This is a genomic window from Actinocorallia sp. B10E7 (assembly GCF_039871655.1).
Lineage (GTDB): Bacteria > Actinomycetota > Actinomycetes > Streptosporangiales > Streptosporangiaceae > Actinocorallia.
The window spans coordinates 57,198-172,540 of the sequence record NZ_JBDPLZ010000010.1 but is presented as its reverse complement, the minus strand read 5'-3'; the positions used below and the strand labels follow the sequence as shown (position 1 = coordinate 172,540).

Annotated in this window: 88 protein-coding genes and 1 pseudogene (2 of these 89 cut by a window edge); 32 read left to right on the top strand and 57 right to left on the bottom strand. The window is 71.3% G+C overall.

Translation table 11 applies throughout. The annotated features are described in order from the left end of the window. From ABGB12_RS28680 to ABGB12_RS28665, 4 genes are all read left to right on the top strand, one after another. Positions 1–44: the final stretch of a fumarylacetoacetate hydrolase family protein gene (locus ABGB12_RS28680; RefSeq protein WP_347682594.1), read on the top strand. It extends 769 nt beyond the left edge of the window; the window shows 44 of its 813 coding nt (coding positions 770–813); its start codon lies off the left edge, out of view; its stop codon occupies positions 42–44. Between the two features lie 12 nt (positions 45–56). Further along, entirely contained in the window at positions 57–971 is a 915-nt protein-coding gene (locus ABGB12_RS28675) for an acyl-CoA thioesterase domain-containing protein (protein ID WP_347682593.1), read from the top strand. Positions 972–1,040: 69 nt separating this feature from the next. After that, the gene (locus tag ABGB12_RS28670) at positions 1,041–1,442 is read left to right on the top strand and encodes a cupin domain-containing protein (RefSeq protein WP_347682592.1); all 402 of its coding nucleotides are present in this window, start codon (positions 1,041–1,043) and stop codon (positions 1,440–1,442) included. A 158-nt stretch (positions 1,443–1,600) separates the two neighbouring features. Then, positions 1,601–3,208: an NAD(P)/FAD-dependent oxidoreductase gene (locus ABGB12_RS28665; RefSeq protein WP_347682591.1), complete on the top strand. Its 1,608-nt coding sequence runs from the start codon at positions 1,601–1,603 to the stop codon at positions 3,206–3,208. Between the two features lie 63 nt (positions 3,209–3,271). On the opposite strand, the gene ABGB12_RS28660 is transcribed toward ABGB12_RS28665, so the two are convergent. After that, a complete protein-coding gene (locus tag ABGB12_RS28660; RefSeq protein WP_347682590.1) occupies positions 3,272–4,690 on the bottom strand; it encodes a cytosine permease in 1,419 nt (472 codons plus the stop codon). Positions 4,691–4,886: 196 nt separating this feature from the next. Between ABGB12_RS28660 and ABGB12_RS28655 the strand changes: the two genes are divergently transcribed. Then, a complete protein-coding gene (locus tag ABGB12_RS28655) occupies positions 4,887–5,372 on the top strand; it encodes a VOC family protein (protein ID WP_347682589.1) in 486 nt (161 codons plus the stop codon). On the opposite strand, the gene ABGB12_RS28650 is transcribed toward ABGB12_RS28655, so the two are convergent. From ABGB12_RS28650 to ABGB12_RS28635, 4 genes are all read right to left on the bottom strand, one after another. Continuing rightward, positions 5,329–6,351: an AraC family transcriptional regulator gene (locus tag ABGB12_RS28650; protein WP_347682588.1), complete on the bottom strand. Its 1,023-nt coding sequence runs from the start codon at positions 6,349–6,351 to the stop codon at positions 5,329–5,331. The genes ABGB12_RS28655 and ABGB12_RS28650 overlap by 44 nt on opposite strands. Before the next feature lie 74 nt (positions 6,352–6,425). Continuing rightward, a complete protein-coding gene (locus tag ABGB12_RS28645) occupies positions 6,426–7,196 on the bottom strand; it encodes a cyclase family protein (protein ID WP_347682587.1) in 771 nt (256 codons plus the stop codon). Between the two features lie 33 nt (positions 7,197–7,229). Then, positions 7,230–8,867: an indolepyruvate oxidoreductase subunit beta family protein gene (locus ABGB12_RS28640; protein ID WP_347682586.1), complete on the bottom strand. Its 1,638-nt coding sequence runs from the start codon at positions 8,865–8,867 to the stop codon at positions 7,230–7,232. Further along, positions 8,867–11,032, bottom strand: a complete 2,166-nt coding sequence (locus tag ABGB12_RS28635) for an indolepyruvate ferredoxin oxidoreductase subunit alpha (protein ID WP_347682585.1) — start codon at positions 11,030–11,032, stop codon at positions 8,867–8,869. The genes ABGB12_RS28640 and ABGB12_RS28635 overlap by 1 nt, the downstream gene beginning before the upstream one ends. Before the next feature lie 203 nt (positions 11,033–11,235). Here ABGB12_RS28635 and ABGB12_RS28630 point away from each other — a divergent pair, with 203 nt between their 5' ends. The 5 genes from ABGB12_RS28630 (at position 11,236) to ABGB12_RS28610 (ending at position 17,484) form a co-directional block, all read left to right on the top strand. Continuing rightward, positions 11,236–12,081 carry a PaaX family transcriptional regulator C-terminal domain-containing protein gene (locus ABGB12_RS28630; RefSeq protein WP_347682584.1) on the top strand — a complete coding sequence of 282 codons (846 nt, stop codon included), beginning with the start codon at positions 11,236–11,238 and terminating at the stop codon, positions 12,079–12,081. Positions 12,082–12,344: 263 nt separating this feature from the next. Beyond that, positions 12,345–13,337 (top strand): AraC family transcriptional regulator, encoded by a 993-nt coding sequence (locus ABGB12_RS28625; RefSeq protein ID WP_347682583.1) that lies wholly within the window; start codon positions 12,345–12,347, stop codon positions 13,335–13,337. A gap of 301 nt (positions 13,338–13,638) precedes the next feature. Then, positions 13,639–14,427: an SDR family oxidoreductase gene (locus tag ABGB12_RS28620; protein ID WP_347682582.1), complete on the top strand. Its 789-nt coding sequence runs from the start codon at positions 13,639–13,641 to the stop codon at positions 14,425–14,427. A gap of 94 nt (positions 14,428–14,521) precedes the next feature. Then, entirely contained in the window at positions 14,522–15,745 is a 1,224-nt protein-coding gene (locus tag ABGB12_RS28615; protein WP_347682581.1) for a styrene monooxygenase/indole monooxygenase family protein, read from the top strand. A 17-nt stretch (positions 15,746–15,762) separates the two neighbouring features. Beyond that, a complete protein-coding gene (locus ABGB12_RS28610; protein ID WP_347682580.1) occupies positions 15,763–17,484 on the top strand; it encodes a styrene monooxygenase/indole monooxygenase family protein in 1,722 nt (573 codons plus the stop codon). A 37-nt stretch (positions 17,485–17,521) separates the two neighbouring features. On the opposite strand, the gene ABGB12_RS28605 is transcribed toward ABGB12_RS28610, so the two are convergent. From ABGB12_RS28605 to ABGB12_RS28525, 17 genes are all read right to left on the bottom strand, one after another. Continuing rightward, entirely contained in the window at positions 17,522–18,916 is a 1,395-nt protein-coding gene (locus tag ABGB12_RS28605; RefSeq protein ID WP_347682579.1) for an aldehyde dehydrogenase family protein, read from the bottom strand. Positions 18,917–18,927: 11 nt separating this feature from the next. Next, positions 18,928–19,785 carry a hypothetical protein gene (locus ABGB12_RS28600; RefSeq protein ID WP_347682578.1) on the bottom strand — a complete coding sequence of 286 codons (858 nt, stop codon included), beginning with the start codon at positions 19,783–19,785 and terminating at the stop codon, positions 18,928–18,930. Further along, positions 19,782–21,110, bottom strand: a complete 1,329-nt coding sequence (locus ABGB12_RS28595; protein ID WP_347682577.1) for an MFS transporter — start codon at positions 21,108–21,110, stop codon at positions 19,782–19,784. The genes ABGB12_RS28600 and ABGB12_RS28595 overlap by 4 nt, the downstream gene beginning before the upstream one ends. 4 nt (positions 21,111–21,114) lie before the next feature. Beyond that, positions 21,115–21,483 (bottom strand): hypothetical protein, encoded by a 369-nt coding sequence (locus ABGB12_RS28590; protein WP_347682576.1) that lies wholly within the window; start codon positions 21,481–21,483, stop codon positions 21,115–21,117. Further along, positions 21,480–22,757 (bottom strand): glutamate synthase-related protein, encoded by a 1,278-nt coding sequence (locus tag ABGB12_RS28585; protein ID WP_347682575.1) that lies wholly within the window; start codon positions 22,755–22,757, stop codon positions 21,480–21,482. Before ABGB12_RS28585 ends, ABGB12_RS28590 begins: the two co-directional genes overlap by 4 nt. Continuing rightward, positions 22,754–23,761 carry an asparagine synthetase A gene (locus tag ABGB12_RS28580; protein WP_347682574.1) on the bottom strand — a complete coding sequence of 336 codons (1,008 nt, stop codon included), beginning with the start codon at positions 23,759–23,761 and terminating at the stop codon, positions 22,754–22,756. The genes ABGB12_RS28585 and ABGB12_RS28580 overlap by 4 nt, the downstream gene beginning before the upstream one ends. 197 nt (positions 23,762–23,958) lie before the next feature. Next, a complete protein-coding gene (locus ABGB12_RS28575) occupies positions 23,959–24,165 on the bottom strand; it encodes an MbtH family protein (protein ID WP_347682573.1) in 207 nt (68 codons plus the stop codon). Then, positions 24,162–34,424 carry an amino acid adenylation domain-containing protein gene (locus ABGB12_RS28570; protein WP_347682572.1) on the bottom strand — a complete coding sequence of 3,421 codons (10,263 nt, stop codon included), beginning with the start codon at positions 34,422–34,424 and terminating at the stop codon, positions 24,162–24,164. Before ABGB12_RS28570 ends, ABGB12_RS28575 begins: the two co-directional genes overlap by 4 nt. A 135-nt stretch (positions 34,425–34,559) precedes the next feature. Beyond that, positions 34,560–39,305 carry a condensation domain-containing protein gene (locus tag ABGB12_RS28565; protein WP_347682571.1) on the bottom strand — a complete coding sequence of 1,582 codons (4,746 nt, stop codon included), beginning with the start codon at positions 39,303–39,305 and terminating at the stop codon, positions 34,560–34,562. Between the two features lie 68 nt (positions 39,306–39,373). Then, positions 39,374–41,185 (bottom strand): non-ribosomal peptide synthetase, encoded by a 1,812-nt coding sequence (locus ABGB12_RS28560; RefSeq protein WP_347682570.1) that lies wholly within the window; start codon positions 41,183–41,185, stop codon positions 39,374–39,376. 9 nt (positions 41,186–41,194) lie between these two features. Then, complete coding sequence (locus ABGB12_RS28555; RefSeq protein WP_347682569.1) at positions 41,195–42,235, bottom strand: TauD/TfdA family dioxygenase; 1,041 nt, start codon at positions 42,233–42,235, stop codon at positions 41,195–41,197. Positions 42,236–42,273: 38 nt separating this feature from the next. After that, complete coding sequence (locus ABGB12_RS28550) at positions 42,274–43,065, bottom strand: alpha/beta fold hydrolase (protein ID WP_347682568.1); 792 nt, start codon at positions 43,063–43,065, stop codon at positions 42,274–42,276. Positions 43,066–43,086: 21 nt separating this feature from the next. Then, positions 43,087–49,374 (bottom strand): amino acid adenylation domain-containing protein, encoded by a 6,288-nt coding sequence (locus tag ABGB12_RS28545; RefSeq protein ID WP_347682567.1) that lies wholly within the window; start codon positions 49,372–49,374, stop codon positions 43,087–43,089. Positions 49,375–49,482: 108 nt separating this feature from the next. After that, positions 49,483–49,716: a phosphopantetheine-binding protein gene (locus ABGB12_RS28540; RefSeq protein WP_347682566.1), complete on the bottom strand. Its 234-nt coding sequence runs from the start codon at positions 49,714–49,716 to the stop codon at positions 49,483–49,485. Between the two features lie 43 nt (positions 49,717–49,759). After that, a complete protein-coding gene (locus tag ABGB12_RS28535; RefSeq protein WP_347682565.1) occupies positions 49,760–50,812 on the bottom strand; it encodes a beta-ketoacyl-ACP synthase III in 1,053 nt (350 codons plus the stop codon). 58 nt (positions 50,813–50,870) lie between these two features. Next, positions 50,871–52,226, bottom strand: a complete 1,356-nt coding sequence (locus tag ABGB12_RS28530) for a helix-turn-helix domain-containing protein (protein WP_347682564.1) — start codon at positions 52,224–52,226, stop codon at positions 50,871–50,873. Between the two features lie 361 nt (positions 52,227–52,587). Further along, complete coding sequence (locus ABGB12_RS28525; RefSeq protein ID WP_347682563.1) at positions 52,588–55,494, bottom strand: BTAD domain-containing putative transcriptional regulator; 2,907 nt, start codon at positions 55,492–55,494, stop codon at positions 52,588–52,590. Between the two features lie 256 nt (positions 55,495–55,750). Between ABGB12_RS28525 and ABGB12_RS28520 the strand changes: the two genes are divergently transcribed. Then, positions 55,751–56,140 carry a nuclear transport factor 2 family protein gene (locus ABGB12_RS28520; protein WP_347682562.1) on the top strand — a complete coding sequence of 130 codons (390 nt, stop codon included), beginning with the start codon at positions 55,751–55,753 and terminating at the stop codon, positions 56,138–56,140. Positions 56,141–56,330: 190 nt separating this feature from the next. On the opposite strand, the gene ABGB12_RS28515 is transcribed toward ABGB12_RS28520, so the two are convergent. Further along, positions 56,331–56,993 carry a cache domain-containing protein gene (locus tag ABGB12_RS28515; protein WP_347682561.1) on the bottom strand — a complete coding sequence of 221 codons (663 nt, stop codon included), beginning with the start codon at positions 56,991–56,993 and terminating at the stop codon, positions 56,331–56,333. 11 nt (positions 56,994–57,004) lie between these two features. Further along, a complete protein-coding gene (locus tag ABGB12_RS28510; protein WP_347682560.1) occupies positions 57,005–57,748 on the bottom strand; it encodes an FCD domain-containing protein in 744 nt (247 codons plus the stop codon). Positions 57,749–57,810: 62 nt separating this feature from the next. On the opposite strand from ABGB12_RS28510, the gene ABGB12_RS28505 reads away from it, so the two are divergent. The 4 genes from ABGB12_RS28505 to ABGB12_RS28490 are packed head-to-tail and all read left to right on the top strand — an operon-like array spanning position 57,811 to position 61,734. Then, a complete protein-coding gene (locus ABGB12_RS28505; protein WP_347682559.1) occupies positions 57,811–58,809 on the top strand; it encodes an ABC transporter ATP-binding protein in 999 nt (332 codons plus the stop codon). A gap of 35 nt (positions 58,810–58,844) precedes the next feature. Further along, entirely contained in the window at positions 58,845–60,041 is a 1,197-nt protein-coding gene (locus ABGB12_RS28500; RefSeq protein WP_347682558.1) for an ABC transporter substrate-binding protein, read from the top strand. Then, a complete protein-coding gene (locus tag ABGB12_RS28495; protein ID WP_347682557.1) occupies positions 60,038–60,931 on the top strand; it encodes an ABC transporter permease in 894 nt (297 codons plus the stop codon). Before ABGB12_RS28500 ends, ABGB12_RS28495 begins: the two co-directional genes overlap by 4 nt. Continuing rightward, positions 60,928–61,734, top strand: a complete 807-nt coding sequence (locus ABGB12_RS28490) for an ABC transporter permease (protein ID WP_347682556.1) — start codon at positions 60,928–60,930, stop codon at positions 61,732–61,734. The genes ABGB12_RS28495 and ABGB12_RS28490 overlap by 4 nt, the downstream gene beginning before the upstream one ends. 96 nt (positions 61,735–61,830) lie before the next feature. Here the strand turns inward: ABGB12_RS28490 and ABGB12_RS28485 are convergent, their stop codons facing one another. Further along, entirely contained in the window at positions 61,831–64,920 is a 3,090-nt protein-coding gene (locus ABGB12_RS28485; RefSeq protein ID WP_347682650.1) for a tetratricopeptide repeat protein, read from the bottom strand. A gap of 469 nt (positions 64,921–65,389) precedes the next feature. Here ABGB12_RS28485 and ABGB12_RS28480 point away from each other — a divergent pair, with 469 nt between their 5' ends. Continuing rightward, positions 65,390–65,539: a hypothetical protein gene (locus ABGB12_RS28480; RefSeq protein WP_347682555.1), complete on the top strand. Its 150-nt coding sequence runs from the start codon at positions 65,390–65,392 to the stop codon at positions 65,537–65,539. Between the two features lie 253 nt (positions 65,540–65,792). Then, positions 65,793–66,905 (top strand): hypothetical protein, encoded by a 1,113-nt coding sequence (locus ABGB12_RS28475; RefSeq protein ID WP_347682554.1) that lies wholly within the window; start codon positions 65,793–65,795, stop codon positions 66,903–66,905. Between the two features lie 443 nt (positions 66,906–67,348). On the opposite strand, the gene ABGB12_RS28470 is transcribed toward ABGB12_RS28475, so the two are convergent. The 4 genes from ABGB12_RS28470 to ABGB12_RS28455 form a co-directional block, all read right to left on the bottom strand. Then, a complete protein-coding gene (locus ABGB12_RS28470) occupies positions 67,349–69,469 on the bottom strand; it encodes a tetratricopeptide repeat protein (RefSeq protein WP_347682553.1) in 2,121 nt (706 codons plus the stop codon). A 47-nt stretch (positions 69,470–69,516) separates the two neighbouring features. Further along, the gene (locus tag ABGB12_RS28465; protein ID WP_347682552.1) at positions 69,517–69,837 is read right to left on the bottom strand and encodes a hypothetical protein; all 321 of its coding nucleotides are present in this window, start codon (positions 69,835–69,837) and stop codon (positions 69,517–69,519) included. A gap of 129 nt (positions 69,838–69,966) precedes the next feature. Next, a complete protein-coding gene (locus ABGB12_RS28460; protein ID WP_347682551.1) occupies positions 69,967–70,191 on the bottom strand; it encodes a hypothetical protein in 225 nt (74 codons plus the stop codon). Between the two features lie 192 nt (positions 70,192–70,383). Further along, positions 70,384–70,845, bottom strand: coding sequence for a VOC family protein (locus ABGB12_RS28455; protein ID WP_347682550.1), 462 nt, complete (start codon positions 70,843–70,845; stop codon positions 70,384–70,386). Between ABGB12_RS28455 and ABGB12_RS28450 the strand changes: the two are divergent. From ABGB12_RS28450 to ABGB12_RS28440, 3 genes and pseudogenes are all read left to right on the top strand, one after another. Then, positions 70,759–71,100: pseudogene (locus ABGB12_RS28450) on the top strand (hypothetical protein); the annotation flags it as partial. The gene ABGB12_RS28455 and the pseudogene ABGB12_RS28450 sit on opposite strands and share 87 nt — an antisense overlap. A gap of 61 nt (positions 71,101–71,161) precedes the next feature. Next, on the top strand, positions 71,162–71,755 hold the full coding sequence (locus ABGB12_RS28445) for a histidine phosphatase family protein (protein WP_347682549.1): 594 nt from the start codon (positions 71,162–71,164) through the stop codon (positions 71,753–71,755). Between the two features lie 148 nt (positions 71,756–71,903). Beyond that, complete coding sequence (locus ABGB12_RS28440) at positions 71,904–72,332, top strand: DUF4190 domain-containing protein (protein WP_347682548.1); 429 nt, start codon at positions 71,904–71,906, stop codon at positions 72,330–72,332. Position 72,333: 1 nt separating this feature from the next. On the opposite strand, the gene ABGB12_RS28435 is transcribed toward ABGB12_RS28440, so the two are convergent. Beyond that, positions 72,334–73,455 (bottom strand): transposase, encoded by a 1,122-nt coding sequence (locus tag ABGB12_RS28435; protein ID WP_347682547.1) that lies wholly within the window; start codon positions 73,453–73,455, stop codon positions 72,334–72,336. 38 nt (positions 73,456–73,493) lie between these two features. Between ABGB12_RS28435 and tnpA the strand changes: the two genes are divergently transcribed. Both tnpA and ABGB12_RS28425 read left to right on the top strand, forming a co-directional pair. Next, positions 73,494–73,907, top strand: coding sequence for an IS200/IS605 family transposase (gene tnpA / locus ABGB12_RS28430; RefSeq protein ID WP_347682649.1), 414 nt, complete (start codon positions 73,494–73,496; stop codon positions 73,905–73,907). Between the two features lie 5 nt (positions 73,908–73,912). Then, the gene (locus tag ABGB12_RS28425) at positions 73,913–74,122 is read left to right on the top strand and encodes a hypothetical protein (RefSeq protein ID WP_347682546.1); all 210 of its coding nucleotides are present in this window, start codon (positions 73,913–73,915) and stop codon (positions 74,120–74,122) included. Positions 74,123–74,833: 711 nt separating this feature from the next. Here ABGB12_RS28425 and ABGB12_RS28420 read toward each other — a convergent pair. The 3 genes from ABGB12_RS28420 to ABGB12_RS28410 all read right to left on the bottom strand — a co-directional run bounded on the left by ABGB12_RS28420 (position 74,834) and on the right by ABGB12_RS28410 (position 76,367). Then, on the bottom strand, positions 74,834–75,235 hold the full coding sequence (locus ABGB12_RS28420; protein ID WP_347682545.1) for a hypothetical protein: 402 nt from the start codon (positions 75,233–75,235) through the stop codon (positions 74,834–74,836). A gap of 60 nt (positions 75,236–75,295) precedes the next feature. Next, positions 75,296–75,685 (bottom strand): NUDIX domain-containing protein, encoded by a 390-nt coding sequence (locus ABGB12_RS28415; protein ID WP_347682544.1) that lies wholly within the window; start codon positions 75,683–75,685, stop codon positions 75,296–75,298. A 103-nt stretch (positions 75,686–75,788) separates the two neighbouring features. Beyond that, positions 75,789–76,367 carry an alpha/beta hydrolase gene (locus ABGB12_RS28410; RefSeq protein WP_347682543.1) on the bottom strand — a complete coding sequence of 193 codons (579 nt, stop codon included), beginning with the start codon at positions 76,365–76,367 and terminating at the stop codon, positions 75,789–75,791. 39 nt (positions 76,368–76,406) lie between these two features. Between ABGB12_RS28410 and ABGB12_RS28405 the strand changes: the two genes are divergently transcribed. Beyond that, positions 76,407–77,288, top strand: a complete 882-nt coding sequence (locus tag ABGB12_RS28405) for a phosphorothioated DNA-binding restriction endonuclease (protein WP_347682542.1) — start codon at positions 76,407–76,409, stop codon at positions 77,286–77,288. Positions 77,289–77,493: 205 nt separating this feature from the next. On the opposite strand, the gene ABGB12_RS28400 is transcribed toward ABGB12_RS28405, so the two are convergent. Next, positions 77,494–78,474 carry a YafY family protein gene (locus ABGB12_RS28400; RefSeq protein WP_347682541.1) on the bottom strand — a complete coding sequence of 327 codons (981 nt, stop codon included), beginning with the start codon at positions 78,472–78,474 and terminating at the stop codon, positions 77,494–77,496. A gap of 64 nt (positions 78,475–78,538) precedes the next feature. Between ABGB12_RS28400 and ABGB12_RS28395 the strand changes: the two genes are divergently transcribed. Then, the gene (locus tag ABGB12_RS28395) at positions 78,539–79,708 is read left to right on the top strand and encodes an epoxide hydrolase family protein (RefSeq protein ID WP_347682540.1); all 1,170 of its coding nucleotides are present in this window, start codon (positions 78,539–78,541) and stop codon (positions 79,706–79,708) included. Positions 79,709–79,801: 93 nt separating this feature from the next. On the opposite strand, the gene ABGB12_RS28390 is transcribed toward ABGB12_RS28395, so the two are convergent. Continuing rightward, positions 79,802–80,215 (bottom strand): hypothetical protein, encoded by a 414-nt coding sequence (locus ABGB12_RS28390; protein WP_347682539.1) that lies wholly within the window; start codon positions 80,213–80,215, stop codon positions 79,802–79,804. Between the two features lie 16 nt (positions 80,216–80,231). Continuing rightward, entirely contained in the window at positions 80,232–80,909 is a 678-nt protein-coding gene (locus tag ABGB12_RS28385; RefSeq protein ID WP_347682538.1) for a sigma-70 family RNA polymerase sigma factor, read from the bottom strand. A gap of 1 nt (position 80,910) precedes the next feature. Here ABGB12_RS28385 and ABGB12_RS28380 point away from each other — a divergent pair, with 1 nt between their 5' ends. Continuing rightward, on the top strand, positions 80,911–81,087 hold the full coding sequence (locus ABGB12_RS28380) for a hypothetical protein (protein WP_347682537.1): 177 nt from the start codon (positions 80,911–80,913) through the stop codon (positions 81,085–81,087). A gap of 346 nt (positions 81,088–81,433) precedes the next feature. After that, positions 81,434–81,670 carry a DUF5652 family protein gene (locus ABGB12_RS28375; RefSeq protein WP_347682536.1) on the top strand — a complete coding sequence of 79 codons (237 nt, stop codon included), beginning with the start codon at positions 81,434–81,436 and terminating at the stop codon, positions 81,668–81,670. 100 nt (positions 81,671–81,770) lie between these two features. Here ABGB12_RS28375 and ABGB12_RS28370 read toward each other — a convergent pair whose 3' ends face one another. Then, positions 81,771–82,586: a glucose 1-dehydrogenase gene (locus tag ABGB12_RS28370; protein WP_347682535.1), complete on the bottom strand. Its 816-nt coding sequence runs from the start codon at positions 82,584–82,586 to the stop codon at positions 81,771–81,773. Between the two features lie 135 nt (positions 82,587–82,721). Between ABGB12_RS28370 and ABGB12_RS28365 the strand changes: the two genes are divergently transcribed. Beyond that, the gene (locus ABGB12_RS28365) at positions 82,722–83,309 is read left to right on the top strand and encodes a TetR family transcriptional regulator (RefSeq protein ID WP_347682534.1); all 588 of its coding nucleotides are present in this window, start codon (positions 82,722–82,724) and stop codon (positions 83,307–83,309) included. Positions 83,310–83,436: 127 nt separating this feature from the next. Here the strand turns inward: ABGB12_RS28365 and gdhA are convergent, their stop codons facing one another. Further along, positions 83,437–84,777, bottom strand: coding sequence for an NADP-specific glutamate dehydrogenase (gene gdhA / locus ABGB12_RS28360; protein WP_347682533.1), 1,341 nt, complete (start codon positions 84,775–84,777; stop codon positions 83,437–83,439). Between the two features lie 196 nt (positions 84,778–84,973). Beyond that, the gene (locus ABGB12_RS28355; protein ID WP_347682532.1) at positions 84,974–85,561 is read right to left on the bottom strand and encodes a TetR/AcrR family transcriptional regulator; all 588 of its coding nucleotides are present in this window, start codon (positions 85,559–85,561) and stop codon (positions 84,974–84,976) included. A 116-nt stretch (positions 85,562–85,677) separates the two neighbouring features. Between ABGB12_RS28355 and ABGB12_RS28350 the strand changes: the two genes are divergently transcribed. Then, complete coding sequence (locus ABGB12_RS28350; RefSeq protein WP_347682531.1) at positions 85,678–86,793, top strand: hypothetical protein; 1,116 nt, start codon at positions 85,678–85,680, stop codon at positions 86,791–86,793. Positions 86,794–87,141: 348 nt separating this feature from the next. On the opposite strand, the gene ABGB12_RS28345 is transcribed toward ABGB12_RS28350, so the two are convergent. The 15 genes from ABGB12_RS28345 to ABGB12_RS28275 form a co-directional block, all read right to left on the bottom strand. Beyond that, positions 87,142–88,257 carry an NDMA-dependent alcohol dehydrogenase gene (locus tag ABGB12_RS28345; protein ID WP_347682530.1) on the bottom strand — a complete coding sequence of 372 codons (1,116 nt, stop codon included), beginning with the start codon at positions 88,255–88,257 and terminating at the stop codon, positions 87,142–87,144. 31 nt (positions 88,258–88,288) lie between these two features. Next, positions 88,289–89,518 (bottom strand): cytochrome P450, encoded by a 1,230-nt coding sequence (locus ABGB12_RS28340; protein ID WP_347682529.1) that lies wholly within the window; start codon positions 89,516–89,518, stop codon positions 88,289–88,291. Positions 89,519–89,520: 2 nt separating this feature from the next. After that, on the bottom strand, positions 89,521–89,733 hold the full coding sequence (locus ABGB12_RS28335; RefSeq protein ID WP_347682528.1) for a ferredoxin: 213 nt from the start codon (positions 89,731–89,733) through the stop codon (positions 89,521–89,523). Then, entirely contained in the window at positions 89,730–91,235 is a 1,506-nt protein-coding gene (locus ABGB12_RS28330; RefSeq protein ID WP_347682527.1) for an aldehyde dehydrogenase family protein, read from the bottom strand. The genes ABGB12_RS28335 and ABGB12_RS28330 overlap by 4 nt, the downstream gene beginning before the upstream one ends. Before the next feature lie 277 nt (positions 91,236–91,512). Further along, on the bottom strand, positions 91,513–93,033 hold the full coding sequence (locus tag ABGB12_RS28325) for an AMP-binding protein (protein WP_347682526.1): 1,521 nt from the start codon (positions 93,031–93,033) through the stop codon (positions 91,513–91,515). Between the two features lie 152 nt (positions 93,034–93,185). Beyond that, positions 93,186–94,058, bottom strand: coding sequence for a hypothetical protein (locus tag ABGB12_RS28320; protein WP_347682525.1), 873 nt, complete (start codon positions 94,056–94,058; stop codon positions 93,186–93,188). Further along, the gene (locus tag ABGB12_RS28315) at positions 94,055–95,224 is read right to left on the bottom strand and encodes an aromatic ring-hydroxylating dioxygenase subunit alpha (protein WP_347682524.1); all 1,170 of its coding nucleotides are present in this window, start codon (positions 95,222–95,224) and stop codon (positions 94,055–94,057) included. Before ABGB12_RS28315 ends, ABGB12_RS28320 begins: the two co-directional genes overlap by 4 nt. 249 nt (positions 95,225–95,473) lie before the next feature. Then, positions 95,474–97,795: a pentapeptide repeat-containing protein gene (locus ABGB12_RS28310; protein WP_347682523.1), complete on the bottom strand. Its 2,322-nt coding sequence runs from the start codon at positions 97,793–97,795 to the stop codon at positions 95,474–95,476. Then, positions 97,792–99,456: a hypothetical protein gene (locus ABGB12_RS28305; RefSeq protein ID WP_347682522.1), complete on the bottom strand. Its 1,665-nt coding sequence runs from the start codon at positions 99,454–99,456 to the stop codon at positions 97,792–97,794. The genes ABGB12_RS28310 and ABGB12_RS28305 overlap by 4 nt, the downstream gene beginning before the upstream one ends. A 14-nt stretch (positions 99,457–99,470) precedes the next feature. Beyond that, positions 99,471–103,346 (bottom strand): hypothetical protein, encoded by a 3,876-nt coding sequence (locus ABGB12_RS28300; protein WP_347682521.1) that lies wholly within the window; start codon positions 103,344–103,346, stop codon positions 99,471–99,473. A 483-nt stretch (positions 103,347–103,829) separates the two neighbouring features. After that, positions 103,830–105,278, bottom strand: coding sequence for an aldehyde dehydrogenase (locus tag ABGB12_RS28295; RefSeq protein ID WP_347682520.1), 1,449 nt, complete (start codon positions 105,276–105,278; stop codon positions 103,830–103,832). Then, positions 105,275–106,459, bottom strand: coding sequence for a hypothetical protein (locus ABGB12_RS28290; protein ID WP_347682519.1), 1,185 nt, complete (start codon positions 106,457–106,459; stop codon positions 105,275–105,277). The genes ABGB12_RS28295 and ABGB12_RS28290 overlap by 4 nt, the downstream gene beginning before the upstream one ends. Continuing rightward, on the bottom strand, positions 106,456–106,890 hold the full coding sequence (locus ABGB12_RS28285; protein ID WP_347682518.1) for a zinc ribbon domain-containing protein: 435 nt from the start codon (positions 106,888–106,890) through the stop codon (positions 106,456–106,458). The genes ABGB12_RS28290 and ABGB12_RS28285 overlap by 4 nt, the downstream gene beginning before the upstream one ends. Then, the gene (locus ABGB12_RS28280) at positions 106,887–107,204 is read right to left on the bottom strand and encodes a hypothetical protein (protein ID WP_347682517.1); all 318 of its coding nucleotides are present in this window, start codon (positions 107,202–107,204) and stop codon (positions 106,887–106,889) included. Before ABGB12_RS28280 ends, ABGB12_RS28285 begins: the two co-directional genes overlap by 4 nt. An 89-nt stretch (positions 107,205–107,293) precedes the next feature. After that, positions 107,294–107,944: a TetR family transcriptional regulator gene (locus tag ABGB12_RS28275; RefSeq protein WP_347682516.1), complete on the bottom strand. Its 651-nt coding sequence runs from the start codon at positions 107,942–107,944 to the stop codon at positions 107,294–107,296. Positions 107,945–108,086: 142 nt separating this feature from the next. On the opposite strand from ABGB12_RS28275, the gene ABGB12_RS28270 reads away from it, so the two are divergent. The 4 genes from ABGB12_RS28270 to ABGB12_RS28255 all read left to right on the top strand — a co-directional run bounded on the left by ABGB12_RS28270 (position 108,087) and on the right by ABGB12_RS28255 (position 112,634). Next, positions 108,087–109,679, top strand: a complete 1,593-nt coding sequence (locus ABGB12_RS28270; RefSeq protein ID WP_347682515.1) for an AMP-binding protein — start codon at positions 108,087–108,089, stop codon at positions 109,677–109,679. Further along, positions 109,672–110,631, top strand: a complete 960-nt coding sequence (locus tag ABGB12_RS28265; protein ID WP_347682514.1) for a PDR/VanB family oxidoreductase — start codon at positions 109,672–109,674, stop codon at positions 110,629–110,631. Before ABGB12_RS28270 ends, ABGB12_RS28265 begins: the two co-directional genes overlap by 8 nt. A 135-nt stretch (positions 110,632–110,766) precedes the next feature. After that, positions 110,767–111,546, top strand: a complete 780-nt coding sequence (locus tag ABGB12_RS28260; RefSeq protein WP_347682513.1) for an enoyl-CoA hydratase — start codon at positions 110,767–110,769, stop codon at positions 111,544–111,546. Between the two features lie 2 nt (positions 111,547–111,548). Continuing rightward, on the top strand, positions 111,549–112,634 hold the full coding sequence (locus ABGB12_RS28255; protein WP_347682512.1) for an NADH:flavin oxidoreductase: 1,086 nt from the start codon (positions 111,549–111,551) through the stop codon (positions 112,632–112,634). 175 nt (positions 112,635–112,809) lie between these two features. Here the strand turns inward: ABGB12_RS28255 and ABGB12_RS28250 are convergent, their stop codons facing one another. From ABGB12_RS28250 to ABGB12_RS28240, 3 genes are all read right to left on the bottom strand, one after another. Continuing rightward, positions 112,810–113,433 carry a hypothetical protein gene (locus ABGB12_RS28250; RefSeq protein WP_347682511.1) on the bottom strand — a complete coding sequence of 208 codons (624 nt, stop codon included), beginning with the start codon at positions 113,431–113,433 and terminating at the stop codon, positions 112,810–112,812. Positions 113,434–113,545: 112 nt separating this feature from the next. Beyond that, positions 113,546–114,301, bottom strand: a complete 756-nt coding sequence (locus ABGB12_RS28245) for an SDR family NAD(P)-dependent oxidoreductase (RefSeq protein ID WP_347682510.1) — start codon at positions 114,299–114,301, stop codon at positions 113,546–113,548. A gap of 25 nt (positions 114,302–114,326) precedes the next feature. Next, a protein-coding gene (locus tag ABGB12_RS28240) for an acyl-CoA dehydrogenase family protein (RefSeq protein ID WP_347682509.1) crosses the window boundary here: on the bottom strand, positions 114,327–115,343 show its 3' portion. The gene runs 126 nt beyond the window's last position; only the last 1,017 of its 1,143 coding nucleotides appear in the window; its start codon lies off the right edge, out of view — the gene reads right to left on this strand; the stop codon is at positions 114,327–114,329.

The following is a 115,343-nucleotide window of genomic DNA, read 5'->3' as shown; positions in this document are numbered from 1 at the left end:
TCGGCACCCTGCGCAACCGCGTCCGGCTCACCCCTTCGATCTGAACTGAGAGACCCGTGCACCCGAACCCCACCTCGCGGATCCTCACCGCGGCGCTCACCCTCACCCCGGCCGAGCCCGAGCACCACGACGAGGCATACCTCGCCACCACCCAGGACTGCCCATGGCCCAAGGCCTACGGCGGCGACCTCGTCGCCCAGGCCGCGGTCGCGGCGATCCGGTCCGTCGGCGGGGACCGGACGCTCCACTCGATGCACAGCTACTTCATGCGCCCCGCCGAAATCGGCGGCGAGGTCCGCTACGAGGTCGAGAAGCTGCGCGACGGACGGGGTTTCTCCACCCGGCAGGTCCGCGCCTACTCCGGTGGCAGACTCGCCTACACCGCCCTGGCCTCCTTCCACACCGGAGAGCACAGCGGCGAGCATGAGGCGTCCATGCCCGAAGGTCTGCCCGACCCCGAGTCGCTGCCCTCCAGCGCCGACTACCTCGAGCCCAGGCAGCCGGGAACCGACGAGGCCGGCGACATGACGAAGGAGTCCAAGGCCTACTGGTCGTTCGGGCGCGGCTTCGACATGCGGCACGTGCCCGGACCGGTCTACCTGACCGTCGAAGGCGGCGCGGTTCCCCACCAGGCGATCTGGGTCAAGCCGTTCGACGCGCTGCGGCCCGTTCCCGGTCTGTCGCCCGCGGCCCGCGACCTGGCGGCGCTCGCTTACGTGTGCGACTACACGATCCTGGAGCCGGTCCTGCGGCTGCTCGACCTCCCCTGGGCCACTCCGGGTCTCGTCACCGCGAGCCTCGACCACGCGATGTGGTTCCACAAGCCCGCCGAGATGGACGGATGGCTCCTGTACGCCCAGGAGGCCGCGGCCGCGGGATCGGGCCGCGGCCTCGGCCTCGGCCGGTTCTTCACCCGCGACGGCCGGCACCTCGCGACCGTCGCGCAGGAGGGGATCATCCGGCCCCGCTGACCGGCCATGAGGGCATCCGACGGACACCGGCCATCACATGACGACGGCCTTGCAGGAAAGGGAAAACAGATGGCGCCCACCACACCTCACCTCCTCGGCGTCGACCGGCTCGACGCGCTGGCGTCGCGGTACGTCGATGTCGACTCGCTTCCGTGGAAGCCGACCCCCAGCGAGGGGATCGACATGAAGGTCCTCGTCGAGGACAAGGAGACCGGACTGCTGACCGCGCTGTTCCGCTGGCAGCCCGGCTCCCACCTCGCGCTGCACGAGCACGTCGAGATCGAGCAGTCCTTCGTGCTCGAAGGCTCCCTCGAAGATGCCGAAGGAAAAGTGACGGCAGGCGACTTCGTGTGGCGGCCGGCCGGCAACCGGCACGAGGCGTGGTCCACCGAAGGCTGCCTGCTGATCGCTTTCTTCCTCAAGCCCAACCGCTTCCTCGAAGGCGAACTCGCCGGGACCCTCCTCGAATAAGCGGCGGTCTTCCCGGCGCGCCGTCCTCCGGGCCGGCTGAACCGGGGTATGAGGGCGTCGAACCGACGGCTGCGCCACAGCCCTCCTGGCGGACACGAAGCCGTCGGCCCCTACGGGCGCCCGAAGATCGGGCGCCCGTCCGATTCGGAGGAGAGACCATGGCAGGAAACGACGGAGGCGCACGACCCTCCGGTATCTTCGACGCCGTCATCGTCGGCAGCGGCATCAACGCGCTCGTCGCAGGCGCCCGCCTGGCCGGTGGCGGCTGGCGCGTCGCGGTGTGCGAGAGATCCGACAGGCCCGGCGGAGCCATCTACACGAGCCAGGACGTCTTCTCCGGCTACACCGTGGAACTGCTGTCCAGCTGGCATCCCCTCTTCGTGGGCGGACCCGCCTACGCCGCCCTCGCCGATGAGCTGGCGCGGCGCGGCGTCGTCTACCGCAACACCGACAAGCCCACCGGCGTGGTGTGCCGGGACGGCTCGGCGGTCCTGTCGACGGACCCGGACGCGTTGGCCCGGACCCTCGCCGAACACGGTGACGCCGAGACCTGGGCCGCGATGATGGCCGAGTTCGGCGGCAAGATCGACCTGGCGTTCGGGCTGCTCGGCACCGACTTCTGGCACCGCAGCTCGCTGAAGCTCGCCTGGCGGGCCCTGCGCAGACTCGGGAAGTCGGGCCTGGTCGCCACCGGCGCCGAGGTCCTCGAACCCGGCAGGCCCTGGCTGGAGCGCACCTTCACCTCGCCCGTCACCCGCGCGCTCCTCGCGCCGTGGGCCCTGCACAACGGTCTCGGTCCCGACGACGCCTCTTCGGCGTTCATCACCAAGGTCATCGCCGCCGCGGTCGCCACCGGCGGCATGCCCGTGCCCGAAGGCGGCGGCCGCCGCCTCGTCGACGCCCTCGTCGGCATCATCACCGACGCCGGAGGCGAACTGCTCACCGGCGCCGAAGTCGAGGAGGTGCTCGTCGCGCGCGGCCGCGCCGTCGGCGTGCGTCTGGGCGACGGGCGGCGGATCCAGGCCCGCAAGGCGGTCCTGGCCGGGGTCACCCCGCACGTCCTGTACGAGCGGCTCCTGGCGGGCAACGCACCCGCCGAGCGGCGCAAGGCCGCGCAGGCGTTCCGGCACGGCCGCGCCGCGATGCAGATCCACCTCGCGCTCAGCGAACCGCCTCGCTGGAATGATCCCGAGCTCGCCGATGTCGCCTTGGTCCACGTGCTCGACGATCTGGACTCCCTGTCGGCCTCGGTGAACGCCGCCTGGCGCGGTCTGCTGCCAGAGCGGCCCACCATCGGCGTCGGCCAGCCCGCCACCGTCGACCCCTCACGCGCCCCCGACGGCAAGGGCCTGCTGTGGATCCAACTCCAGGAGTTGCCGCGCGAGGTCCGCGGCGACGCGGCCGGACGGATCGACCCGGGCGACGGCACCTGGACGCCCAGGCTGCGCGAGGCCTACGCCGACCGGGTCATCGGCCTGCTGGAGCCGCACATCGCCAACCTGTCCGCCGTCACCGACCGGCGCGTGCTCGGCCCGAAGGAACTCGAGGAACTGAACGTCAACCTGGTGGGCGGAGACCCCTACGGCGGAGACTGCCGGATCGACCAGTACGCCCTGTGGCGGCCCCTGTCCTCGGGCACCGGCCACGCCACCGGTGTGGCGGGCCTGTGGCACATCGGCGCCTCCACCCACCCCGGCCCCGGCCTCGGCGGAGGATCGGGTTTCCTCGTCGCCGAGCGGCTGCTCCGCGGCCGCCGCAAGGCCTGAACGCAAAGACGCGCGAGCGGGGCGGACCGTATGGTCCGCCCCGCTGCGGTGTTCCCGGTGTGATCAGGCGGGGCGCAGGACGCTGCGCCGCAGCAACGGGTAGAGCACGACGACGATGACCAGGGACACCAGGAATCCCAAGGCCGTCACCCCCGTCTCCTGGAGGACGCCGCCCGTCACCGCCGCGGCGACGACGGAGATGACGCCCGCCCAGTTCACCGACTCCAGGGAGTCGGGGTCGGCGGTCCGGCCGCGACGGACGATGAAGAAGTCCGCGATGATGACGCCGGCCAGGGCGGTCGTCGTCACCCCGAGGATGCCCAGGTAGCTGGTGATCAGGCCGAGGATGTCCCCGGCGACCATCACCAGGCCGATGATGTTCGCGACGACGACCATGACGACGCGGCCGGGGTTGCGGCCGGACAGGCTGTCCACCAGGTTCGACAGCGCCAGCGACCCGCTGTAGGTGTTGAGGACCTGCGCCTTGGCCTGGGCGACCCACATGAGCAGGAAGCCGAGGAACCCGGCCAGGACGACGAAGAACGCACCGGAGTTGTTGTTGACCATCCAGGTCACCTTCTCCGCGATGCCCGCGCCCTCCTGTGTCGCCGCGATGCCGGGGTGGGCCTCCAGGTAGTCGCCGACGACGACGGAGCCCGCGTGGATGATGACCGTGCCGAGGACCACCACGATCACATCGATCATGATGGCGCCGCCGACGGCGAGGATGCCGACGTCCCGGCCCGAGCGCGCGTACCGGGCGAAGTCGGCGTCGACCAGGGCGAGCGCGCCTGCGGATCCCGCCAGCATGGACAGGACGACCGCGAAGCGGTCCCAGTCGCTGTCGTAGCCGGGCACGACCGGGCCGGCCGACAGCAGCGACCCCAGCGAGACGCCGGACTCCGACAGCGCGATCCCGGCCATGACGACGGTCAGGACGGTGAAGCCGATCAGCAGGATCATCGACGTCCGCTGGACCACCTTGAGGCCGAACGAGGTCAGCACGATCCACATGACCGTCAGGCCGCCGTAGATGACCAGCGCGTTGGTCGTGGTGGGCGACCACCCGAACATGAACAGGGTGCCGTAGTACAGCAGCGCGTTCTCCAGAGCCAGGAAGCCCAGGATCATGAACGCGAAGATGAGGGAGGCGATGGCCGAACCCCGCCGTCCCAGGCCGTACAGGCGCGCGGCGACGGTGCTGGAGGTGCCCGACTTGTAGGCGACGTGCCCGACCAGCCAGCCCAGACCGCCGCCGAACACCGCGACCAGGACACCGGCGAGGACGCCCCAGCCGACGCCGGCGATGAGGGTCACGCCGCCGCCGATGGCGAGCTGGATGAGCGTCGAGGCGATGCCCGCGGTGTTGGTCATCAGGCCCCAGCCCGACCGCCGCTCGGATTCCGGCACCGCGGTGAGCGCGTGGTCCTCCATCCGGGCGCGGACCGCCGACGCCGCGGGCTCATTCGTGGAACTGTGCACGTTGACACCTTCCTTGTGCACCGATGGTGTTTCCAGCGAACCCTATGCATCGGCGAAAATATGCTGCTATCCACATTGCGAAAAGCTGTATCCGATCTGCGTCGAATAGCTGCCGCACAGGGGTGGAGGCGTTGACAAAGCGAGCTTCGCGGATGTTCGATCCCGTTACCTGAACGACGATGAAAGGGATTTTTCGATGGCGCATCCACCCGTTGCCCTCTCGCATGTCGGGGCGACCGTGCCCGACCTGCCCGCGGCCATCGCCTGGTACCGCCGGATCCTCGGCTTCTACCTGCTGGCGGGGCCGATCGAGGTCATCGAGGACGACAGCCCGCTCGGGCGGGCGGCCGCGGGGATCTACGGCGAGGGATTTTGCGGATTCCAGTTCGCGCACCTGTGCGGAGCCGACGGCATCGGCGTCGAGTTGTTCCACTTCAAGAATCCTCCCACCTCCGCCCGGGAGAACAACTTCGAATTCTGGAAGACCGGGATCAACCATTTCGCGATCACCGCGGCGGACGTCGATGAGATGGCGAGCAGAATTGCCGAAGGAGGTGGAAGGATCCGCTCAGCGGTGGTGACGATCGACCCCGAGAAGGGATACGCGATCGTCTATTGCGAGGACCCGTGGGGCACCGTCATCGAAGTGTGCTCCCACCCGTACGCCCAGATGTGGGGATAGTTCCGGCACAGCGCAGCGTCACCGAGGGGGCCTCGCCGAAGTGCCTGCGGTAGTCGGCCGCGAAGCGCCCCAGATGGTGAAACCCCCACCGGGCGGCGACCGAGGTCACGGTCACGGTCTCCGGGTCCCCGTCCAGGAGGGCCCGGCGGACCCGCTCCAGCCTCGTCGTCCTCAGCTGCTCGGTGGGGCTCCGTCCCACATGGCGGCGGAAGCCCTCCTGCAGGACCCGAACGCTCACCGAGACCTCCGCCGCGATGTCCGCCACGGTGATCGGCTCCGCGGCCCGGCTTTCGATGAACTCCAGCGCGCGGCGGACGGTCCGCGGCGCCGCCGCGGGCCGGGCCCGGGTCAGCTCCGTACTGTAGGTGTGCGGCTGGCTGAGCAGCAGGTGCGTCATCAGCGCCGCGCGCAGGTGCGCCGACGCCGAAGGCTCACCGACGAGTCCTCCCCTGTCCTCGACCTCCTCGGACAGAAGCCGGGCCAGACGGACGAGGCTGCGTCCCGGCGGGGTGTCCAGCCGCATGGCGGGAGCGAACAGCAGAGGGCCGTCGGGGAAGCGTCCGAGCATGCGTCCCAGACACTCGTCGAGCGCCGTCTTGTCCAGCCGGATGATGAGCTGCGGGCTGTGCGGGGACCGGCGGACTTCGAGGCGGCCCGCGGGCGACAGGACGGCCGCGGTGCCCCGGTCGGAGACGATCTCGTGGCCGGCCCAGATGATCTGGGAGGACCGCGTCTCGGGGATCTCGATGAGATAGCAGTCGTCCAGCCCTTCCGCGTCGATGAGCACACCGGTGCCGTAGTCGAGATGGTGGAGTCCGATGCCTCCCGCGTCCGATGCGCGGAAGGCGACGTCGAACGGTGTGCGCACGTCCAGGATCTCCAGGCGGTGCGGGCAGAACGCCTCGCCGATCGTCTGCCTCGCCTCCTCGGGGTCGGTGCTGCGCAGCCGGTAGGGCTGTGGGAGCTGTACCTTGTCCACGGGTCACCCCCTTCGCGGCGGGTCGTGCGACCGTGGGGAGAGCCGCGCCGGCACTCCCCACGGATCATGGTGCGTCAGCGGGCGACGAGCGCCAGGACGCGGCAGGGGCTGCCCGAGCCGTTGACGATCGGCAGCGGCGCGGCGACGACGACGGCCCCGGTCGCCGGAAGCGCGTCGACGTTCCGCAGCTGAGTGAGGCCGTACTTGTTCGCGCCGAGGAACATCGCGTGGCACGGGAACGGCGGGTCGAAGGCGAACGCGCCGCCCGCGTCGGTGCCCACGGTCTCCACGCCGACCCCGAGGATGCCGGTCCCGGCGAGGTAGCGGGCGGCCTCGGGGCTCATCCCGGGGGTGTGCGCGCCGTTCTCATCGGCGTTGGCGAACGCCTCTGGGTCCTCGCCACGGGCGGACCAGCCCGTGCGGTAGATCAGCCAGGCGCCCTCGGGCAGCGCACCGTGCTCGGCCTCCCACGCGGTGATGTCCTCGACCGTGAGCAGGTAGTCGGGGTCCTTGGCGGCCTCGGCGGTCTTGTCGATGACGACGGCGGGACCGATGAGCCGCTTGACCGGGACCTGGGAGACGTCGTCGAGGTCCTTGCCGCTGACCCAGTGGTTGGGCGCGTCGAAGTGGGTGCCCGTGTGCTCGCCGGTCCGGAAGTTGTTCCAGTACCAGGCGGGTCCGCGGTCGTCGTAGCGGCTGATCTCCTCCAGTTCGAACCTGGCCGTCTGGCCCATCTCCGGGGGGAGCATGAGGATCGGGGTGCCGGCGTGGAGCGGGGAGGTGAGGTCGATGACCTCGATGGAGCCGTCGGCCAGTCCGGCCGCGAAGGCGCTGAGATCGGTCACAGGAGATTCCTTCATCTGTAGGGGAACGCCCGGTCAGGGCGCGAGGGAGGGTCGTGTTCCGGGGACCGCCGTGAGGGCAAGGCGCAGAGCGGTGCCGTCCTCGTCGGCGAGGGCCGCGGCCTTCAGCCGGGCGAGCCGCTCGGCCGCCCTGGGGCTTCCGGCGAGGGCACGGGCGGCATCGACGAGGAGGGCGAAGCTTTCGCCGCCGTGGGCGTGGGTTCGGCCGTAGCCCTTCAGCACGCCTTGGAGTTCGACGATCTCGCAGGCGAGGTCGTAGTCGTCGGGGGCGGTGGCGACGACGAGGTCGAGCCAGGCGTCGATGGCCTGCTGCTCGCGGCCGAACCGCAGGGAGCGGGGCCGCAGCGGCCGCATCCGCGCCATCACCCACAGAGCGCTGAATCCGAAGGCCGAGGTGGTGTTGACGACCATGCCGTCGCGGGTCGTCTTCTCCACCGCGCGGCGGAAGAGCTTCGACGCGGCCAGGCGCTCGCCGAGGCGGGTGGGCAGCGTGTCGGTGATCTCCTCGATCTGCGGGTGGAGGTACTCGCGGACCTGCATGAGCTGACCGGGCGCGGCGCGGGCTTCTTCGCGAATGCCGGCGATCCGGCTGCGCCTGATCTTCTGGAGAGCGACGTGGATCGTGTCCTGGTAGCACATCCACAGGGCCACGTGCCGGGCCGCCTCGGTGGTGAGCCGCGCGTCCGCGTCCGCGTCGGCCTCTGCGACCCTGGCGAGGCGCTCGAGGTAGCGATCGGTGTAGGCGGGTCCCTGGTAGACGGCGGTTCGCACGATGCCGCGCACCAGCATGGACCGGGCGGACCGGGGGAAGCCGGGGACCTTCGCGGCGTGGGCCTGGAGAGCCGGGCCGACCAGGCTGCCGGGATCGGTGGCCGCCAGCGCCTGGTGCCGCGCCTCTTCCTCAGCGGCGGTCTCGGCGGCCGGGTCGCGGGGAGGGCGCCGGCCGATGGTCACCGGCACGGGCCCGCTGCCCGCGGGCTTGGCGGGAGCAGGGAGGGGCGCGGGCCGCTGCGCCGCGTCGTGGCCGAGGTCGAAGGCCGCGAGGGACGCGTCGACGGCCTTGCCGGACCGGCGGACGGCGTCCTCGAATTCCTCCCGTGTGAACGGCAGGGCCCCGGACCCGGCGAGCGCTCCGAAAAGCGACGCGCTGATGACGCTGCCCGCCTTGCCGGCGAGTTCCATGAAGTCCGCGCCGACGAACCGCTTCGAGCCCGCGTGGGCGGCCTTCAAAAGCTCGTCTTTGTCGGCTCTGCCGTCGCCGAGCGCGATCCGCTCGGTGATGGCGTAGACACGGTTGGTGGAGGCGATGAGGGTGGTCCGGTCCGGGGTGCTGAAGCCTCGCTGGATCGCCCGGCCCGCCTCCATCAGCTCTGAGGCGATGACGATGTCGACCTCGCCGGGGGTGGGGAACAGGCTGAGGACCGGCTCGAGACGCGCGCCGCCGACGGGTGCCTCGGCCGGCGGGAACAACTCGACGTAGTAGACCGTCGCGCCGGTGCGCTGGGCGACGCCCGCGACCGAGGTGCTCTGCGCGGTGTAGCCCGCGTGCTCCCCGACCGACACGATCCAGTCGGACAGGACGCCGCCGCCCTCGCCTCCCATCGCGAGAACAGCGATCGTGATCGGACGCTGACCGGACTGCCATGTGCCCATCAGGCCACCTCGAACTTCGCGGCCCGGCGCTCGACCGGGGCTGTGAGCATCTGGATCCACGCGTTGCGGACCTTGGCGAGCGCACGGTCCCGCCACGTCTCGTTGATGACGACGTCGGTGCGGTAGAAGGACGGGCACAGGGACGCCGCGTGGGCGTTGGCCCCGCACACCCCGCAGCCGACACAGCTGTCGATCACGGTCGCCACCGGATCGGTGCGCATGGGGTCCGGGTTCGGCTTGATCGTCAGCGACGGGCAGCCGGACACCCGGATGCAGGCGTGGTCGCCGGTGCAGGTGTCGGCGTCGACGCCGTACCGCTGACGGACGACCCGCCTGCCCTCCTTGATCTTCTTGCTGGTCTCGGGCCTGACGCGGCGCTGCCGGTTCAGCTGGCACTCGCTCTGGGCCACGATGACCTTCGGGCCGCGCTCCTCGGACGTCAGCGCGTTGACGAACAGGTCCCGCAGCTCACCGACCTTGTAGGTGTTCGTGACCGTCTTGACCCACTTGGCGCCGACGCCGCGCACCGCCTTCTCGATCGGGTGCTTGGTGGAGCGGATCGGGTTGTCCGCCGTCGAGGACAGGACGTCCTGGCCGCCGGTCGCCGCGCTGTACTCGTTGTCGACGATGAGCAGGAGCTGGTCGGTCTCGTTGAAGACGGCGTTGCCCACACCGCTGGTCAGCCCGTTGTGCCAGAAGCCTCCGTCGCCCATGACCGCGATGGTGCGGCGGTCGGCGTCGGCGGAGTTCAGAGCCGCCGCGCCGGCCGAGCCCAGCCCGTAGCCCATCGTGGTGGCGCCCAGGTTGAACGGCTCGTTGATGGAGAACAGGTGGCAGCCGATGTCGGCGCTGATGTGGTGCTGCTTGCCGATCTCGCGCTCGGCGAGTTTCAGTGCGCTGAAGATGGGGCGCTCCGGGCAGCCGGTGCACAGGCCCGGCGGGCGCGCGTGCACGGCCTTCGGCTCGACCCTGGGCGCGAAGGGGCTGCCGGGGTCGTCCTCGGGCAGCAGCAGCGCGGGCGCGCCCTCGACGATGTCGGGCAGGTAGCGGCCGAGGAAGGCCGACAGGCCGCGGGTGACGGCGGCCGCGGTGTACTCGCCGCCCGCGGGCAGCATGTCCTTGCCGTGCAGCGGGGTCTGCGCTCCGGCACGCCGCAGGATCGTGTGGAGGTTCTGCTCGATGTAGTCGGGCTGGCCCTCCTCCACCATGAGGACGGCGCGTTTGTCCTCGCAGAAGTCCAGGACCTCGCTGTCGACCACGGGGTAGGTCACGTTCATGACGTAAAGCGGGATCTTGGTGTTGCCGAAGGCGTCGGAGCAGCCGAGCAGCTCCAGCGCACGATTGAGCGTGTTGTACAGGCCCCCCTGGACGATGATCCCGACGTCCGCGGCGCCGTCGGCGAAGACCTCGTTCATGCCGTGCTCGCGGATGAACTCGACGGCGGCCGGCCGGCGGGCGTTGATCTTCTCCTGCTCGTGCAGGAAGCTCGCCGGCGGCAGCACGATCCTGCTGAGGTCGCGCTTGGGGTTCTCGATCGCGTCCTTGATCGTCATGGCCGGGCGCACGTTGTCCTTGGCGGTGAAGGCGCCGGTCAGGTGGCACGAGCGCAGCCGCAGCTGGAGCATCACCGGGGTGTTGCTCGCCTCTGACAGCTCGAAGCCCGCCTCGACGGCGTCGACGATCGCGGTGATGCCGGGGCGCGGGTCCAGCAGCCACATCTGCGACTTCATCGCGAAGGCGTGGGACCGCTCCTGCATGATGCTGGAGCCTTCGCCGTAGTCCTCCCCAAGGATGACCAGCGCTCCGCCGGTGACGCCGCCGCTGGCCAGGTTGGCCAGGCCGTCGGAGGCCACGTTCAACCCGACGGTCGACTTGAACGTGATGGCCCCGCGCAGCGGGTAGTGCACGGACGCGGCCAGCATCGCCGCCGCGGTCGCCTCCGACGCGCTGTTCTCGAAGTAGACGTCCAGCTCCTGCAGGATCTCCCTGGCGTCGCCGAGGACGTCCATCAGATGGGAGATCGGGGCGCCCTGGTATCCGCCCACGTAGGCGACGCCCGACTGGAGCAGGGCCTTGGTGACGGCGAGGATGCCCTCCACGTGCAGGGTGGTCCCCGCGCCGTGGCGCAGCTGCTGGACCTCGTCGGCAAAGGATCGCTCGGCCATACCGGCTCCTCTTCGTTGGTTCAAGTGAGGTCAGGCCTCAGACGCTAGCCCATCTTCTTCTTATATGTCGACCGTCAATATTCCGCACCATCCACGACCCTCGCGGTCGCCGCGAGCGACCGGGCGACCGCATCACCAAGCCGACAGGGAATCGCTATTCTGACGGTGGTTAAATCTGCGCAACACGACGGAAGGACCACCGGATGGCAGACGACGAGGAGTTCACCGGCCGCGGCCAGACGCCCCGCGCGTTGATCGTCACCGTGTACGGCTTGTACGCGCGCGAGGCAGGCGGCTGGATGAGCGTCGCCTCGGTCATCCGGCTGCTGGCGCGGTGCGGGGTCGACGCGCCTTCGGTCCGCTCGGCGGTCTTCCGGCTCAAGCGGAGCGGGCTGCTGGTCTCGGAGAAGAAGGACGGCGTCGCCGGGTACGCGCTGTCGGACGACGGGACAGCGATCTTGCGCGAAGGCGACCGCAGGATCTTCGAGCGGCGCAGGGCGACCCTGAACGACGGCTGGCTCCTGGCCGTCTTCAGCGTCCCGGAATCCGAGCGCGACAAGCGCCACCAGTTGCGCTCCCGCCTGTCGTGGCTCGGGTTCGGCACGGTCTCCGCGGGGGTCTGGATCGCTCCTTCCCACCTGCTGGAGGAGACCAGGGAAGTACTGACACGCCATGGGCTCGCCTCCTACGTCAACCTCTTCGAGTCCCATCACGTGGGGTTCGCCGACATCGCCGGCCAAGCCCCCGCCTGGTGGGACCTGGCCCGGCTGCAGACGCTGTACCAGGACTTCCTCGACCGGTACCGCCCCGTCCTGGACCGCTACCGGCAGGCCGAGGAGATCGATCCGGCCGAGGCGTTCACCGACTACATCGGGGCGCTGACCGACTGGCGGCGCCTGCCCTACTCCGACCCCGGCCTCGCGGTCGAGGTGCTTCCCGCCGACTGGAACGGTGCGCGCGCCGCAGACGCCTTCTTCGAGCTCCACGAACGGCTGGCCAAGCCCGCCCACGAGTTCGTCGAATCCGTCCTGCGGACCCCGGCCGAGTGACCGGCCTGGCCTGCGGGGCCCACCGTTCCTCTTCCAGAGGAGAACGTAGACAGAACAGGAGCCGCACGCTATCCGGATAACGCGCCGACTATCCCGTGGAAGACGCCCCGGGCGCTCAGCGGAGTATTTACACGCAGGACAATAGGGAATTTCCTTACGGCCCGTAAAGAAATTCCCTTTCACTCTGGTCGGCGACCCTGCTTGTGACCGAGGGCACATCCTCATTAGAGTGCCGGGCACGCGTGGTCCACCCGGAGGTGCTCATGAAATCGGCCTCGACGCCGCCACCCCCGCCGCTGGCACGCTTCGAACGCGTTCACACCACCGAGGTGGACGAGGCCCGCACGGCGGTGGGCGAGGCCTTCTGCCCGCACCACCTCATCCCGCTCCACGGCACAGGGCAGGTGGATGCTCGGCTCCACTCCGCACGGGCCGGGCACATAGGACTGCACTACCTCGACTACGGCTCGAGCGTCCGGATCGCTCCCGGTGAACTCTCGACCTTTTACCTGATCCAGATCCCTCTCGCCGGGAAGGCGGAGGTCCGGTGCGGCGGCGACCGGATCGTCTCCGATCCCGGCATGGCCTCGGTGCCGGCGCCCGACCATCTCCTCGAGATGCGCTGGAGCGAGCACAACCCGCAGCTCATCGTCCGGATCGAACGCTTGCGGCTGGAAGATCATCTGAGCAGGATGCTGGGCCGGCCGCTGTCCGAGCCCATCCGGTTCGACCTCGGCATGGACCTCACCGATCCGGGGATCCGGTCCTGGCGGAGGGTGGTGGACCTGCTCGTCGACGAGGTCGACGGTGACGGCGAGATCCAGAACGAGCCGATCGCGATGTCGGAAGTCGAACGATTGCTGCTGAGCCGCCTGGTGCTCGCGCAGCCGAACAACTACTCGGGCCTGCTGCATCGCCGACCGCCGCGGGTCGCGTCCAGACCTATCCGCCACGCCGCCGAACTGATCCAGGCGCACGCCTCGGAACCACTGTGCGTCGAGGACGTCGCGGAGGCCGTCGGGCTCAGCGTGCGCGCGCTGCAGGAAGGTTTCCGCCGCCACCTGGACACGACACCGATGAACTACGTGCGTGAGGTCCGACTCCAGCGCGCGCACGACGACCTGGTCGCGGCCGACCCGACCAGGGACTCCGTCACGGATATCGCCCTGCGCTGGGGTTTCCTGCACGCCGGCCGGTTTTCCGTGCTGTATCGCGAGCGCTTCGGCGAGCCCCCCTCGGTGACGCTGCGCCGGTGACCGGCGGCGAGCACGATCCCTTTCCCGTGAACGTCCGGTGTCGGACGGCATGGCGCGTCGGGCAGCCGGTCGCTCGCGGGAGCCGCCGGGCAGGCTGAGAGCGCGGCCACCTCCGGCCCCCTATGTCCCGAATGCTCTGAATGTTCTGAATGCCCACGTTCCGGGTGCCGTGCTCGCACAGGACATCCGACTTCCACCTCTGGAAGCGCGATCTGGACAGGGAGCGGCGCGAATCGGATAGCGACTCTTCGACCCCGCGCCTATTTTCTTCGACAACTCCCGACGAAGACCAGGAGACAACATGAGTGGATTGTCGGCCAAGACCGCTTTGGTTACCGGCGGATCGACCATAATCGGTAAATCGGTCGTCCGCGCATTCCACGCGGCCGGCGCGAATGTCGTCGTCGCGGACATCGACAAGAGCGGCGGCGTCGAATTGGCGGACGAGATGGGAGAAGGCGTCCTCTTCGTTCCGACCGACATCACGGACGACGCCCAGGTCGCCGACTGCGTCGCCCGCGCCGTGGACGCCTACGGCCGACTGGACGTCCTGGTCAACCTGGCCTGCTCCTACGTCGACGAGGGTTTCGCCTCGACCCGCGACCAGTGGCTCCAGGCCCTCGACGTGAACGTGGCCAGCGCCGCGCTGATGGCACGGGCCGTCCACCCTCATCTGCTCGCGCAGGGCGGCGGCGCCATCGTGAACTTCGCCTCCATCTCCAGCAAGGTCGCGCAGCCCGGCCGCTGGCTCTACCCGGTGAGCAAGGCGGCCATGGTCCAGCTGACCCGCAACATGGCGGCGGACCTGGCGGCCGACAACATCCGGGTCAACTCCGTGAGTCCCGGTTGGACCTGGTCGAAGGTGATGGACTCCCTCACCGGAGGCGACCGGGAGAAGACCGACCGTGTCGCCGCCCCCTTCCACCCCCTCGGCCGCGTCGGTGATCCCGAAGAGGTCGCCGCCGTCGTCACCTTCCTCTGCTCCGACGAGGCGTCCTTCGTCACCGGCGCCGACTGGGCCGTCGACGGCGGCTACTCGGCCATCGGACCGGAGGGCCTCATCCCCGCGATTCCGAAGCTGGCCGAGTGACCGGGCCGCACCGGCCCGCCCGGTGACAGCGACCACCAGCGCCCCGGGCGCGACCCACAACCCGACCACTCATCCCTACCGGAGGTCCATCCCCATGCGCAAGATCACCATCGTCGGAGCCGGGCAGGCCGGCCTCCAACTCGCCGTCGGCCTGCTGGACCAGGGCTATGACGTGACCGTCGTGACCAACCGCACGGGAGAGCAGATCCGTGACGGCCGTGTCATGTCCAGCCAGTGCATGTTCGGCACCTCCCTCGCGCACGAACGCAACCTCGGCCTGAACCTGTGGGACGAGGACTGCCCCCCTGTCGAGGGCATCTCCTTCACTGTGCCGGACGGCGCCGGCGGAAAGGCCGTCTCCTGGGCCTCCCGCCTCGACGCCGCCGCCCGCTCGGTCGATCAGCGCGTCAAGATGCCCGCGTGGCTCGCCGAGTTCGAGAAGCGGGGCGGCAAGACCGAACTGCGCGAAGCCGACGTCGACGACCTGGAGTCCTACGCCCTCGAATCCGACCTGGTGATCATCGCCGCGGGCAAGGGCGAGATCGCCGGCCTCTTCGAGCGCGACGCCGAACGGTCGACGTACGCAGCTCCGCAGCGGGCCCTCGCCCTGACCTACGTCACCGGGATGACGCCCAGGGACGAGTACTCCGCGGTCAGCTTCAACCTGATGCCCGGCATCGGCGAGTACTTCACCTTCCCGGCGCTGACCACGACCGGGCCCTGCGACATCATGGTCTTCGAGGGTGTTCCCGGCGGTCCTCTGGACTGCTGGGCGGGGGTCGGATCGCCCGAGGAGCACCTGGAGCGCTCCCTGGAGATCGTCCGCACCCACCTCCCCTGGGAGGCCGAGCGCTGCCGTGACCTCGCGCTGACCGACGCGAACGGCATCCTGGCCGGGCGCTTCCCGCCCACCGTGCGCAAGCCCGTGGGGCAGCTCCCCTCCGGCGCCCTCGTGCTCGGTCTGGCCGACGTCGTGGTCCTCAACGACCCGATCACCGGGCAGGGTTCGAACAACGCGAGCAAGTGCGCCGCCTCGTACCTGGCGAGCATCCTCGAACACGGCGACCGGCCCTACGACCGCGCGTTCCTGCAGGAGACCTTCGAACGGTACTGGGACTACGCGCAGTACGTCGCCACGTGGACCAACGCGATGCTGGGGGCTCCGCCCGAGCACGTCCTGAAGCTGCTGGGCGCGGCGAACACGAGTCCGCGGATAGCCCGCCGCTTCACCAACGGCTTCGACGACCCCCGCGACTACTTCCACTGGTTCATGGACCCGGCGGCCGCCGAGTCCTACCTTGCCACCATCACGGCCTGAGGCCCGGGAGCACGGTCATGAGAAGCATCGCCGTCATCGGCGCCGGACAGTCCGGCGCCCAGCTCGCCCTCGGTCTCCAGGACCGGGGCTACGAGGTCACCCTCGTCACCGACCGGGATCCGGACCAGGTCAGGCACGGGCAGGTCATGTCCAGCCAGTGCATGTTCGACTCGGCCCTGCGCACGGAACGCGCCCTGGACCTGGACGACTGGGCGCAGGAGTGCCCGCAGATCTCCGGTGTCTCCCTGTCCCTGGCCGACGACGACATGAGCGCCGCGGCGCGCTGGAGCGCGCCGCTGGACGCGCCTGCCCAGTCCGTCGACCAGCGTCTCAAGTGCGCGGCCTGGCTGGAGCTGTACGAGCAGCGCGGCGGCAAGCTCGTCGTGCGGGCGGCGACCGTGACCGACCTGGAGGAGTACGCCCGCACCCACGACCTGGTCGTCGTCGCGACCGGAAAGGGAGAGCTCGGCCGGATCTTCCCCCGCGACCCCGAACGGTCCCCGTACGACCGCCCGCGCCGCGCACTGGCACTGACCTACGTCACCGGTGCGCGGCCGCACCCCGGCGGTGCGGTGGTCGACCTGCGGATGGTCCCCGGGGTCGGGGAGTACTTCACCTTCCCCGCGCTCACCGTCTCCGGCCCCTGCCAGATCATGGTCTTCGAAGGGGTGCCGGGCGGTCCCATGGACTGCTGGGACGACATCCGCACCCCCGAGCAGCATCTGGCCCGCTCCCTGGAGATCCTGCAGCGCTTCTTCCCGGACGAGTACGAGCGCTGCCGTGCGGCGGTACTCACCGACGAGGGCGGGGTGCTCCGCGGCCGGCTCACACCCACGGTGCGCCGGCCCGTCGCCCAACTCCCGTCCGGACGGCACGTGCTGGGCATGGCCGACGCCGTCGTCCTGTGCGACCCGATCACCGGGCAGGGCTCCAACAACGCGGCTCAGGCCGCCGAGCACTACCTGGACAGCATCCTCCGCCACGGCACCGAGGACTTCACGCCCGCATGGATGCAGCGCACCTTCGACGGCTACTGGCGCGGTTGGGCCCAGTGGGCGGTCGCCTGGACCAACTCCCTGCTGGACGGCGTCCGGCCGCACCAGCGGCAGATCCTCACGGAGGCGGCGCAGATCCCCGCCGTGGCGAGTGCCGTGGCGAACGGCTTCGACGATCCCCGCACGCTCTACCCCTGGTGGTCCGAGCCGTCGGAGGCCGAGCGTGTGCTGGCCGAGAAGCGCGCCCTCGCGGACTCCTCCTTCGACGCCCGTGACCTGCGGCGGGCCCTCGGCCAGTACGCGACCGGCGTCACCGTGGTCACCGCCCTCGCCGCCGACGGCCGCAAGGTGGCGATGACGGCGAACAGCTTCACCTCGGTGTCGCTGGACCCGCCCCTGGTGCTGTGGTGTCCCTCCAAGAACGCGCCCAGCACCCCCGACTTCATGGCGGCCACGCACTTCGCGGTCAGTGTGCTCGCCGCCGACCAGCACCACCTCTCCCGCCGGTTCTCCACCGCGGCCGAGGACAAGTTCGCCGACACCGCCGTGACCGAGGGCATCGGGGGCACGCCGCTGCTGGAAGGTGCCGTCGCCCGGTTCCAGTGCCGGACGGTGCAGTGCCTGGACGTCGGCGACCACGTAGTGGTGATCGGCGAGGTCGAACAGTACGAGGCACCGGGCGGGGAGCCGTTGGTCTTCCACTCCGGTCTCTATCACCTCGCCGCCAAGCACCCCGATCTGTGACCGGGCCATCCGGCACGCCCCTGTCCGCCAACGGTCTTCAGGTCGGGCACATCTCGGCCGCCGCGGGGGTGAGGGTCACTTTCAGGCGGGTGAAGGCCTGGAGGCCCTCCTTTCCGCCCTCGTAGCCGTAGCCGCTTTCGGAGCGGCCGGAGAGGGGGGAGGCGGGGTCGGCGCCGGAGGCCGAGTTGATGGAGACGCGGCCGGCGTTCAGGCGGGGGGCCAGGGCGCGCATGCGGGGTTCGGGGCCGAAGAGGAAGGCGCCCAGGGCGTAGGAGGTGGAGTCGGCCAGGGCCACCGCTTCGGATTCGGTGGTGAAGGTCTGGAGGGGGATCAGGGGGCCGAAGGGCTCCTCGGCCAGGAGGCGTGCCGTGGCGGGGACGTCGGTGAGGACGGTCGGCGGGTAGTAGTAGCCGGGGTGGTCGGGGACGCGGCCGCCTGAGCGGAGGACGGCGCCGCGGGTGACGGCGTCCTGGACCAGGGCGTGGACTTCGGCGCGGCGGGACTCGGTGTGCAGGGGCCCCAGGGTTCCGGGGCCTGCGGAGGGGTCGCACTCCAGGGCGGGGAGGGCGGACAGGAGGCGGGCGAGGAAGGCGGGGGCGGCGCTCTCGGCCACCAGGAGGCGGCTGGGGGCGGCGCAGCTCTGGCCCGCGGAGCCGAACTTCATGGGGATGAGGGCGGAGACCGCCGCGTCGAGGTCGGCGTCGGCGGTGACGATGGCGGGGGCGTGGCCGCCCAGCTCCAGAACGCACTGGGCCAGGGTCTCGGTGGCGGCGGCGGCCACCAGGCGGCCGGTGCGGGTGGAGCCGGTGAAGCTGACCGTGCGGAACTCGGGCCGGCGGACCAGGGCGGCGGCTCCGCCCGGGGTGGTGAAGGCGAGCTGCAGCACGCCCTCGGGGAGACCGGCGGCCGCCGCGGCGGCGGTGAAGGCTCGGACCACCGAGGGAGTCGTCTCGGGCGCCTTCAGGACGACGGGGCAGCCCATCGCCAGGGCGGCTCCCGCCTTGCGCGCCGTGACGACCGCGGGGAAGTTCGACGGGACGATCGCCAGCGCGGGCCCGGCGGGCTCGGCGGTCGTCTCCCGGACGAGGCCGTCCGCGAGGTCGTCGAGGACGACGGAGCGCAGGACGTCCTCGGTGTGCCCGGCGATCCACAGGAGGGTCTCGCAGGCACGGGCGAGCTCGGCTCGGGCCTCCGTGAGGGTCTTGCCCGTTTCCAGGGAGAAGGACGGGGCGATGGAGGGTGCGCGCTCGGCCAGTACGCGGGCCGTCCCGGCGAGGATCTCGGCTCGGCGGCGCGGGGGGACGCGGGACCAGGCCTCGAAGGCGTCCGCGGCGCGGCGGGCCAAGCCGGGTGCGTCCCGTTCCGTCAGGAGCGGGAGCTCTTCGATCACCTCGCCGGTGCGGGGGTCGTGTACTGGCGCGAGCGTGGTCATGACGGTTCCTCTCAGCTCCAGGTCACGACGGTCTGCTCGTCGATGAAGCCCATCATCGCGGCCAGGGTCGTGCGGGTCTGGGCGGCGGCGGTGTTCGGCTCGACCGCGTGGACGTGGGCTCCGTTGAAGACGTACACGTCGCCGGTGCGGACCTCGATCCACTGGGCCTCGTACCCGGAGAGGGACTCCAGCGGGTAGGGCGATCCGGTGAACTCGACGTCGAGGGCGCGCTTGCTCTCCACGTCGGGCTTGACGTTCCAGTAGACGAGCCGGCCGCCCTCGCTGTCGTTCTCGAGGCAGATGTTGAGGGCCGCGACCTGGTGGTCGACGACGTGGCGACGTTCGAAGTCGGCCATCTGCGGGTCGGCGCACTGGGAGTCGTCGTCGTGCGGGTCGAGCGCGAACTCGCCGGCGCCGTGCCAAGAGCGCAGCAGCGCGATCGCGGCGGACCTGCCGTCGTGGGAGGCGGGCCGCACCTGCGCGCCCTCGCGCGCCAGGACGTCTCCGAGCCCGGTGTAGAACTGCTTCATCGGGTCGCCGGGCACGTCGAGCAGGTCGCGCAGGACCGGGTTGACCTGCCCGGACTCGTCGAGGTACCGGGCGGTCGGCTTGTTCCACGAGTAGGCCCCGAGGTAGAAGCCGGGGGCCTCGACGCCGCGGACCTTGCGGTGCGTGCTGGCCCAGAACCGGTCGGTGACGGCGTCGCAGACGTCCCGGGGCACCATGCCGCGGAACATCACGATGGCCGCCCGGCCGTGCAGGACGTCCAGCACCGCCTCGGGGACGAACCCGTCGTACTCTCGCATCGTGAAGTAGTCGGGGGAACCGGACCATCCGGTGATCAGCCGGTCCTGTACGGCGTTGCTCATCGAACCTTCTCCATTTCCAGTGCGAACTGCGATTCCTGCGTGGTGGCGTCTTCGTCGGCGGGCGGAACGAGCGGCCCGGGCTCCGCCTCGGGCTCGTCGGTCTGGACGGGCGATCTGAGCGCCATCACCGCGGCCACCGGGCCGATCAGCGCGACCACGCCGCACAGCAGCCAGGTGGTCGTCAGCCCGAGGACGAGCGAGAGGCCGCCGAACAGGGCGATCGAGGCGGGCACGGTGGCGATGCCCGCGAGCGACAGCGTGGACATGGCCGCCCCCATCCGGGCGCGGGGCGCGGCCTGCTGGTAGAGGGTGACGATCGTCGGCCCGTTGAAGCCCGACAGCACGCCGACCACGAACCCGACGGCCGACAGCGCGAGGACGCTCGGCATGAGCGCCATCGCGGCGATGCCGACCGCGATCCCGGCCCCTGTGGCGACGAGCCTGATCCACAGCGGGATACGGTGCGCGATCATCGTGCCCGCGAGCCCGGTGAGCAGGGCGCCCGCGCTGAACGCGGCGACCGCGATCCCGATCGCGCTCACTCCCCAGCCCCGCTCCTGGGCGAGGACGGGCAGCGCGACCTCCACCGGCCAGCCGAACGACATGTCGAGGCAGAAGGCGCAGACGAACATCCAGCGCAGCCTGGCGTTCCCTGCCAGGAGCCGCAGCCCGTCGCCGGACCGCCGCAGCAGGCTCTCGCCCCGCCTCGGCTCGGGCACGGGCTTGGGGAACCCCTTCGTGACGTACACGAGCGACCCGAACGACACCGCGCACGTGAGGGTCACGACGGCGAGCGCCTGCCAGATCTCGCCGGCCCCGATGAGCACCGCGCCGAGCGGCGTCCCGATGATCGGTGAGAGCCGCAGGACCGTCGAGTACAGGGAGTTGGCCCGGTCGAGCCGGTCACCGTCGGCCAGTTCGGGGATGAGCGACCCGAAGGACGGGCTGCCGAGCCCCAGCAGCGCGCCTTCGACGGCGGCCAGCACGACCAGCGGCCAGAACGCGTCGACCGTGAGCATGGTGGCGGTGCCCGCCGCCAGCAGGACGGCCCTGGCGGAGGTGGTGCGCAGCAGGACGAAACGCGGCCCGTGGAGGTCGGCGAAGGCTCCTCCGAAGATCAGCATGAGGGCGCGGGGGACGGCCGCCGCGAGGGTGAGCAGCGTGACCGAGCCCGCTCCCCCGTGCTGGACGGCGGTCCAGGCCAGCGCGACGATGAGGGCGTAGTCGCCGGTGAGCGCCAGGCCCTGGCCGAGGACGAGCGCGACGAGCCTGCCCCATGGGGTCGGCGGCCGCGTGTCGGGATCGGATACGGCGGTGGTCGTCATGGGGTCACCTGTTCCAGTCGGGAAGCTGACGGAGGTTGCGTTCGTTGCGGTCGGGCAGGCGCAGCCAGGCGGTGCCGCGGCCGCCGCGCAGGGCGCTGTCGACCGCGCGGGCGACGGCGAGGCATTCGGTGAGCGCCACGGAGCGGCAGCCGCGAGGCGGCGCGCCGTCGGAGGTGATCTCCGCGTGTCCGCCCAGGTAGCCGCGGCCGAGGCCGGAGAGCGTCCGCGCCATCGCCCGGATCGCCATGGCCCGGTGCGGGGACGAGGTCAGCAGCGGCAGCTCGGACGGGGTGAAGCGGGCATGGACGGCGCGGGCCGCGGCCTGGCGCTCCGGCGGGTCGACCGTGCACCAGCGGGAAGGCTGCGCTTTCACGGCCTTTCTCCGATCGTTTCCGGGACGCGCCCCGAGACCGGCTCAGGAGTGTCCGGCCGCCAGAGGTCCTCGGCGGACAGCGCGGCGACGTCGTATTTGCCGAGCGCGCTGACGATCAGCCGGATCTCGGCGGCGAGGCATTCGGCGAGCCGGACGAGGCCGTGCCCGGGGTCCTCGTCGACGGCGAGCAGCGCGGCCCTGCCCAGGCCGGCGGCCCGCGCGCCGAGAGCGAGGGCGCGGACGACCCGGGTGCCCTCCCACATCCGGCCGGAGGCCAGCAGGCAGCCCTCGGGCTCGCCGATCCGGCGCAGGCATTCGGCGAGCGGCAGCCCGACGTGGTCGAGGAAGGCGCCGGGCGCCCAGCCGGTGCCGCCTTCGGCGCCGTCGACGGTGACCGCGTCCGCGCCCGCCCGCCAGGCGGTGCGGGCGGCGGCGGCGATGTCGCGGCCCGGCGGGAGTTTCACCCACACGCGGGCGCGCGGGTAGTTGTTGCGCATGAACCGCACCTGCTGGCGGACGATCTCCTCGGTGAACGTGCCGGGTGTCGCGCTGCGCAGGTACCGGCCGGCTTCGGCGCCGAAGACGTCCTGGACGGCGAACGTCCGGGCGGCCCGTGCGGCCTCCTCGGCGTCGAGCACCGTCATGCCGCCGAGTCCGGGCTTGGCGCCCTGGCCGATCTTCAGCTCGAAACCGATCCGCCCCGAGTGGAGGAGTTCCTGGGAGGCAGGGTCGCTGTAGACGAGGTTCCAGACCTCCGAGTCGGCGTCCTCGGTGCTCTGCTGCACCACGACGCCGCCGGGTCCGCCGTCGCCCGCCTCGGCGTAGGCGCGGATCCGGGCGAGCAGCGGCGACGGCTCCCCGGTCCGCCGGTAGCCGTGGACCGGCACCATGTTCTCGCCGACGACCATGGGGATGCCGAGCCGGCCCGCCTGGCGGCTCGCGGCGACGCTGAGGTCGCCGCTGCCCGCCCGGGTGGACCCGAACGCCGACAGGTAGACCGGCAGCGCCGAGCGGAAACCGCCGATCTCGGTGGAGAGGTCCACGTCGTCGGGCATCGGCTCGCGGCCGAGCTCGATGAGCTTCTCCAGGCGCAGCGGCATGAAGACCGGCGGGACGATCCGCGTCCGGTCGAGTTCGTCGCCGGCTCCCGCGGGCGCCCCGCCGAACAGTTCCGTCCCGTAGGCGTCGGCCGCGGGGAACGCCTCGGCCGCTCCGCGCCGGGCTCGGGCGCGCACCTGCAGTTCGGGGAAGCCCGCGGCGCGCAGCGCGGTCACGGGGCCACCACCCCGGGCAGCTTCGGGTAGGCGCTGACCTTCCAGACGGCGTCCAGGCCGGTGAGGAAGCGCACCAGCCGCTCGACCCCCATGCCGAAGCCCGAGCCGAACGGGATGCCGTCCTTGACGTTGCGCAGGTACCAGTCGTACTTGGCGGGGTTCTCGGCGCTCTCCCGCATGCGGGCGATCATGGTCGCGTAGTCGCTCTCGCGTTCGCTGCCGCTGACCAGCTCGCCGTAGCCACCGTGCGCGATCAGGTCGAAGTTGCGCAGCGTGCCCGGCGCGTGCGCGTTCTCCCGGTCGTAGAAGCCGCGCGACCCCTTGGGGTAGTCGGTGATGAAGAACGGGCGGTCCGTCTGCTCCGAGAGGGTCCGCTCCCCCACCCAGTCGATCTCGGCGTCGGGGCTCTGCGGGTGGCCCTGGCCGCGGAGCCGGGCGACCGCCTCGGCGTGCGTGAGGACGTCGAAAGGGGCGGCGAGCAGTCCGGCGAAGAACCCCGGTTCGCGGCCGAGGTCGCGCAGGACGCCGGGGACCCGTTCGCAGACCCGGGTGACGACGTGCTTGAGCAGCCCGGAGGCGGTCTCCATGGCCTCCTCGCGGGACGCCCCGGCGATCTCCACGTCGATCTGGTGGAACTCCACGAGGTGCCTGCCGGTCGTCGCGGTCTCCGGCGGCTCGATCCGGACGTTCGGCGCGATGAAGAAGAGCCGCTCGAAGCCCCGCAGCGACACCTGCTTGTACAGGTACGCGCTGGTCATCAGCTTGTACGGGTGGCCGTAGTAGTCGACGTCGATCGGTTTGGCCCCGCGTGCGCCCGGGTCGGTCACCGGTCCCATCAGCGGGGGCAGCAGCTCGACGAACCCGTGGTCGCGGAGGAACTCCCGGGCCGCGTGCAGCGCCTCCTGCTGTACGAGCATCGCCGACCTGAGCGCCGGTGTGCGCAGATGTTCGCCGAGCGGCGACGGCCCCTGGACCGTCGTGCCGGCGATGTCTCCGTGGTGCATCACGCCTCCCGAATTTCCGCGGACGACCGCCTTTTCTGGATTTCACGGTAGGAGCGGGAGGCCGGAGGAAACGGAGGTCGGCGCGGCAGGAAGGCGGCAGGAGCGGTCCGGGAGGACGGCCGGGGAAAAGGGCGATGGCGGCCCGCCGCGCGTGGTGCGCGCCCGGGGCCGCCATCGGCCGGAAGGAGTCGGAGTGGTCAGGAGTACTGGGCGACCAGGCTCCTGGGGCGGATGTCGGTCCAGTTCGCCTCGATGTAGTCGAGGCTCTCCTGCCGGGTGCCCTCCTCCCGGGCGACGGTCCAGCCTCCGGGGACGGGGGCGAACGCGGGCCACAGGGAGTGCTGGCCCTCATGGTTGACGAGGACCAGGAAGACGCCTGCCTCGTCGTCGAACGGATTGGTCATGTCAGCCTCCGTGAAAGCACTGCGCAGATCTGCGCGATGGGCTGAGGATCGGTCATCCTCAGGTGGGGGGAGCCGATGGGATGGTCGATCACCTCTCCTCTCAGGTGGGGGCTCCAGCGGTCGTGGGCCGGGGGGTTCTGGCCCTGGTTCTCCACCGCGGTGAAGAACAGCAGGTCTCCGGTGAAGACCCGCGGTCTGTGGGCGCACATCAGGTGCGCGTGGTGGACGGCCGCTTCGACCAGGGCCGCGGCCTCGGTGTCGGTGAAGGCCGTGAGCACCGGGTCGCGGCGGCGCAGCACCTCCACGACGGCCGGGACGTCCAGCCGTTCGAAGAAGCCGGGCGGGAACTCCTCCCCGTCCTGGCCGGGCGGGCCGACCAGCATCTCGACGAGTTCCGGCTCGCTCACCGTCCCGCCCGGCGGCACGGGGTAGGAGTCGAGCAGCGCGAGCAGCTCCACCTCCTCGCCGGCCCGCTGGAGCGCGACGGCCATGGCGTGCGCGACCAGCCCGCCGAACGACCACCCGAGCAGCCGGTACAGGCCGGTCGGCTGCACCCTGCGGACGGCGGCGAGGTACTCCTCGGCCAGCGCGTCGACGCTCTCGGCGCGGTATCCGGGCTCGGCCAGCGCCCGGGTCTGCAGCCCGTACACCGGCTGGTCGGGGCCGAGGTGCGGGAGCAGCCCGGCGTACGACCAGCTCATCCCGGCGCCGGGGTGCACGCAGAACAGCGGGGTGCGGGAGCCGGTGGCGCGCAGCGGCAGGAGGACGTCCAGGGCGCCGCCGGGCGCGTCGTCCGGGTCTCCCAGCAGCCCGGCGACGGTCGGCGTCCGGAACACGTCGCGCACTCCCAGCTCCAGGCCGAGGGCCGCGCGGATCCGGGCGACGAGCCGGGTCGCCAGCAGCGAGTGGCCGCCGAGGTCGAAGAAGTTGTCGTCGAGCCCGACCCGTTCGACCCCGAGCACCTCGGCGAACAGCGCGCACAGCAGCCGTTCGCGCGCGTCGCGCGGTCCGCGTCCGCCGGCGGCGTGGACCGGGGCGGGCAGCGCGCGGTGGTCGAGCTTGCCGTTCGGGGTGAGCGGGAAGGCATCGAGGACGACGACCGCGGCGGGCACCATGTACTCCGGCAGCAGCCGGGCCGTCTCGGCCCGCAGCGCCGCGCCGTCCGGCGCGAGGCCGGCCGGGCTTTCGGCGGGCGTCACATAGGCGACGAGCCGCCTGTCCGCCGGGCGGTCCTCACGGACGATCACGGTGGCGCGGCCCACGCCGGGCAGTGTCTCCAGGGCCTGCTCGACCTCTCCCGTCTCGATCCGGAATCCGCGCAGCTTGAGCTGGCCGTCGGCGCGGCCGAGGAAGCGCAGTTCGCCGCCGGTCGTCCAGCGGACCAGGTCGCCGGTCCGGTACATGCGGGAGCCGTCCCCGGCGAACGGGTCGGCGACGAACCTCCCTGCCGTGAGCCCGGAGCGTCCGAGGTAGCCGCGCGCCACCTGGGGTCCTCCGATGTACAGTTCGCCGACGCCACCGAGGGGGACGGGCCGCAGCCGATCGTCCAGCACGTACGCCCGCACGTCGTCGAGCGGCGCGCCCAGGTGAACACCGTCGAACGTGCGGTCTCCGGTCTCGAAGCGCTGGTGGTGGGTGGCGAAGGTGGTCTCGGTGGGGCCGTAGCTGTGGACCATCACCGTGTCAGGGCACTGGTCCAGCACCCGCTGGATCGCCGCCGGGGAGATCACATCACCGCCCGTCCACACCTCCTTCAGCAGAGCCAGGGACTCCAGCTCCGTCTCCACCATCAGATGGAACAGACCGGCCGTGAAGTAAGCAGCCGTGACCCCTTCATCAGCGATCACCCGCGCCATCTCACGCACGTCCGCGCCGTCACCGGGAGCCACCACCAGCCGCCCGCCGCGCAGCAGCGGCACCCACAACTCATACGTCGAGGCGTCGAACCCGTACGCCGAATGCACCAGCATCCGCTCGTGATGGGCCGGGTCCCAGCACCGGTCGAACACCAGGCTGACGACGTTCCGGTGGGTGACACCGACTCCCTTGGGCCGCCCGGTCGAGCCGGACGTGAACATCACGTAGGCGAGGGCGTCCGGACCGGTCGGCACTTCCGGGTCGGTGTCCGACCCGTTCGAAGGACCGTCCACGGGGATGGCCGGGATGCCGCTTGCGAGGATCGCTCCCCGCTCCGCGTCGTCGGTCAGCAGGACCACGGAGCCGGAGTCCTCCAGGACGAGCCGGGCCCGGGCGGAGGGAAGCCTCGGGTCGACCGGGACGTAGGCGGCGCCGCACTTCAGCACGGCGAGCGTCGCGACGACCAAGGCGGTCTCGGGCCGTACCAGAACACCGACCGCCGTGCCCGGGGCCGTACCGGCCGCGATCAGCCGGTGTGCCAGCGAGTTCGCCCGCCGGTCCAGCTCCCCGTAGGTCAGCTCCTCGCCGTCGCAGGCGATCGCCACCTCGTCGGGTGTGCTGCGGGCCCGCTCCGCGAACAGCTCGTGCACACACTTGGGAGGGATCTCCCCTGGAGTCGGCGCGGCCAGGACCAGCGCGTCCTCGCCGGGGCCGAGCAGTCCGACGTCGCCGATCGGCCTCCGCGGATCGGCGGCCACCGCCGTGAGGAAGCGCGCCAGCCGGGCGGCCAGCAGGTCGGCGGTCTCCCGGTCGAACAGGTCGGCGGTGTACTCCAGCGAGCCGCCGATGCCGGTGACCGCGCCGGTCCCGTCGCGGCGCACGTCCACCGCGAGCGTCAGGTCGAACTTGACGGCGCCGGTGTCGACCGGCCATTCCGCTCCCGACAGCGGGGAGCCCGCGAGGTCGAGCCCGCCCTCGGTGAGCAGAAGCATGACCTGGAACAGCGGGTGGTGGGCGGCCGACCGCACCGGGTTCAGCCGCTCCACCAAGAGCTCGAACGGCAGGTCCTGGTGTTCGTAGGCGGCCAGGTCGGCGTCCCGCACCCGGGCGAGCAGGTCCGTGAAGGACGGGTCGCCGGAGGTGTCGGTGCGCAGCACCAGGGTGTTGACGAAGAAGCCGACGATCCCGTCGAGGTCCTCGTGGTCGCGGCCCGCGACGACGGTGCCGATCGGCAGGTCCTCACCCGCGCCGAGCCGGGACAGCACCGCCGCGAACGCGGCCTGGAAGACCATGAAGAGGGACGCGCCCGACTCCGCGGCGAGGCGGGCCAGCCCGTCGCGGGCCGCTGCGTCCAGGGCGAACGGCACGTGGCCGCCGCGGTGTGCGGGCTCGGCCGGGCGCGGCCGGTCGGCGGGCAGTTCCAGCACCGGCGGGGCGCCGGCGAGCGCGTCCCGCCAGAACTCCAGTCGGCGGGCGGCGAGGCTGCCGGGGTCGTCGGGGTCGCCGAGCAGGTCCCGCTGCCAGACGGCGTAGTCGCCGTACTGCACCGGCAGCGGGGCCCAGCCCGGAGCCTCGCCCGCGGCCCGTGCCGCGTACGCCTCTCCCAAGTCGGCGAGCAGCCGTCCGGTCGACCAGCCGTCACCCGCGATGTGGTGCAGCACGAGCACGAGGACCTGGCCCTCCTCGGCCTCGACCAGCGCGGCCTTCAGCGGGAGCTCCGCGCCGACCGCGAAGACGTGACCGGCGAGAGCGTCGAGCAGCGGCCACAGCTCGTCCGGCTCGGGCCGCAGCACCGTCACCTCCGGACGGACGTCGGGCAGCACCCGCTGGTAGGGCTCGCCGTCCACGACGGTGAACACCGACCGCAGCACCTCGTGGCGCTCCACCACATCGCCCAGCGCCGACTCCAGCACCGCCGGGTCGACGGGACGGTCCAGCTTCAGCAGCACCGGGATGTTGTACGACCGGCCAGGGCCTTCCAGCTCGTTGACGAACCACAGGCGGCGCTGCGCGAACGACAGCGGCAGCGGGCCCGAGCGGTCCACCGGGATCGGATCCGGTCGCGGCGCGACGCCGGCCCGCTCTTTGATCCTGGCGTCGAGTCCGGCGACGGTCGGGGCCTGGAACACGTCGCGAACGCCGATCTCGACGCCGAGCGCCGCGCGGATCCGCGCGACCAGCCGGACGGCGAGCAGCGAGTGGCCGCCGAGATCGAAGAAGCCGTCGTCGATCCCGGCTCCGGGGACGCCGAGGACATCGGCGAACAGGTCGAGGAGTATCCGCTCGCGGGGAGTGCGCGGGCCGCGTCCTCCTGCTGCGCGGACCGGCGCGGGCAGCGCCCGGTGGTCGAGCTTGCCGTTCGGGGTGAGCGGAAAGGCGTCGAGGACGACGACCGCGGACGGCATCATGTACTCGGGCAGCAGCCGGGCGGCGGCGGTCCGCGCCTCCTGTGCGTCGAACCCGTCCGGGGCGACCACGTAGGCCACGAGCCGCTTGTCGCCCGGACGGTCCTCCCGGACGGTCACCGCGACCTGGCCGACGCCGGGCGCGGCCGACCGGATCGCGTGCTCGACCTCTCCCGTCTCGATCCGGAATCCGCGGATCTTGAGCTGGCCGTCGGCGCGGCCGAGGAAGCGCAGTTCGCCGCCGGTCGTCCAGCGGACCAGGTCGCCGGTCCGGTACATGCGGGAGCCGTCCGCCGCGAACGGGTCGGCGACGAACCTCCCTGCCGTGAGCCCGGATCGTCCGAGGTAGCCGTGCGCCACCTGCGGGCCGCCCAGGTGCAGTTCGCCGATCCCGCCGAAGGGAACGGGCCGCAGCCGCTCGTCCAGCACGTACGCTCGCACGTCGCCGAACGCCTCGCCGAGGAAGACCCCCCGCAGCTCGCGGTCGCCGGTCTCGAACGTCTGGTGGTGGGACGCGAAGGTGATCTCGGTGGGGCCGTAGCTGTGGACCATCACCGTGTCACGACAGCGGTCCAGCACCCGCTGGATCGCCGCAGGGGAGATCACATCACCGCCCGTCCACACCTCCTTCAGCAGTGCCAGGGACTCCAGCTCGGTCTCCACCATCAGATGGAACAGACCAGCCGTGAAATACGCGGCCGTCACGCCCTCGTCCGCGATCACCCGCGCCATCTCGCGTACGTCCGCGCCGTCGCCCGGGGCCACCACCAGCCGCCCGCCGCGCAGCAGCGGCACCCACAACTCATACGTCGAGGCGTCGAACCCGTACGCCGAATGCACCAGCATCCGCTCGTGGCGGGCCGGGTCCCAGACCGGGTCGAACACCAGCCGTTTGACGTTGTGGTGCGAGACGCCGACGCCTTTGGGCCGCCCGGTCGAGCCGGACGTGAACATCACGTAGGCGAGGGCGGAGTCCGGGACGGGCAGGCCGGGATCGGTGTCCGGATCGCCGGGTTCGGCGGGCCGGTCGGCCTCGATGATCCGGGTGCCGGCCGCCCGTTCGGCGGCGACGATCTCGCCGGCGAGGTGGTGGGCGTCCGCCAGCAGGACGGTGCTGCCCGAATCCTCCAGCACCATCCTGGCTCGGGCCTCGGGCAGCCGCGGGTCGACCGGGACGTAGGCGGCACCGCATTTGAGGACGGCGAGGGTGGCGGCGACCAGGGCCGCCCCCCGTTCCGCCAGCACCCCGACCGTGGCGCCCGGGACCACTCCGGCGGCGAGCAGCCGGTGGGCCAGGACGTTCGCGCTCCGGTTGAGCCCGGCGCCGGTCATCCGGATGCCGTCGCAGGCCAGCACGATCGTGTCGGGATCGAGGCGCGCCCTCTCCTCGAAGATCCGATGCAGGCCTCCGTCCGGGACGACGCCGGGCGACGAGGCGGGCAGCAGGAGTTCCCGCTCCCCCGGGGCCAGCAGGTCGATCGCGCCTATCGGTCGGCCGGGGTCGGCCACCACCGCTGTGAGGAGGCGGACGAGCCGCTCGGCCAGCAGGTCGGCGGTCTCCCGGTCGAACAGGTCGGCGGCGTACTCCAGGCCGCCGTCGCAGGCGAGGACGGCGCCGGAGGGGTCGCGGCGGACGGCGAGGGTGAGGGAGAGGTCGAACTTGACGGTCCCGGTGTCGACGGGCCACTCCTCGCCCGCCAGGGCGGCGGGCTCCGGCGCGGTCTCGTCCTGGACGCCGAGCATGACCTGCACGAGCGGGTGGTGCGCGGCGGAGCGGGCCGGGTTCAGGTGCTCCACCAGCAGGTCGAACGGCAGGTCCTGATGGGAGTAGGCCGCGAGGTCGGCCGTCCGGACCCGCTCCACCAGTTCCGTGAAGGTGGGGTCGCCTGACACGTCCGTCCGCAGCACCAGCGTGTTGACGAAGAACCCCACCAGATCGTGCAGCGACTCGTCATCCCGACCTGCCACCACCGTCCCGATCGGCAGGTCCTCACCCGCGCCGAGCCGGGACAGCACCGCCGCGAACGCCGCCTGCACCACCATGAACAGGGTCGCGCCCGACTCCGCGGCGATCCGGCCCAGGCCCTCGTGGACGTCGGGGTCGAGGGCGAACAGGACCGAGCCGCCGCGGTGGCCGGGCTCGGCCGGGCGCGGCCGGTCGGCGGGCAGTTCCAGCACGGGCGGGGCCCCGGCCAGGGCGTCCTTCCAGTAGGTGAGCCGGCGTGAGAGCAGGCTCTCGGGATCCGACGCCTCCCCCAGCAGCTCCCGCTGCCAGACCGCGTAATCCCCGTACTGCACCGGCAACGGCTCCCACCCCGGAGCCTCCCCCGCTGCCCTCGCGCCATAAGCCTCACTCAGATCGGCCAGCAACCGGCCCAACGACCAGCCGTCACCCGCGATGTGATGCAGCACCACCACCAGGATCTGACCGCCCTCGGCCGTCTCGACCAGCGAGACCCGCACGGGGAGCTCCTCCCCCACGGCGAACGCGTGCCCGGCCAGCGCGTCGAGCGTCGGCCACAACGCGTCCTCGGCGGGCCGAAGCACCGCCACCTCCGGACGGGCGTGGGGCAGTACCCGCTGGTAGGGCTCACCGTCCACGACGGCGAACACCGACCGCAGCACCTCGTGCCGCTCCACCACGTCACCCAGCGCCGCCTCCAGCACCACCGGATCGACGGGACGGTCCAGCTTCAGCAGCACCGGGATGTTGTACGACCGGCCGGGGCCTTCCAGCTCGTTGACGAACCACAGGCGGCGCTGCGCGAACGACAACGGCAGCGGGCCCGAGCGGTCCACCGGGATCAGAGGGGGACGGCCCTCCTCCTCCGCCTCGCCGATCCGTGCGTCCAGCCCCGCCACCGTCGGCGCCAGGAACAGGTCGCGGATCCCCACCTCGGCCCCGAGCACCGCCCGGACCCGGTTCACCAGCCGCACGCCCAGCAGCGAATGCCCGCCGAGGGCGAAGAAGTCGTCGCCTCCTCCGACGGAGGCGAGTCCGAGCACCTCGGCGAACAGCGCGGCGAGGACCTCCTGGCGCGGGGTGAGCGCCCGGCCCGGCACGACCGCGACTGGCGGGCCCTCGGCGCGGGCCGCCGCCGTCCACTCCCGGCGCGCGGCCAGTCCCGCCTCCTCTTCGGCCGACAGCACGTCGAGGGCGTCGACCCGGCGTGCGGGGTCGGCGGCGACCGCCTCCAGCACCCGGACGAAGACGTCCAGCAGCAGCCGGGCGGTGCCGGAGTCGAACAGGTCCACCGCGTACTGCCACCAGATCTCTAGCCCGTCGCCGCCCACCGCGCACGAGACGCTCAGGTCGAACTTGGCGGTCTCCAGCCCGGCCGGCTCGAGCCGGCCGGTGAGCGGCCCGAACGGCACCTCGCCCTGGGGTGTGTCGGGGCCGTCGAGGGTGAGCATCACCTGGAAGAACGGGTGGCAGGACAGCGACCGGACCGGGTTGAGGTGTTCCACCAGCAGGTCGAACGGCAGATCCTGGTGGGCGTAGGCCTCCAGGTCGGCGTCCCGGACCCGGTCGACGAGTTCGGTGAAGGACGGCCCGCCGGAGACGTCGGCGCGCAGCACGAGCGTGTTCACGAAGAAGCCGACGAGATCGCTCAGCGCCTCGTCGGAACGGCCCGCCACCGGGGTCCCGATCGCGAGGTCGACACCGGCGCCGACCCGCGCCAGCGCCGCCGCGAGCGCGGCCTGCACCACCATGAACGGGCTCGCTCCCCGGGCCTCGGCCAACTCCAGCAGCCGGTGTTGCGCGTCTGCGGGGAGCCGGGCGGTGAGGGTGGCTCCGCGGTAGCCGGGCTCGGCGAGCCGCGGCCGGTCGGCGGGCAGGTCCAGGCTCCGCGGGAGCCCCGCCAGGGCCGTCCGCCAGAACTCGACCTGCCGGGCGAGCACGCTTCCCGGGTCGTCGGGCGAGCCGAGCGCCTCCTGCTCCCAGAGCGTGTAGTCGGCGTACTGGACGGGCAGCGGCTCGAAGCCGGGGGCCCTCCCGGCGAGCCTGGCGGTGTAGGCGGCGGCCAGGTCGCGCCGCAGCGGGCCGATCGACCAGCCGTCGCCTGCCACGTGGTGCAGCAGGACGACCAGGACGGAGCCGCCGGTCCCGTCGGTGAACAGCCGCACCCGGATCGGGACGTCGGTCAGCAGGTCGAAGCCCTCGTCGCAGAACGCGGCGACCAGGCCGTCGAGTTCGGCGGGAGCGCACCCGACCGTCGAGACCACCCCGTCGGCCCGGTCGAGCACGAGCTGGAACGGCTCCCCGCCGGCCTCCGGCAGCACCGTCCGCAGCGCCTCGTGGCGTTCCAGCAGGTCGGCGACCGCCTCTTCCAGGGCGGTCGGGTCGAGGACCTCCGTGAAGCGCAGCACCAGGGGCATGTTGTAGGCGGACGAGCCGCCTTCGAACCGGCTGAGGAACCACAGGCGCCGCTGCGCGTACGACAGCGGGACGCGTTCGTCCTCGAGCGTGTCCGGTTCTTCATGGATGGCCGCTTCTTCGGGGACGTGCGGCGCGGGTGCCGCCTGGATCCGCCCGGGGGCGAGCGAGCGCAGGAACGCCCGGTCGATCTTGCCGGTGCTGTTCCGCGGCATCACGGGCAGTTCGGTCACCGTGCCCGGCACCGCGGGCGGCGGGAGGTGCGCGGCGAGGTGGGCGCGCACCTCGGCGGGGTCTGCGGGGCCGGCGGGGACGATATAGGCGGCGAGCCGCCGGGTCTGGTCGTCCAGCGTGCGGACGACGACCGCGGCCTCCCGGACCGCCGGGTGCTCCAGCAGCACCGCCTCCACCGCGAGCGGGTCGATCCGGTAGCCGCTGATCTTGACTTCGTCGTCGATCCGGCCGAGGTAGCCCAGGCTCCCGTCGGGGCGCAGCACGACCCGGTCGCCGGTGCGGTAGGCGGGCTCCCCGTCGAGTTCGGTGAAGCGCCGCCCGGTCAGCGCCTCGCGGCCGAGGTAGCCGCGGGCGAGCCCGCCGCCCAGCAGCCACAGCTCTCCGTCGACCAGCGCGGCGCGCACGCCCGGCAGCGGCAGGCCGATCGGGATCTCGCCGCCGGTGAAGCCGGTCAGGTCGGCGGCGGTCGCCACGACGGTCGCCTCGGTCGGCCCGTAGGTGTTGAGCAGCCGGATCCTGTCGCCGACCGCCTTCCCCCAGCGGGCGACCCGCTCGGGCATCGCCGCCTCCCCACCGATGATCACCAGGCGGAGGTCCGGCGGCGGCGCGGCCACCCCGGTGGAGACCGCGTAGGCCAGCTCGTGCCAGTAGGCGGTGGGCAGGTCGAGGACGGTGACGCCGTGCGCGGCGCAGCCCGCGACCAGGCCGGGCACGTCGAGCATGTCGGGGGTGCGCAGCACCAGCGTCCCCCCGGCGCAGAGCGTCACGAAGACCTCCTCGACGCTGGCGTCGAAGTGCAGCGGGGCGAACTGGAGCACCCGGTCGCCGCCGTCGATCCCGTAGGCGCGGGCCGCGCCGGCGACGAAGTGCGCCAAGGCCTCCCGCCCGACGATCACCCCGTTGGGGGTGCCGGTCGAGCCGGACGTGTAGATCACGTAGGCGGTCCCGTCCGGCACACCCGGGCCGGGGAGGACGGAAGCGCCGTCCTCCCCGGGCTCCGGCGCGTCCGTCCCGCCGGCGGCGTCGGTGAGGATCGCCGTGGTCCGGGCGGGCGGGGCGTCCGGGTCGAGCGGCAGGTAGGCGGCTCCGGTCCGCAGGACCGCCAGGATCGTCACGATCGTCGGGATGCCGCGTTCCCCCCGTACCGCCACCAGCCGGCCCGGGCCCGCGCCCCCCGCCGTCAGCTCCTCGGCCCGCCCGGCGACCGCGGCGAGCAGCGCGGCGTAGTCGAGCCGGTCCGGGCCGTGCTCCAGGGCCGTGCGGTCCGGGTGCTCGAGCGCCCGGGCGGTGAGGAGGTCGAGCACCGCCTCGGGGGGCGCGTCCAGGGGCTCGCCGTCCAGGATGACCGAGGCCCTCGCGGTCGCGGTGGTGATGGTTGACGCCATGTGAGGTCCTCCGGCTCGGAGCTGTGTGCTTTTCGGATGGCGGGCGGCCGTTCACCGGCAGGTTATTTCCGGATTTCCCCGAGAAAGGGCAGGTCGTGCGGCAGATAGCAGGGAGATAGGCCCGTGATAGCGGACCTATCCCGGGACCTTCTCGTCACGGAGGCGGGTGCCGCCGCGGGTGCGGCGGCGCAGCGCGGGACGCGCCTCGGCGGACGGGTCAGGCGAAGCGGACGGCGTCGAGGGGGCGGCGGCCTGAAGGCGGGCCGCGAGAGCCGCGACGGTCGGCGCCTGGAAGACGTCCCGCAGGGTGATCCCGCAGGGGAAGGTCGCCCGGATCCGGTTGAGGAGGCGTATGGCCAGGAGCGAGTAGCCGCCCGACTTGAAGAAGTTGTCGTCGACGCCGACGGGACGGCCGTCGAGCAGCTCGGTGAACAGAGCAGCCAGGAACTCCTCGGCCGGGCCGCGCGGCGCGCGGCCCCGCGGCGCGGCCTCCTGGGGTGCCGGCAGCGCCGCGTGGTCGAGTTCGCCGTGGGCGGTGAGCGGCAGGGCGGGAACCGTGACGACCGCCTCCGGCACCAGGTGCCCGGCCAGCGCCCCGGCCACGTGGTCCCGGAGCCCGGCGAGGTCGGCGTCCGGGGCGGGGACGGCGTAGGCGACAAGGCGTCCGTCGCGGAGGACCACGGCGGCGTCCCGGACCCCCGGGCTCCGCAGCAGCACCGCCTCGACGGCCCCGGTGTTCGGGCGGGGCGTCAGCGGATCGGCCACCGGTCCCAGATGCCGGAGCACGCCGTCCTCTGCCCGGCGCACCAAAGCACCGGTCCGGAGCATGCGTCCTCCGTCCGGGCGGAACGGGTCGGCGACGAACCTCGCGGCCGACCTCCCCGGAGCCGCAGGGAAGCCCTCGGCGAGGCCGTCGCCCGCGAGGTACAGCTCGCCGGGGGCACCGGCGGGCACCGGCCGGAGCCGGGCGTCCAGGACGTACCGGCGCGCGCTCTCCAGGGGATGGCCGGAGAGGTCCGGCGCGGGCACGACCCGCGCGCCGCCGAGCAGCCGCCGGGCCCGGGCCCGCTGCCCCTCGTGCTCCGGCGTCCCGGTGACGGCGACCTCCCGCAGTCCCGAGAGCGCCTCCGGACGGGTGTCCGCCAGGTGCCCGAGGAGCCTGGCGGGCAGTGCCAGCGCCGTCACCCCGTGCGCGACGATCAGGTCGGCGATCCGCGTGGCGGACGGCCGCGCTTCGGAGGCCAGCACACACGTCCCCCCGGAGGTCAGAGCACCCCAGAACTCGGTGGCGAACGACCCCCACGAAACCGGCCCCCACTGCAGCCGGACGTGTTCTCCCGCGCCTGCGGTCGCCGCGGCCACGGCCCGGTGCGAGGCAAGCACCGCGCGCACCTCTCCCGGCCCGGTCTCGGCGAGCATCACGCACACCGCGTCGCCGGGATCACCGGCCGCATCACACTGGCCGACCGGCTTCTCGGTGTGCTCGGCGTCCATCAGAAGCACGGGCAGCCCGTCGGGCAGGTGGTGGCCCCGCACGGAGACCAGCAGGCCCGCGCGGCTCTCCGCGAGCAGCGGCGCGGGGTCGGTGTCCGGGTCGAGCAGGACGTGGGCCGCGCCGCTGCGGGCGATCGCCAGGACGGCCACCGCCAGCGGCAGGCCGCGCGCCAGCAGGACTGCGACGACGGAGCCGCGGCCAACGTCCCGAGCGGCCAGCCGGGCGGCCAGGGCGGCGGACGCCGCGTCCAGTTCGGCGTAGGTGAGGCGGCATTCCCCCGCGACCACGGCGACCGCGTCGGGCCGCTCGGCCGCGCGGGCGGCGAACAGCGCGGACAGCGTCACGTCGGGTCGCGTCGGGAGCGCGGGAGCGGCGGACGTCCCGGGATCTGCGAGGTCGAGGTCGGCGATCCGGCCGTCCGGCGCCGCAGCTGCCGCGGTCAGGGCCCGGGTGAGCAGACGGGCCACCAGGTCGGCGGTGCCCGGCTCGAACAGGTCGGCGGCGCATTCGACCACGCCGAGCAGTCCGTCCGGCGCGCCGAGCGGATCCCTGCGTTCGCGGATCGCAACGGTGAGATCGAGCTTCGCCGCGCCGCTGTCGATCGAGACCTCCGAGCCGGCCAGGGGGGAGTCCCTCATCTCCTGCTGGAAGTCGGTTTGGACGCTGAGCATGACCTGAACGAGCGGGTGATGCGCGGCCGAACGCACCGGGTTCAGCTGCTCCACCAGCAGGTCGAACGGCACCTCCTGATGCGCGTAGGCGGCCAGGTCGACTGAGCGGACCCGCTCCACCAGTTCCGTGAACGTCGGATCACCCGACACGTCCGTCCGCAGCACCAGCGTGTTGACGAAGAACCCCACCAGATCGTGCAGCGCCTCGTCGTCACGTCCCGCGACGACGGTGCCGATCGGCAGGTCCTCACCAGCGCCGAGCCGGTTCAGCACCACCGCGAACGCCGCCTGCACCACCATGAACAGAGTCGCGCCCGACGCGGCGGCGAGCCGCGTGAGCGTCCGGTGCGCGGCGGCGTCGAGTTCGAAGACCGTGAGGTCGCCGCGGTGGCCTGCCACGGCGGGCCTGGCCCGGTGCCCCGGGAGTTCCAGCACCGGTGGCGCGCCCTCCAGCGTCTCCCTCCAGTAGGTGAGCCGGCGTGAGAGCAGGCTCTCGGGATCCGGCACCTCCCCCAGCAGCTCCCGCTGCCAGACCGCGTAATCCCCGTACTGCACCGGCAACGGCTCCCACCCTGGAGCCTCCCCCGCTGCCCTCGCGCCATAGGCCTCACTCAGATCGGCCAGCAACCGGCCCAGCGACCAGCCGTCACCCGCGATGTGATGCAGCACCACCACCAGGATCTGACCGCCCTCGGCGGTCTCGACCAGCGCGGCCCGGATGGGTTGCTCGGCCCCGACGTCGAACGTGTACCCGGCGAGGGCGTCCACCGCGGCTCCGGCCTCCGCCTCGGTGGTCCGGACGAGCTCCAGCCGGGGCCGGGCCCCGTCCTGGACGTCCTGATACGGCTCGCCGTCCACCACGGTGAACACCGACCGCAGCACCTCGTGCCGCTCCACCACGTCACCCAGTGCCGACTCCAGCACCACCGGGTCGACCGGCCGGTCCAGCCGCAGGACCACCGGAATGTTGTACGACCGTCCCGGGCCCTCCAGCTGGTGTGCGAACCACAACCGCCGCTGCGCGAACGACAGCGGCAGCGGGCCCGACCGGTCCGTCCGCGTCAGAGCCGGGCGGTCCGCCCCCGCCGCCTCCCCTATCCGCGCGTCCAGCCCCACCACCGTCGGCGTCAGGAACAGGTCGCGGATCCCCACCTCCACCCCGAGCACCGCCCGGACCCGGTTCACCAGCCGCACGCCCAGCAGCGAATGCCCGCCGCTGCGGAAGAAGTTGTCGTGCCCGCCGACGAACGGCAGGCCGAGCGCTTCGGCGAACAGCCCGGCGAGGATCTCCTGCCGCGGGGTGAGCGCTATGGCGGGGGCGGGCGCGACGGACGGCTCGGCACCGGCGGGCGGAGCGAGCCGTCGCCGCCGCTCCTCCAGACCGGCCCGCTCCTCCGCCGACAGCACGTCCAGGGCGTCGATCCGGACGGCGGGGTCCGCCGCGACGGCCTCCAGCACCCGGATGAACAGGTCGAGCAGCAGCCGGGCGGTGCCGGAGTCGAACAGGTCCACCGCGTACTGCCACCAGATCTCCAGCCCGCCTGCGCCGGGCGCCTCGGCGCAGAAGACGGTGAGGTCGAACTTGGCGGCCCGCAGATCGACGGGTTCGATCCGGCCCGGGACGCCGCCCAGGTCGAAGCCGGTCGCCGGGGTGCTGTCGAGGGTGAGCATCACCTGGAAGAACGGGTGCCATCCCAAGGAGCGCTCGGGGTTGAGGTGCTCGACGAGCAGGTCGAACGGCAGGTCCTGGTGGGCGAACGCGCCGAGGTCGCTCTCCCGCACCCGGCCGACGAGCTCGCCGAAGGCCAGGTCCCCGGGCACTTCGGTGCGCAGCACGAGGGTGTTGACGAAGAAGCCCACGACGTCCTCGAGCGCCTCCTCGGTGGACCTGCCCGCCACGGCGGTGCCGATCGACACGTCCCGCTGCCCGGTGGCGGTGGCGAGCGCCGCGGCCAGTGCCGCCTGGAGCACCATGAACAGGCTGGCCCGTCGCTCGCGGGCGAGCGCGCGGAGCCGGGCGTGCGTGCCGGGGCCGATCCGGCCGACGGCCAGTCCGCCGCGTCCCGACGGCTCGGCGGGGTGCGGCCGGTCGGCGGGCAGCACCAGCCGTCCGGGCGCGCCGTCCAGCGCCGCCCGCCAGTACTCGAGCTGCTCGGCGGCCTCGCTGTCGGGGTCGGACGCCTCGCCGAGCAGGTCCCGCTGCCACAGCGCGTAGTCGGCGTACTGGACCTCCAGCGGCTCGCGGGTCGGGGCCGCTCCCGCGAGGCGGGCCGTGTACGCCTCGGCGAGGTCGCGCAGCAGCGGGCCGAGCGACCAGCCGTCGGTCGCCGCATGGTGCAGCAGGAGCGCCAGCACGGACGTGCCCGCGTCCGTCACGAACAGCTTCACCCGCAGCGGGAGGTCCACGAGCAGGTCGAACGTCTCCCCGCAGAACGCCGACACCAGGGTGTCGGCCTCGGAGGCGGCGCAAGGCACGACGGTCAGCAGACCGCCGGGGACGTCCAGGACCTTCTGGTACGGCTCTCCGTCGGTTACTGGCAGCACGGTGCGCAGCACCTCGTGCCGTGCCACCAGATCGCCGAGCGCCGCGGCGAGGGAGGCTGCGTCCGGCACGCCGTCCAGCCGCACCACGACGGGCGCGTTGTAGGTGGAGGACGCGCCCTCCAGCCGGTTAAGGAACCACAGCCGGCGCTGTGCGTACGACAACGGGATCAAGGGGTCCTCCTGAACGGTTCCCGGAATGGCTCGCCCGGCCGGGACGGCGGGTGCCGCCCCGGCGGGCGTCAGACGGCGGCGGGCTGCGGGTCTGCCGCCGCTTCGGCGAGCAGGGCCTCGATCCGCGCGGCCAGATCCCGCAGCAGCGGATGCTGGTAGACCTCCCGCACGGGCAGCCGCACCCCCAGTTCGGCGCGGACCCTGGCGGCCAGCTTGATGGCGAGCAGCGAGTGGCCGCCCAGCTTGAAGAAGTTGGCGTCGGCCGTGATGCCCGGCCGTTCCAGCACCTCCGACCAGACCCCGGCGATGAGGCCCTCGATCCGGCCGAGCGGCGCGTCCTTCGCCGGGCCGGCCTCCGGCTCCGCCGGTTCGAGCACGGGCAGCGGCAGCGCCGCCCGGTCGAGCTTGCCGTTGGAGGTGGTGGGGAAGCGGTCGACCGCGACGAACGCGGTCGGCACCATGTAGGACGCGAGCCGCCCGGCCGCGTGGTCCCGCAGCTCGGCCGCGGTGACCTGGCCGGCCGCCCGGTAGTAGCCGACGAGTCCGGGCGCGCCGCCGAGGTCCTCCCGGAGCGCGACCGCCGCCTCTGCGACCGCCGGATGGGCGGCGAGCGCCGCCTCGATCTCACCGGTCTCGACGCGGTGCCCGCGCAGCTTGATCTGCCCGTCGGCGCGGCCGAGGTACTCCAGCCGTCCGCCGGGCAGCAGCCGGCACCGGTCGCCGGTGCGGTACATGCGGGAGCCGTCGGCGGCGGAGACGTCGGCGACGAACCGTTCGGCGGTCAGGACGGGGCGGCGGCGGTATCCGCGGCCCACCCGGACCCCGGCCAGGTACAGCTCGCCGATCTCTCCTTCGGCCACCGGCCGGAGCCCCGCGTCGAGCAGCCGGGCCGAAAGGCCCGGCAGCACGGTTCCCAGCTGCGGCCGATCGGCGGCGGCGATCCACGCCGCGGTGGCGTCGACCGTGCACTCGGTCGGCCCGTAGAGGTTCACGGCCCGCAGGACGCCCGCCTCGGCCAGGGCCGCGAGCCTCTCCCACAGCGCGGGGCCGATCGCCTCGCCGCCGACGAGCAGGGTGAGCGGCGGAGCGCCGGGGCGGTGCCGCGCGGCCAGCGGCTCCAGCAGGTGCTCGGCGTGGGAGGGCGTGATGTCGAGGTCGGTGAGGCCGGTCTCGGCGACCAGCGCGGCGAACAGCTCGGGATCCGTCCGGGTCTCCTCGTCGATCATGACGATGGTGTCGCCGCGGCACAGCCGCACCCACTGCTGGACGGAGGCGTCGAAGGACGGCGAGGCGTTCCAGCCGACCCGTCCGCCGTCGGTCGCCGCGATCCCGGCCGACTCCAGCTCGGCCAGGAGCGCGGACGCCGCCCGCCGGGTGATCTCGACGCCCTTCGGCCGCCCGGTCGAGCCGGACGTGTAGATGACATAGGCGAGGTCGTCCGGCCGGACCTCCTCGGGCCGGAAGGCGGGCCCACACGGCCCGGCTGTTCCGAGGAGCTCGGCGGCGGGCAGGCACGGCAGGTCCGTGCCGGGGATCGGCTCGCCGATCACCAGGTCGGCCCCGGCGTCCGTGACGAGGTAGTGCTTGCGGTCGGCGGGGAGCTTCGGGGCGACCGGCAGGTAGGCGGCCCCCGCGGTGAGCGTCGCGACCAGGCTCAGCAGCAGGTCGGCGCCGCGAGGCAGGTGCAGTGCGACGACCCGCTCCGGCCCGGCGCCGTGCTCGGCGAGCAGCCGCGCCGTCCGGGCTGCCTGGTCGCGCAGCGCGCCGAACGTCATGGCGCGGTCGCCGTCGAGCACGGCGGTGCGGTCGGCGGGGACGTCGCCCAGGCGGTCCAGCAGGTCCCGGGAGGACTTCTGATCATCGATGGCTGTCGTTTCCATGGTCGCGGGTCACTCCTCGTGGACGGTGGGGGACGGCGGGGTCAGCGGCCGGCAGCCGGCGAGCGGCGTGGGGTCGCCCATGGCGACGAGGATCCGGCGGTCGCCGCGGTAGGCGTCGCGGCCGTGGGCGCACAGGACGTTGTCGATGAGCAGCAGGTCGCCCTCCTGCCACCGCTCCCGGACGGTGACCTCATCGTAGATCCGGTCGAGCGTCGCGACCTCCTGCGCGGTGAGGGGCGAGCCGTCGCCGACGAAGGTGTCGAACGGCAGCCCGTCCTCGCCGTAGGTGTCGAGCAGCACGTCGCGGACGTCCGGGTCGAGGGTCCAGCGGTTCCAGAACGTGAAGTGGTTGAACCAGACGCGCTCCCCGGTGACCGGGTGGGTCACGACGGCGGAGCGGCGCTGGCGGGTCCGCAACTCGCCGGTCGCGGGCCACTCGTGGCCGATGACGTTCTCGCGGCAGTACGCCTCGACGGCGCCGGGGTCGTCGGTGGAGAAGCTGGTCCGCCACGGCAGCCCGGCGAGGTCGGAGTAGTTGCGGACGAGCAGCCAGCCGTGCGCGGCGAACCGGTCGAGCAGCGCGGGCGGGATACGGCGCAGCGCCTCCCGCATGTCGCCGACGGTGGTCGCGCCGCCCTCCTCGGGGGCGACGACGCAGCCGAACAGCAGCGTGCCGGGGAACTCCAGGGTGTAGCTGTTCTCGTTGTGCAGCCGGATCCGCTGGGCGGCGGGCAGGTCGGTGGAGGAGAAGACCCCGGAGCCGTAGTCGGTGCGCGGGGTGGCCTTCTCCTTGTATCCGGCGGGCTGGTCGATCAGCGCGTCGCGGGCCCTGGCGAAGCCGACGGCGTCGGCGACGGGCAGGCCGCGCACCAGCACCGAGCCGGAGCGCAGCAGTTCGGCGCGGAGCGCGGCGCGGTGGTCGTCCAGCCATTCGACGGCCGGGTCGAGCGCGGGGAAGTACGGGGCGTGGACGATCGGGGGGCCGCCCGCGGGGCGGTGGACCGCCAGGTCCGGGACGGGCGGGGTGAGCGGGGTGACTGCGGGGGGCATGCGTGACCTCCGGTTCGGTGCGGGTTCGGGCGGGACGGTCAGGCGGGCCGGGCGTCGACGACGCCGGTGACCACCGACAGGAACTCCTCGAGCCGGCTCTGGAAGTAGAAGTGGCCGCCGGGCAGCACGGTCATCGCGGTTTCCCGGTCGGTCAGGTCGGACCAGGCGGCGAGGGCCTCGACCGGCACGATCGGGTCCTCGGCCCCGCCGACGGCGGTGACCGGGCAGCCGAGCGCCGGCAGCGGGCCGGTGAACCGGTAGGCGTCGTCGATCGCGAAGTCGGCGCGGATCGACGGCAGCACGATCTCCCGCAGTTCGGGTTCGTCGAGGATGGCGTCGTCGGTGCCGCCGCGGGCCTTGAGCGCCGCCACCAGCGCGTCGTCGGTGAGCCGCTCGGGCTCGACCCTGCTGGGGTTGGCCAGGAACGGGGCGCGGCAGGCCGAGGCGATGAGGGCGCGCGGCGGGCGGCCCCGCGCGGTGAGCGCCCGCGCCACCTCGAACGCCACCAGGGAGCCCATGCTGTGGCCGAGGACGACGAGGTCGCCGGTGTCCTCCGGCAGGCACTCGACGATCGGGGCGGCCAGGTCGTCGATGCCGAGCGGCAGCGGCTCGCTGAACCGCGCGCCGCGGCCCGGGTACTGGCCGACGAGCAGCCGGACGTCGGCGGGGAGCAGGCCGCGCCATTCGGCGTAGCCGTGCGCGTTGCCGCCCGCGTGCGGGAGCACGAGCAGGGACGTGCGGGGGCGGGCCTCGCCGGGCAGCCGCCACACGACATCGTCGGCGGCAGCGGCGAGCGGGGCCGGGCCGGGAAGGTGCTGGACGGAACTCATGGGGGTCGCTCCATTCGTGATCTACAGAAGGGTTCCGGAGGTGGTCCTGCGGCGCAGCGCGGGGCGTGTCCTGCGCGCCGGCGCGGGGGCGTCCCCGGCCGGGATGAGCTGGGCGAGGGCGGCCACGGTGGGCGCCTGGAAGACGTCGCGGATGGTGAGCTCCGCGCCGGTGGCGGTGCGGATCCGGGCGGTCAGCCGTGCGGCGAGCAGGGAGTGGCCGCCGAGGTCGAAGAAGTCGTCGTCGATGCTCATGCTCGTGACGCCGAGGGCTTCGGCGAACAGCGCGCACAGGGTCCGTTCGCGGTCGTCGCGAGGGGCGCGCCCGCCGGGGGCGGCGGCCCGTTCCGGGACGGGCAGGGCGCGGCGGTCGAGTTTGCCGTTGGGGGTGAGCGGGAGGCGGGGCAGCACCACCACCGCCGAGGGCACCAGGTGTTCGGGGACGGACCGGCGGGTGAGGTCGCGGACGTCCCGGCCGTCGAGGTCGGTGTCTCCGTCGGGCACCACGTAGCCGATGAGGCGCAGCGACGTTCCGTCGTTCACGGCGGTCACGGCCGCTTGGGCGACGTGGGGGTGGGCGAGCAGGGCGCGTTCGACCTCGGCGGGTTCCACCCGGAAACCGCGGACCTTGACCTGGTCGTCGCCGCGCCCGGCGAACTCCAACGTCCCGTCCGCCCGCCAACGGGCCAGATCACCGGTCCGGTAGAGCCGGGAACCGTCATCCGCGAACGGGTCGGCCACGAACCGGCCCGCCGAGAGACCCGCGGAGCCGAGGTAGCCGTGGGCGAGGCCGACACCGCCCAGATACACCTCGCCGACCGCGCCCACCGGCACCGGACACAACCGGTGGTCCAGCAGGTAGACCCGTTTGTTGCCGATCGGCCGTCCGATCGGGACAGCGCCCACGCCGAGGTCCTCCGGTACTTCGAACACCGTCGAGAAGCCCATCGATTCGGCCGGGCCGTAGGCGTTGGCGACCGCCACGCCGCTCCCCCGGCCCAGCACCCGCGCGATGTGGGCTCCGGAGGCCACCTCGCCCCCGGTGAAGACGATCTCGACGTGGTCGAAGGCCTCCGGGTATTCGTCCGCCATCACGTTGAACAACCCCGATGACAACTGGAGCATCGTCACACCGTGCTCGGCCGTCAGCGACGCGATCAGACCCGGCTCCGGACGCTGCCCCGGCTGCAGCACGCACCGGCCGCCGAACAGCAGAGCGCCCCAGAACTCCAGGGAGAACCCGTCCCACGACACCGGCGAACACTGCAGGAACACCGCACCCGGACCGAAAGGCGCATACACCTGACCTGCCAGAGAACCCACCAACGCCCGATGCGGAGCCACCACCCCCTTCGGCCGCCCCGTCGAACCGGACGTGAACATCACACACGCCACGTCACCCGGATCGACCGCGACGCCCAGATCGTCCGCGGCGAACAGTGCGACGCCGGGGTCGTCGACAAGGACCGCCGGGCCCGCCAGGCGCGCTGCCAGCGACGCGCGGGTCACCACGGCGGCGGCCCGGGCCTCGGCGGCGACCAGCTCCAGGCGCGCGTCGGGGAAGTCGGGGTCGAGCACCACATAGCCGGCACCGGTCTTCACCACCGCCAGCAGCGCCACCGCGAAGTCGACCCCCCGCTCCAGCAGCACCCCCACCAGCCCGCCACGCCCCACCCCCTGGGCGACCAGATGCCGCGCCAGCCGGTTCGCCCGCGCGTTCAGCTCGCCGTACGTCAGCCGCTCCGCTCCGAAGGCGAGGGCGACGGCGTCGCGGTGCTCCCTGGCCCGAGCCTCGAACAGCTCCGGCAGGGTCGCTTCGGCGGCGGAGGAGTCGCCCGTGGCGTTCCACTCCTCCACCATCCGCGACCGGTCCTCGGCGCCGAGGACGTCGACCTCGCCGACGGTCAGCTCCGGATCGGCCGTCACCTGCCCGACGACCCGCAGGAACGTCGCGACCAGGCGTTCGACCGTCGTGCGGTCGAAGATGTCGGTGCGGTAGAGGACCGCGCCGCCCACGCCCCCGGCGTCCTCGGAGAGCAGGAACTCCAGGTCGAACTTGGCGGTTCCACTGTGCGCCACCGTCCCCGGGCCAGCCTGCGCGCCCGGCAGGTCGGGCGCGACGCCCGCCGCCCGCTCCAGGCCGAGGCAGACCTGGAACAGCGGGTGCCGCGACAGCGACCGCACCGGGTTCAGCGCCTCGATCACCAGGTCGAACGGGAGCTCCTGGTGGGCGAAGGCGTCGAGGTCGGCGGCGCGGACCCGGGCGAGCAGCTCGCGGAAGGCGGGGTCCCCGGACGTGTCGGTGCGCAGCACCAGCGTGTTGACGAAGAATCCGACCAGCCCGGCGAGGCCGTCTGCGGACCGGCCCGCCACCGGCGACCCGATCGGGACGTCCTCGCCCGCCCCCATCCGGGTGAGGGTGAGGGCGAGCGCGGCCTGCAGCACCATGAACGGCGTGGCGCGCTCGGCCCGAGCCAGTTCCATGACGCGGCGGCCGAGGTCCGCGCCGAGTGCGACGGGGACCGCGCCGCCCTCCGTCCCGGCGACGAGCGGGCGCGGCCGGTCCAGGGCCAGGTCCAGCTCCTCGGGAAGCCCGGCGAGGGTCTCGCGCCAGTAGGCGAGTTCCCGGCCCGCCGTGCTCGCGTGGTCCGTGGGGTCGCCGAGCGCCGCCCGCTGCCAGATCGCGTAGTCGGCGTACTGGACGGGCAGCGGCGGCAGGTCGGGGATTCGTCCTTCGCGCCGCGCGGTGTAGGCGGCGGCGAGGTCGCCGAACAGCGGCTGGAGCGACTCGCCGTCGGTGGCGATGTGGTGCAGCAGGACGAGGAGCAGGTACGCGCCGTCGCCGAGGTCGAACAGGGTGACCCGGAGCGGCGGCTCGGCCGCCAGGTCGAACGGCCTGCGCGCTGCCGCGGCGAGGGCGGCCTCCAGGTCCGAGGCGGCGATCGGGATGTGCTCGAACGCCACTTCCGGGTCGTCGAGGATCCGCTGGTACGGCTCGCCTTCGTCGGCCTCGACGACCGTGCGGAGCGGCTCGTGCCGGGCGGCCAGGTCACCGAAGGCCGCGCGCAGCGCCGCGACGTCCAGTTCGCCGTCCAGCCGGACGGTGAGCGGGACGTTGTAGGTGGCGGAGGCGCCCTCCATCCGGGCGACGAACCACAGCCGGCGCTGCGCGTACGACAGCGGCAACCGCTCCGGACGCGCGGCGGCCGTCAGCGGAGGCGGCGCGGACCCCCCGGCCTCGCGGAGCCCGTCGGCCAGCGCGGCCACGGTGGGGCGCTGGAAGACGTCCCGGATCGTCAGTTCGGCGCCGAGCGCGGTGCGTGCCCGGGCGGCCAGCCTCGCGGCGAGCAGGGAGTGGCCGCCGAGGTCGAAGAAGTCGTCGTCGACGCTCACCTCGGGCACACCGAGCACCTCGGCGAACAGGCCGCAGAGGATCTCGTCGCGGGCGTCGCGCGGCGGCCGTCCGCCGGGGGCGGCCGCCGTCTCCGGCAGGGGCAGGGCGCGGCGGTCGAGTTTGCCGTTGGGGGTGAGCGGGAGCCGGGGTAGCACCACCACCGCCGAGGGCACCAGGTGTTCGGGCAGCCGGCCGCGCAGCCGGTGCCGCAGTTCGCGTCCATCGAGGGCTGCGTCCCCGGCCGGCACCGCGTAGCCGACGAGGCGCAGCGAGCCGCCGTCGGGGACGGCGATCACGGCGGCCTGGGCGACGTCGTCGAGGTCCAGCAGGGCGCGTTCGACCTCGGCGGGCTCGACCCGGAAACCGCGGACCTTGACCTGGTCGTCGCCGCGCCCGGCGAACTCCAGGGTCCCGTCGGCCCGCCAGCGGGCCAGGTCGCCGGTGCGGTAGAGCCGGGAACCGTCTCCCGCGAACGGGTCGGCCACGAACCGACCGGCGGAGAGTCCGGCCGCCTCCAAGTAGCCGTGGGCGAGGCCGACACCGCCGAGGTACACCTCGCCGACCGCGCCCACCGGCACCGGACACAACCGGTGGTCCAGCAGATAAGCCCGTTTGCTACCGATCGGCCGCCCGATCGGGATCCCGCCCCCGCCGAACCCTTCCGGAACCTCGAACACCGTCGAGAACCCCATCGACTCCGCCGGGCCGTAGGCGTTGGCGACCACCACCCCGCTCCCCCGGCCCAGCACCCGCGCCACATGGGCCCCGGACGACACCTCGCCCCCGGTGAAGACCGTCTTCACGTGGTCGAAGACAGCCGGATACTCATCGGCCATCACGTTGAACAGCCCCGACGACAGCTGGAGCATCGTCACACCGTGCTCTGCCGTCAACGACGCGATCAGACCGGGCTCCGGGCGCTGTCCGGGCTGCAGCACGCACTGGCCGCCGAACAGCAGAGCACCCCAGAACTCCAGGGAAAACCCATCCCACGACACCGGCGAACACTGCAGGAACACCGCACCCGGACCGAACGGCGCATACACCTGACCCACCAACGACCCCACCAACGCCCGATGCGGAGCCACCACCCCTTTCGGCCGCCCCGTCGAACCGGACGTGAACATCACACACGCCACGTCACCCGGATCGACCGGCGCATCCAGATCGTCCGACGGCTGCTCCGCGAGCACCGCCTCGTCCACGCACACCAGTGGCCGGACGTGCGGGATCCGGCCGGAGAGCGCGGAGCGCGAGACGACGGCCGAGACCGCCGCGCCCTCCGCCACCGCGGCCAACCGCGCGTCGGGGAAGTCGGGGTCGAGCACCACGTAACCGGCACCGGTCTTCACCACCGCCAGCAGCGCCACCGCGAAGTCGACCCCCCGCTCCAGCAGCACCCCCACCAGCCCGCCACGCCCCACCCCCTGGGCGACCAGATGCCGTGCCAGCCGGTTCGCCCGCGCGTTCAGCCGCGCGTACGACACGCGTTCCGAGCCGCACACGAGCGCCACGGCGTCGCCGCGCTCCCTGACCCGGGCCTCGAACAGCTCCGGCAGGGCCGCCTCGGCGGCGGAGGAGTCGCCCGTGGCGTTCCACTCCCGCACCACCCGCGTCCGCTCCTGTGGAGTCAGCAGGTCCAGTTCGCCCACCGGGGCGTCCGGCCGCGCGGCGAGCGCGGCGACCACCCGGGTGAAGGCGCGCCCGTAGGCGGCGAGGTCCGCCCGGTGGGCGGCGTCAAGGGTGACGTCCACCCGCAGCCCGCCAGCCTCGCCCCGGCTCACGGTGAGGGAGAGGTCGTCGGCGGTTCCTCCCGTCGACATCAGATGGCTGGTGCCGGTCGCCTCGCCGAACGGGTACTCCTCGGCGTCGGTGAGGATGTTGACCATCGGCCCGAACTGCCGGACCCCCCGTTCCCACCAGCCGAGGTCGCGCAGCAGGTCGTCCGTGCGGTAGCGCTGGTGCCACTGCGCCTTCGCGCCGAGCTCCGCGACCCTGGCGGCCAGGCGCACGGCCGGCTCCGCGGGGTCGACCTCGCAGCGCAGCGGCAGGATGTTCGCGGTCATGCCCGCCGCGTTGCGGATGAGCCGGCCGGGCACCGCGAGGCTGAGCAGCACGTCGGTCTCGCCGGTCCACAGGTGGCGGTGCAGGACCGCGGCGCACAGCAGCGCCTGCTGCCAGGCCACGCCCGCGCGTTCGGCGAACCCGCGCAGCGCCGCGAACTCCGCGGCGTCGAGCTGGAGGATCTCCCGGACGATCCGCCGTTCGGGGACCCCTCCGGTGAGCGGGGGCATGGCCGCGCCGTCGAGGTGGGCACGCCAGTAGGCGGCGTCCCTGCGCCGGGCCGGCGTGTCGGTGTTCGCATAGTCGTCCCCGGCGTCCAGGAGCCGCGTGAACGATCCGAGCGGGTGGGCGGGCGCGCGGTCCTCCAGCAGCGCCCGGTAGTGCTCGGAGACCCGGCGGCACAGCAGCGTGATGGTGTGGCCGTCCCGGACGAGGTGGTGGGTCCGGGTGTACCAGCGGTGGTGCCCGGGGCCGAGCCGGAAGACGAGGTCGTGGTGCAGCGGGCCGTTCTCGAGGTCGGTGACGGTCTCCATGTCCGCCCGCATGGCGGCGAGCGCGGCCGCGGCCGGGTCGGGCTCCGCGCCGACGTCCACCAGGTCCGGGACGGTCGCCGGCACCGGCCCGAAGGTCTGCACGGGCGCGCCGTCGACCTCCGCGAACCGCAGGCCGAGGGAATCGTCCTCGGCGGAGGCCCGGGCGATCGCGGTCCGGAGCAGCTCCGCGTCCAGCGGTCCCCGGATGTCCACGAACCCGCCCAGGTTGAAGACGGGAGTGTCCGGGTGGAGACGCTGGGCGTACCAGACGCCCGACTGCGCGGAGTTCAGCGGTCTTCCCGCGGCGGCAGGCGCGGACATGGGGGCTCCTTCACGGAAGAGTCAGGACGGCACTGCGGTGTTGGAAGGGGAAGGGCGCGGCGGCGGTGTCACGGGGTCCGGGGATCCCGCGACACCGCGCCGTCCGGGTCACTGCTCGCGCTGGAGGATGTCGAGGATGTCCTGGACGTTCTGAACGTGGATGATGTCCTCGTCCTCGAAGTCGCAGCCGAACTCCTTCTCGACGTTGGTCATGATCTCGACGACAGAGAGCGAGTCGATGTCCAGCACGTCGGCGAAGGAGTCGGACGGGGCGAAGCCGGGCTTCAGCTCCGGCACGGCCTTGAGGACCAGCGCGTTGACTCGGTCGAGGGTCGCGTTCATGGGTGTTCTCCTTTTCTTTCGCTTTCTCGGTCTTGCGGGGGTCTCAGACGGCGGACGCCACGGGCACCGGAGGAACCGGGGCCGCCGCGGGCGGGAGGTCGGGCCAGACGAGGGTCGCCGCGGCCCAGGTGATGCCGCCGCCGAAGGCGCAGAAGAGGATCCGGTCGCCGGGCGAGAGCCGGCCCTCTCCCATCGCGTCCACGAGGGCGAGCGGGATCGACGCGGCCGAGGTGTTGGCCACCCGGTCGACGTTGACGACGGCGCGCTCGGCGGGGACGCCGATCGCCCTGGCGGTGGCGGTGAGGATCCGGCGGTTGGCCTGGTGGGCGACGAGCCAGTCGACGTCCTCGGGCTTCCAGCCGGTCTGCGCCAGCACGGTCTCGGACGCCGCGGTCATGTGCTTGACCGCGTACTTGTAGACCAGCCGGCCCTGCATCCTCAGGTAGCTCTCGGGGATGTCGGTCGGCACTCCGGCGGCGCGCTGCCGCGAGCCGCCCGCGGGGGTGACCAGGATGTCGAGGAGGTCGCCGTCGCTGCCCATGACCTGGGACAACACCGCGCCGGGTTCGCCCGGCCCGCCGCGGCGCAGCACCACCGCGCCCGCGCCGTCGCCGAACACCGGGGCGGTGATCTGGTCGTGCGGGTCGACGGAGGCGGTGACGGCCTCGGCGCCGATCACCAGGCCGGAGCGGAACGCCCCGGTCTGGATCATCGACGAGGCGATGGTGAGCGCGTAGATGAAGCCGGAGCACGCGGCGTTCACGTCGAAGGCCGGGACCCCTTTGAGACCCAGCCGGGCGGCCACCGCCGGGGCGGTGGCGGGGAACGTCTGGTCGGGGGTGCACGTGGCGAGGAGCACGAAGTCGACGCCGGGGTTCCCGCACGAGTCCAGCGCCTGGCGGCCCGCGCCGACCGCGAGGTCGGACGTCGCCCCGGTCGGCTCGATGACGTAGCGCTGTTCGATGCCGGTGCGGTCGCGGATCCAGTCGTCCGTCAGGCCGAGCCGGGCGGAGACCTCCTCGTTCTTCACCATCCGCTCGGGAAGGCAGGCGCCTATCCCCGCGATGACCGCCGTCGCGGCCTGACCTGATGACACGGTTCTTCCTCCAGTGTGCTGGCGGTGTTCGGTGGTGTTAGGGGGTTTCGCGGCGTTTTCAGAGCCCATGGGACACCCGGCGCGGCGCGCCGAACGGCAGTTGTTCCGGCATTCGCGCAGCAGTCGCGCGCACCATCTCCAGGACCCGGAACGGCGGCCTCCCCGGCTCCTGCGAGGTCCGGACGAGTCCGCGCAGCAGAAGGTCGCGCACGACTCGCCCGCTGGCGGGCAGGCTCCGCCCGGTGAGCGCGACCACGTCGTCGAGGCTGAAGCCGCCGTCGCCCGCCGACAGCACGGCCAGCAGTTCCGCGTCCGCGGCGGGGAGCCTGCCGACGCAGCGTTCCAGCGCCTCGCGCAGCCCCGAGTCGCCGTCCGTCCCGGCCAGGTGGTCGAGCAATTCGGCGGGGCCCGCGGCCAGGCAGCGCAGCAGGGTCTCCAGGTCGTAGATCAGCAGCCAGGACGCCGCGGCGCGCAGGGCGAGCGGCACCCCGTCGAGCCGTCGGCAGATCTCGGCGGCGAGCGCGGTCTCGGCGGGCGCCCGGTGGGCGCGCCGGGCCGTGCGGTCGGCGAGGGCGTGGAACAGCCGGACGGCGGGCGCGTCCGCGGGGTCGCCGTCCGGGCCCGGTGCCTCCAGCGGGGCCAGCAGGAACTGCCGTTCCCCCCGCACGCCGCACGGCTCGTCGGCGGTGACCAGCAGCCGCAGGTCGGGACACTCCCTCAGGAGACGGGCGAGCCGGTCGGGCCGCGGCTCCGGCCTGCCGAGGCCGTCGACGACCAGCAGCGCGGGCCCGTCCCCCGCCAGTTCGGCGAAGGCCCCGACCCCCTGCCCGTCGCCGGACCCGAAGACGTCCTCGACGCAGCCGCGGGTGACGTCGGTGAAGTCGCCGCCGACGAGGTCGCCGCCGGTCCGCGCCGATGATCCAGGCATCGTGTACCAGAGCACCGGGAACCGGGCGGTAGCGCGCAACCGTCCGGCGACCTCCACGGCGAGGCGGGTCTTGCCCACCCCGCCGAGGCCGACGATCGTGACGAGGCGCTCCGCGCCGGAGCCGAGCTCGTCCTCGATCACCGCGGCCTCCCTCTCCCGACCGACGATGGGGTCGAGCACCGCGGGCGGTCCGGGGGGCTCCGCCCGGAAGCCCTCCTTCAGCGCCCGGCCGGCCATCCCCCGGTTGGCGGCGGTCTCGAACGCCGCGCGGGCCCGCGGGCCGAGCCTCAGCCCGTCGGCGAGCAGCCGGACGGTGTCGGTGCGCGGGCGCCTGGCCCTGCCCTGCTCGATGTCGCGGATGGCGCGCACGCTGATGGTCGAGAAGTCGGCCAGCTCGCGCTGGGTCAGTCCGATGCGGATCCGGTGCCGGCGCACCATCATGCCGAAATGCAGTGCTCCAGCGCCGGCTGCGGTGTCAACGGCCATTCGACGATCACCCTTCTCCTCGGGTTCCGGTCTTGCTGCCGCCCATACTCCGGGGTCGCTTATTCACCGGGCATCACACCGCCTATCGCCGCCGATAGCGCACGGAGCCGCCCGTGATAATCCAGGGATAAGGAGAGGGATAATCCGGGGATTCCCCCTTTTCTTATCTTCGTTTCATCAGGTCAGGAGATGAGAAAAGAGGACCCGATGGTCGCCCCCGCCACCGCCACCGCCCGCACCCCGCTGATCGCCCCCGCCTCCAGCGACCCGTGGGACTGACCTTCTCTCCCGACGCACACGACTCCCCCGAGCGCCCCGGCCCCGCTCCCGGCCGGGGCGCTCCCCTTCTGCCGGACCGCGTTCAGCGCTCCGGCAGCGCGACCCTCAGGGGGTCCGATCCTCCGGGGACCTCCGGGAGGCCGTCGAGTTCACGGCGGATCGCCGCCGCCCCGTCGGCGTCCATGATCTGCTCTCTTATGGCCAGTGCCTGGAGCAGGAACGGCCGGGCGCGTTCCGGCCGCCCCAGGGCGAGGTGCAGCTCGGCCAGATTGCCCAGCAGATGGCTCTCGCCGATCAGGTCGCCGCCCGCGCGCACCAGCGCCAGCGCCTCGGCGAGCTTGCCCTCGGCCTCCACCGCCTCTCCCCGCCGCAGCAGCGTCTGCCCGAGCCTGCGCAGCGCGCGGGCCTCACCGCCCGAGTAGCCCACCGAGCGGTAGATCACCAGCGCCTCCTCCAGTTGGTGGAGGGCCCGCTCGCCCTCCCCCCGCCGGTCGACGATCGGCACGCTCTGCGTCAGGACGATCGCCCTGCCGACGATGTCGCCGACCCGCTCGAAGTCCCGCATCGACGACTCGTACAGCTCGAGCGCGCGATCGTCCCGCCCCGACAGCCGCTCCAGCAGGGCGAGGTCCCGCAGGCAGAGCGCCGCGCCGTGCCGGTCGTCCAGCCGGTCGAACAGCGCCAGCGCCTCCTGGAGGTACGTTCGCGACAGGTCGGGCTGCCTGCGGTTGAGGTGAAGCGTGCCGAGCGAGGCCAGCAGCGCGGCCGTGCCCCGCTCGTTGCCGACGCGGCGCACCGCCTCCAACGCCCTGTGGTGAGTGCGTTCCCACAGGTCGGTGTAACCGCGCGGCTCGAACAGGCTGACCAGGGTGGTCGCCAGGTCCCAGCAGGCCTCGTCGAGCCCGGTCTGCGCGGCCTGGTCCACGGCGGCGACGAGGTTGACGTGCTCCCGGTCCATCCAGTCCAGCGGATCGGCGAGCAGCTCGGCGGCGTACCCGTCGGGGAACCGCCAGCGCGGCGCCCGCCCGTGCAGGACGGTGAAGTCCCCGCCGTAGATCTTCCGGTGGGCCTGCTCGGCGAGCGCGAGCCAGCCGCCGGTCACCCGCTCGGCGGCGGCCCGCCGCGCCGCCGGGCTGTCGTGCTCGGAGAGCTGCTCGCGGGCGAACATCCGGATGATCTCGTGGAAGCGGTACCGGAACTCTCCCGTCGGCTCGACCGCGACCACGTCGAGCATTTGCACGTCGACCAGGGACTCCAGCAGGTCAGCGGGGCGCGGCCGGTCGTCGTCCAGCAGCGCGCCCGCCAGCCAGCCGGGCAGCACCGGACCGTCGGCGAGGCTGAGGAGCCGCAACAGCCGGCGGTGCTGGGCCGACAGCCCGTCGTGGGTGAGGGAGAGGCTGGCGCGGACGGTCATCTCGCCGTGCGCGAGCTCGTCCAGCCGGTGCCGTTCGTCGGCGAGGCGCTGCACCATCGACGCCAGGGACCAGTGCGGCCGGGCCGCGAGCCGCGACGCCACGATCCGCAGCGCCAGCGGCAGCCCGCCCACCGCCCGGACGAGCGCGACGGCGGCCTGCGGCTCGCGGTCGGTGCGCTCCGGGCCGACCACGCGGCGCAACAGGTCGATCGACTGCTCGACGTCCAGGACGTCGAGCTCGAAACGCCGTGCCCCCGGCAGCCCGGTGAGCCGCGCCCGGCTCGTCACGAGCATGGCGCAGTTCCCGGACCCCGGCAGCAGCGGCGCGATCTGCGACTCGCCCGCCGCGTCGTCCAGCACCACCAGCGTCCGCTGCGTGGCCAGCAGGGTCCGGTACATCTCGGCACGCTCGTCGAGCGAGTCGGGGATCACCGTCCCGGGGATGCCGAGCGCCCGCAGGAAGCGGCCGAGCACCTCCTGCGCGGCCACCGGCTCCGTGCTCGTCCCGCGCAGGTCGCAGTAGAGCTGGCCGTCGGGGAACTTCTCGTCTCCCAGCCGGTGCGCGATGTGGGTGGCCAGCGTGCTCTTGCCGACGCCGGGCCTGCCGACGAGGATCACCACGGGGACCGCCCGCCCGCCCGCGCCGAGCGCGTCGGCGACCTCGCCGGTCAGGCCCGGGTCGCCGACGAAGTCGGCGGTGTCCGCGGGGAGCTGGTGCGGTTTCTCCTCGCGGTAGGCCGGCACCCGCCGCGTCGGCTCGGCGGCCGGCTCGCGGGGCTGCGCGTCGGCCTGCAGGGCGGGGTCGCCGGCGAGGATCGCCGTCTCCAGCAGCCGCACTTCCTCGCCCGGCTCCAGCCCGAGCTCCTCGATGAGCAGGTCCCGGCCCGCGCGGTAGGCCTCCAGCGCCTCGGCCTGCCGGCCCGAGCGGTACAGGGCGAGCATGTACTGGGCGCGCAGCCGCTCCCGCAGCGGATGCTCGTGCACCAGCCGGCCGATCTCGCCGACGAGCTGGTGGTGGCGGCCGAGGCCGAGCTCGAGCTCCAGGTAGGTCTCGATGGCCGCGAGCCGGTCCTCGTCGAGCCGCAGCGCCTTGGTCCGCAGCGCCTCACTGGCGACACCGCTCAGGCAGGGGCCCCGCCACAGGCCGACGACCGAGCGGAGCCGTTCGGCGGCCTCGGCGGCGCGGCCCTCCTTCACCAGCACCCTCGCCTCGCCGACCGTCCGGTTGAAGACGGTGAGGTCGAGCTCCTCGTCGCCGGTCTCCAGCCGGTAGCCGGGCGGGCGGGTCGCGATGACCGCGGTGATGCCGGCCTCCGCGAGGGTCTTGCGGAGGCGGGACACACAGATCTGCACCTGGGTGCGCGCGGTGTCCGGAGGGTCCTCGTCCCAGATCAGGTCGACGAGGTGGTCGGTGCTGACCACCCGGTTCGCCTCCAGCAGGAACGCGGCGAAGATGGTCTCCTGGCGGCCCGGTGGAATCCGGACCGGGCCGCCCGGCCCCTGCACCTGAAGGGGGCCGAGAATGCCGAACGCCAGCCGCTCCGGCCCTGTCCCACTCGCCGACGTTTCGCGCATGGGGTGCCCTCCCAGCTATTCAGGAATAAGACGGAGGCGCTACTCCAAGATCAATGTAGGCAAATAACCAAAACCTGTCCATGGTGAAAGATTAAAAGCGCGTGTCCTCGCGGTTTCCAATCCCCCGCAGGGCTGCGTCACCGCGGACGGACGACCTCGGGATAGCCGGAGGATAGGGAAAGGTCAAGCCTTCGGCGGACAGTGGCCCTGACAGTCCCGTGCCGTCCCAGCCCCGCCAGCTCCGTGAGGAGAACCGATGAGCCGCCCGACCGGACACCCCCTGCCCAGCACGGCCGCCACCGCCGCGGGAGTCGACCACGTCCTGCTCTCCTACCGCTATCTGGACGACGGAGACCTCGACGCCTACGGCTCGCTCTTCGCCGACGACGCCCAGGTGAACCACCCGGGCGTTCCCCACGGCCAGGGCCGCCGCCGGCTCCTCGACCTGCACGCGCCGCTCGCGGGCCCCTCTTCCCGCCACCACGTCTACAAGGTCGTGGCGCAGGGCGACGCGGTGGCGGTGATGGGCCGGCTGACCCGCCGCTCCCCCGCGCCCCCGGTCGACTTCGCCGACTTCTTCACCCTGTCCGACGACGGGCTCCTTCTCGGCTACCGCCGCTTCTACTTCACCCCGCCCCCTCTCTGAGCCCCGGCCGCGAGCGTCTCGCCGGGTTCGAGATGCCCGCCGAGCAAAGTCCAGATCTCACCCCACTTCGGCTGCCGGATCAGCAGGATCTCGGTCCGAGGTGGAACCACGCCGTGGAGGATCAGAAAGGTGCGGTTCCACATGGTCCGCACCTTACGCCTCGCCTTTACCGGCCTTCACCGGTAACGGGTCAACGGGCGGTGACGAGGGACAGACCGGTACGCCCTATGGGCTGAGTGGTGTGAGCCGGAGAGCCGCGGAAGACGCTGCCGCTGATCCAGCGGGCGGTGTTCGAGGCGATGACGCGGCCCTCGTTGTTCGTCACGAACGTCTGGCCGGGGAGCTCCTTCAGAGCGGGCAGGAGGGTGGTCTCGAAGGTGCGGACGAAGACGTCGGCGGCGGCGACGCCGACGAAGGCGCCGCCGACCAGGACGGGGACGGAGAATGTGAGGCTGTACTCGTCCGTGCACAGGTAGTCGACGTAAGGGCCGCAGATCGAGCGTTCGAGGCCGTTCTGGGGGTGGGTGAACCAGGCCCACTGGGTGTAGTCGTAGAAGGTCGGCTGGGCGGGGTCGAGTTCGGCGGCCAGTTGCTTCGGGGGACCGTCCGGGTCGTACTGCCACCATTCCAGGTACCAGGCGGAGTCGGGCAGCAGGCCGGGCAGGGCGATGAAACCGAGGCCGGCGATGAGGGGGCCGAGGCGCTCGAACAGCAGGGGGCGAAGTCGCGCCAGGTCCGTGGAGCGCAGGCCTCCGTCGGTGGTGGCGGCCAGCCGGGCGGTGGCGTCGCGTACCTCGTCCAGGGTGCCGAACACGTGGTCGGCGAGGGCCTGGATCCGGTCGACGATGGTCATGAGGTCTCGCTTCAGGTCGCGCGCAGGCGCAGCTCTACGAGCCGCTCCACGGCCTCCACGATGTGCCGTTCGGCCAGATTACGGGCAGTCTCCCCGTCTCCGGAACCGATCGCGGCGACGATTTCGCGGTGGAGGCAGGCCACGGAGCGCCCGTCCGCCTCCTCGTAGGGGAGCCAGAGCAGCAATCCGACGTCGGCCTGGAGAGCGATCTCCTCACGGGTGAGGCGGGCCGACTGGGACGCCGCCGCCACCTCGATGTGGAAACGGCCGTCCAGGCGGCGCAGTTCGGCCGGGGATGCGGCGCTCTCCATCTGGGCGAGGGTGCGGCGCAGCAGGGCGAGTTCGGCCTCCAGTGAGCGTTCGGCGGCCAACCTGGCGGCGGCGCCGGAGATCGCCGCGTAGTGGTCGCCGAAGTCGCGCAGTTCCTGGATGGAGAAGCCGTACAGCCTGGCCCCGACCTCGCCGGGCTTGGGAGTGCGGACGAAGCTGCCGCCGCCCCGGCCCCGCCTGGTCTCGACGAGCCCCTTGTTCCGCAAGGTGACGAGAGCCTCCCGCAGGGTGACGGTCGAGACTCCGAGCTGGGAGGCCAGTTCGCTCTCACTGGGGAGCTGCTCGCCGTCGGCGAGGACCTCCAGGGCTATGGCGTCGGCGAGGCGTCGTACCACGGCGTCGACGCGGGCGGTGTTGTCGAGGGGCGCGAAGACGGCATGGCGATGGTCGACTCCGCCCATCACGCCCTCCCGCCCGATCCGCATGTAACTCCACGTTATCGAAGCGTGCCTTGAACTGAAACATATGAACCCATAGTTTTAATGTTATGGGTGAACAGAAGGTGGCCGTCCGGTTGAGCGGCGTCCGCAAGAGCTTCGGCGCCGTGGACGCCGTCACCGGCGTCGACCTGGAGATCCACGACGGCGAGTTCTTCTCGATGCTCGGCCCGTCCGGCTCCGGCAAGACCACCGTCCTGCGGATGATCGCCGGCTTCGAGCAGGTCACCGAGGGCACCATCGAACTCGCCGGACGGGACGTCACCGTGCTCCCCCCGTTCGAACGCGACGTCAACACCGTCTTCCAGGACTACGCGCTCTTCCCGCACATGACCGTCCAGCAGAACGTCGAGTACGGGCTGATGGTCGCGAAGGTCGGCAAGAAGGAGCGCCGCGAGCGGGCCGAGAAGGCCCTGGCGTCCGTCCGGCTGGAGGGCTTCGGCAAGCGCAGGCCCTCCGAGCTGTCCGGCGGGCAGCGCCAGCGCGTCGCCCTCGCCCGCGCCCTCGTCAACGAGCCGAAGGTGCTGCTGCTGGACGAGCCGCTCGGCGCGCTCGACCTCAAGCTGCGCGAGCAGATGCAGGTCGAGTTGAAGGCCATCCAGCGCCGCGCCGGGATCACGTTCCTGTTCGTCACCCACGACCAGGAGGAGGCGCTGACGATGTCCGACCGCGTCGCCGTCTTCAACGCCGGGCGGATCGAGCAGGTCGGCGCCCCCGCGGACGTGTACGAGCGGCCCGCGACGGAGTTCGTCGCGAACTTCGTCGGAACCTCCAACCGGATCGGCGACGCGCACGTCCGGCCGGAGAAGCTCCACCTCGAGACCGACCTGGACGTCACCCCGCGCGACGGCGACCGCTCCGTCCTCGGCACCGTCGCCGAGGTCGTCTACGCCGGTGCCGTCACCCGCTTCGTCGTCGACCTGGAGGACGGCGCCCGCGTCATCGCCGTCCAGCAGAACCTGCAGACCTCCTCCACAAGCGTCACACGGTTGCGCGGCGCGCCCGTCCGCCTCTCGTGGCGTCCCGACCACGAGTTCTCAGCCTCCTGACCGGCCCCGTCCCCTCCCTTTCAAGGAGATCCCCCATGTGGTCCAAGCGTCTCGGAGCCGTCGCCTCGGCGGCCCTCGCACTCTCCCTCCTCAGCGCGTGCGGCGGTGAGGACAAGGCCGTCACCTCCGAGCAGGGCTTCAAGGTCCCCGACCTGAAGGCCGCCACGGCCGTCGGCGCCGGCGAGGGCCAGGTCAACGTCGTCAACTGGGCGGGCTACGTCGAGGACGGCTCCACCGACAAGAACGTCGACTGGGTCACCGAGTTCGAGAAGAGCACCGGCTGCCAGGTCAACTCGAAGGTGGCGGGCACCTCCGACGAGATGGTGACGCTGATGAAGACCGGCGAGTACGACCTGGTCTCGGCCTCCGGCGACGCCTCGCTGCGGCTCATCGCCTCCGGCGACGTCGCACCCGTCAACACCGACCTCATCCCCAACTACGCCGACGTGTTCGAGGGCCTGAAGAACAAGCCCTGGAACTCTATCAAGGGCGTCTCCTACGGCGTGCCGCACGGCCGCGGCGCGAACCTGCTGATGTGGCGAACCGACAAGGTGACGCCCGCGCCGGACTCCTGGGGCGCGGTCTTCGACGCGAACTCCCCCTACAAGGGGAACATCACCGCCTACGACTCCCCCATCTACATCGCCGACGCCGCCCTCTACCTGATGGCGGCCAAGCCCGAGCTCGGCATCAAGAACCCGTACGCGCTCGACCAGCGGCAGTTCGACGCCGCCGTCGGCCTGCTGAAGCAGCAGAACGGCCTCATCGGCGAGTACTGGTCGGACTACACCAAGGAACTGCAGGCGTTCAAGAGCGGCGACTCCGTCCTCGGCACCACCTGGCAGGTCATCGCCAACCTCGCCAAGGCCGAGGGCACCAAGATCGACGTGACGCTGCCCAAGGAGGGCGCGACCGGCTGGTCCGACACCTGGATGATCTCCGCCAAGGCCAAGAACCCCAACTGCGCCTACAAGTGGATGGACTGGATCATCTCCCCGAAGGCGAACGCCGCGGTCGCCGAGTGGTTCGGCGAGGCCCCGTCCAACACCAAGGCCTGCGCCGAGACCGCCGACAAGAACCACTGCGACACGTTCCACGCCGCCGACGAGGACTACTTCTCCAAGGTCCACTACTGGACGACGCCGATCGCCCAGTGCCTCGACGGCCGCACCGACGTCAAGTGCGTCGACTACTCCCAGTGGACCAGGGCCTGGACGGAGATCAAGGGGTGACATCCGTCCCGGTGGGTCGTCCGGCGCTGCGGCGCCGGGCGGCAGCCCTGCTGCACAGGCGTCCGGGGCTCCGCCTCGGGCTGCTGCTGTCGGCCCCGATGACGTGGCTGGCGGTGGCCTACCTCGGCGCGCTGTTCGCGATGTTCCTGTCGGCCTTCTGGTCGACGGACGTGTTCACGGGCGAGGTCGTCAAGGAGTTCACCCTCCAGAACTTCCAGGACGTCCTCACCAGCCCCGTCTACCTGAGGATCGCGCTGCGCAGCGTCGGGGTGGCCGCTCTCGTCACCGTTCTGTGCCTGTTCATCGCCTTCCCGATGGCCTTCACGATGGCCAAGGTCATCGCGCCCAGGTGGCGTTCGGCGCTCGTCATCGCGGTGCTGACGCCGCTGTGGGCGGCCTACCTGGTGAAGGCGTACGCGTGGCGCGTCATGCTCGCCGAAGGAGGCCTCGTCGAATGGGTGCTGCGTCCTCTCGGGCTGGAAGGCCCGGGATACGGGCTGACGGCGACCGTCCTGGTGTTGACGTACCTGTGGCTCCCGTACATGATCCTGCCGATCTACACGGGCCTGGAGCGGCTGCCTGCGTCCCTGCTGGACGCCTCCGCCGACCTCGGGGCACGTGCCGGACGGACGTTCCGCAAGGTCGTACTGCCGCTGACGTTCCCGTCCGTCGTGGCGGGCACACTGTTCACGTTCTCGCTGTCGCTGGGCGACTACATCACCGTGAAGATCGTCGGCGGGAAGAGCCAGCTCATCGGCAACGTCGTCTACGACAACATCGGCGCGGCCAACAACCTGCCATTCGCGGCGGCCGTCGCGACGATCCCGGTCGTCATCATGCTCGTCTACATCCTCGCCGTCCGTCGTACCGGCGCCCTGGAGGAGATGTGATCCTCTCAAGAAGCACCCGCCTGGCGTTGCGGACCGTCCTCCTCCTGGGCTTCGCCTTCATCTACGTCCCGCTCGCACTGGTCCTGCTGAACTCCTTCAACGCCGATCGCGCGTTCTCCTGGCCTCCCGGCGGCCTCACCATGAAGTGGTGGTCTCTGGCCGCCGACAACGAGGGCGCGAAGCAGGCGGTGTGGACGAGCGTCAAGGCTGGCCTGGGAGCGACGGCCATCGCGCTCGTCCTGGGCACGATGATCGCGTTCGCGGTGCAGCGCTACCGGTTCTTCGGACGCGACACCGTCTCCCTGCTGGTCGTCCTGCCGATCGCGCTGCCCGGCATCGTGACGGGCATCGCGCTCAGCAACGCCTTCCAGATCGTCCTCAAACCGCTGGGCATCGGCCTGGGCCTGTTCACGGTCATCGTCGGCCACGCCACCTTCTGCGTCGTGACGGTCTACAACAACGTCCTGGCCAGGTTGCGACGTCAGGGCACCCGCGTGGAGGAGGCGTCCGCGGACCTGGGCGCCGACGCCTTCCAGACCTTCCGGTACGTGACGTTCCCGCTGCTGCGCCCGGCGCTGCTGGCAGGCGGCCTCCTGGCGTTCGCGCTGTCCTTCGACGAGATCATCGTGACGACCTTCACGGCAGGTCCCGGCGTCACGACCCTGCCGATCTGGATCTTCAACAACCTCTTCCGCCCCAACCAGGCCCCGGTGATCAACGTCGTCGCCGCCGTCCTGGTCGTGGCGTCGGTGGTGCCCGTCTATCTCGCCCAGCGCCTCTCAGGGGGTGCCGACCGCAAGTAAGACCGTGGCCTACGTGGTAATTTCGGCGAGTTTCTTGTAGCAGGTCAGGGCGGCCGCGAGGGTGTCGACGCCTTCATCGCCGCGGTCCCCTGCCGATCAGCTGGTCGCGGGTTGTTCGTCGTCCATGATGTCCAGCCGGATTCTGATGGCCTGGGCCTCCGGCGCCCCGATCTCCTGGAGCAGATCGAACGCCTGCCGCCAATGGATCCGCGCCGCCTCCGGGCCGTTCACGTGCAGAACCGCCGAACCGATGCCATCGTGGATCCGGCCCTCTTGGAGCGGGTCGTCGAGCGCCCGGGCGAGGTGGAGGGCCTCCTGGTAGGTGTCCAAGGCCTTCGCGTGATCGCCGAGGCCGCATTCGGCGTCGGCGATCCCGACCAGCGCTCGCATCAGTTCCTGTGATTCGTTGACGGCTTCGGCCATTTCATAGGCTCTGCGGTGATGAATGATGGCCTCGCTGTGCTGCTCCATCTGCTGATAGCTGGCGCCGATGCTGTTGAGGGTGCTCGCGACGTTCCGCCAGTCGCCGAAAGCGCGGAAGACGACGATGGCCTCCCGGAAGTGGTCCAGGGCGCGGCCGTATTCGCCCTTGTAATGCCGGATGCTTCCGAGATTGCTGCGGATGATCGCCTCGTACTGGCGTCCGACGATGCCCGTCAGCATCTGCAGGGACTCGAGATAAAACGCCATCGCGTCTCGGTGCAGGCCGCGATGGCGGAGCACCTCACCGAGATTGTTGAGTGTCATGCCTTCACCTCGCCTGTCGCCGACAGTCCGGAATGCGACGAGCGCGTCGTTGAGATGTCGGGTGGCTTCCGTGTAACGGCCGAGCTGGGAGAACACTATTCCGGCATGACTGAGTGCGTGCGCCTCGCCGGACAGGTCCCCGATTCTGCGGTAGATGGTTCGCGCTTCCTGGTGATGGGCCAGTGCGTCTCTGGCCTGCCCGGTGGACCAGTGAAAGACGCCGATCCAGTCGACGGCCTCGGCCTCCGCCGCGGGATCTCGCAGAGCGCGGAACTGTGCGGCCGCGTCGCGTCCATGCCGCAGCGCCTCCTGGGGACGGCCGCTCCGGAACATGACCAAGCCCAGTTCGAACAGGGCTTGACCGATGCCGTGCCGGTCGCCGAGGTCACGGAACGCCTGAAGCGCGAGAGCGTTGGCGTTGGTCGCCTCCTCCCACAGGCCGGACGCCTCCAGGTACCGGGACATCGCCATGATGAGGTCCGCGCCGGCTCGCTTCCCTTCATGGCGTATCGCGTATCGGGCGACGGCCAGGGTGTTCATCCATTCGGATGCCAGGAACTCACGGGCGGTCGGAATATCGGGCGACTCACCGGCGGGGGGTCCGCTGAGCCGGCGGCGGAACGGATAAAGGGCGTGGTCGGCGGCGCGTGCGTGCGTCAGGTGGAACGCCAGGAGCCGTTGCACGGCGCGACGCCGGGAGGCAGGCGTGTCTTCCGCGTAACCGCGATCCCGTGCGAAGGATCGGGTCAGATCGTGCAGGGTGTACCCGCCCTGATCGTCAGGGCTGAGGAGGTGGTGGTCGATCAGCGAGTCGATGCTCGACCGCGCGTCCGGGAGGGCGACTCCCGCCTGGACGGCCGCCGCTTTCACCGTGATGCGCGGACACGGGCTGAAAGCCAGGTGACGCAGCATGGATTGCTCGGCCGAGCCGAGCCGCCGGTACGACAGCTCGAACGCGGCCATCACCGCGGAGTTCTCGGACGGCGGTGCCGTCCCGGTCTCACTCGACGCCAGGTCCGCGACGAAGGCCGAAGCGTCGCCCGCATACCGGTCACGCAGCGTCGTGGCGGCCAGTCGAATGGCCAGCGGGAGATTCCCCAGGCGCCGGACGATCTCCGCGTCCGCGGAGTCCCGGCCCAGGCCCGTCCGACCGGCCGCCCGGGTCAGGAGCGCCGTCGCGTCCTCGGAGCCGAGCACACCGAGCGGGACGTGCCGGGCGTCGCGCACGGCGCGCATCCCGCGTCTGCTGGTGACCAGGACATGGCAGCCGGAGGAGTGCGGGATGAGCGGCACGATCTGCGTTGCCTCGGCGACGTCGTCGAGGACTATGACGGCCCGGCGGTCCGCCAGTTCGCGCTGCCAGAGGGCCGCGCGTTCCGCCGGCGAGTGCGGGACGCACTCGGGTGGTATGAGAAGCATGCGAAGGAGTTCGGAAAGCGCCGCCGCGGCGCTCAGGGGCGGTTGTTCGAGATCGTGGGACCGCAGGTTGAGGAACAGTTGGGCGTCGGGATGCAACCGGGTGAGGACGTGCGCTGCGGTGACGGCGAGGGCGGTCTTGCCGACGCCCGGCATTCCCTGGATGACCTGGACCACCGGGCCGGTCCGATCGGCCGCGACGCGAACCAGCTCGGCCAGCTCGGTGTCGCGGCCCAGGAAGGTCTCGGGAAGCGGCGGAAGCGTGTGCGGCTGTTCATCACGGGTCGTGCGGTACCTCGGTGTGACGGCGAGGTCCAGATCCTGCCGGAGGATCCGCTCATGGAGCGCACGCAGCCTTTCACCCGGCTCGGAGCCGTAGGTTCGGCGCAGTAGAGCCCGTGTGTCCTGATAGACCTTGAGCGCGTCGACCTGCCGGTCACAGCGGTACAGGGCGACCATCAGCTGCCGGGCCAGGCTCTCGTCGGTCGGATGCCGGGCCGCCAGCAGATACAGCTCGCTCACCACGTCCGCGTGCCGTCCGCGGCGCAGCTCCAGTTCGATGCGTTTCTTGCGGGCCGCCCGGACCTCCTCCGACAGGCTTCTCCGGATGTGCTGCATCGATCGCCCCGGCAGGCCCGCGAGCGGCTCGCCCTGCACCTGGTCGTCGGCCTCACGCAGCAGGGTGATGGCCCGGTCGTCGTCACCGCTCGCGCTGATCGCCACGGCCTGCTTCCGCAGCCTGCGGAATCGGTGCAGATCGACTCGTTCGGGATCGGCGTGAAGGGTGTATCCGCCCGTCTGCGCCGTGATCTCCACGACCGCGCCGCCCGGCCGCCGGAAGCGGCGGCGGAAGTGGGAGATGTAGGTGGTCAGGGTGTCCCGGGCCCCATCGGGCGGTTCGTGGTCCCATACCCGCTCGATGAGCGTTTCGGCTGTCACCGGCCGGCCGCACTCCAGCAGGAGGATCGCGAGCACGCTCTGGTGGCGGGCGCCACCGAGATCGCAGGGCCGGCCGTCCCACATCACCGACAGAGGTCCGAAAAGTCGCGCGGCGTCCATCCTGCCTCCGGCGAAACGCTGGGCTCAGTCGTCCGGCTCCATTGTCCCCGCCGTCGGCGTGAATTTCTTTCAGGGTTAAACATTTCTTATACGACGAATGTCCAGATTGGGACAGTGAGTTGCACTTGCCACAAAGTGCGAGAAACCGACCACCGAGGCACCGACGTTTCGGACATGAGACCACAAGGATGGTGCATGTCCCCATACCGCCAAGATTCCGAACAAATACGACCTATAGCGAATCGGCCAGCCATTTACCTTCCTGCTCTATAGTGAGGATGTAAATGTTCCATCCCCCAAAAATCGGGAGGAAGAGATCAAAGCTCCAACGGCAAAGCGTTCCCTTCTGCTGCTTCTCTCGGCAGTGGCGTGTTCGCTGTTCACTGCCGGGCCCGCGGCCGCAGCAGTGAACGCGGGGATCGCTGGACCCTCGGTGGTTCCGCAGGTTTCGGGCCAGGCGCCCTCCTGCGAGGGAATCGGCACCGAGTCGGTCATATACATGGTCATCTACATGGTCCGCTTCGGCGGGCCGGCGACCCCTCCGGGCATGGAGAACGACTGCCCCGTCGCCATGACCATCTGATGTGAAGGAATCGGTGAACGGGTGGATTTCTACCCGTTCACCTCGATTGCAGCTAAGACGTCCAGTGCGCTGCAGCCCGAACGTCCACCTCCGGGGGTGAAGCTCTGCCCAGTGGCCCGAGCGGGGCCGGACGGGCGGAGGAGAAACGGTGGACGAGGGATGGGGCCGGGGGCCTTTCGGGCCCGGGGCGGGGAGAGGCGCCACGTTGCCGGTGGCGAAACGGGTCCTGGTGGTCTTTCACCATTTGACGGCCGTGAACCGACTGGCGGACGTGATGACGCTGATCGAACAAGACCACCGGGTGCAGGTGGTGTACACGGTGATGCCGACGGCGGTGCTGGCCGAAGGCGCGGCGCGCTACCTGCGAAGGTCCGGGGCGGTGGGGATCTCCTGGTCGCAGGCGGTGAACACGCGGTTCGACCTGGCCGTGGCGGCCGGGTACGGCGAACTGGAGGCCCTCAACGCTCCGGTCATGATCGTGCCGCACGGCGTGGGGCCCTCGATGCTGAGCCGGCGTTGGGAGGGCGATGGGCCCCTCGCGGCGCTGCCGGTGGCGGGACTGCGGCCGGAGACCCTCGTCGGGGGCGGCCGGGTGATCCCGTCACTGCTGGCCGTGGCACGAGACGACCACCGTGACCGCCTGCTGCGGTTCTGTCCCGAGGCCGCCTCCGTCGTCAAGATCGCGGGAGATCCGGCCCTGGACCGGATGACGGCCAGCGAGCACCTTCGGGAGACCTACCGAGAGGCGCTCGGAGTCCGTCCCGGCCGGCGTCTCGTGGTGATCTCGTCGACGTGGGGGCCTCGGAGCCTCCTCGGCCGTCATCCGGATCTGCCCCGCCGTCTGGCCGCCGCGCTCCCCGAACGGACCCACCGGGTGGTGATGGCCGTGCATCCGGCCGTGTGGGCCTGGCATGGCCGCCGGCAGGTCCTGGCCTGGCTGAACAGCGCGTTCCAGGCGGGCCTGAGCGTGCTGCCGCCGGAGGAGGGGTGGTCGGCCGCGCTGGTCGCGGCCGACGAGGCCGTAGGGGATTTCGGCTCTGTGACCTGTTACTCGGCGGCACTGGGTCTGCCCGTCACGTTGGCGGCGTTTCCGGACGCGGACGCGGTGCCGGACGCACCGGGCGAGTTGCTGGGGCGGGAGGCGGCCCGGCTCGACCCGGGATCGCCTGTGCTCCTGCCGGACGCGCGCCTCGCCGGGCGGGCCGTGACGGGAATGCGGGAGCGTGTGACGTCCCGGCCGGGTGAATCCGCACGGATCCTCCGCCGGGCGATGTACGAGATCATCGGCCTTCCCGAGCCGGCGTGCGAAGCGCGGTTCCCGGCACTGGCCGTGCCGCGGCCCATCAGAGTGGAGGCCATCCGATGAAGCCGGCCTTCACGACCGTCCGGCTGCTGACCGGAGGGTGCGGGACTGTGGCCGGTGCGCTGGTCGTCACAGGCGGGCGCCGCGTCCTCCTTCGAGCGGAGTTCGTCCGCCGTGCGGTCCTTCCACGTCACCGGCCCGGCGGGCACGTTGACGAGCACCTCGTGGCCGCCGCGGACGATGCCCGCTGGGCTCGCGTCGCCGACGTGCTGGTCGCCTGCCGCGATCCTGAGGACCTGACCGGGCGGAGGTTCCCCGGCCGGGCCCTGACGGTGAGGCCGGGACGGGGAGGGGCGGTCGTCGTGAGCCGGGTCGGCGGACCGGTCGTGCTGTCCGGCCCGGGCGGTGCCGAAGGTCTTTGCGGTTCGTTCGCCCATGCCCTGCTCACCGCAGGAGTGCCGTTGGAGGCCCTGCGCTCGGCCGTTCTCACGGCGGTCGGGCCCGGGTCAGGTCGGGGCGGCTCCACCGGGTCCGGCGTCGTCGAGGGCGGCGAGCTGAGCGGCGGCGTCGTGCCGACCGGCCGCGCCGATCCGGGTGAGGAGCTCGACCGCCCGTTCCAGGTGGCCGCGTCTGGTGGAGACGTCGGCGGTGCGGTCCGCCAGGTCGGCGAGCGCCAGCTCGGCGTCGGCCTGGATGAGGACGGCGCCGCAACGCCTCGCCCGGTCGAGGGCCTGGTCCAGTGACGTGCGGGCCGGGCCCTCCTCTGCGAGGGCCAGCTGGACGTCGGCCAAGGCCAGCAGGATCCTGGCCTCGTGGTGGTCGTCGCCGCGCGCGGCGAAGTAGGCGCGTGCGGCGGTGAGGTGCTCTGCGGCCTCAGCGTGCCGGCCGAGACGGCGGAGCGCCTCACCGAGTCGGCCGGTCATCAGTGCGACGCCGCGCGGCCGGCCGAGGGCGCGGTGGACGGCGAGCGCCGCGGTGAAGGTCCGCACTGCCTCGTCCGCGTGGCCGTCGGCCAGCCTGGCGCGGCCGAGGCCCTCGAGCGCCGCCGCCTCACCGAGTGCGTGCCCGGCCTCCTGTGCCACTTCGACGGCTTCCTCGCAGAGCTCGGCCGCGGCGGCGGGATCACGGAGCTCAAGCCGTGCGTCCCCGAGGCCGACGAGCATCCTGGCCTGGGCGGGAGCGTCGCCGCGGATCCGGGCGGACGCGAGACCGAGGGTGTGGCTGTCCAGCCAGGCCCGGTAGTGCTTGCGACGGCCGAACAGGCTCCGCAGTGTCTCGGCGAGCTGCCAGGCGGCCTCGTGCCGACCCCGGTCGGCCGCGGCGCGCTGGAGGGCGAGGAGCCCGGGAAGCTCGGATTCGAGCCAATCCAGAGCCTCGGTCGTGCCGGGGAACGCGTCCTTCGGCACGTGCGCGTACGCCTCCCCCAAGTGCCAGCGGCCAGGGTTGACGACGATGTCGGCGGTCGCCGCGGCGAGGATGCGGTGCCGGAGGAGCCTGTCAAAGGCCTCGTCCCTGGCCTCCTGTGCCTCGAAGAGCTCCATCAGGTCGTCCGCGTAGAGCCTCAGGAGGTCGTGGAACCGGTAGACGGCCGGGGTCTCCTCGGTGATCAGGTGTGCCTCGGCGAGTTCTTCGAGCCGGGCGTCGGCCTCGGCGGTGCCGCCGCCGTCGAGCGCCGCGGCGGTTCCGGCGTCGAAGCGCGGCTCCGGGTTGATCGCCAGCAGGCGGAACAACCGTGCGGGACCGGGTGCCAGGCCGGCGTAGGAGATGTCGAAAGCGGCGCGCAGGGAGGCGTCGTCATCATGGCTGAGAGCGGCGAGCCGACCGCGTTCGTCGACCAGTTCCTCGACGATCCGCGCGATCGGCCAGCGGCCGCGGACCTTGAGCCGGGCCGCCGAGGTGCAGACGGCGAGAGGAAGCCGCTCGCACAGCCGGACCAGTTCACGTGCGGCCTCCGGTTCGGCACCGGTCCGCCGCTCGCCGAGCATCCGGGTCAGCAGCTCAACGGCGTCGATCTCGTTCAGCGAGCCGACCGTCACGAAGGAAGCGCCGTCCAGGGCCAGCCCCGACAGCCGTCGCCGGGTGGTGACGACCACGATCGACGAGCCCTGGCCGGGCAGCAGGGGACGGACCTGGGCGGCCGTGACCGCGTCGTCGAGCAGGACGATCAACCGGCGTCCGGACGTCAGCGACCGGAACAACGCCGCCTGTTCGCTCATTTCCAGCGGGATCCGGCCGGGCGGCGTTCCGAGGGCGCGCAGGAACGCCTCCAACGGAACAGATGGCTGCACCGGTTCGGCGGAACCCGGCGTCCGCAGCTCCGCGAAGAGCTGCCCGTCGGGGTACAGCTCCCGGATCTGGTGCAGCCAGGCCAGGCCGAGAGAGGTCTTACCGACCCCGCCGGGGCCCGTCAGCACGATGACCTGGGGGCTGCCGTCGTGAGCGGTCTCCCGGATGCCTGACAGTTCCGCCAGTTCGGCGATCCGGTTGGTGAAATGCGCGGGACGGGCTCGGAGCTGCGCCGGCGGCGGCACCCATGAACGAGCCGAGATGTGGATGCCGCCGTGAACGGACCCGGCCTGCACCACCGCTCCTGCCGCATCGCCGTGGAACTCGTTGTCGCTCCCCATGCCGCCGCTCACCGTGTCCCGCTCGCGGGGCTCCGCTCCACCGCGGTTCACGTGACCGTGAGGCCGCCGTGGACGTCGCGTGCCTGGACGACGGTTCTGGCCTGGCCGTGAAAGGTGTTGCTGATGCCGTCGCCGGTCACCTGGTTCCACAGATCGCGGCACTGGAGCTCGAAAGCCGGATCCCCGGCGAACTCCTCGTGCAGGGCGGCGGCGGCCGACTCCGGCGTCTCCAGCGCTCGAGGCCGCCCGGCCAGACGCTCTCGGACTCTGCCGACGAGAACGCCCAGTGCCGTCCCGGTGGACTCGCCCGCACCCGTTGCGATTCCGGTCGCGACGGCACCGGCGATGGCGAGCGTGATCGGATCCATGGACTTCCTCCGAGAATCTCTTTATGGGATTCCGATCAGTCCACCATGGTTGTGCGGTTCTTACCAGTGCCCAGTCATCTGTGCGGAGGCCTGTCATGCGCGTCCGCGCCTCGCCGGCCGCGAGCCGGTTCACTCCGGCAACGCCTCCGGCCTCCCGTCCCCGTACCAGTCGTCGAGCATGAGATCGAGAGCCGCCAGGTCGGGATGGGCGAGGAGTCCCTCGTATCCGGCCCGTTCCTCCTCCTGCAGCACGAGCTGCCGCATCCTCGCGTTCACCACCCGCACGACGTCATCGGTGGCCTGGTGCCACTGCTCGGCGATCTCCCTCATCCGTGCGATCTCTTCATCCCTCATACCGACACACCTACCCTCCCAAATCCACCCAAACTCCTGGTCCGAGGGCGGATCGTGCTCGTCACGAGCATGGCGCGGTTCCCCGACCCCGGCAGCCGAACCCCGGTCGCCGTCCTCACGCTCAGGGCCGGACACGCCGTGCGGACGGGCCGCGGAACGCAAGAGAGGCCGGTGCGTCCCGGCCGGGCCTTGTCAGTCCAGGCAGAACTCGTTGCCCTCGGGGTCGGTCATCACGATGAAGCCGGCGCTCATCGGGGGCTCGGGCTCGTCGCGGCGTACCCGCGTGGCTCCCATCGCGACGAGCCGGGCGCATTCGGCCTCCAGCGCCGCCATCCGCTCCTCCCCCTGCAGTCCGGGGGCCGCGCGGACGTCGAGGTGGACGCGGTTCTTGGCGACCTTGTCCTCCGGCACCCGCTGGAAGAACAGGCGGGGGCCGTGCCCGTCCGGGTCCTCGATGGCCGATCTCGTGTTGCGCTGCTCCTCCGGTACGCCGATCCGGGCGAGGAAGTCGTCCCACGCGGCCAGCGGGTCGGCGCCCTCGGGCAGGTCGACGCCGGGCGGGCCGGGATGGACGTAGCCCAGGACGTCGCGCCAGAAGGACGACAGCGCCCGCGGGTCATGGGCGTCGAAGGTGATCTGGATGTGGCGGCTCATCGGGTCGCTCCGTTCGTGTCGGGTCTCGTGCGCGGCGAGAGGACGTCCGCGTCCATGGAGCCACCCTGTCACCCCCGGCGGACAGAATCGGTCCGTCAGGGGTCACCGGCGGTGATGAGCGGAGTACGACGGAACGAAGGTGAGATCATCCTGACGGGCGGGGCGACCCGCAGCGGCTACTGGAACCGGATGCGCGCCGACGTCCTCGGCCGACCCGTGACGCTGCGGGAGAACGCCGAGCCCGCCCTCGGCATGGCGCTGCTCGCCCAGGGGCTCACCGCGCGGAGGGCTCGCACCCGCACGAAAGAAGCACACGATGACCGATCTCGTCCTGGTCCGGCACGGCCAGACCGTCTGGCACGCCGAGAACCGCTATGCCGGTGTCAGCGACATCGCGCTGACCGGCGAGGGGATGCGGCAGGCCGAACGTCTGGCCGTCTGGGCCAAGAGCGCCGAACTCGACGCGGTGTGGTGCTCCACGTTGAGCCGCGCCCGCGTCACCGCCGAGGCCGCCGCGCAGGCCGCGGGCGTCGACCTGCGGGTGGACGCGCGGCTGCGCGAACTGGACTTCGGCAGCGGCGAGGGCCTGACCAAGGCCGAGATGCGGGAGCGTTTCCCCGCCGAGCGCGCCGCGTTCGAGGCCGACCCCGCGGCCAACCCGCTGCCCGGCGGCGAGGACCCGTACGCGGCGGCCGAGCGGTTCCTGTCGTGCCTCGCCGAGATCGAGGGCGGCCGGGTCCTGGTCGTCGCGCACACCACCGCGATCCGGCTGACGCTGTGCCGGCTGCTGGGCATCCCGCTCCGCGAGTACCGGCGGCGGCTGCCGCGCCTGGACAACTGCGCCCTCACCGAGATCCGGCTGCGCGAAGGACACGCGGCACTCCTGCGGTACAACTCCCCCACCCGGTGACGGAGCTCTTCCGTGACCATCGGGATTCTCGCCGCAGACGACCATGGCCGTGCGGTTCTTGCCAAGACCAAGTGCGACAGCGAAGGTCCTGCAGCCAAGTGGACGTTCGGGCGATGCTGGAAGATTCCTGATGATCTACCCTGCGGTGATGTCCTGGGAACCTCCCGGCGGAAACCGGCCGCCGCAGCCGCACGACCCCGTTCCCTCGGTCCCGCACGGCTTGGCCACGCACCCGGACGCCCCTCGGCCCCGGGGCCGGAAGAAGAGCGTGACAGCCATCGCGGCCCTGCTCTTCGGGACGTTCGGCATGGTGCCGATCGCCGTGCCTCTCGCGATCGCCGCACTGCTCAGACTGCGCAGGAGCGGAAAGTCCGGCAGCAGCCTGGCGATCTCCGGCCTCCTGCTGTCGGCCGGCTGGACCGTGATCGGCGTGGTGGCGGCCCTGCTGTTCATCGGCGCCACCGCTTCTCATCGCACCTCCCTCAGCGGCGTCAGCTTCTCGGCCCTGAAGGGCCGAGCTCACAGCTCTTCCTCACACCTGGCGGGTGTGGTTCAGGCCGCGTCATCGGCAGCGTGACTCACTGCCCAGACCCACCGCGCTGGGCGATGTTGCGGCCTGCGTTCACATCGGCGTGCTCAGCGAAGCCACACGACGTGCAAAGGAAGGTGGACTGATCAGGCCGGTTCTTCCGGCTGATGTGGTGGCAGCGGCTGCATTCCTGCGAGGTGTGGCGGGGATCGACGAACATCACCGGCACCCCGGCCAAGGCTGCCTTGTAGGAGATGAACGCACCGAGTTGGGCGAAGGACCAGGAATGCAGGATGACCCGCTGGGGCTTGCGCAGCCGTACCCTGTCGCGGATACCGCCCAAATCCTCCAGGGCGATACCGCGGCAGGTGCGTTGAGCCTCGGTCACCAACTGCTTGGCGATGCAGTGATTGGTGTCGGCCGCGAAACGCGCCTCCCGGCCCGACAGCTTGCGCAGCAGCCGCTTGGCGGGCCTGGTGCCCTTCTTCTGCAGCTTGCGGCGCAGCCGCCGGTTCTTGTGCCGGACCTGGTTGAGGTGCCTGCCGGCATACCGGGTGCCGTCGCTGGTGGTGGCGATGTTCACGATCCCCAGATCCACACCCAGGAAGCCGACCGGGCCGCGCAGACCGGGTTCGGGGACCTCACAGACCGCGTACAGGTACCAGTTCCCGCCCCGCAGCACCAGGTCGGACTCCCCGCGCCGGTGGGCGGCGAGCATCTTCAGCTGGGACGGCGAGCACTGGAACCCGATATCCCTCACGCGGCCGTGGACGGTCCAGATCGAGACGGTACGGGCCTCGGTCTGCCAGGACAGTGACCGGTCGTCGAACGGCTGGGCTGCGTCCTTGCGGAACCGGACCGGCTTGGACTCCACCGCCTTTCGCCGCTGGGAGCCCTCCCGGCCGTAGTTCCCGGCCTTCAGGTTCGCCTTCAAGGTCGCATAAGCCCCGGCGGTCTTGCGCACGACGTGCAGGGCGGGCTGGGCCGACAGGCCCAACGCCTTCACCTCCGCGTACACCAGCCGCTGAAGCGCCCGACCACTCTTGACGCCGCTGTCGAACGCGCGACGGGAGGCGTGGTTGGCGGCCCGGTTGCAGGTGTGCAGCGTCTCCCGCAGAGCCACAGCAGTGGCCTCGTCCGGGAGGAGCTTCACCTGCATCACGAGCTTCACACCCACAACGTAGCGTGTTGCTCCTGTCACCGAGATGGATTCCGGACTCTGATGTACGCAGGGGGCGAAGTGTCGTCTACAACCTGCATATCCATCTTGTCTTCGTCACCAAATACCGGCGTGGTGTCCTCACCGACGCCCTGCTCACCCGCTGCGAGGCGGTCATGCGGGACGTGTGCGCCCAACTCGGCGGAGAACTCCGCGAGTTCAACGGCGAGGACGACCACGTGCACCTCCTGGTGCACTATCCGCCCAAGCTCCCCGTCTCCGCCCTCGTCAACCGGCTGAAAGCGGTGTCGGCGCACTACCTGCGCAAAGAGTTCGACCAGCACGTCCGCCGCTACCTGTGGGGCGATCACCTCTGGTCGCCGTCGTACTTCGCCGCATCCTGCGGCGGCGCACCACTGACAATCGTCAAGGAGTACATCGAACAGCAGAAACACCCCGACTGACAGTGATGATGTTCGTGGTGGCGCTGCGGGTGGGTCTGACCCGCCGACTGACAGTGAGGACCCGGTGGATGATCGAGGGCAGGCTGTCGCCTTCGATCGGGGGCCTGCCGGTCGCGGCGAACAGCATGTTCGTGCCCCAGGCCCAGATGTCGACGGCGGTCGTGGCGCGCTGCCCCTGGAACAGCTCGGGGGCCATCCAGCGGGGGTTCCCTTGAGGAGGGTCGCGCTGCGGGACATCTCCTCGGTGCGGGCTATGCCGAAGTCGATGACCCGGGGGCCGTCGGGGCCGAGCAGGACGTTCGCCGGTTTCAGGTCGCGGTGCACGACGCCCGCCTGATGGATGGAGGCCAGCGCGGTCGCGATGCCGATTCCGAGATGGAACAGCTCGTCAGGGCCGTAAGGGCCGTTGCGTTCCACCCAGGACTGCAGGTCCGGGCCGGGGACGTACTCGCTGACCAGGTACGGCGGAACGTAGTCGAGGTCGGCCTCGATCAGGCCGGCGGTGCAGAAGGACGCGACCTTCCCGAGCGCGGCGACCTCTTTACGCAGCTGGTCCCGGTAGAAGTCGGTGATCGTGTCGGCGTGCAGGGCCTTGACGGCCACACGCGTCCCCTCGGGGTCGTAGCCCTCGTAGACGACGCCCTGGCCGCCGGCGCCGAGCCTGCCCGCGAGCCAGTAGGAGCCGAGATGGCGGGGATCCGCGGACAGGAGGGGTGCGACCACAGTCAGTCTCGTCTCTGGTGGGGGCCCATGAACCAAGAAAGACATTATTGTATTTTTAGAGCGCCGACAGAGCTCCCGGCGAAACCCCGCGCTCGGTCGCTCCGTCGGCGGTGAACTGCGGTTCAAGCTTCCAGCGGAGACCGGCTGAGAGCGGAGGGCCGCCGCCCGGTGCGCGGCCGGGCGGCGGGAGCGGGGTGCGACGGTCAGAAACGGCAGGGCATCGCCCGTACGGCGTGCACGAAGTTGCCGGCGAGGTATTCAGGGGTCCCGGCCTCGATCTCGGGGATCTGGTGCGGCAGCTCCCGGAAGATCGCCCGCAGCTGGGCCTTGGCGACCTGGCTGCCGAGGCGGAAGTGGGCGCCTCCGCCACCGAAGCCGACGTGCGGGTTGGGGGTGCGGCTCAGGTCGAAGGAGTACGGGTCGGTGAAGACGTCGGCGTCCCAGTTGCCCGAGGAATAGAACATGGCGACCTTGTGCAGGAGGATCTGGTTGTCCTTCAGCATGACGAGCGGGTGGCGTCCGGCCAGGTAGTCCGGGTCGGCCCAGGAGACCAGGGCTTCGGCGGTGGCCACCTCGTCTCTGGAGTCTTCGGGGATGCCGACCATGTCGGACAGAGCATGGATCGGCCATCCTCACGGAGGTGGGTAGAGGGATTTGAGGCTGAATCAGGTTCCCTCACCGAGGAACCTCTCGATACTCACCCGGTAGTCCTTGGGAAGCTCATGCAGCAGCACCTCGTCGAAGGGGACCCACCGGGCCTCCGAGATCTCCGAGGCGTCCAGCCGCAGGTCCTTGCCGTGCGAGCGGAAGGCGAAGTCGAAGAAGAGGAAGTGCACCGGCCGGGTCCGGCCCTCGCGCTCGATCAGCTCGCCCCAGTTGACCATCCGCTCCAGCGTGAGCCCGAGTCCGGTCTCCTCCTCCCCTTCCCGCTGTGCTCCCGCCGCGAGCGTCTCGCCGGGTTCGAGATGCCCGCCTGGCAGCGTCCAGATCTCGCCCCACTTCGGCTGCCGGATCAGCAGGATCTCGTCGTCCGGGCTGGCGATGAGAGCGGACACGATGATTTCCACCCCGCGCGGGAATTCCACCCTTGGTCTCTCTTCCTGTCGGCCGTCGGCGAAGCGCTGTACTCGATCATGCCCGGTACGGTGCCGCCCGAGCTCACCTGGCCGTCAGTCGGACGGCGGGGTCCAGGCACCAGTCCAGCGCCGACGGCCAGGGGCCGTAGCCGTCCGGGACGGCCAGGTGCCCGGCGCCCGGCAGCAGGTCGACGTCGCAGCCGAGTGGGCGTCCGAAGACCTCGGCGGCGCCTTCGGGGCAGTACGGGTCGTCGTCCGAGCAGACCAGCCGCGGCGTCGTCGCGGCCGGTCTCAGCCCGGCCAGTTCGATGGGCTCGGGGGTGAACTCGGCGATGACGTCCCAGGAGAAGGCCGACGGGCCGGGCGGACCCACCAGCAGCAGACGGTCGGCGGGAGGCTTCTCTTTTCCCGCCGCGAGGTGGAACCACGCCGCGCACGCGAGGCTGTGGCAGACGACGACGCGCTCGCCCCGCATCATCCCCAGTTCGGCTTCGATCGCCTCCGTCCACTCCGCGAGCGTCGGCCGGTCAGGGTCGGGCAGTTGCGGGTAGAAGACCTGCTCCCCGCGCTCCCTGAGCCGCTGCGCGAGGTCGTGTTGCCAGTGCTCGGCAGGACGGCGGTTCTCGACGCCGTGGAGGATCAGAAAGGTGCGGTCCCACATGATCCGTACCTTACGCTGACGACTCGTTACTCTGACATCGTGAGTTTCGTGGAGCGGGCTTTGGCCGTCCGAAGGTGGCAGAGCAACGGGAAGAGGGCTCCGCACAAGCCCTTGTTGCTGCTCTTCGCGTTGGCTCAGTTCCAGCGTGAAGGTGACACGCCCATCGTCTACTCAGCGGTGGAGAGCAGGCTGGCGGCTCTGGTCAAGGAGTTCGGGCCGCCCAACCCCACCGGGCTGCACTACCCGTTCCATCACCTCACCAGCGACGGGCTGTGGACGGTCACGACCCGCGATGGCGGGCCCAGCCCGGGGCCGTCTCCCGCGAAGCTTCGCGACTCGGGCGCGCGGGGGTGTTTCGCGCCCGACGTGGCCGACGAACTCCGGAGGCACCCGGAGGTCCTCGTCCAGGCGGCCCACGCGCTGCTCGACGCGAACTTCCCCGAATCGCTGCACGAAGACCTCTGCGAAGCCATCGGGCTCGACCTGCACCAGGCCGACTCCCCCCGGCTGCGTCAGGCGCCTCTGCGCCGACGCGATCCGGGATTCCGGCGCGCGGTGCTCCGCGCCTACGAATACACGTGCGCCTTCTGCGGCTACGAGGGACGCCTCGACGACAGTTCCACGGTCGGGCTGGACGCGGCGCACATCCGCTGGTTCGCCTTCGACGGCCCTGACGTCGTCGACAACGGCCTGTGCCTGTGCTCCCTGCACCATGTCCTCTTCGACAAGGGAGTCCTCACTCTCACCGAGGACCACCGCATCGACGTCACCGAGGCCTTCGTGGGCCGCACCCCCAACACCCGCGTCCAGGTCCATTCCCTGGCCGGCCGCCGGATCGACGCTCCCCGCCAGGGCCTGGCCGCCGCCCACCTCTCCTGGCACCGCACCCAGGTCTTCCGCGGCTCCGGCACCGCCGCCTGAAAACCCCATCCAGATGGAATGAGGACACGCCCTGGATCTTCTGGAGGGTCGCGGACGCCGCTCAGGAGACAGTGGTCGAGCTGCTCTGGCAGGTCTGGCCGCTCTGGCCGGAAAGCAACGGCGTGCGTTCCGGCACGAGAAGAAACGCGATGATCACTGAACCCGGTCCAGAAGCCAACGCTCGAGCGGCAACCGACCAGAAGCGTCACGGAGAAGAAGGCATATGGTCGCTCCCCGCGGCTTTTTGGAGTCGTTCGGAGAGATCCCGGACGACGGGAAGAAGGTCCGGCGGGTCCAGAACCGTGAAGTCGAAGCCCTTCGCGGCGACGTGGAGAGCGAACTCCTGCAGGGAATTCGAGCCGGCCGTGAACACGCAGCTGTGCTCATCGACCGCTTCCAGGCGTCCGGCCGCCGGAGAGGCGCGCCGGGCCACCGCCTCCAGCGGAGCGTGGAACAGGACGCGAGCCTGGAAAGCGTACGGGGCGGTGTTGATGGAATGGGAGACGAACGCCGCGGCACCCTCGTCGGGCAGCGGGCGGGGCGTGAAGCGTGCGCCGGGAGATCCGAGCGGCGGCTCGATGCGGTCCACCCGGAACGTCCGCCAGTCCTGCTTGTCCACGTCCCAGCAGAGCAGGTACCAGCGGCGGGGCGTGTGCACGATCTGGTAGGGCTCGACGTGGCGGTCGGTGACGCCGTCCCCTCGCCGGTAACGAAGCCTGATCCGGTGGTGGTCGCGGCAGGCGGCGGCGAGCGCGGTGAGCAGGTCGGGATCCGCGGCTTCGGTGCCGGTGCCCGTCAGCGGGACGGCGGCGGCCTGGAACGCCGTCACCCGGTGGCGCAGCCGAGACGGCAGGACCTGCCGCACCTTGGCGAGCGCCCGCAGGGCGGCCTCCTCCAGACCTGCCACGCTGCCGGTCGCGGCGGCGCGCAGGCTGATCGTGACGGCCACCGCCTCCTCGTCGTCGAGCAGCAGCGGCGGCAGTGCGGCGCCGACTCCCAACCTGTAGCCGCCGGCCACGCCCGGCGCGGCCTCCACCGGATAGCCGAGCTCACGCAGCCGGCCGATGTCACGACGCAGAGTGCGCAGTCCCACTTCCAAGCGCTCGGCGAGCTCCGCGCCGGTCCAGTCGGCACGGGACTGCAACAGCGACAGCAACCTCAACAACCGCGCCGACGTCTCCAACACGGCGCTCATTATGCCCGCCCATTGGTGCCAGAACCTGACACCAATGGGCATTAGCTTCACAGTCATGAGCACTGCCGAGCGCACCACCGAGTCAGTCAGCATCAGGCCGACACGAATCCAGCTTCCCCAGGCCGACCTGGACGACCTGCGCGACCGCCTGCACCGCACCCGCTGGGCGCCCGACATCCCCGGCACCGGCTGGGAACGCGGTGTCCCCACCGGCTACCTCCGGAAAGTCGCCGACCACTGGGCCGACGGCTTCGACTGGCGCACCCATGAGAACGCCCTCAACCAGCACCCGCAGTACGCCACCACCATCGACGGGGCCCACATCCACTTCCTGCACATCCGCTCTCCCCGCGCTGACGCGGTCCCGCTGCTGCTCCTGCACGGCTGGCCCACCACCGTCCTGGACTTCCTCGACCTCATCGGGCCCCTCACCGACCCCGGCGCCTCCGCCCGAACTCCGGCGTTCCACCTGGTGATCCCCTCCCTGCCCGGCTACGGATTCTCCGGCCCCCTGCCCGGCCCCGGCTGGACCGACGGACGCACCGCCGCGGCGCTGGCCGACCTGATGTCCCGGCTCGGGTACGACCGTTACGGGGTGCACGGCGGGGACGTCGGCGCGTTCATCGCCCCGCTCATCGCCCGCTCCCGTCCCGACCACGTCATCGGCGTCCACGTCAACGGCCTGCTCACCTTCCCCACCGGCGACCCCGCCACCATGGCCGCTCTCACCGACACCGAACGCGCACGTCTGGAAGGTATGAAGCACTGGCAGGACCGGCTCGGCGCCTACATGCAGCTCCAGGGCACCCGCCCCCAGACCATCGCCGCCGCCCTGCACGACAGCCCCGCCGGCCAGCTCGCCTGGATCATCGAGAAGTTCAAGGACTGGACCGACCCCGCCTTCGACCTCCCCGAAGACGCCGTCGACCTCGACCGCGTCCTGGCCACCGTCACGGTCTACTGGCTCACCGCCACCGCCGGGTCGGCCGCCCACACCTACTACGAGCGCTTCAACGACCCGTCCATGTGGCGCCCCCTGGAGCGCGGCACCGTCCCCACCGGCGTCGCCGTCTTCACCACCGATTTCTCCATCCGCCCCTTCGCCGAGGCCACCCACACCATCACCCACTGGACGGAACACGACCACGGCGGCCACTTCCCCGCCCTCGAAACCCCCGAACTCCTCATCGACGACATCCGCGCCTTCTTCCACGGCCTCTCCTGAGCCGATCCTGGGGCTGCGCGAGGCTGCCTCGGGCACCAGGTTGCCCGAGGCCAGCGCCGGAGTTCCGCGCCCACCTGGTCGAACATCCGCGGGTCAGCGGGGACGGACGCGGGCGAGGGAGCCGGTTTCGAGGGCTGCCCACAGGGCGCCGTCCGGGCCGAGGACGATGCCGTGCGGTTCAGAGGTGGGGGTGATGGCGTGCGGGCGGGCGGAGCGGTCGGGCAGGGGGAACTCCGTGATGGCGCCGTCAGTGGTGATTCTGCCGATTTGCCCGGCGGCGATCTCGGTGAACCACAGTGCGCCGTCGGGGCCTGCGGCAAGGCCGTAGGGGCCGCATTCCGGAGTGGGGAGCGGGAACTCCGTGGCGGTCCCGTCCGTGGTGACGCGGCCGATCCGGTGGGATCGGTACTCGGTGAACCATAGGGCGCCGTCCGGGCCGGAGGTGACGGCGTACGGGCCGCCGTCGCGGCCGGTCACGGCGTACTCGTCGATGGAGACGTTCGTCATGGGTTCCTTTCGTCGTTCAGGCGAGGAGGTCGGCCAGGGTGCGGGCGCGGGAGGGGTGCCGGAGCTTGCGCATGCCTTGGCGTTCGATCTGGCGAATGCGCTCGCGGGTCAGGCCGTAGCTTCTTCCGATCTCGTCGAGGGTCTTCGGACGGTCGTCGTCCAGGCCGAACCGCTGGGGGATCACAGCGGCCTCCCGCTCGGACAGGGTGGCCAGCGCCTCGTCGAGGTAGCCGCGCAGCAGGGAATCGGCGACGGTCTCGGCGGGGCCCGGCACGTCGTCGGGGACGAGGTCACCCAGTTCGGTGTCGCCGTCGTCGGAGAGCCGGGTGTGCAGCGAGGTCGGAGACTCTCCGTGGCGCAGCACCTGCTCGACTTTCTCGACGGCCAGATCGAGTTCCGCGGCGAGTTCGGCGGCCGTCGGGTTCCGTCCGAGTTCGGCCAGCATGGCGCGGCGGGTGCGGGTCACCCGGTTGAGCACCTCGACGAGGTGTACGGGGAGGCGGATCGTGCGGCTCTGGTCGGCCAGGGCCCGGCCGAGCGCCTGCTTGATCCACCAGGTGGCGTAGGTGGAGAACTTCAGCCCACGGTGGTGGTCGAACTTCTCGACCGCGCGCATCATCCCGAGGGTGCCTTCCTGGACGAGGTCCAGCAGGGGCAGCCCTTTCCCGGCGGCGTAGCGTTTGGCGGACGACATCATGCCGCGCGTCGCCGCGGCCCAGTTCTCCGCCGTCCAACGCCTCCTGTTCGAGGAGACCCTGCACCGCACCGTCCAAGGCCAGGACAACGACGGCATCGCCCGAACCATCACCGCCTACGCCTGCATCGCGTTCGGCAACCTCGAGCCGTCCCTCGCCGACTACGCCGTCCGGTAGCGACGACGCCCATCCGTGATCCGCGAGCACACCGCGGCCGCCGCGTTCCCGGGGTCGGACCTGACGAATCCCGGCGTCGTGTCCTGGCAGGCGAGCGGTTCAGAGGGAATTCAAAAGATCGGCCTGCGGAACGTCTCTCTTCGCTACGTGCAGAGACTCGAAAGACAAAAGCGTTAGCGCGGGCCATGCCGCCGGAGCTTCCGCTGCTCGTCGGTAAGCCTCCCACGCGTCACGTCCAGCGTTCTGCCGAGCCCGGAAACCGCTCACCAACGTCACCCAGACTCTGAGTACCGCTGCGCGTGCTCCAGAATGGGACGGGACGTGTCACGGAGAACAAGGAGTCGTCGTGGTCAAGAAGCGGTGGAACGAGTTGAGCGAGCGGAGCCGCCGGCTGATCGTGGCCGCGACGGTGGGCGAGGTCCTTCTGAAGGCGGCGGCGCTGATCGATCTCAAACGGCGCCCCGCAGCCGAGATCCGAGGCTCCAAACGCGCATGGGCGACCACGGTCGCGCTCGTGAACTCCTTGGGCGCGGTCCCCATCGCCTACTTCCTCTTCGGCCGCCGAAAGCCCGCCTCCGACTGACCGGACCCGCACCCCGCGCGCCCGGACAGTCGCCGCGCCAGGCCGTCCAGAGGCCCGCCCAGGCTGTCACCGGGCGGGTGCAAGCGGACTCGAGGCCGGGTCAGGCCATGGTGCCGCCATCGGCCAGCAGCGTGCTGCCCGTCATGAAGGCCGACAGGTCCGAGGCGCAGAACAACACGACCCTGGCGATGTCGTCCGGAACGCCGGCCCGGCCGATCGGAGCCGTGAACATGAGGTCCATCGACGAGAGGTCCTCAGGACTCACCCCGGCGGCGGCCGCGGCCAGCATGTTGCCCTCGGTGGGGACGAAGCTCGGCGCCACCCCGAGCACCCGGATGCCGAGCGGCGCGAGTTCGAGCGCCATCTCACGCGTAAGGCCGCGCACCGCGTGCTTGGAGCCGACGTAGGCGGCCAGGCCGGGCGCGCTCCCGCGGAAACCCGCGGTGGACACGACGTTCACGATCACACCGCCGTTGCCCACGGCGGCCATCTGCCGCGCCGCCTCGCGCGCCCCGACGAAGGTGCCGCGCGCGTTCACCGCGAACACCTCGTCCCAGGTCTCCTCGCTCATCTCCAGCAGCGGGACGGCCGGGAAGACGCCCGCGTTGTTCACCCAGACCTCCAGGCCGCCCAGCTCGGTGACCGCGCGGCTCACGGCCGAGGCCACGGACGCCGCGTCGGTGACGTCCATGGCGGCGCTGACCGCGCGCACCCCGTGGCGCTCCGCGATCTCCTCGGCCGTGGACGCGGCGAGTTCCTCCTCGATGTCGCCGATCAGCAGGTCGGCGCCCGCCTCCGCCAGCCGCTCCGCGATGGCCTTGCCGAGCCCGCGGGCTCCACCCGTCACCACCGCGCGCCGGCCCTGCAGGGAGACGAGCTCAGCCAGCGATCTGTTCGATACCTCAGCGGTGGACATCATCGTCTCCTTCTGGTCCAGACCGGCAAACGTCATTCCCCGTCTGGATCGACATACCTAGGTTGAAACTCGGTGTCAGGGTAGCAATGCCGTTCCACCATCGGGAACAGATGTCGCCGCTGGTAGCCTCTGCCGGTGGAAGACTCGATCCGCGCCAAGACCAGAGACATCGCCCGTACGGCGATCCGGGCCGAACTCGCGCAGGCCGCCCTCGAGCTGTTCCGTCGCGAAGGCTTCGACCAGGTCACGCTCAACGACGTCGCCGCGGCCGCCGGCGTCTCACGCAGCACCTTCCTGCGCTACTTCGGCAGCAAGGAGGAAGCCGTCCTCGGCGCCATGGACGACCTGGGCGCGCAAGCCGCCGCCGCCCTCCGCGCCCGCCCCGCCGACGAAGGCGACTGGACCGTCCTCCGCCGCTGCCTCGATCCCTTCATCGACGCTTACCGTGCCGACCCGTCGGGCTCCCTGGCCATCACCCGCCTCATCCAGGAAAGCCCCGCCCTGCGCAACCGTCAGCTCGAGAAACAGGCCAGTTGGCTCCCCGCCCTGACCCGCGCCCTCACCGACCGCTCCCCCCGTCCCCGCCCTCTGGTCGCCCCTGTCCGCGCCGCCGCCGCCCTCGACTGCCTGAGCATCGCCGTCACCCACTGGTCCGCGTCCAACGGCGAAGAAGACCTGGCCGCCCTCCTCGACCAGGCCTTCTCAGCCTTCACCGCCACCTGACGCAGGCGGGTCGTCGGCACGGCCGGCGCCGAGGACAAAGGCGCCCGGTGCGTGGCCCTCACCTACCCGTGCGGTCTGGTGACTCCCGGGCCGTGGGTCGCCGGGCACACGCCGTACGGCTCCCGGCTCAGATCACGCCCAGGGCCAGCATCGCGTCGGCCACCCTGCGGAAGCCGTCGATGTTGGCGCTGGCCACGTAGTTGCCCGGCATGCCGTACTCGTCGGCGGTCTTGAGGCAGCGGGCGTGGATGTCCCGCATGATCTCCTGGAGCCGGTGCTCGGAGTGCTCGAACGTCCATGAGTCACGGCTGGCGTTCTGCTGCATCTCCAGCGCGCTGGTCGCCACGCCGCCCGCATTGGCCGCCTTGCCCGGGGCGAACGCGACGCCCGCCTCCAGGAAGATCTTGATGCCCTCGGGCATGGTCGGCATGTTGGCCCCCTCGCCCACCGCGATGCAGCCGTTGCCCACCAGGAAGGCGGCGTCGCTGCCCGTGATCTCGTTCTGGGTGGCGGACGGCATCGCCACCTCGCAGGGCACCTCCCAGACGCTGCGGCCGGGGATGAAGACGGCCTGGCCGCCGCGGCGTGCCGCGTACACGTCCAGCCGGGCCCGCTCGACCTGCTTGATCTGCTTGAGCAGATCCAGGTCGATGCCCTTCTCGTCGAGCACGTAGCCGGAGGAGTCGGAGCAGGCCACGACGACGCCGCCGAGCTGCTGGACCTTCTCGATGGTGTAGATCGCCACGTTGCCGGCGCCGGAGACCACGACCCGCTTGCCGTCGAACGACGTGCCGCGGGCCTTCAGCATCTCCTCGACGAAGAACGTGCAGCCGTAGCCGGTGGCTTCCGTGCGCACCTGGGCACCGCCGTACACGAGCCCCTTGCCGGTGATCACGCCGGATTCGTAGCGGTTCGTAATGCGCTTGTACTGGCCGAACAGGTAACCGATCTCCCGGCCGCCGACGCCGATGTCACCGGCGGGCACGTCGGTGTACTCGCCGATGTGCCGGTAGAGCTCGGTCATGAAGCTCTGGCAGAAGTTCATCACCTCACGGTCGGAGCGGCCCTTCGGATCGAAGTCCGATCCGCCCTTGCCGCCGCCGATGGGCAGGCCCGTCAGGCTGTTCTTGAAGATCTGCTCGAAGCCCAGGAACTTCACGATGCCCAGGTAGACCGACGGGTGGAAGCGGAGCCCGCCCTTGTACGGCCCCAGCGCGCTGTTGAACTCCACGCGGAAGCCGCGGTTGATCTGCACCTCGCCCTGGTCGTCGACCCACGGCACACGGAAGATGATCTGGCGCTCGGGCTCGCAGATACGCTCGATGATCTTTGACTCGGCGTACTCCGGATGCTTGCCGAGAGCCGGGCCGATGCTGTCGAGCACCTCTCGCACCGCCTGGTGGAACTCGATCTCACCAGGGTTGCGGTGCAGGACGTTTTCGTAAATCGACGCCAGTTTCTCGTGCAAAACGTACTCTCCCAGGTCGTTGTAGCTCCTGATTTTAGGAGGCGACACACGGTGAGCCGGACGCGCCCTCCCGTTTGCCCTGCGTGAACGCGGAGGTCAGCGCGCCGCCGCGGACACCGGTCGCGTCCCGATCCGGGATCATGCTGTGGCCGGCGACCCGCCTCCCGGGGGTGAAATGAGCTCACTCTTCCCGGAGTCAGTCACGTGCGGCGCTCATGTCGAGGGCGGCGCGGGCGATGCGGCGGGCCTGGGCCAGGAGTCGGTCGACCGAGTAGGTGTCAGGGTCGGTGAGGCGGAGGCGGACGAGTTCGTCGGCGACGGCGTGCAGGACGCGGATGCTCAGGTCGGGATCGTCCTGGTGACCTGTGATCTTCTGGAGGTGGGAGCGGGTGACGGCGCGGGCCCGGGCCAGGCGCTGATGCAGTTCCGGCGGGCCGCCCTCGGCGGGGAGCATGAACATCCGCCAGGTGGCGGGGGCGGCGTCGACGGCTTCCAGGACACCGGCCAGGGCGGCGGTGAAGGGGTCTTCGCCTGACGGGACCGGCCGGGCGGCGGCGTGGCGGAATCCGGTGAAGGCGTGCTCGACCTCGCGGTCGATCAGCGCGACCAGAAGCCCGGGCAGTGTGTCGAACTGCTGGTAGAGGACAGTGCGGGTGACACCGCACTCCTCGGCGACCCGTTCGAAGGTCACCGCGTGGTAGCCCTGCTCGACCACGATCCGGCAGGTGGCGTCCAGGATCTGGGCGCGCCGCTGCGGGCCGCTCATCCGTCGGCGTGTGGTCATCCCCGGGTACTCCTCGCCTCTTGCCCCGCTAACTTGCAATCTGTAAGTTAGCGGCCCGTTCGACGGTCGTCCAGACCGGACGGAAGTGAGGGTGAATGGTAGGCACGACATACCGAATGATCATCTGGGGTCCGGGAGAGGTCGGCGGAGCCGTCGCCCGAGCCGCCCACCGCCGTGACGATGTCGAACTGGTCGGTGCGAAGGTGTTCAGCGAACGCAAACACGGTGCGGACCTGGGCGAACTGGTCGGGCTCGGGCCGATCGGGGTCACGGCGACCACGTCGGCGGAGGAGATCCTCGCCATGGACGCCGACTGCGTCATCGTGACCCCCCGCCCTGACGTGCTCGGGGCGAGGCTGGACACAGACGTGATCGCGCTGCTGGAGTCCGGCAAGAACGTCATCTCCACGGCCGCCTACCACAACGCGGCGATGCCCAACTGGCTGACGGCCTCCCGCCCGCCGGCCTCCCGACTGCTGGAGGCCTGCCGGACCGGCGGCGTCACCCTGCACGGCACCGGGGTGCATCCGACGTTCATGGTCGAGCGGGTCGCGATGACGATGGCCCGCAGCGTGGCGGGCGTCTCGCACGTCCGGTGCGTCGAGGCCGTCGACTTCGCGGCGGCGGCGGGCACGATGTGGGGCGGGCTGCGCCGGATCGGGTTCGGATCCGACCCCGCCGAGCTGGGCGCGGGCAAGCCGCTGGCCCTGTTCGGCGACCTGTACTACGGCGACCTGACCGGCAACGTCGCGCACCATCTGTTCGGGGCCTCGATGGACGAGGTCCGAGTCGAGCACGACCTGCGGGGGATCCCGGCGCGCGAACGGTTCGAGACCCGGTCGGGGTTCGTCGTCGAGCCGGGCCGGACCGCCGCGATCCACCTCACCCACCGCGGCCACCTCGGCGATCACCACTTCTTCACCAACGAGGAGTGCTGGTACCTCGGCGAGCCCAACGCCTACCGCGGCGACGGACTCCCCTATCCCGACCGGGAAGGCCGCAGCCCGATCGACTACACCATCGAGATCACCGGGGATCCCTCGATCCTGCGGACCCGGCTGACCTTCGACCCCAACCCGGACGCCTCCGGCGCCGACCGCACCAACCCCGTCACCGGAGCCTCGGTCCAGGCGATCCTCGACGCGCTCCCGGCCGTGTGCGCCGCGGAGCCGGGCATCCTCATCGACGACCCCCGCCCCCACTACGTCCCCGACACCCGCGTCGGCCCCTGACCCCCCGCGAAGTGACGTGCGGTGGGCTTCCGACACGGTGACCGACCACGTATGGCAAGGCCGCGGCGAGTTGGTCGCGCGGCACCAGGGTGCGTTCGTCGAGATGGTCGGGATGGCTCGCTCCGCGTGACGCGGACGGCACTGTGCAATCGCTGTCGCGATCATTACCGACAACGGCGCCCGTTCCGCTCGTTCTGGAAACCGCCCCCCGACGTCCACACCGGTGCCGAGGACCCGCTCGTCTCCAACTTCAGGAGCAAGACACTGGTCATCCTGGTGAGAATCATCAGATCTGCCCGGTGAGGTGGGGTGTCGACCGGACGCCGCCGGTCGGCGCCCCACCTCAGATCACTCGCCGTAGTGGATGACGCCGCGCAGGTTGACGCCGGCGTGGAGGTCGGCGTAGCCCTGGTTGATCTCCTCCAGGCGGTAGCGCCTGGTGATCAGTTCCTCCAGCTTGAGGTGGCCGCTCTTGTAGAGCTCCAGGAAGTACGGCACGTCCCGGGAGGGGGACATCATGCCGAACAGGGCGCCCTGGATGCGCTTCTGGAACATCGCGGTCTCGAACAGGCTGACCGGGATCCCCGGCTCCTGGATGTTGCCGACGGCGGTGACGACGACCGTGCCGGCCTTGCGGATGGCGGCGAACGCCTCGGCGACGTCCTGGCCGGTGACCACGCCGACGGTCACGATCGCCGAGTCGGCGCCCTGGCCGTCGGTGAGCGATCGGGCCAGGTCGGCGGCCGTCGCCATGTCCGGGGCGGTGTCCGTCGCGCCGAACTTCAACGCGTTCTCCCGCTTGAACTCCACGGGGTCGACCGCGATGATCCGGGTGGCCCCGGCGTGCCTGGCCCCCTGGACGGCGTTGATGCCGATGCCGCCGACGCCCATGACGATGACGGTGTGGCCGGGGCGGACCTCGGCCGCGTTCACCGCCGAGCCCCAGCCGGTGGGCACGCCGCAGCCGACCAGCGCGGCGATCTCCAGCGGGATGTCCTTGTCGATCTTGATGGCGCCCCACTCGGGCAGCACGCTGTACTCCGAGAAGGTCGACACCAGCGAGGACTGGCCGATGTCCTGTCCCTTGGCGTGCAGCCGGAAGGTGCCGTCGAGCTGGGTGCCCAGCATCATGAAGGCACCGTTGTCGCACAGGTTCTGCTGGCCGCCCGCGCACCAGCGGCAGCGCCCGCAGCCGGGGATGAACGCCGCGACGACGTGGTCGCCGACCTCCAGGTCCCGCACGCCGGGGCCGACGGCCACGACGACGCCCGCGCCCTCGTGCCCGCCGCAGTAGGGGTAGTGGCCGACCGGCACGTCGCCCTTGGCCACATGGTCGTCGGAGTGGCACAGCCCCGCCGCGACGAACTTGACCAGGACCTCGTGCTCCTTGGGCTCGTCGACGTCGACCTCGACGATCTCCCACTCGCCCGGGGCCTCCCACAGGATGGCTGCTCTGGATTTCATCTGCTCTTTTCCTTTCGATGCGGGGAGGGGGTCAGGCCGAGACGCCGAGGAGCAGCGGCAGCCGCTCGACGCCCTTGACCTGGCTGAGGTGGCGGACCGGCGGGTCGGCCGGGTCGAGCCGGTAGTCGGGGAAGCGCCGGTGCAGTTCCTCGAAGGCGACCCGCAGTTCGACGCGGGCCAGGTGGGAGCCCAGGCAGCGGTGCCGTCCGGCGCCGAAGGCCAGGTGCGGGTTGGGGTCGCGGGTGAGGTCGACCTCGTCGGCGCCGGGGAACTTCTCCGGGTCGCGTCCGGCCGCGCCGAGCGGGATGAGCACCCTGTCCCCGGCCGTCAGCCGCACGCCGCCCACGACGATGTCCTGTTTGACGACCCGGGCCGGGGCGACCGCGGACTCCCAGCGCAGCATCTCCTCCACGGCCGTGGCGACCAGGCCGGGGTTCTCCACCAGCTGCCGGCGCTTCTCCGGGTTCTCGGCGAAGAAGAGCACGCTGTGCGCGAGCTGCCCCTGGACGGTGTGCAGGCCACCGATGAGCAGGAGGAAGAGCATGTTCAGCATCTCGTGCCGGGTCAGCTCACGGTCGCCGAAACGGCCCTTGATCAGGAGGCCGGTGACGTCGTCCCGCTCGGTGTCGGGATCGGCCTCCCGCTCGTCGAGCATCTGGGTGAAGTAGCCGTACACCCCCATCGCGGCCTCACCGCGGGCCGCCATCGACTCCTCCTCGGTGGCACCGGGGATGCCGACGACGATCGTGTCGACCCAGGTGTGGAACTGCCCGGCATCGCTCAGCGGCCAGCCCATGAGCGCCAGGAACACCCTGGTGGGCAGCTCTTTGGCGAAGGCGGTGACGAAGTCGGCCTTCGCCTGGCCCTCCATCGCGTCGAGGAGCTCGCCGACGATCTCGCGGATCCGCGTCTCCAGCGCCGCCATCCGGCGGGGCGAGAAGACGGGGGTGAGGATCTGGCGGTAGGTCGTGTGGTCCGGTGGATCGATCTCCAGCGGGATCATTCCCCCGTCCTGGCCGATGGACGGAGGGATGTTCACGCTCTCGCTGGAGAACACCTCGTGGTTGCGGCAGACCTCGTGGACGTCCTCGTACCGGGTCATCACCCAGTGGCCGCCGTAGGCGGTGGAGTGGGCGACCGGGCACTTGGCGCGGAGCCTGTCGTACTCCTCGTAGACGGTGTCGGCGATGCCGGGGTCGTGGATGTCGAAGTCGACCTGAAGATCTGGGTCGGACGCGTCACGCGGGGAGATCGTGCTCATGGTCAGCCTTCCAAGGGGGTGACGGTGATGGCCTGTTCGGGGCAGTTGCGCCGGGCGGCGGTGAGTTCGGGCAGGACGTCCGTGCCGAAGGACGTCCCGGTGACGGTGGCGAACCCGTCGTCGTCGGGTTCGAAGACGGAGGGCGCGAGGTCGTAGCAGCGTCCGTGGCCCGCGCAGACGGAGTGGTCGACCTCGACCCGGAAGGAATCGCTCACGCCCACGCCGCCCCGACGGCTCCGTAGGCGCGGGTGGCGAGGTCTCGGTCCAGGGCGGTGTAGAGGCTCTTCACGCGGGTGTAGGCGAACAGGCCGTCGGGGCCGAGTTCGGTGCCGACGCCGCTCTGCTTGCGTCCGGCCAGCGGGGTGCGGGCGACGTCGGCGGCACCCGCGTCGTTGATCCAGGTCAGGCCGGACTCGATGCGGGAGGCGACCTGCCGCGCCTGGTTCAGATCGGTGCCCCAGACCGAGGCGGCCAGGCCGTAGGGAGTGTCGTTGGCCTTGCGGACCGCATCGTCGATGTCGCTGTAGCGCACCACCGACAGCACCGGGCCGAAGGTCTCCTCGCGGGTCGCGATGGTGTCGCCGTCCGGGTCGGCCAGGACGGTCGGGGCGACGTAGTGGCCGCCTTCGGGCAGCCCGGCGGGCTTCTCCCCGCCGACGAGGACGCGGGCGCCCTGCTCGACCGCGGTGGCGACGTGCTTGTCGATCCGGTCCCGGGCGGCGGCGCTGACCACCGGGCCGACGTCGGTCGCCAGGTCGGTGGCGGGGCCGAGGACCATCGCTCCGGCACGGGCCGCGAGCAGCTCGGTGAACTCCTCGTAGCGGGAATCGGGGACGAGCATCCGCGTCGTGGCGACGCACGCCTGCCCGGAGTGCATCATGCTGCTGAACAGGGTGCCGCGCACGGCGAGCTCGGCGTCGGCATCCGGCAGCACGATCGCGGGCGACTTGCCGCCCAGCTCCATGATGATCTCTTTGACGGTCCGCGCGGCGGACGCCATCACCTGGCGGCCGACCGCGGTGCTGCCGGTGAAACTGATCAGGTCGACCCCCGGGTGGGCGGCGAGCGCCTGCCCTGCCTCGCGGTCACCGTGCACGATGTTGAGGACGCCCTCCGGCAGTCCCGCCTCGATCACGGCGGCGGCCAGCTCGTTCAGCCCGAAGGGGGTCAGCGGCGACGGCTTGATGACCAGCGTGTTGCCCGCGAGCAGCGCGGGAGCGGCCTTCCAGACCGCCATGAACAGCGGGAAGTTGTAGGGGGTGAAGGCACCGACGACGCCGACCGGCTCGCGGTGCAGCTCCCACTGGCCGAAACCGGGGAAGGTGTCGACCGGGTAGGACACCGGCTTCTCCAGCAGCGGGGCCATGCCGGCGAAGTCCCGCAGGTGGGCGATCGGGCTGCCCGCCTGGAGCATCGGGGCCAGCCGCGCGGTGCAGCCGGTGTCGGCGATGAGGCCTGCGGCCAGCGGCTCGAACCGGGCTTCGAGCACGGCGGCGACGGCGCGCAGCGCCTCGGCCCGCTCCTGCGGGGACATCCGGGGCCAGGGCCCGTCGGTGAAGGCGCGGCGGGCCGCGGCGACCGCCAGGTCGACCTCGGCCGCCCCGCTGTCGGGGAGCGTGCCGAGGAGTTCGCCGGTCGAGGGGTTCTCGAACGTGAGCGCCGGGCCGTTGTGCTCGCGCCACCGGCCGTCGATGAAGTTCGTGAGGGTCAGTGTCATGGGGTTCCCATCTGAGGAGGGTGTCGGGGGCCGTCCGGGGTCCGGAAAAAGGGCAGGCGAAGGCCAGGGCAGGTGGTTTCGCGTCATGTGAAGGCGGGGCCGTCCGGGCCGACGGCCGGCGCGCCGCCGGCCCGGCCTCGCGGCCCTCCGCGCCGAGGTCGGCGAGGGGCCTCCCGCCGAGGACGGAGCAGGCCGCGCCGTCCTCCGGGTTCAGAAGCCCGTCCGCTCCGGGCGTGTGCTCATCGGTCCTGTGCCGCCTCGTCGTGGCGGCGTGTCGTCAGCGAACCTTCGGGTGGGTTTCGGGCACCGCGGCGTACAGGTCGCGCAGCTCCCGCTTGGCGATCTTCCCGCTGGCCATGCGGGGGAAGTCCGACTCGGCGAAGACGACGTAGCGGGGCACCTTGTAGTCGGCGAGCCTGGCGTTGCAGTGCGCGACGACCTGGGCCTCGGTGAGCTCGCCGTTCGCCTTGATGAGCGCGGCGGGGGTCTCGCCGAACTTGTCGTCGTGCACGCCGATGACCGAGACCTCCTGGACGCCGGGCAGTTCGGCGATGACGTTCTCGATCTCCAGCGGGGCGATGTTCAGGCCGCCGGAGATGATGAGGTCCTTGATCCGGTCGACGAAGGTCAGGTGGCCCTTCTCGTCCAGGACGCCCATGTCGCCGGTGTGCAGCCAGCCGTCCACGATGGCGGTCTTCGTCGCCTCCTCGTTGCGCCAGTAGCCGGGCATCATGCCGGGTCCGCGCAGCAGGATCTCGCCGGGAACGCCGGGAGGGCAGTCGGCTCCGTCGGGGTCCACCACGCGGAGCTTGGTGAAGATGCCGCCCCGACCGCACTTCTCCGGGTTTTCCGCGGCATCGGCGCGCGGCATGACGGTGGCCGAGCCGCCGATCTCGGTCTGCCCGTAGATCTGGCGGAGCAGCACGTCCTTGGACTGCCAGACGCGCAGCAGGTCCACCGGCACCCGGGCGCCGCCCACGTGCGCGGTGACGACGCTGCTCAGGTCCGCGGCGGCGAATCCCGGGGCGGAGGCGATGGCCTGGAAGATGATAGGCGGGCCCATGATCGTCGTGACCCTGTTCTCGGCGATCACCTCGACCGCACGGGCGGGGTCGAGGGAGGGCTGGAGGAACAGCGTGCCGCCGTTCAGCAGGACACGGGCCAGCGCCCAGATGACCCCGGCCGCAGTGAACAGCGGCAGGACGAGCAACTGCTTGAGGTCGTTCGGCGGGACCGGCTCGACCAGCGACCACTCGTGCGCGATGCCGGCGATCGTGCCGTGCGTGAAGACCACGCCCTTCGGCCGGCCGGTGGTGCCGCTGGTGAAGATGATCGCGGTCGCATCGTCGCGGTCCGCGAGCGGTGCCTCGACCGGGGCGTCGGCCCGTCCGCGCAGCGGCGCGACCTCCTCCAGGACGCCGATCCGGAAGGTCGGGCGCGCCTCGTGCACCTCCTCCAGACGGGGCTTGAAGGCCGCGTCGCCGTAGACGACAGCGGGTTCGCAGTCCTCCACCAGAGCGGTCAGCTCGCGTGCCAGCAGCCGGTGGTTGAAGGGGGCGACGACCGCCCCGATCCGCCAGGCGCCGAGCGCGACGGCGCACCATTCGAGGCTGTTGTTGCCCAGCAGCGCGACCCGGTCGCCCGCTCCGACGCCCTTCTCGCGAAGCTCGGAGGCGGCGCCGTCCGCCCAGTTCGACAGCTCCCGGTAGGTGACGGCGTCACCGTCGAAGTCGATCGCGACCTGGTCCGGGTCGACGCGCGCCCAGAAGATGAGCGCGTCGTTCACAGTGCCGCTCATATAGCACCTCTCTCCGCTTTCATGGCAGGTTTCATCGCCGCCGCGGCTCCTCGCGCGGCGGCCCGACTGTGCGCTGCCTCACAGTGCGGTAAATCTAAAGCCATTAGTCTTCTAGCGCAATACCCCGGTCGGGACCGGACATGTTTCCGCAGCTAGAAGCCTGATTTCAGGGTGTACCGGACGTCGTCCTGAGTACGTTCGAAGCCGAGGAGACGGCTCATCCGGACCGCGCGCGGCAGCTCCGGGTCGATCCGGGTCTCGGCCGCCTGCGCGCCCGCGTCGCGCAGCAGCGCGAGCGCGCCCGACGCCAGCGCGAGGCCCGTCCCTCGGCCCGGGACGACCGGCACCACCGCCCGGATCGTGCCGGTCCGCAGCCCTTCGACACGGCTGACGCGCCGGTCCAGCCAGGCATAGCCGAGAAGGCTCCCGCCCGGCTCAGCCGCGTACAGCAGCCGACCAGAGCCGTCCTCGGGCGGCCGGTACCGCGAGGACAGCCCGGACTCGCGCCACAGCCGGACGGCCTCCTCCGGCGGAGGGCTCTCGGTGAGCACGAACCCGCCGGACGGATCCGGCGACGGCCGCGCGTGAGGCCCGGTCAGCGGACGCAGCGTCCGCCAGATCCGCCCGGTGACCCGCGCGCCGAACCTGCGGGCCAGGCGTTCGGCCGCCGGATGGTGCCCGTCCGCCCAGCCGCTCACGGCCTGCGTGCCGAGGCCGTCCCATGCTCCGGCGTCCGGTCCGAGCAGCTCCAGCAGCGCCGTGGCCACGCCGGTGGACCGGACGTCGGGATGCACGACGAGGCTCGCGGTCGCCTCGCCGCCCTCACGTGCGAAACGGACGTAGGCGACGGGCGGCCCACCGGACTCCCTGCGGACGAGCAGGTGCGGGCCCGCTCCCTCCACTGCTCCCGGTCCGACCCGGGTGAAGCCGGCGTCCTCATCGAACTCCGAGCAGATCCGGACGAACTCCAGGACGTCCTTCAGCTCCTCCCCCGCCGGCCGGCCGCGCCAGTCGGCGCGGATCACGGCTCGTCCGGGGCGGTGAGCCGGCGCACCTCGCGGTGGAACACCTGGTTGATCACCTCGTTGCGGCCGAGCAGCATCCCGCCCGCGTCGGCGCTGGCCAGCACCTCCTGGTTGGCCCGCAGCAACGGGAAGTCCTCGGCGTGCAGGACGTCCAGGAGGATCTGCCAGTTCTTCTCCCAGCGCTTCTCCCACGCGGCCTCGTCCAGCCCGGAGTCCTCCAGGCGCGGGACCATGACGCGCATCTCCATCCGGCACCTGGCCGGGTCGCTCGGGTGCGGCCGGAAGGTGAGGAGCTGGTAGTGGTCGGGCTGGCGCAGCAGCGTGCTGTTCGGGCCGAGGAAGTGCGACTCGGTGACATGCCTGCCGAGGTCCCGGTCTGCGGGGTCCTCCTCCAGGAACCGGTCGATGCTCTTGCGCGGCGACAGGAACCGGGCGTGCCGCCCGTAGTCCTCCACGGCCATCACGTTCGTGTGGATGATCTTCCCTGCGGTGTTCGGGTGGGCGAACTTGACGTGGTAGCCGTCCAGGAACGCGTCCTGCATGATCTTCCAGTTGACCGGCTCGTCGAATCCCTCGGCCCGGTAGCCGACCAGCTCGTCCATGCGGTAGGAGGCGAGGATCGCGTCCATCTCGGGGCCGAGCCACTCGGCGACGTCGATCGAGGCGGCGGCGTTGTCGACGATCCAGACGAACCCGTGCCGCTCCTCCACGGGCAGCTCGACCAGCCCGGACGCCGTCTTGTCGATGTCGCCGAAGGTGTGGTCGTAGGTGACCGTCCGCAGGGATCCGTCCAGGTCGTAGGACCAGCGGTGGTACGGGCACGAGAAGATCCGGCACTGCCCGGACGGCCGGTCCTCCAGTTGCGCGCCCCGGTGCCGGCAGGCGTTCACGAACGCCTTGACTCCCCCGTCGCGCTGGCGCGCGACGATGACCTTGTTCCGCGGCATCTGGAGCGCCAGGAAGGCGCCGGGCCGGGCCAGCTCCGAGGAGTGCGCGACGATCGACGGCACCCGTCCGAAGATCAGCTCCCGCTCCCGCGCCGCGATCTCCGGGTCGGTGAACTCCCGCGGCCCGAACGGCACCACGTCGTCGCACTTGTCGGTGTCGTCCTCGCGGAGCAGGCCGAGCAGCCGCTCGATGCGGGTGTTGCGCTCGTCCCGTGCCATGTACCCACCTCCAATAACCTAAAGACTTGAGTTTTTTAAAACTACTACCATTAGGTTAATTGGGGAAGGACCTGACCCGCGGAGAAGGACGTGATCATGAAGCGTGGTCTTGGCCGGGCCGGTCGGGCGCGTTCTGCGGGAGACGCGGCATCTCCAGAGTCGAAGGGGTCGTCGGTCGGCGTTCGGGCGGGTGGCCCGCCGGGCTGGACCGAATGCCGACCGGGATCGGCACCAACGACGGCATCGCGCTCAGGGCTGGCCGGCCGGGGCCGTGAGAAGCTGCTCGAAAGTGATCAGGCCCCGGTCGCTCCACTCGCGGGGGGTGCCGTTGGGGCCGATCGATTGCGGGGTCAGCGCCGCCTGCAGGGCGACGGTCGGTCCGAACGCGAGTCCGTCGGTCAGCGTCGGCCAGCCGTGCGGCGTCACGAGGACCACGCCGTAGACCGGCAGCGCGTCCGCGTCGGCGAACACGCGCAGTCGTTCGTAGGTCGCGATACCGGTCGCGGGCGCGTCGGAGCCGACTCCGATCTCCCAGTAGGGCTGCGCCGTGATCGGGGCGTTCGGAGCGAGGGTGTACGGGCCGCTCTGCGCGAACGCGTTGACGAGTGCCTGCGGGGCGGTCGGACCGGAGAAGAGCGCGGCCATGCTCATCGGCAGAGGGAACAACATCCCTCCGCCCGCGGTGTCGTAGACCTCGAGGCGGCCGCCCACCGGCCGCACACGGTAGGCGGCCGGCATGCCGGGGTCGGTATTCTCGGAGTCGTCGAGCAGCCACTGCTGCACCTGGGTGATCGTAGGGGTGCTCCCCAGCGGTCGCTCCGCCTGCGCGAACAGCGGCGCGAGCTCCGGCAGCCCGGCAGGGGTGAGCTGCGGGCGGGCGGACAACGGCAGGCCGAACAGCGGCACGCCGCGCTGTGAGGCGACGGCGGCGTCGACGAGCAGGGCTCCGGGCAGCTTCGTGCCGGTGAAGTCCGCGCCGTGCAGCAGCGCGCCTTCCAACGAGAGCACACGCCCCGAAGAGCCGGGGCTGACGACGCACCCGCGCAGCGTCGACTGGACGAGCACCGTACCGCTCAGGTCCGTTCCGGTCAGGTAGGCCTGGGTGAAGTCCGTCCCGGCCAGATACGCGCCGGTGAGCGCCGCGTCCGTCAGGTCGGTGTGGTCGAACGTCGCCGGCTTGGCGTACCAGAGCACTCCGCGCAGGTCCGCGCCCGAGAGGTCCGCACCGGAGGCCCTGGTCTGAAGGCACGTGGCCCGTCGCAGGACGGCAGGTCGCCGGTTGGCGCTCACGGAGAACACGTCGATCGCCTGCGGCTGGTCGAGCAGCAGGTCATACGGCCCGTGGGGGTCGGCGAGCTGCCAGCGCCGACCCGCGCTCACGACCCTCACCGGGTCCTCGGACGAGATCTTCACCCCCTTGGCCGCGAACGCCGCGACGAGATCGGGCTGGGCGTAAGGCCTGGTGTCCAGCTCCGCCGCGAACGACCTGTCCAGCGCGAACAACCATGCCTTCGCGCCCATCCTCGCCCGAGTGAGGTCGGCGTTGGACAGGTCCGCGTGCGCGAACGATGATCCTTGCGCGTCCGCTCCCTGCAGTGATGCGAAGGTCAGCGTCGCGCCAGCGGCGATCGCGCCGGTGAGGTCCGCCCCGTCGAGCACCGCGCCGTCGAGATGGCAGCCGCTCAACAACGCGCCCCCCGCCGCCGCGCCGGACAGCAACAGACCGCGGAGGTCCGCAGCGCGGAAGTCGCCGCCCGACAAGGTCGCCCCGGTGCAGTCGAGCGGCGTCGGCTGCCCGCCGAGCACGGCCCCGCCGGCGTGGCAGTTCGTCAGCACGATGCCCCTGGCCGACTTCGGCGCGCCCCATGCGGATCCGGTCAGCGTCGCGCCGACGAACGTCGCCGAATCGAGCGCCGATCCGTCGAGCCTGGCCGACCCGAGAGCGGCCCCGTCGAACACCGCACCGTTGAGGGCACATGCCGTCAGCGACGCGCCGTCGAGCCGCGTGCGGGCCAGCGAGGCGGAGCTCAGATCGATGCCGTCGAGAGCGGCGCCCCGCAGGTCGACGTCGGCCAGATCAGCGTTCGGGCAGGACTTCGCCAGTGCGATCGCGGCGAGCGATGGGGTGAGGACGGTGGGCGCGAACGTCTCGGAGGAGCCCTCGCCTCCATTGATCGTCAGCAGTGGGGCCACACCGCCTACCGTGTAGAACACGGTGGACGGTCCGCTTTTGGTGGCGACCTTCCAGCACCGGCCCGAAGGCGAGCCGCTGAGCGTCAGCGACGCCGCGGCCATCGGGTCACAGGTCGTCGTGAGCCAGCCGAGATCCTCGTCGAACGCGACCCACAGCAGACCTCCGAGTTGCAGCGCGATCGTTCCGTCCTCACGGGCGTAAAGAATGCACCGTTCGGTGGCCGTCATCGTTTTGGCTGCCATCCCGGGGACGTACAGCGGCGTCAGGTCTTCCCCCGGCCGCTTGTACGTGAGCGTCGTCAGATATCGCATCGGCGCGCCCTCCACCTGCGACCCGAAGGCGACCTTGCCGGCGAACCGCCCGATCGGACTGCTCATGTGTAGGTCATTTTCGCGAGGATCGAGACGAAACCCTCCTGGATGCTGAGCTCGGCGTCCTCGAACAGGAACTGGAAACCGGACATGATCGGCAGTGGTGACCCGATGCGACCGATCGCGGCCAGCTCTTTGTCATAGGACGGCTCCCCGGCGATGGGCCAGATCTGCTCGCCGAAGCCGGCGCCGTCGAAGTTCGGGACCGTCGAGGAGACGAATGTCGCCTTGTAGTCCGCGTGCACGAAGTCGAAGGTCAGCGTCTGGGACGGCGACCCGGACCCCTGGTGTACGCCGAGCCCGAGGTTCTGCAGGATGTCGGTCCGGACGAGGTCGAACACGATGTCCGGCTGGGACGTGGCGCCGTTGAGGATCGTCAGCGTGAACTGCAGGTCCTCTGTCATCACCATGCCCGAGGCGTATGCCGCGCGCTCTATCGCCTGCCAGTACTGCCGGTCGATCGTGGCGTCCTGGAGGTCCTGCTCGAACGCGGCCTGGGCCGCATAGGCGTTTCCCTCCAAGCCGTCGAGCAGCGTGTAGACGGTCGACGGCAGTTGGTTCTTCAGCGTTTCCATGACCGTCTCGGTGAGCACCCACACCTTCTGGAAGGCGACCTTCGGTGCCTGCCTGGGCACGACGTCGGCCCGCATCGCGAACGCGGCGTAGGGCTTGAACGCCTTGATCAAGGAGACATAGGTCTTGCAGTGGAGGACCTCGGGGTCGGGAAGGTCCGAGGCATGGACGGTCACCGCGAGCCGACCGTCCTGGCAGAAGGCCCAGTAGAGCGCGTCCAGCTCGTAGTTCGAGACGTACAGCTGCAGATGGTGCGCGTCGGTCGGCGGCGGCGGTACGGGGAGCCCGACCGGCGGCGTACCGGGATAGGGAGCGCCCTTGTAGGTGACGCTGCCGGTGATGCCGATGGCCAGGCCGCGATCGCCGGGGAAATAGAGCCCGGAGTCGCCGATCGCGAAGTCGTAGGTGATGTCGTCCGTCAGGTGGCCGCTGGCGGCGATCGACTTGATCAGCGGTGTGAAGATCGTCGAGATGGGCGTCGCGAAGTCGATGGAGGCCACTGACGCCGCGGTCGCATCGCTGACATGCGAGGTGAAGCAGCCGGCGTCCTCGTTCTGGATGATGCTCCCGCCCGGGATGTTCGCGCTGGTGCCGCCGGTGGTCACGGCCGGAGTGCCCACCACGACGATGTCGTAGGTGTTGTTCGTCTTGTCGTATTGAAAGCCGAGAGTCACGACGGTGGTGAGACTCCCGAATCCCGGGGCGTACGGGAAATTCTTTTGCTGGTTACTGTACCTTTGACAGCTCGGGAATTCACCGGAGGTTATGCAGGAGTAGTCATCATAGGTCTCGTGCCACCCGTATTTGGCGGTGAACGTCTGCGCCAGCAGGGTCAGATCGAACTGACCGCCGCCCTTCTGGGTGACCTGCCGGTAGCCCGGATTGAAGCCCGAAAGAGTCCCGTTCGAAAGCACGATCGAGATTTTCGAGTAACTGTCGGAGTATCCGAACCCGAGACTTGAGAAATTCGGGATCGGGATCGTACGGTTCGGCGGCTGCACACCGGCGAGCGTCTTCGCCATCTGCTGGACGACGAGCCGCTGCGCGAAGTAATTGATGCCCGCCGGTCCGATGGCCAGTGAAAGCGCTTGCATGACTCTCCCGAGGATCAGGCCGGGACGGTGTAGACCTGCAGGCCGCCACCGCTGCGGTAGACGTGGTAGATGCTCGTGCCGTCCTTGACCTGCCAGGCCCCGTTGGGGTCGTCGACCCCGATCAGCGCCCGGTTCGACAACTTCACGCCCTGCGAGGCGAAGTCCTGGACGACGGCACCGATGTTCTTCTGGACGAAGTCCGGCTGGGCGGACAGCGGGAGCGTGAAGAGCGGAGGCGTCGGGGTCCAGTGCGCGAGCCCCGGCTGCGGGCAGGGCGCCTGCATCGTCTCGTACGTGAGCGCGTAGAGGTTGCGCCAGATGTCGACCGCGATCCGGCCGGCGACCACGTTCTGGGGCGACGAGGTGACGCTCGGGTCCGGGGTCCGGACGACGAACGTGCCGTCCGGCCCGTAGATGTCAAGGAAGTAGTCCGCGGCCTGCGAACCTTCGTCCCGGTGGCCCAGGACGTACACGTGCCCCTGCGCCTCGACCGCCATGTCGAGGTAGGTGATCGTGCCGGTACGCGCCGGCCGCAGCGGGAAGAACGTCACGCACGAGCGGACCTCCGTCGTCCCGGGCGCACCGCTGGACGCACTCAGGCGCCAGGCCGCGAAGACCGCCTGATCGACCACGAGCCACTGCTGCCCGGCCTTCTCGGTCGTGATCTGCACCTTCGTCAGGCGCCGGTCGATCTCGAGCCGACCGTCACCGGCGGAGATCCCCCACGCGAACCCGCGCGGATCGGTGACCGTCCACGCCGAGCCCGCCCGCACGACCTCGATCTGGGCGCTGGCCGACGGGTCGGTCATGTCGTCGGGATCGTAGGAGAGCAGCACGCCCTGCTCGGAGAGAGCCTGGATCAGCGGATCGTCCTCCGGTTGGAAGACGCCGGTGTCGAGCCGGGCGGCGAACGAGGAGTCGAGGGAGCCGACGGCCGTCAGCCCGGCCGAGGCGAAGGCGGACTGGATCACCTCCGGGATCCTGCCCGCGGTGAGCTCGTCGGCGATCGCCGCCGTGTCGAGCGTGAGCAGGGCCGGCCAGGGCGTGAAGCTCGGCACGCCGTTGCCCTTCGTGTCGAACGCCTGCACCCGCCGGCCGATCGTCTCCAGCACGAGGATCCGTCCGTCCGGGGCGACCGACAGCGCACGCGGGCCCTGCATGAGCCCCTGGCGCAGCCCCTCACCGGAGACCATCAGCGCGATCGGCGCCTGTCCGTCGGGCGAGGGCGAAGCCGGCAGGTCCAGCAGCATCAGTTTGTGGTCCTGCCACGAACACGCCACCACCGCGTCGTCGGAGTGGATCGCCGCGGCGTCGATGTTCTCCAACGGCAGGGAGCCCCAGCTCATCTGCCCGGGGTCCTCGAGCCCGAACGTCGTGTGCTTGTCGCCGAGCGTGACCTGCCGCAGGTTCATCCCTCCGCCCCGCGGATCGATCACGAAGTTCGCCTGGTCGATCCCGGTGCCGTCGTGCGACGGCGTGGGTGTGTACGCGATCCCCGGACGGTCGGTCAGCCCGATGCCCGAGCACTTCAGCGCCGATCCCGGGGCGGCGAGCACCGACAGGTTCTGGAGGGCGTAGAGCTGCGCGTTCGACGGCGGCGCGGTCGGGTCGTCGGGCGGCAGGCTCTGGCCCGACGCGCGCCAGGCGTACCCGACCTGGAACGCGCTGTTGTTGACGGTGATCCCGACCAGTTCGCACAGTGTCCCGCCGCCACCACAGGCCATCGAGGTCAGGGGCGTCTTCGGCGGCGAGCCCCCCGCCGTCCAGGTGAAGGCGCGGCCGTCGAAGGCGATCCGCTCCTTGAACACGTACTGGGTGTCCGGTGCGAGCGGTACCAGGTTCTCCTTGATGTTCTCGTCGCCGAAGGCGAGCGTCGTTCCCGACGTCGGCGTCGCGGTGCGCCAGTCGCTCTGCCACGAGCCCGCCAGCCAGCCGCTCGCGCTGTAGACGCCGACGAGGATCCGGAGGAGCCCGCCGGCCGGGACGTCGGAGAAGGTGAGCGGAAGCGGCGTGCTACTCGTCTCGGCGGGCAACTCGCCCCGGAGCCGGAAACTCGTCCCGTCCTTGTACTGGAGGGTCGCGACGTACTCGGTCGCGATCGACGGCCACACGGCGGTCTCGGGACGTCCGCTCTCGCCGTGCGCGGGATCGGGGTGGAGCGTCAGCGTCACGTCGATCGCGCGTTTGGCGGTGACGTTGATGCACGCGGGAGACGAGGCCACCTCACCGGTCGTGACCGCCATCTGCTCGACGTTCAGGCCCGCGGCCGCCAGCTTCAGCACCCAGCCGACCGGGCCGAACGCCGACGTCAGCGCACCGCTGCCGACCTGTTTGAGCAACCAGGTGCCGAGCTTCTCGAGTCCCTTCTGCACGATCAGCGTGAGTATCGCGTCGGCGCAGGCCGTCAGGATCTTCTTGGTGTTCGTCAGCGCCGCCGCGGTCGCCACGCCGCCGCCCACGATGCCGAAGCCGACGCCGAGGGTCGCGGCGAGCAGGTCGGCGTCATTGACGATCTCGTTGAACAGCTTGCTGTTGGTGACCATGGCGCCGGCGATCAGGAACACGGTCGGAACGCCGTACTGCCACAGCCCTGTGAGCAGGGCTCCGCGCGAGCTGACGTCGGGGTCCCATTCGGTCATGCCGAGGCTGCCGAAGTACAGCTCCACACCGCTCGCCTCGCCCAGCGGCAGCCGCAGTGGGGTGGGATCCGTCGGCGTCGGTATACCCATGATCGTGTTGGTCGCGGAGATCGAGTACAGGAGTTGCTTGTCGCCGATCGGCTTGCCGGCGCTGTCGAGCAGCCGGTAGCCGGCGTACAGCGTCCGCAGGTAGCTGTTCGAGGCGTCGATCGAGAAGGTGCCCTTGTCGTCGACGACGATCGAGCCGGGGTCGACCGAGACACCGTGGTGATCGGTCCGCTCGGTGACCGTCCATTTGGCCGCGATGTCGCCGGCTTGTGCGCCGGAGCCCCCCGGGGGCTGCTCGATGACGCTCGTCCCCGGGGCCGCCGACCAGGTCTTGCCGACGAGGCGGGTGTCGTCGAAGGCCGTCCTGCGCGCCCCGCCCGTACAGGGCGTCGCGGCGGCCTCGACGGACGGGTCGAGGCTGTAGGTGTAGAGCGGCTGGCCGGTGCTGAAGCCGCCGCTGCCATCCTGCAGGTCGTACCCGGCCGACAGCGGTGCCCCGGTCTTGTCGGTGCAGCGCACGACCGGCGCCCAGGTCGGCTTCGCGGCGATCGCCTGCGCGAGCGTCTGCATCGCGTTGTACTGCGCCGGGTCGACTTCGGGGTCCGGCAGGACGTGGTCGTTCAGGACGATCGTCGCGGTGTAGGTCTGCGTGTTCGCCAGATCGGGGTGATACATGACGAGAGCGCCCGCGGTGTCGAGCAGCGTGACGAGGTTCTGGGCCGCGACGAGCACGTCGACGGCCTGCTCAGGGTCGTCGGGAAGCTCCGAGAGCCCGAGCGAGGCGAGCTTGGGCGAATGCAGTCGAGGACGGTCGACGAGCGAGGCCCTGTAGAGGGAACGCAGCCTGTCGACCGGCTGCCGGGCCAGTTCGAGGCGCTTGGCGTAGAACGCTCGCAGGTGTCCCTCGGGGAGGTTGAGGGCCATCAGCTTGACCTCGGGCAGGTGCACTCCCGGCTCCGCCGGCCGGATCACCCGGACGAACCTCACGGCGGGCGTCGCGAAGTGCTCGTCGGGCAGCTCGGCGAAGTGCGTGAACGCCTGGAGGGCCGGGTCCGGCAGCGCCGCGAGAGCGGCGTTGCCCGCCGCCGCAGCCGCCAGGCCGGCCTCGTCATGGCGTTGGAGCGTGGCGGAGACACCGAGTACCTCCGCCTCCAGGCCATCGGCCGTGTCGAGATGTCTCAGGTCAAAATGGAACACCGCCATGGCGCCTCCTCATTCGGCGAGCATGGCCCACCCGCGATCTCGCAATTTCAGAGAACTTTGATCTTTTGAAGTCGCCGCGAACGCCGTTGCTCGCCGCGCATATTGAACGAGCACATCAGCCAAAATTTTCGACATTCGCCTCTGCGCACCCGAACTGTCATTCGATCCGCCATCAAGGGGCGGTTCGCATCGACGATAACAACTAGATAGCAGTACGAGCGCCTTTGTCAAGTTCCCGATCCCGCGTCAAAGCCCGGCCGACCGTTTTGAAAGAAGATCTTCCCTGGCGTGGAATACGAGCGGCCATCGGAGTGACATTTCGACTGGCCGAAGAGTTTCTCCGGCAATTCATCGGGAAAGACGAACCCGGAATCCATCGCCGACCACAGACCTTCCGCGACCTCCCCTCCGAGCCGAAGGAGGAAGGAGATCGGCCGGCGGGACCTCATCGGCCGCGACGGCTCCTGAGGTCCCGGGCGGGCCCTACCGTCCGGCGAGGTAGATCGACTTCACCGTGCGGTAGGGCTCCAGGCCCTCCGGGCCGAGCTCGCGGCCCAGGCCGCTGGCCTTGACTCCGCCGAACGGAGAGGCGAAGTCCAGGGCGTAGTGGTTCACCCCGACCGAGCCGGTGCGGATGCGCCGGGCCAGGTCGATCCCGCGGCCCTCGTCGGCCGTCCAGACCGTGCCGCCGAGCCCGTAGTCGGAGTCGTTGGCGATCGCGACGGCCTCGTCCTCCCCGTCGTAGGGCAGGATCGCCAGGACCGGACCGAAGATCTCCTCGCGGGCGATCCTGTCGGAGTTGGACACGTCGGCGAAGACCGTCGGCTCGACGTACCAGCCAGGGCGGTCGGGCGCCCCGCCGCCCGTGGTGAGCCGGGCGCCGCTGCGGCGCCCCTCCTCCACGTACCCCAGGACCCGTTCCCGCTGGACGGCGCTGACCAGCGGGCCTATCTGCGTCTCCCGCTCCAGCGGGTCGCCGACCACCAGGCTCCGGACGGTCTCGGTGACGGCCTCGACGACCTCCGCGTACCGGGAACGCGGTGCGAGGATCCGGGTGCAGGCATGGCACGTCTGCCCGTTGTTGGGCAGGGAGACCTCCAGCAGCTTGGCGGCGAACAGGCCGAGGTCGGCGTCCTCGGCCACCAGGGACACCGACTTGCCGCCGAGTTCCAGGGTCACCGGGCGCAGCAGCCGTCCGCCGACCGTGCCGATCGCCCGGCCCGCCGGGGTCGAGCCGGTGAAGGCCACCTTGTCCACACCCGGATGCTCGACCAGGTACGCTCCGGCCTCACGGTCGGCGGGCACCACGTTCAGGACGCCCGGGGGCAGCCCGGCCGCCTCGGCGGCCTCGGCGAACGCGTAGGCGTCGAGCGCGGTCTCCGGCGGCGGCTTCAGCACGACCGCGCACCCGGCGGCCAGCGCCGGGCCGAGCTTCATCGCGGCGAGCGGCTGCGGGTAGTTCCAGGGAGTGATCGCGGCGACGACGCCGACCGGGTCGCGGGTCACCACGGTCCGGCCGCCGAACACGCTGGGCCGCACGTCGTCGACGTCCAGGCCGCGGATCAGCTTGGCGTAGTAGCGGATGATCGAGGCCGCGGCGAGCCCGTTGGCCCCTTCCGACAGCGTGATCGGCATGCCGTTCTCACGGCTGACCAGCTTCGCGGTCTCCCGGCCGCGCTCGCGCAGCGCGGCGGCGAACCGGTCCATCAGATCGGCTCTGCCGGCGGCGTCGAGGGCTCCCCACTCCCCCGCCGGCGCGCGGCGAGCGGCTGCGACGGCGGCGTCCATGTCTGCGTTCCCGCCGAGCGCCGCGCGGCCGATCGGCTTCTCCGTCGCGGCCTCGATCACCTCGGCGGAGCCGCCCTCCAACGGTGCCGTCCACTGCCCGTCGATGAACAGGACGTCGCGGTCCATGATGTTCTTCTCCCTCACAGCACGTCCTCGTGCCCGAACAGCACCGAACTGACCAGCGGGGCCATCGGACCGCCGACGAACAGCGAGGTGCGCGCCCCTTCCACCTGGTTGACCGAAGTGCCGCGGATCTGCCGTACCGCCTCCACGGCCAGGCCCATGCCGTTGACGAACGAGTCGGCGATGTTGCCGCCAGAGGTGTTGACGGGCAGCCTCCCGCCCTGGGCGATGAGGTTCTCGAACGTGAGGACCTCCCCCGCCGCCGGACCTGACAGGCTCAGCCCGTGGTCGATGAGCGAGGCGACGGCCGAGCCGCTGAAGTTCTCGTAGACCTGGACGACGTCCACGTCGCCCGGCCCCAGGCCCGCGGCGTCCCAGAGCCGTCCGGCGACGCCCCGGCAGTGCGGCCGTTCACCGAACCCGGCCGTGGCGTAGGCGGTGTCGTTCTCCGTCAGCGAGGAGTAGCCTCCCGGGGCCCCCTGCGCGCCCGCGATCACGTACGCCGGGTCGGGACGCAGGTCGCGGGCCCGCTCGGCGGAGACGAGGATCAGCGCGACGGCCCCGTCGCTCTCGCGTGAGCAGTCGAACAGCCGGAACGGCTCGACGATCATCCGAGCGGCGGCGTAGGACTCCTCGTCCAGGGGACGGCCGTAGCCCGCGGCCGTCGGGTTGTTCTGGGCATGGTGGTAGGCGGCGAGCACCAGCGCGCGCTGGGCGGTGGCCGGCACCCCTTCGTGCTCCAGCAGCCGCTGGGTGCGCAGCGCGCAGACCTGGGCGGGCGCGCCGACGCCGTGCGCCAGGTAGTGGTTGTCGTAGAAGTACTTGGCGTACCCGAGCCGCCCGGTGTCGCGCTGGGCCATCGGCCGGTAGGCCACGACGCACTCGGCTTGGCCGGTGGCGATCGCGGCGGCGGCCGTGGTGACCGCGGCCGCCGCGCCTCCCCCGCCGCCGCCCCAGATCATGGTCGACCAGCGCAGCTCGTGGATGCCCAGGTCGGCGCCCAGGACGGGCCCGGACAGTTCGCCTCCCGCGTAGGAGACGAACCCGTCGATCTCCCTCGGGGAGATCCCCGCGTCCCGGCACGCCTCCAGGATCGCCTCAAGGGTCATGCGATGTTCGCCCGCCGGGGCCTGACCGCGCTTGTAGTGCAGGTCCGCGACGCCGACGACGGCTGCCGCGCCCCTCATCGAAGCGGTGCTCACGCGGGTCCTCCTTCCGTGCGGCGCCAGCGCGGCAGCGGCCAGGCCGCGTCGGAGGGCCGCTCGATGAAGCCGGCCAGGCGGTCTCCGATGGCGGCCTCGTCTCCGTCGAGCAGGCCGAGCAGCCGGACGCCGCCCGCTTGCGGCAGTTCCACGACGACCGAGACGTAGGGGACGCGGTCGGCGTATTCCGCCATGTAGGGATGGTGGGTTCGGCACCAGGAGTAGACGGTCCCCGTCATCGGGACGCCCTCGAAGCCCAGCCGGAAGCCATGACAGTTCGGGCACATCCGTCTGGGGCCCCACAGCCACGTCCGGCAGTCCGAGCACCGCTGGACCCGCAGCTCGCCCTCGCGCAAGCCCTCCCAGTACGGGGCGTCGTGGCCGTCGGGGGCCGGGCCGCAGGGGATCGCCGTCCCGGCCGGGGCGCTCACGCCTCCTCCAGGACCGGGAAGTTCTCCAGGGCGGCGGCCAGCCAGACCCCGTCGTGGGCCTCCCAGATCGAACGCAGTCCGATCGGCCCGTCCGCCGTGGCGTAGACGGTCTCGCCGACCCAGGTCCCGCCCTCCTTGCGGACGTCCATGACGCGCAGCGAGACGACGTTCCCGGCGGGGACGGTGACGCCCTCGAACACCTTCGGCAGGTTCTCCTGCACCATGTCCGCCAGTGCGGACTTGATATCCCCGTCCAGGACGAACTGGACGTGCCGTTCGTAGCGGGCGCGGAAGTCGCGGGCCTCTTCGGACATGGTCATCCTCCTCGATACTCGGAGGACTCAGCCTAAAGGCATTAGGTTAATGGCGACAAGGAGGGAGGGCCGGAAGTCGCATCAAGGCCTCAGAGGGCCGAGGACTCCGCGGCCCGGCGCTGCTCGGCGTGATGGACCACCCCGTACAGGAAGCTGCGGATCATCTCCTCGTACAACTGGGTCGCGGTGAACCGGTTGGCCTCCAGCGCCTTGGCGAGGGTGGGCTGCCGGGAGGCGTCCACGTTCGGGAAGATCGCGCGCCGGGCCGCGGCCGGCCTGGCCGCCTCCGCGATGACCGCGCCGAGCGTCAAGGTCTCCATGCTGTCGAGGATCTGGACGTGCACCTCGACCGGCACCCCGCTGTCCCGCAGGAAGCGGGCCGCCTCCTCGTAAAGGTCGGTGAGCATGTCGCGGGGCGAGTACTGCAGCAGCAGCGGGGCGGCATTGCGGTGCCGCAGGACGGCCCGGCGCAGGTTCAGGCTGAGCTGGACGAACCAGTCCATCCACCGGTCGGGCCCGGGTTTGCGGGGAATGACGGTCTTGGCGACGACCGCCGTGGCCACCGCGCCCAGGATCTCGGACTTGTCGGCGAAGTGGTGGTACAGCGAGGGCGCCCGGACGTTCAGATGCCGGGCCAGGCGCGGCAGGCTCAGGGCGTCCAGGCCCTCGGCGTCGATGATCTCTATCGCCGCGGTCACCGCGCCGGCTCGGCTGATCAACGGCTGGCGCGGACGTGGCATGCCCGGATCCTATCCGATCCGACGCCCCCGCAAGAGGCGCCATCCCCGGTTGACTATCTAACGCTTTGAGATTTAAACCTAAAGACATTAGGATTACTGAGCCCGTCCGACCAGCGGTGGAGCACTCTCAGAAAGGCCGAGCATGACAGGCTGGAACTTCGCCAACCTCTTCGAGACGGTGGCCCGCATCCATCCCGGGCGACCCGCGCTCATCCACGGCGACCGACGTCTCACCTGGGCGGACTTCGACGAACGCGCTGCGCGGCTCGCCTCCGCGCTGGAGGCCGCGGGGCTGCGGCCGGGGGACGTCGTCGCCGAGTACCTGCGCAACGGGACGGCCTACCTGGAGACGTTCTACGCGGCGTCGAAGGCCGCGCTCGCCCCGATGAACACCAACTACCGGTATGTCGAGGACGAGCTCGAACAGATCTGGTCGGACGCCGGCGTCAAGGCCGTCGTCTACGACGCCGAGTTCGCCGGGCTCGTGGCGAACGTCCGGGACAGGCTCCCGGACGTCCTCGCCTGGCTGGAAGCAGGAGGACCCGAATCGTCCTACGAGCAGGCCATCGCGGCGCATCCGCCGCGCGAACACGGCGGCGGCCGCCCCGACTCGCTCATCCTCATCTACACGGGCGGGACCACGGGACGGCCGAAGGGCGTCATGTGGCGGCAGGACGACCTGCTGTCCCTGCTCAACTCCCAGAGCGCGCGGCCCCTGCCCGACCGCGGCGACGCCGAGGCGATCCGGGCGCACCTCGCGGCCCAGGACCGGGAGATCAGATCACTGATCGCCAGCCCGCTCATGCACGGCGCCGGGCTGTTCTACGCGATCTCCTCTCTGGCCGCCGCCGGGACCGTCGTCACCGTGCCCGGCGCGAGCTTCTCCCCCGAGGCACTCCTGGACGCCCTGGAGGCCGAGCGCGTCCAGGCCCTGGCGATCGTCGGCGACGCCTTCGCCCGCCCACTGCTGGCCGCGCTCGACGCCGAACCCGGCCGCTGGGACCTGGGACGGCTGCGCGTCGTCTTCTCCTCCGGCGTCATCTGGAGCAGCCCCGTCAAGGAAGGCCTGCTCAAGCACATCCCCAGAGCCCGGCTCCTGGACGGCCTGGGCTCCTCGGAGGCCTCGTCGATCGCCTCAACGGTCTCGACGCCCGGGAACGTCGCCGACACCGCGTCGTTCCTGCCGTCCGACCGGGCCGCCGTCCTGCACGACGACGGAACCCTCGCCGCCCCGGGTGACGGCAGGATCGGACGCCTGGCGGTGACCGGCTGGATCCCCGTCGGCTACCTCAACGACCCGGACAAGTCCGCCGAGGTGTTCCTCGAAGCCGCTGGGCGGCGCTGGTCGGTTCCCGGCGACCTGGCCCTGCTGGAGGCCGACGGGCGGATCCGGCTCCTCGGCCGCGGATCGAGCTGCATCAACACCGGCGGCGAGAAGGTCTTCGCCGAGGAGGTCGAAGAAACGCTGAAGACCCACCCGGGCGTCGCCGACGCCGCCGTCCTGGGCGTCCCGGACGAACGCTTCGGCACGAAGGTCGTCGCACTGCTCGTCGCGGCCGGTCCGGCGCCCGACCCGGCCGAGCTCCAGGCCCATGTGCGGGAACGGCTCGCCGGGTACAAGGTGCCCCGGCACCTGGGCTTCGTCCCGTCGCTGGAGCGCGGAGCCAACGGCAAGCTCGACCACCGGCGCCTCACCGAGCTCGCGACTCAGCGATGGGGGACCTTCCATGCCTGAGCCCGCCACCACCGAGCCTGTGTTCAAGGCGGAGATCGTCGGCAAGGAGACCGTCGCCGACGGAGTGTGCCTGCTGACGCTGCGGCCTTACGACGACGTCCCCGCCTGGACTCCCGGCGCCCATGTCGACCTACTGCTCGCTCCCGGCCTGGTCCGGCAGTACTCGCTGTGCGGCGACCCCGCCGACCGCGAGCACCTGCGGGTCGCCGTCCTGGAGCAGCCGGACGGCCGGGGCGGCTCCCTGCACGTCCACCGCGGACTGGAGATCGGCGGAACCCTGGAGCTGCGAGGACCCCGCAACCACTTCGCGCTCGTGGACGCGCCCGCGTACCTGTTCGTCGCCGGAGGCATCGGGATCACCCCGCTGCTGCCCATGATCCGGGAGATCGAGGCACGGAGACTGCCCTGGCGGCTGCTGTACGGCGGCCGGGTCCTGGCGTCCATGGCGTTCACAGCCGAGCTGACCGAGCTGGGCGGCGACCGCGTCACGCTCCGACCGCAGGACGTCCACGGTCTCCTCGACCTGCCGGCCGCGCTCTCCTCGGTACCCGCAGGGACGGCCGTCTACGCCTGCGGGCCCGAGCCCCTGCTCACCGCGCTCGAGCGGGCCCGCAAGGATTTCCCGTCGCTGAGCCTGCGCACCGAACGGTTCTCTCCCCGCGAGACACAGGCCGAGGGTCCGGACGAAGCGTTCGAGGTGGAACTGGCCCGATCGGGCAGGACCGTCGAGGTCAGCGCGAAGGAGACGCTTCTGGACGCGCTGGAGCGGGCGGGCGTCGCACCCGCTTCCTCCTGCGGGGAAGGCACCTGCGGCACCTGCGAGACCGTTGTCCTCGATGGAGCCCCCGACCATCGGGACTGCCTGCTCACCGAGGACGAACAGACCGCGGGGGGCATCATGTTCCCCTGCGTCTCCCGTGCCCGGTCCCCGAGACTGGTGCTGGACCTATGACCGCGCTCTCCCCGATGCCCGGCGCTGCGCCGATCGCTCGCCAGAGCCCGAGGCGCCGCTCCTCGATGAGGGCCGGTGGACGGACGACCGGGAGCATTTCCTTATGCTGATCCGCATTCGTCCCCTGGAGTGAACATGAGCGACCGGCCCGTCCTCCTCACCGCCGACATCGGGTCCGTGCGGCTGCTGACCCTCAACCGTCCCGACGCGCGCAACGCGCTGAGCGGGGAACTGAACACCGCGCTGTACCAGGCTCTGGAGGAGGCGGACGTTGACGACGCGGTGAAGGCCGTCGTGGTCACCGGTGCCGATCCCGCGTTCTGCGCGGGGCTCGATCTCAAGGAGGCCGGTGCCGAGGGCGCCGCCTTCTTCCGGCGGTTCCAGGACATCAATTGCATCGTGCGGATCGGTGAGATGCGCAAGCCGGTCGTCGGGGCGGTGAACGGCGCCGCCTTCACCGGCGGGCTGGAGATCGCGCTCGGCTGCGACTTCCTCATCGCTTCCGAGCGCGCGGTGTTCGCCGACACGCATGTCCGGGTCGGCGTACTGCCCGGAGGCGGGCTCACCGCCCGGCTGCCGCGGGTCGTCGGCGCCGCGAACGCCCGGCGCATGTCGATGACCGGCGAGGTCGTGGACGCGGCGCGTGCCGAGCGGATCGGGCTCGTGAGCGAGGTCGTTCCGCATGGCGAACTGCTGGAACGGGCGATGGCGCTGGCGTCGTCGGCCGCCGACGTCCCGGCCGCGGCCATGCGGGACCTCAAGCGGATGTACACCCAGAGCGGTGGGCTGGCGGACGACCTGGCCGCAGAAGTGGCCATCGCCCACGCATACCGCGCGGATTACGACGGAATCGAGGGCCGCCGCGCCCAGGTGCAGAGCCGCAACCGCGCACAGATCTCCCAGGAGAAGCACTGACCATGACAACCCGCTCCACGACCGCGCTCACCACGCCGCTCCCCCTCGCCCACGGTCCCGCCTGGGCCAACCGCTTCGCGGTCGCGCCGCTGACCAACCTGCAGAGCCACCCCGACGGCTCTCTTTCCGACGACGAGTACCACTGGCTCGTCCGACGCGCCCAAGGCGGCTTCGGGATGGTCATGACCTGCGCGGCGCACGTCGCACGGGCCGGCCAGGCCTTCCCCGGCCAGCTCGCCGCCTGGGACGACCGCTTCCTTCCCGGCCTGACCCGCCTCGCCGCCGGAATCACCGACGCCGGAAGCATCTCGACACTGCAACTCCACCACGGCGGACGCCGCGCCGACGCCCGCCTGTCCGGAGTGCCCGTAGTCGCGCCATGGGACGACCCCGCCAAGAACGCCCGAGCCCTCACCACCGCGGAGGTCGAGCAGGTCGTCGAGGATTTCACGGCCGCCGCCGTGCGCGCCGAACGCGCCGGATTCCACGGCGTCGAAGTGCACGGCGCGCACGGCTACCTCATCTGCCAGTTCCTCAGCCCCCGCAACGACCGCGCCGACCACTACGGCGGTTCCTTCGAGAACCGGACGCGGATGCTGTGGGAGATCCTCCACGGCATCCGAGCGGCGACCGGATCGGACTTCCAGGTCGGGCTCCGGCTCACCCCCGAACGCAACGGCATCCCCCTCGCCGAGGCCCGCGCCCTCGCCGCCGACGTCCTGGTCTCCGAACTGCTCGACTACCTCGACATGTCGCTGTGGGACGCCTTCAAGGAGACCTACGAGGAAGCCCACCGCGACCGCCTCCTCATCGAGCACTTCACCGACCTGCCGCGCGGCGCCACCCTCCTCGGCGTGGCCGGCAAGATCGGCTCCGCCCCCGACGCCGCCTGGTGCCTCGACAAAGGCGCCGACTTCGTCCTCATCGGCGCCGGAGCCATCCTCCACCACGACTTCCCGACCCTCGCCCTGGCCGACCCGGCCTTCCACCTCATGCAGCCCAAACCGCGCGAACACTTCGTCCGCGAGTCCGTCGGCCCGGCCTTCCTCGACTACCTCGCCACGAACTGGGACGACTTCGTCGCCTGACACCGGCGCGCGACGTCGGGACGCGCCATCCCACGTTCCGCACGAGAGCAGCAGATCAAACCCCTGGTAGGCGGGTTGATCATCACAATCGGCTCGTCCCACCAGGAGCTTCTGGATGTTTTTTTCTCAGTGGGACTTGAGGGACGGCATGGTCTCTTGCGGGAGGGACGGGAGGTCAAGGGGCGTGGGTTCGGGCCCAAGGGTTGCCCAGGTTGCGGTAGCGCTCGATCTCGTCGGCCGCGGCCTTGCGGACTTCGGGATCAGGGTCCTGGGAGGCGATGAGGATGAGCGTGAGCGGTGTGGAGGAGGCGGAGCGGGCGGCGGTGCGGTCCAGGAGCCACAGGGCTCGGACGACCGAGGCTCGGACGTGGGCCGCCGGGTCGCGCAGGAGGTTCAGCATGGGGCCCTGGACGGGTGGCAGGCAAACCCTGGTATTCAGCCTGGCCAGGCCCAAGGCCGCAGCGGCACGGACAGCGGGGTCGAGATGTCCGAACCGGTCCAGGAACAACCGGTGGTGCTCCCCCTGCTCGGAGATCCTGCCGAGCAGGGGGAGCGCTACCGCCAGCACGGAGGCCGGAGGCTCACCGAAGCAGATCTCCTCAAGGACGGTGATCGCCTCGCGGTTCAGCCTGATCTTGGTCGCCAAGTGCAGATTGTCGCTCCGGCGGCCGTGCGACGGGAGAGGACTTGGAAGTGTGCGCTCCAGCGCCTCCAGCGCGGACGCGAGGTCGGAGCCACCGCGACGGCACCGCTCCAGCGCCTTCTGGCACAGCGCCAAGGTCCCGCTGGTCTCCCCCACGGATCCAGGGAACACCCGTTCCGAGTGATCGTTTGCGTCAGGCGACGCACGTGGCGCTCAAAGCGCCTTGGATTCGGGGACGACACAAGACAGAAGACCCGCCTGGTACCGCTCAGCGCGGCGCCATCCGCAGCGCACCGTCCATGCGGATGGTCTCGCCGTTCAGGTAGTCGTGACTGATGATCATCTCGACCAGCCGAGCGTACTCCTCAGGGCGGCACAACCGCTGGGGGAACGGCACTCCTTCGGCCAGGCGGGCACGGTACTCCTCGCTGATCGTCGCCAGCATGGGCGTCTCGACGATGCCCGGAGCGATGGTGTTCACCCGGATCCCGTACTGGGCGAGATCGCGCGCCGCCGGAAGCGTCAGGGAGACCACGCCTCCCTTGGAGGACGCATAGGCCGCCTGGCCGATCTGCCCTTCGTAGGCGGCCACCGAAGCGGTGTTGACGACCACGCCGCGCTGCCCCTGCTCGTCGGGCTCGGTGCGGGCGATGCGCTCCGCCGCCAGGGACATCACCGTGAAGGTACCGATGAGGTTCACCTTGACGACCGTCGAGAACAGCCCCAGGTCATGGGTCCCCCCACGCCCCAGGATGCGCGCGGACGGCGCGATCCCCGCGCAGTTCACCACCGCCCGGAGAGGACCCGACTCCGAGGCCGCCGCCACCGCCGCACCGACCTGATCGGCATCGGTCACATCGGCGGGCGCATAGGTGACGCCGTCCACCTCGGGCGCGTCCTTCAACGCCGAGGGCAGGTCGAGCCCGAAGACACGCGCCCCCGCCCGTGCCAGCCGCGCGGCCGTCGCGGCGCCGAGCCCCGAGGCGGCCCCGGTCACGATCGCCGCGGTATCACGAATTTCCATGTCTCTCCTGAAGTCTCGTACCAGGTCACCGCGCCAGGTGGCGGGAGATGACCAGGCGCTGGATCTGGTTGGTGCCCTCGAAGATCTGCATGACCTTGGCCTCGCGCATGAAGCGCTCGACGGGGAAGTCGCGGGTGTAGCCGGCGCCGCCGAGGACCTGGACGGCGTCGGTGGTGACCTTCATGGCGTTGTCGGTGGCCACCAGTTTGGCCACGGACGCCTCGCGCCCGTAGGGGCGTCCGGCGTCCTTGAACCGGGCGGCGGACAGGTAGGCGGCGCGGGCGGTGTCCACGGCGACGGCCATGTCGGCGAGCAGGAAACCCAGGCCCTGGTGGTCGATGATCGCCTTGCCGAAGGCCTCGCGCTCCTTGGCGTAGGCCACGGCGTGGTCCAGGGCGGACTGGGCCAGGCCGGTGGCCACGGCGGCGATGCCCAGGCGTCCGGCGTCCAGGCCGGCCAGGGCGATGGCCAGGCCCTGGCCCTCGGCGCCGATGAGGTGGTCGGCGGGGATCCGGACGTTCTCGAGGCGGACGGTGGCGGTGGTGGACCCGGTGAGGCCCATCTTCTCCTCGGGCTTGTCGAACTCCAGGCCGGGGGTGTCGGCGGGCACGTAGAAGCAGGAGATGCCGCGACTGCCGTCGTCGCTGGTGCGGGCCATGACGGTGTAGAAGTCGGCTCGGCCGCCGTGGGTGGTCCAGGCCTTTGCGCCATTGAGCACGTAGGAGTCGCCGTCGCGGACGGCCCGAGCGCGCATGGCGGCGGGGTCGGATCCGGCGTGGGCTTCTGACAGGCAGTAGGCGCCGAGCTGCTCGCCCGAGAGCATGCCGGGCAGCCATCGCCGGCGCTGGGCGTCGGTGCCGAAGGCGAACAGCGGGAAGCAGGACAGCGCGTGCACGCTGACGCCCACTCCGACGCTGGCCCAGGCGGAGCCGATCTCCTCCAGCACCTGCAGGTAGATCTCATACGGCTGGCCGCCGCCTCCGAACTCCTCGGGGTAGGGCAGGGACAGCAGCCCGGCCCGGCCCAGCAGGGTGAAGACCTC

Bases quoted from the DNA above. Each gene is read 5' to 3' on its own strand.
- ABGB12_RS28670 (WP_347682592.1), top strand. From the start codon at position 1,041: ATGGCGCCCACCACACCTCACCTCCTCGGCGTCGACCGGCTCGACGCG.
- ABGB12_RS28665 (WP_347682591.1), top strand. From the start codon at position 1,601: ATGGCAGGAAACGACGGAGGCGCACGACCCTCCGGTATCTTCGACGCC.
- ABGB12_RS28655 (WP_347682589.1), top strand. From the start codon at position 4,887: ATGGCGCATCCACCCGTTGCCCTCTCGCATGTCGGGGCGACCGTGCCC.
- ABGB12_RS28640 (WP_347682586.1), bottom strand. From the start codon at position 8,867: ATGGGCACATGGCAGTCCGGTCAGCGTCCGATCACGATCGCTGTTCTC.
- ABGB12_RS28635 (WP_347682585.1), bottom strand. From the start codon at position 11,032: ATGGCCGAGCGATCCTTTGCCGACGAGGTCCAGCAGCTGCGCCACGGC.
- ABGB12_RS28630 (WP_347682584.1), top strand. From the start codon at position 11,236: ATGGCAGACGACGAGGAGTTCACCGGCCGCGGCCAGACGCCCCGCGCG.
- ABGB12_RS28625 (WP_347682583.1), top strand. From the start codon at position 12,345: ATGAAATCGGCCTCGACGCCGCCACCCCCGCCGCTGGCACGCTTCGAA.
- ABGB12_RS28620 (WP_347682582.1), top strand. From the start codon at position 13,639: ATGAGTGGATTGTCGGCCAAGACCGCTTTGGTTACCGGCGGATCGACC.
- ABGB12_RS28615 (WP_347682581.1), top strand. From the start codon at position 14,522: ATGCGCAAGATCACCATCGTCGGAGCCGGGCAGGCCGGCCTCCAACTC.
- ABGB12_RS28610 (WP_347682580.1), top strand. From the start codon at position 15,763: ATGAGAAGCATCGCCGTCATCGGCGCCGGACAGTCCGGCGCCCAGCTC.
- ABGB12_RS28605 (WP_347682579.1), bottom strand. From the start codon at position 18,916: ATGACCACGCTCGCGCCAGTACACGACCCCCGCACCGGCGAGGTGATC.
- ABGB12_RS28600 (WP_347682578.1), bottom strand. From the start codon at position 19,785: ATGAGCAACGCCGTACAGGACCGGCTGATCACCGGATGGTCCGGTTCC.
- ABGB12_RS28595 (WP_347682577.1), bottom strand. From the start codon at position 21,110: ATGACGACCACCGCCGTATCCGATCCCGACACGCGGCCGCCGACCCCA.
- ABGB12_RS28580 (WP_347682574.1), bottom strand. From the start codon at position 23,761: ATGCACCACGGAGACATCGCCGGCACGACGGTCCAGGGGCCGTCGCCG.
- ABGB12_RS28575 (WP_347682573.1), bottom strand. From the start codon at position 24,165: ATGACCAATCCGTTCGACGACGAGGCAGGCGTCTTCCTGGTCCTCGTC.
- ABGB12_RS28570 (WP_347682572.1), bottom strand. From the start codon at position 34,424: ATGGCGTCAACCATCACCACCGCGACCGCGAGGGCCTCGGTCATCCTG.
- ABGB12_RS28560 (WP_347682570.1), bottom strand. From the start codon at position 41,185: ATGGAAACGACAGCCATCGATGATCAGAAGTCCTCCCGGGACCTGCTG.
- ABGB12_RS28555 (WP_347682569.1), bottom strand. From the start codon at position 42,235: ATGCCCCCCGCAGTCACCCCGCTCACCCCGCCCGTCCCGGACCTGGCG.
- ABGB12_RS28550 (WP_347682568.1), bottom strand. From the start codon at position 43,065: ATGAGTTCCGTCCAGCACCTTCCCGGCCCGGCCCCGCTCGCCGCTGCC.
- ABGB12_RS28545 (WP_347682567.1), bottom strand. From the start codon at position 49,374: ATGTCCGCGCCTGCCGCCGCGGGAAGACCGCTGAACTCCGCGCAGTCG.
- ABGB12_RS28540 (WP_347682566.1), bottom strand. From the start codon at position 49,716: ATGAACGCGACCCTCGACCGAGTCAACGCGCTGGTCCTCAAGGCCGTG.
- ABGB12_RS28530 (WP_347682564.1), bottom strand. From the start codon at position 52,226: ATGGCCGTTGACACCGCAGCCGGCGCTGGAGCACTGCATTTCGGCATG.
- ABGB12_RS28525 (WP_347682563.1), bottom strand. From the start codon at position 55,494: ATGCGCGAAACGTCGGCGAGTGGGACAGGGCCGGAGCGGCTGGCGTTC.
- ABGB12_RS28520 (WP_347682562.1), top strand. From the start codon at position 55,751: ATGAGCCGCCCGACCGGACACCCCCTGCCCAGCACGGCCGCCACCGCC.
- ABGB12_RS28515 (WP_347682561.1), bottom strand. From the start codon at position 56,993: ATGACCATCGTCGACCGGATCCAGGCCCTCGCCGACCACGTGTTCGGC.
- ABGB12_RS28510 (WP_347682560.1), bottom strand. From the start codon at position 57,748: ATGCGGATCGGGCGGGAGGGCGTGATGGGCGGAGTCGACCATCGCCAT.
- ABGB12_RS28505 (WP_347682559.1), top strand. From the start codon at position 57,811: ATGGGTGAACAGAAGGTGGCCGTCCGGTTGAGCGGCGTCCGCAAGAGC.
- ABGB12_RS28500 (WP_347682558.1), top strand. From the start codon at position 58,845: ATGTGGTCCAAGCGTCTCGGAGCCGTCGCCTCGGCGGCCCTCGCACTC.
- ABGB12_RS28485 (WP_347682650.1), bottom strand. From the start codon at position 64,920: ATGTGGGACGGCCGGCCCTGCGATCTCGGTGGCGCCCGCCACCAGAGC.
- ABGB12_RS28470 (WP_347682553.1), bottom strand. From the start codon at position 69,469: ATGGGGAGCGACAACGAGTTCCACGGCGATGCGGCAGGAGCGGTGGTG.
- ABGB12_RS28465 (WP_347682552.1), bottom strand. From the start codon at position 69,837: ATGGATCCGATCACGCTCGCCATCGCCGGTGCCGTCGCGACCGGAATC.
- ABGB12_RS28460 (WP_347682551.1), bottom strand. From the start codon at position 70,191: ATGAGGGATGAAGAGATCGCACGGATGAGGGAGATCGCCGAGCAGTGG.
- ABGB12_RS28455 (WP_347682550.1), bottom strand. From the start codon at position 70,845: ATGAGCCGCCACATCCAGATCACCTTCGACGCCCATGACCCGCGGGCG.
- ABGB12_RS28445 (WP_347682549.1), top strand. From the start codon at position 71,162: ATGACCGATCTCGTCCTGGTCCGGCACGGCCAGACCGTCTGGCACGCC.
- ABGB12_RS28440 (WP_347682548.1), top strand. From the start codon at position 71,904: ATGTCCTGGGAACCTCCCGGCGGAAACCGGCCGCCGCAGCCGCACGAC.
- ABGB12_RS28425 (WP_347682546.1), top strand. From the start codon at position 73,913: ATGATGTTCGTGGTGGCGCTGCGGGTGGGTCTGACCCGCCGACTGACA.
- ABGB12_RS28420 (WP_347682545.1), bottom strand. From the start codon at position 75,235: ATGGTCGGCATCCCCGAAGACTCCAGAGACGAGGTGGCCACCGCCGAA.
- ABGB12_RS28410 (WP_347682543.1), bottom strand. From the start codon at position 76,367: ATGTGGGACCGCACCTTTCTGATCCTCCACGGCGTCGAGAACCGCCGT.
- ABGB12_RS28395 (WP_347682540.1), top strand. From the start codon at position 78,539: ATGAGCACTGCCGAGCGCACCACCGAGTCAGTCAGCATCAGGCCGACA.
- ABGB12_RS28390 (WP_347682539.1), bottom strand. From the start codon at position 80,215: ATGACGAACGTCTCCATCGACGAGTACGCCGTGACCGGCCGCGACGGC.
- ABGB12_RS28385 (WP_347682538.1), bottom strand. From the start codon at position 80,909: ATGTCGTCCGCCAAACGCTACGCCGCCGGGAAAGGGCTGCCCCTGCTG.
- ABGB12_RS28380 (WP_347682537.1), top strand. From the start codon at position 80,911: ATGCCGCGCGTCGCCGCGGCCCAGTTCTCCGCCGTCCAACGCCTCCTG.
- ABGB12_RS28370 (WP_347682535.1), bottom strand. From the start codon at position 82,586: ATGTCCACCGCTGAGGTATCGAACAGATCGCTGGCTGAGCTCGTCTCC.
- ABGB12_RS28355 (WP_347682532.1), bottom strand. From the start codon at position 85,561: ATGACCACACGCCGACGGATGAGCGGCCCGCAGCGGCGCGCCCAGATC.
- ABGB12_RS28350 (WP_347682531.1), top strand. From the start codon at position 85,678: ATGATCATCTGGGGTCCGGGAGAGGTCGGCGGAGCCGTCGCCCGAGCC.
- ABGB12_RS28345 (WP_347682530.1), bottom strand. From the start codon at position 88,257: ATGAAATCCAGAGCAGCCATCCTGTGGGAGGCCCCGGGCGAGTGGGAG.
- ABGB12_RS28340 (WP_347682529.1), bottom strand. From the start codon at position 89,518: ATGAGCACGATCTCCCCGCGTGACGCGTCCGACCCAGATCTTCAGGTC.
- ABGB12_RS28330 (WP_347682527.1), bottom strand. From the start codon at position 91,235: ATGACACTGACCCTCACGAACTTCATCGACGGCCGGTGGCGCGAGCAC.
- ABGB12_RS28325 (WP_347682526.1), bottom strand. From the start codon at position 93,033: ATGAGCGGCACTGTGAACGACGCGCTCATCTTCTGGGCGCGCGTCGAC.
- ABGB12_RS28315 (WP_347682524.1), bottom strand. From the start codon at position 95,224: ATGGCACGGGACGAGCGCAACACCCGCATCGAGCGGCTGCTCGGCCTG.
- ABGB12_RS28310 (WP_347682523.1), bottom strand. From the start codon at position 97,795: ATGAGCAGTCCGATCGGGCGGTTCGCCGGCAAGGTCGCCTTCGGGTCG.
- ABGB12_RS28305 (WP_347682522.1), bottom strand. From the start codon at position 99,456: ATGCAAGCGCTTTCACTGGCCATCGGACCGGCGGGCATCAATTACTTC.
- ABGB12_RS28300 (WP_347682521.1), bottom strand. From the start codon at position 103,346: ATGGCGGTGTTCCATTTTGACCTGAGACATCTCGACACGGCCGATGGC.
- ABGB12_RS28280 (WP_347682517.1), bottom strand. From the start codon at position 107,204: ATGTCCGAAGAGGCCCGCGACTTCCGCGCCCGCTACGAACGGCACGTC.
- ABGB12_RS28275 (WP_347682516.1), bottom strand. From the start codon at position 107,944: ATGCCACGTCCGCGCCAGCCGTTGATCAGCCGAGCCGGCGCGGTGACC.
- ABGB12_RS28270 (WP_347682515.1), top strand. From the start codon at position 108,087: ATGACAGGCTGGAACTTCGCCAACCTCTTCGAGACGGTGGCCCGCATC.
- ABGB12_RS28265 (WP_347682514.1), top strand. From the start codon at position 109,672: ATGCCTGAGCCCGCCACCACCGAGCCTGTGTTCAAGGCGGAGATCGTC.
- ABGB12_RS28260 (WP_347682513.1), top strand. From the start codon at position 110,767: ATGAGCGACCGGCCCGTCCTCCTCACCGCCGACATCGGGTCCGTGCGG.
- ABGB12_RS28255 (WP_347682512.1), top strand. From the start codon at position 111,549: ATGACAACCCGCTCCACGACCGCGCTCACCACGCCGCTCCCCCTCGCC.
- ABGB12_RS28245 (WP_347682510.1), bottom strand. From the start codon at position 114,301: ATGGAAATTCGTGATACCGCGGCGATCGTGACCGGGGCCGCCTCGGGG.